This is a genomic window from Ureibacillus aquaedulcis, from assembly GCF_030418165.1.
GTDB lineage: Bacteria > Bacillota > Bacilli > Bacillales_A > Planococcaceae > Ureibacillus > Ureibacillus aquaedulcis.
The window spans coordinates 403,700-519,042 of sequence record NZ_JAUHTQ010000001.1; the positions used below are offsets into that span (position 1 = coordinate 403,700).

The 115,343-nt window shown below is 37.8% G+C and carries 112 protein-coding genes and 1 other annotated feature (2 of these 113 running past the window's edge); of the genes, 80 read left to right on the forward strand and 32 right to left on the reverse strand.

The window, feature by feature from the left end; all coding sequences use genetic code 11:
• From addA to QYB95_RS01890, 10 genes are all read left to right on the forward strand, one after another.
• On the forward strand, positions 1–2,280 hold the 3' portion of the coding sequence (addA, locus tag QYB95_RS01845) for a helicase-exonuclease AddAB subunit AddA (RefSeq protein WP_301136372.1). 1,434 nt of this gene lie to the left of the window's left edge; 2,280 of the gene's 3,714 nt are visible here — the last part of the coding sequence; its start codon lies off the left edge, out of view; the stop codon is at positions 2,278–2,280.
• Between the two features lie 156 nt (positions 2,281–2,436).
• Complete coding sequence (locus QYB95_RS01850) at positions 2,437–3,591, forward strand: DUF418 domain-containing protein (protein WP_301136373.1); 1,155 nt, start codon at positions 2,437–2,439, stop codon at positions 3,589–3,591.
• Between the two features lie 208 nt (positions 3,592–3,799).
• Positions 3,800–4,702 (forward strand): fumarylacetoacetate hydrolase family protein, encoded by a 903-nt coding sequence (locus tag QYB95_RS01855; protein WP_301136374.1) that lies wholly within the window; start codon positions 3,800–3,802, stop codon positions 4,700–4,702.
• Positions 4,703–4,856: 154 nt separating this feature from the next.
• On the forward strand, positions 4,857–5,222 hold the full coding sequence (locus QYB95_RS01860) for a YisL family protein (RefSeq protein WP_301136375.1): 366 nt from the start codon (positions 4,857–4,859) through the stop codon (positions 5,220–5,222).
• A 534-nt stretch (positions 5,223–5,756) separates the two neighbouring features.
• Positions 5,757–7,217 carry an alpha-amylase family glycosyl hydrolase gene (locus QYB95_RS01865; RefSeq protein WP_301136376.1) on the forward strand — a complete coding sequence of 487 codons (1,461 nt, stop codon included), beginning with the start codon at positions 5,757–5,759 and terminating at the stop codon, positions 7,215–7,217.
• Positions 7,218–7,534: 317 nt separating this feature from the next.
• On the forward strand, positions 7,535–8,563 hold the full coding sequence (locus QYB95_RS01870; protein WP_301136377.1) for an ABC transporter ATP-binding protein: 1,029 nt from the start codon (positions 7,535–7,537) through the stop codon (positions 8,561–8,563).
• Positions 8,541–9,488 (forward strand): ATP-binding cassette domain-containing protein, encoded by a 948-nt coding sequence (locus tag QYB95_RS01875; protein WP_301136378.1) that lies wholly within the window; start codon positions 8,541–8,543, stop codon positions 9,486–9,488. The genes QYB95_RS01870 and QYB95_RS01875 overlap by 23 nt, the downstream gene beginning before the upstream one ends.
• A 2-nt stretch (positions 9,489–9,490) precedes the next feature.
• Entirely contained in the window at positions 9,491–10,453 is a 963-nt protein-coding gene (gene opp4B, locus QYB95_RS01880) for an oligopeptide ABC transporter permease (RefSeq protein WP_301136379.1), read from the forward strand.
• Positions 10,454–10,484: 31 nt separating this feature from the next.
• Positions 10,485–11,393: an ABC transporter permease gene (locus tag QYB95_RS01885; protein WP_301136380.1), complete on the forward strand. Its 909-nt coding sequence runs from the start codon at positions 10,485–10,487 to the stop codon at positions 11,391–11,393.
• A 147-nt stretch (positions 11,394–11,540) separates the two neighbouring features.
• Positions 11,541–13,373, forward strand: coding sequence for an oligopeptide ABC transporter substrate-binding protein (locus QYB95_RS01890; protein ID WP_301136381.1), 1,833 nt, complete (start codon positions 11,541–11,543; stop codon positions 13,371–13,373).
• Positions 13,374–13,494: 121 nt separating this feature from the next.
• Here the strand turns inward: QYB95_RS01890 and QYB95_RS01895 are convergent, their stop codons facing one another.
• Positions 13,495–14,346, reverse strand: coding sequence for a DegV family protein (locus QYB95_RS01895; RefSeq protein WP_301136382.1), 852 nt, complete (start codon positions 14,344–14,346; stop codon positions 13,495–13,497).
• 87 nt (positions 14,347–14,433) lie between these two features.
• The gene (locus tag QYB95_RS01900; protein ID WP_301136383.1) at positions 14,434–15,240 is read right to left on the reverse strand and encodes a Cof-type HAD-IIB family hydrolase; all 807 of its coding nucleotides are present in this window, start codon (positions 15,238–15,240) and stop codon (positions 14,434–14,436) included.
• A gap of 212 nt (positions 15,241–15,452) precedes the next feature.
• On the opposite strand from QYB95_RS01900, the gene QYB95_RS01905 reads away from it, so the two are divergent.
• The 3 genes from QYB95_RS01905 to QYB95_RS01915 all read left to right on the forward strand — a co-directional run bounded on the left by QYB95_RS01905 (position 15,453) and on the right by QYB95_RS01915 (position 18,200).
• On the forward strand, positions 15,453–16,214 hold the full coding sequence (locus tag QYB95_RS01905; protein WP_301136384.1) for a prolyl oligopeptidase family serine peptidase: 762 nt from the start codon (positions 15,453–15,455) through the stop codon (positions 16,212–16,214).
• 56 nt (positions 16,215–16,270) lie between these two features.
• Positions 16,271–16,585, forward strand: a complete 315-nt coding sequence (locus QYB95_RS01910; RefSeq protein WP_425609159.1) for a metal-sulfur cluster assembly factor — start codon at positions 16,271–16,273, stop codon at positions 16,583–16,585.
• A gap of 475 nt (positions 16,586–17,060) precedes the next feature.
• On the forward strand, positions 17,061–18,200 hold the full coding sequence (locus QYB95_RS01915; RefSeq protein WP_301136385.1) for a zinc-dependent alcohol dehydrogenase: 1,140 nt from the start codon (positions 17,061–17,063) through the stop codon (positions 18,198–18,200).
• 86 nt (positions 18,201–18,286) lie between these two features.
• Here the strand turns inward: QYB95_RS01915 and QYB95_RS01920 are convergent, their stop codons facing one another.
• The gene (locus tag QYB95_RS01920) at positions 18,287–18,988 is read right to left on the reverse strand and encodes a Crp/Fnr family transcriptional regulator (protein ID WP_301136386.1); all 702 of its coding nucleotides are present in this window, start codon (positions 18,986–18,988) and stop codon (positions 18,287–18,289) included.
• Positions 18,989–19,246: 258 nt separating this feature from the next.
• On the opposite strand from QYB95_RS01920, the gene QYB95_RS01925 reads away from it, so the two are divergent.
• Positions 19,247–21,376 (forward strand): ATP-dependent Clp protease ATP-binding subunit, encoded by a 2,130-nt coding sequence (locus QYB95_RS01925; protein WP_301136387.1) that lies wholly within the window; start codon positions 19,247–19,249, stop codon positions 21,374–21,376.
• 92 nt (positions 21,377–21,468) lie between these two features.
• Here the strand turns inward: QYB95_RS01925 and QYB95_RS01930 are convergent, their stop codons facing one another.
• Positions 21,469–21,660: a YjzD family protein gene (locus tag QYB95_RS01930; protein WP_301136388.1), complete on the reverse strand. Its 192-nt coding sequence runs from the start codon at positions 21,658–21,660 to the stop codon at positions 21,469–21,471.
• 189 nt (positions 21,661–21,849) lie between these two features.
• Here QYB95_RS01930 and QYB95_RS01935 point away from each other — a divergent pair, with 189 nt between their 5' ends.
• From QYB95_RS01935 to QYB95_RS01945, 3 genes are all read left to right on the forward strand, one after another.
• Positions 21,850–22,788, forward strand: a complete 939-nt coding sequence (locus tag QYB95_RS01935; RefSeq protein WP_301136389.1) for a beta-ketoacyl-ACP synthase III — start codon at positions 21,850–21,852, stop codon at positions 22,786–22,788.
• 50 nt (positions 22,789–22,838) lie between these two features.
• A complete protein-coding gene (fabF, locus tag QYB95_RS01940; RefSeq protein ID WP_301136390.1) occupies positions 22,839–24,074 on the forward strand; it encodes a beta-ketoacyl-ACP synthase II in 1,236 nt (411 codons plus the stop codon).
• A 700-nt stretch (positions 24,075–24,774) separates the two neighbouring features.
• Entirely contained in the window at positions 24,775–24,993 is a 219-nt protein-coding gene (locus QYB95_RS01945; RefSeq protein WP_301136391.1) for a hypothetical protein, read from the forward strand.
• Here the strand turns inward: QYB95_RS01945 and trpS are convergent.
• Positions 24,947–25,936: a tryptophan--tRNA ligase gene (gene trpS / locus QYB95_RS01950; RefSeq protein ID WP_301136392.1), complete on the reverse strand. Its 990-nt coding sequence runs from the start codon at positions 25,934–25,936 to the stop codon at positions 24,947–24,949. The genes QYB95_RS01945 and trpS overlap by 47 nt on opposite strands.
• A gap of 60 nt (positions 25,937–25,996) precedes the next feature.
• Positions 25,997–26,205, reverse strand: a binding site (T-box leader).
• A 528-nt stretch (positions 26,206–26,733) separates the two neighbouring features.
• On the opposite strand from trpS, the gene spxA reads away from it, so the two are divergent.
• The 4 genes from spxA to pepF all read left to right on the forward strand — a co-directional run bounded on the left by spxA (position 26,734) and on the right by pepF (position 31,452).
• Positions 26,734–27,129 (forward strand): transcriptional regulator SpxA, encoded by a 396-nt coding sequence (gene spxA / locus QYB95_RS01955; protein WP_181418012.1) that lies wholly within the window; start codon positions 26,734–26,736, stop codon positions 27,127–27,129.
• Positions 27,130–27,598: 469 nt separating this feature from the next.
• Positions 27,599–28,249, forward strand: coding sequence for an adaptor protein MecA (mecA, locus tag QYB95_RS01960; protein ID WP_301136393.1), 651 nt, complete (start codon positions 27,599–27,601; stop codon positions 28,247–28,249).
• A gap of 205 nt (positions 28,250–28,454) precedes the next feature.
• Complete coding sequence (locus tag QYB95_RS01965) at positions 28,455–29,579, forward strand: competence protein CoiA (protein WP_301136394.1); 1,125 nt, start codon at positions 28,455–28,457, stop codon at positions 29,577–29,579.
• A gap of 67 nt (positions 29,580–29,646) precedes the next feature.
• Positions 29,647–31,452: an oligoendopeptidase F gene (gene pepF / locus QYB95_RS01970; RefSeq protein ID WP_301136395.1), complete on the forward strand. Its 1,806-nt coding sequence runs from the start codon at positions 29,647–29,649 to the stop codon at positions 31,450–31,452.
• A gap of 1,012 nt (positions 31,453–32,464) precedes the next feature.
• Here pepF and QYB95_RS01975 read toward each other — a convergent pair.
• From QYB95_RS01975 to QYB95_RS01990, 4 genes are all read right to left on the reverse strand, one after another.
• A complete protein-coding gene (locus tag QYB95_RS01975; RefSeq protein WP_301136396.1) occupies positions 32,465–33,277 on the reverse strand; it encodes a DsbA family protein in 813 nt (270 codons plus the stop codon).
• A complete protein-coding gene (locus QYB95_RS01980) occupies positions 33,274–33,675 on the reverse strand; it encodes a globin domain-containing protein (RefSeq protein WP_301136397.1) in 402 nt (133 codons plus the stop codon). The genes QYB95_RS01975 and QYB95_RS01980 overlap by 4 nt, the downstream gene beginning before the upstream one ends.
• A 197-nt stretch (positions 33,676–33,872) precedes the next feature.
• On the reverse strand, positions 33,873–34,604 hold the full coding sequence (locus tag QYB95_RS01985) for a lytic transglycosylase domain-containing protein (RefSeq protein ID WP_301136398.1): 732 nt from the start codon (positions 34,602–34,604) through the stop codon (positions 33,873–33,875).
• 20 nt (positions 34,605–34,624) lie between these two features.
• On the reverse strand, positions 34,625–35,212 hold the full coding sequence (locus tag QYB95_RS01990; RefSeq protein ID WP_301136399.1) for a CYTH domain-containing protein: 588 nt from the start codon (positions 35,210–35,212) through the stop codon (positions 34,625–34,627).
• Between the two features lie 102 nt (positions 35,213–35,314).
• Between QYB95_RS01990 and QYB95_RS01995 the strand changes: the two genes are divergently transcribed.
• The 6 genes from QYB95_RS01995 to QYB95_RS02020 all read left to right on the forward strand — a co-directional run bounded on the left by QYB95_RS01995 (position 35,315) and on the right by QYB95_RS02020 (position 40,151).
• The gene (locus QYB95_RS01995) at positions 35,315–35,704 is read left to right on the forward strand and encodes a UPF0738 family protein (protein ID WP_301136400.1); all 390 of its coding nucleotides are present in this window, start codon (positions 35,315–35,317) and stop codon (positions 35,702–35,704) included.
• 68 nt (positions 35,705–35,772) lie between these two features.
• Positions 35,773–36,453: a GTP pyrophosphokinase gene (locus tag QYB95_RS02000; RefSeq protein ID WP_301136401.1), complete on the forward strand. Its 681-nt coding sequence runs from the start codon at positions 35,773–35,775 to the stop codon at positions 36,451–36,453.
• A gap of 3 nt (positions 36,454–36,456) precedes the next feature.
• Positions 36,457–37,251, forward strand: a complete 795-nt coding sequence (locus QYB95_RS02005; protein ID WP_301136402.1) for an NAD kinase — start codon at positions 36,457–36,459, stop codon at positions 37,249–37,251.
• A gap of 12 nt (positions 37,252–37,263) precedes the next feature.
• Positions 37,264–38,166: an RluA family pseudouridine synthase gene (locus QYB95_RS02010; RefSeq protein WP_301136403.1), complete on the forward strand. Its 903-nt coding sequence runs from the start codon at positions 37,264–37,266 to the stop codon at positions 38,164–38,166.
• Between the two features lie 180 nt (positions 38,167–38,346).
• Entirely contained in the window at positions 38,347–39,723 is a 1,377-nt protein-coding gene (mgtE, locus tag QYB95_RS02015; protein WP_301136405.1) for a magnesium transporter, read from the forward strand.
• Between the two features lie 95 nt (positions 39,724–39,818).
• The gene (locus tag QYB95_RS02020; RefSeq protein WP_301136406.1) at positions 39,819–40,151 is read left to right on the forward strand and encodes a hypothetical protein; all 333 of its coding nucleotides are present in this window, start codon (positions 39,819–39,821) and stop codon (positions 40,149–40,151) included.
• A gap of 670 nt (positions 40,152–40,821) precedes the next feature.
• Here QYB95_RS02020 and QYB95_RS02025 read toward each other — a convergent pair.
• On the reverse strand, positions 40,822–41,331 hold the full coding sequence (locus tag QYB95_RS02025) for a CotY/CotZ family spore coat protein (protein ID WP_301136407.1): 510 nt from the start codon (positions 41,329–41,331) through the stop codon (positions 40,822–40,824).
• 191 nt (positions 41,332–41,522) lie between these two features.
• Here QYB95_RS02025 and QYB95_RS02030 point away from each other — a divergent pair, with 191 nt between their 5' ends.
• The 6 genes from QYB95_RS02030 (at position 41,523) to QYB95_RS02055 (ending at position 44,244) form a co-directional block, all read left to right on the forward strand.
• The gene (locus QYB95_RS02030; RefSeq protein ID WP_301136408.1) at positions 41,523–41,924 is read left to right on the forward strand and encodes a cation diffusion facilitator family transporter; all 402 of its coding nucleotides are present in this window, start codon (positions 41,523–41,525) and stop codon (positions 41,922–41,924) included.
• Positions 41,925–42,380 carry a stage V sporulation protein AC gene (gene spoVAC, locus QYB95_RS02035; protein WP_301136409.1) on the forward strand — a complete coding sequence of 152 codons (456 nt, stop codon included), beginning with the start codon at positions 41,925–41,927 and terminating at the stop codon, positions 42,378–42,380.
• Entirely contained in the window at positions 42,374–43,369 is a 996-nt protein-coding gene (locus tag QYB95_RS02040; RefSeq protein WP_301136410.1) for a stage V sporulation protein AD, read from the forward strand. Before spoVAC ends, QYB95_RS02040 begins: the two co-directional genes overlap by 7 nt.
• A gap of 10 nt (positions 43,370–43,379) precedes the next feature.
• Positions 43,380–43,748 carry a stage V sporulation protein AE gene (gene spoVAE, locus QYB95_RS02045; protein WP_301136411.1) on the forward strand — a complete coding sequence of 123 codons (369 nt, stop codon included), beginning with the start codon at positions 43,380–43,382 and terminating at the stop codon, positions 43,746–43,748.
• Positions 43,749–43,811: 63 nt separating this feature from the next.
• Positions 43,812–43,982, forward strand: a complete 171-nt coding sequence (locus QYB95_RS02050) for a YjcZ family sporulation protein (RefSeq protein WP_301136412.1) — start codon at positions 43,812–43,814, stop codon at positions 43,980–43,982.
• 13 nt (positions 43,983–43,995) lie between these two features.
• On the forward strand, positions 43,996–44,244 hold the full coding sequence (locus tag QYB95_RS02055; protein WP_301136413.1) for a stage VI sporulation protein F: 249 nt from the start codon (positions 43,996–43,998) through the stop codon (positions 44,242–44,244).
• Positions 44,245–44,283: 39 nt separating this feature from the next.
• Here QYB95_RS02055 and QYB95_RS02060 read toward each other — a convergent pair whose 3' ends face one another.
• The 3 genes from QYB95_RS02060 to QYB95_RS02070 form a co-directional block, all read right to left on the reverse strand.
• On the reverse strand, positions 44,284–44,742 hold the full coding sequence (locus tag QYB95_RS02060) for a GNAT family N-acetyltransferase (RefSeq protein WP_301136414.1): 459 nt from the start codon (positions 44,740–44,742) through the stop codon (positions 44,284–44,286).
• 3 nt (positions 44,743–44,745) lie between these two features.
• Entirely contained in the window at positions 44,746–45,261 is a 516-nt protein-coding gene (locus tag QYB95_RS02065) for a YjcG family protein (RefSeq protein WP_301136533.1), read from the reverse strand.
• 80 nt (positions 45,262–45,341) lie between these two features.
• Positions 45,342–46,061 carry an alpha/beta hydrolase gene (locus tag QYB95_RS02070; protein ID WP_301136415.1) on the reverse strand — a complete coding sequence of 240 codons (720 nt, stop codon included), beginning with the start codon at positions 46,059–46,061 and terminating at the stop codon, positions 45,342–45,344.
• A 143-nt stretch (positions 46,062–46,204) separates the two neighbouring features.
• Here QYB95_RS02070 and QYB95_RS02075 point away from each other — a divergent pair, with 143 nt between their 5' ends.
• On the forward strand, positions 46,205–46,786 hold the full coding sequence (locus QYB95_RS02075; protein ID WP_301136416.1) for a phosphatidylglycerophosphatase A family protein: 582 nt from the start codon (positions 46,205–46,207) through the stop codon (positions 46,784–46,786).
• A 277-nt stretch (positions 46,787–47,063) separates the two neighbouring features.
• Here QYB95_RS02075 and QYB95_RS02080 read toward each other — a convergent pair whose 3' ends face one another.
• Positions 47,064–47,225, reverse strand: coding sequence for a hypothetical protein (locus tag QYB95_RS02080; protein WP_301136417.1), 162 nt, complete (start codon positions 47,223–47,225; stop codon positions 47,064–47,066).
• 159 nt (positions 47,226–47,384) lie between these two features.
• On the opposite strand from QYB95_RS02080, the gene QYB95_RS02085 reads away from it, so the two are divergent.
• From QYB95_RS02085 to QYB95_RS02120, 8 genes are all read left to right on the forward strand, one after another.
• Positions 47,385–48,776: an aldehyde dehydrogenase gene (locus QYB95_RS02085; RefSeq protein WP_301136418.1), complete on the forward strand. Its 1,392-nt coding sequence runs from the start codon at positions 47,385–47,387 to the stop codon at positions 48,774–48,776.
• 243 nt (positions 48,777–49,019) lie between these two features.
• Complete coding sequence (locus QYB95_RS02090; protein ID WP_301136419.1) at positions 49,020–50,078, forward strand: M42 family metallopeptidase; 1,059 nt, start codon at positions 49,020–49,022, stop codon at positions 50,076–50,078.
• A gap of 1 nt (position 50,079) precedes the next feature.
• The gene (locus QYB95_RS02095; protein WP_301136420.1) at positions 50,080–51,549 is read left to right on the forward strand and encodes a UDP-N-acetylmuramoyl-L-alanyl-D-glutamate--2,6-diaminopimelate ligase; all 1,470 of its coding nucleotides are present in this window, start codon (positions 50,080–50,082) and stop codon (positions 51,547–51,549) included.
• A gap of 296 nt (positions 51,550–51,845) precedes the next feature.
• Positions 51,846–53,423, forward strand: a complete 1,578-nt coding sequence (locus tag QYB95_RS02100; RefSeq protein ID WP_301136421.1) for a peptide chain release factor 3 — start codon at positions 51,846–51,848, stop codon at positions 53,421–53,423.
• Between the two features lie 478 nt (positions 53,424–53,901).
• Positions 53,902–54,675, forward strand: coding sequence for a TerC family protein (locus tag QYB95_RS02105; RefSeq protein ID WP_301136422.1), 774 nt, complete (start codon positions 53,902–53,904; stop codon positions 54,673–54,675).
• Positions 54,676–54,934: 259 nt separating this feature from the next.
• Positions 54,935–56,284, forward strand: coding sequence for a TrkH family potassium uptake protein (locus tag QYB95_RS02110; RefSeq protein ID WP_301136423.1), 1,350 nt, complete (start codon positions 54,935–54,937; stop codon positions 56,282–56,284).
• 533 nt (positions 56,285–56,817) lie between these two features.
• Complete coding sequence (locus tag QYB95_RS02115; protein ID WP_301136424.1) at positions 56,818–58,281, forward strand: ATP-binding protein; 1,464 nt, start codon at positions 56,818–56,820, stop codon at positions 58,279–58,281.
• 81 nt (positions 58,282–58,362) lie between these two features.
• Positions 58,363–58,809 carry a MarR family winged helix-turn-helix transcriptional regulator gene (locus QYB95_RS02120; RefSeq protein ID WP_282991020.1) on the forward strand — a complete coding sequence of 149 codons (447 nt, stop codon included), beginning with the start codon at positions 58,363–58,365 and terminating at the stop codon, positions 58,807–58,809.
• Positions 58,810–58,872: 63 nt separating this feature from the next.
• Here the strand turns inward: QYB95_RS02120 and QYB95_RS02125 are convergent, their stop codons facing one another.
• From QYB95_RS02125 to QYB95_RS02135, 3 genes are all read right to left on the reverse strand, one after another.
• Complete coding sequence (locus QYB95_RS02125) at positions 58,873–59,571, reverse strand: hypothetical protein (protein ID WP_301136425.1); 699 nt, start codon at positions 59,569–59,571, stop codon at positions 58,873–58,875.
• Positions 59,572–59,646: 75 nt separating this feature from the next.
• Positions 59,647–60,258: a CPBP family intramembrane glutamic endopeptidase gene (locus tag QYB95_RS02130; RefSeq protein WP_301136426.1), complete on the reverse strand. Its 612-nt coding sequence runs from the start codon at positions 60,256–60,258 to the stop codon at positions 59,647–59,649.
• A 175-nt stretch (positions 60,259–60,433) separates the two neighbouring features.
• Positions 60,434–60,625, reverse strand: a complete 192-nt coding sequence (locus tag QYB95_RS02135; protein ID WP_301136427.1) for a YkvS family protein — start codon at positions 60,623–60,625, stop codon at positions 60,434–60,436.
• A gap of 120 nt (positions 60,626–60,745) precedes the next feature.
• On the opposite strand from QYB95_RS02135, the gene QYB95_RS02140 reads away from it, so the two are divergent.
• The 8 genes from QYB95_RS02140 (at position 60,746) to QYB95_RS02175 (ending at position 70,718) form a co-directional block, all read left to right on the forward strand.
• The gene (locus QYB95_RS02140) at positions 60,746–60,934 is read left to right on the forward strand and encodes a hypothetical protein (protein ID WP_301136428.1); all 189 of its coding nucleotides are present in this window, start codon (positions 60,746–60,748) and stop codon (positions 60,932–60,934) included.
• Positions 60,935–61,037: 103 nt separating this feature from the next.
• A complete protein-coding gene (locus tag QYB95_RS02145; protein WP_301136429.1) occupies positions 61,038–61,232 on the forward strand; it encodes an aspartyl-phosphate phosphatase Spo0E family protein in 195 nt (64 codons plus the stop codon).
• Positions 61,233–61,607: 375 nt separating this feature from the next.
• Entirely contained in the window at positions 61,608–62,480 is an 873-nt protein-coding gene (locus QYB95_RS02150) for an NAD(P)-dependent oxidoreductase (protein WP_301136430.1), read from the forward strand.
• A gap of 98 nt (positions 62,481–62,578) precedes the next feature.
• Positions 62,579–63,898: an MFS transporter gene (locus QYB95_RS02155; protein WP_425609162.1), complete on the forward strand. Its 1,320-nt coding sequence runs from the start codon at positions 62,579–62,581 to the stop codon at positions 63,896–63,898.
• 96 nt (positions 63,899–63,994) lie between these two features.
• The gene (locus tag QYB95_RS02160) at positions 63,995–64,897 is read left to right on the forward strand and encodes a chemotaxis protein (protein WP_301136431.1); all 903 of its coding nucleotides are present in this window, start codon (positions 63,995–63,997) and stop codon (positions 64,895–64,897) included.
• Between the two features lie 229 nt (positions 64,898–65,126).
• Positions 65,127–66,671 (forward strand): Ppx/GppA family phosphatase, encoded by a 1,545-nt coding sequence (locus QYB95_RS02165; protein ID WP_301136535.1) that lies wholly within the window; start codon positions 65,127–65,129, stop codon positions 66,669–66,671.
• The gene (locus QYB95_RS02170; protein WP_301136432.1) at positions 66,668–68,830 is read left to right on the forward strand and encodes an RNA degradosome polyphosphate kinase; all 2,163 of its coding nucleotides are present in this window, start codon (positions 66,668–66,670) and stop codon (positions 68,828–68,830) included. The genes QYB95_RS02165 and QYB95_RS02170 overlap by 4 nt, the downstream gene beginning before the upstream one ends.
• Before the next feature lie 238 nt (positions 68,831–69,068).
• Positions 69,069–70,718, forward strand: coding sequence for a putative bifunctional diguanylate cyclase/phosphodiesterase (locus QYB95_RS02175; RefSeq protein ID WP_301136433.1), 1,650 nt, complete (start codon positions 69,069–69,071; stop codon positions 70,716–70,718).
• Between the two features lie 96 nt (positions 70,719–70,814).
• On the opposite strand, the gene QYB95_RS02180 is transcribed toward QYB95_RS02175, so the two are convergent.
• Positions 70,815–71,663 carry a nuclease-related domain-containing protein gene (locus tag QYB95_RS02180; protein ID WP_301136434.1) on the reverse strand — a complete coding sequence of 283 codons (849 nt, stop codon included), beginning with the start codon at positions 71,661–71,663 and terminating at the stop codon, positions 70,815–70,817.
• Positions 71,664–72,608: 945 nt separating this feature from the next.
• Here QYB95_RS02180 and fadH point away from each other — a divergent pair.
• The 6 genes from fadH to QYB95_RS02210 all read left to right on the forward strand — a co-directional run bounded on the left by fadH (position 72,609) and on the right by QYB95_RS02210 (position 77,350).
• Entirely contained in the window at positions 72,609–73,376 is a 768-nt protein-coding gene (gene fadH / locus QYB95_RS02185) for a 2,4-dienoyl-CoA reductase (protein ID WP_301136536.1), read from the forward strand.
• 210 nt (positions 73,377–73,586) lie between these two features.
• On the forward strand, positions 73,587–73,826 hold the full coding sequence (locus tag QYB95_RS02190; protein WP_301136435.1) for a short-chain dehydrogenase: 240 nt from the start codon (positions 73,587–73,589) through the stop codon (positions 73,824–73,826).
• 144 nt (positions 73,827–73,970) lie between these two features.
• On the forward strand, positions 73,971–74,414 hold the full coding sequence (gene cbpB / locus QYB95_RS02195; protein ID WP_301136436.1) for a cyclic-di-AMP-binding protein CbpB: 444 nt from the start codon (positions 73,971–73,973) through the stop codon (positions 74,412–74,414).
• Between the two features lie 89 nt (positions 74,415–74,503).
• Positions 74,504–75,394 (forward strand): transcriptional regulator CcpC, encoded by an 891-nt coding sequence (gene ccpC, locus QYB95_RS02200; protein WP_301136537.1) that lies wholly within the window; start codon positions 74,504–74,506, stop codon positions 75,392–75,394.
• A gap of 108 nt (positions 75,395–75,502) precedes the next feature.
• Positions 75,503–76,219, forward strand: a complete 717-nt coding sequence (gene dapD, locus QYB95_RS02205) for a 2,3,4,5-tetrahydropyridine-2,6-dicarboxylate N-acetyltransferase (RefSeq protein WP_301136437.1) — start codon at positions 75,503–75,505, stop codon at positions 76,217–76,219.
• A gap of 12 nt (positions 76,220–76,231) precedes the next feature.
• Positions 76,232–77,350 (forward strand): N-acetyldiaminopimelate deacetylase, encoded by a 1,119-nt coding sequence (locus QYB95_RS02210; protein ID WP_301136438.1) that lies wholly within the window; start codon positions 76,232–76,234, stop codon positions 77,348–77,350.
• Between the two features lie 38 nt (positions 77,351–77,388).
• On the opposite strand, the gene QYB95_RS02215 is transcribed toward QYB95_RS02210, so the two are convergent.
• From QYB95_RS02215 to QYB95_RS02240, 6 genes are all read right to left on the reverse strand, one after another.
• Positions 77,389–78,600, reverse strand: coding sequence for an MFS transporter (locus QYB95_RS02215; protein ID WP_301136439.1), 1,212 nt, complete (start codon positions 78,598–78,600; stop codon positions 77,389–77,391).
• A gap of 183 nt (positions 78,601–78,783) precedes the next feature.
• The gene (locus tag QYB95_RS02220) at positions 78,784–79,860 is read right to left on the reverse strand and encodes an ABC transporter substrate-binding protein (RefSeq protein WP_301136440.1); all 1,077 of its coding nucleotides are present in this window, start codon (positions 79,858–79,860) and stop codon (positions 78,784–78,786) included.
• Positions 79,857–80,657 (reverse strand): ABC transporter permease, encoded by an 801-nt coding sequence (locus tag QYB95_RS02225; RefSeq protein WP_301136441.1) that lies wholly within the window; start codon positions 80,655–80,657, stop codon positions 79,857–79,859. The genes QYB95_RS02220 and QYB95_RS02225 overlap by 4 nt, the downstream gene beginning before the upstream one ends.
• Complete coding sequence (locus QYB95_RS02230; protein ID WP_301136442.1) at positions 80,654–81,460, reverse strand: ABC transporter permease; 807 nt, start codon at positions 81,458–81,460, stop codon at positions 80,654–80,656. Before QYB95_RS02230 ends, QYB95_RS02225 begins: the two co-directional genes overlap by 4 nt.
• On the reverse strand, positions 81,453–82,553 hold the full coding sequence (locus QYB95_RS02235; RefSeq protein ID WP_301136443.1) for an ABC transporter ATP-binding protein: 1,101 nt from the start codon (positions 82,551–82,553) through the stop codon (positions 81,453–81,455). Before QYB95_RS02235 ends, QYB95_RS02230 begins: the two co-directional genes overlap by 8 nt.
• 16 nt (positions 82,554–82,569) lie before the next feature.
• Positions 82,570–83,112: a helix-turn-helix domain-containing protein gene (locus QYB95_RS02240; RefSeq protein ID WP_301136444.1), complete on the reverse strand. Its 543-nt coding sequence runs from the start codon at positions 83,110–83,112 to the stop codon at positions 82,570–82,572.
• A 237-nt stretch (positions 83,113–83,349) separates the two neighbouring features.
• Here QYB95_RS02240 and QYB95_RS02245 point away from each other — a divergent pair, with 237 nt between their 5' ends.
• Together QYB95_RS02245 and QYB95_RS02250 are read left to right on the forward strand one after the other, a co-directional pair.
• Complete coding sequence (locus QYB95_RS02245; RefSeq protein WP_301136445.1) at positions 83,350–83,892, forward strand: peroxiredoxin; 543 nt, start codon at positions 83,350–83,352, stop codon at positions 83,890–83,892.
• Positions 83,893–83,937: 45 nt separating this feature from the next.
• Entirely contained in the window at positions 83,938–84,393 is a 456-nt protein-coding gene (locus tag QYB95_RS02250; protein ID WP_301136446.1) for a TlpA family protein disulfide reductase, read from the forward strand.
• Positions 84,394–84,435: 42 nt separating this feature from the next.
• On the opposite strand, the gene QYB95_RS02255 is transcribed toward QYB95_RS02250, so the two are convergent.
• Positions 84,436–85,200 carry a DUF2935 domain-containing protein gene (locus QYB95_RS02255; RefSeq protein ID WP_301136447.1) on the reverse strand — a complete coding sequence of 255 codons (765 nt, stop codon included), beginning with the start codon at positions 85,198–85,200 and terminating at the stop codon, positions 84,436–84,438.
• A gap of 166 nt (positions 85,201–85,366) precedes the next feature.
• Between QYB95_RS02255 and QYB95_RS02260 the strand changes: the two genes are divergently transcribed.
• Both QYB95_RS02260 and QYB95_RS02265 read left to right on the forward strand, forming a co-directional pair.
• The gene (locus QYB95_RS02260) at positions 85,367–86,137 is read left to right on the forward strand and encodes a class I SAM-dependent methyltransferase (RefSeq protein WP_301136448.1); all 771 of its coding nucleotides are present in this window, start codon (positions 85,367–85,369) and stop codon (positions 86,135–86,137) included.
• A gap of 146 nt (positions 86,138–86,283) precedes the next feature.
• A complete protein-coding gene (locus tag QYB95_RS02265) occupies positions 86,284–86,943 on the forward strand; it encodes a potassium channel family protein (RefSeq protein ID WP_301136449.1) in 660 nt (219 codons plus the stop codon).
• Between the two features lie 90 nt (positions 86,944–87,033).
• Here the strand turns inward: QYB95_RS02265 and rnjA are convergent, their stop codons facing one another.
• Both rnjA and QYB95_RS02275 read right to left on the reverse strand, forming a co-directional pair.
• Positions 87,034–88,701: a ribonuclease J1 gene (gene rnjA / locus QYB95_RS02270; protein ID WP_301136450.1), complete on the reverse strand. Its 1,668-nt coding sequence runs from the start codon at positions 88,699–88,701 to the stop codon at positions 87,034–87,036.
• Between the two features lie 6 nt (positions 88,702–88,707).
• Positions 88,708–88,917, reverse strand: a complete 210-nt coding sequence (locus QYB95_RS02275; RefSeq protein WP_301136451.1) for a DNA-dependent RNA polymerase subunit epsilon — start codon at positions 88,915–88,917, stop codon at positions 88,708–88,710.
• 663 nt (positions 88,918–89,580) lie between these two features.
• Between QYB95_RS02275 and QYB95_RS02280 the strand changes: the two genes are divergently transcribed.
• Positions 89,581–90,351 (forward strand): Cof-type HAD-IIB family hydrolase, encoded by a 771-nt coding sequence (locus QYB95_RS02280; RefSeq protein ID WP_301136452.1) that lies wholly within the window; start codon positions 89,581–89,583, stop codon positions 90,349–90,351.
• A 159-nt stretch (positions 90,352–90,510) separates the two neighbouring features.
• Here the strand turns inward: QYB95_RS02280 and def are convergent, their stop codons facing one another.
• Complete coding sequence (gene def / locus QYB95_RS02285) at positions 90,511–91,068, reverse strand: peptide deformylase (RefSeq protein ID WP_301136453.1); 558 nt, start codon at positions 91,066–91,068, stop codon at positions 90,511–90,513.
• A 484-nt stretch (positions 91,069–91,552) separates the two neighbouring features.
• Between def and pdhA the strand changes: the two genes are divergently transcribed.
• From pdhA to QYB95_RS02340, 11 genes are all read left to right on the forward strand, one after another.
• Positions 91,553–92,665 carry a pyruvate dehydrogenase (acetyl-transferring) E1 component subunit alpha gene (pdhA, locus tag QYB95_RS02290; protein ID WP_301136455.1) on the forward strand — a complete coding sequence of 371 codons (1,113 nt, stop codon included), beginning with the start codon at positions 91,553–91,555 and terminating at the stop codon, positions 92,663–92,665.
• Positions 92,666–92,668: 3 nt separating this feature from the next.
• Positions 92,669–93,646 (forward strand): alpha-ketoacid dehydrogenase subunit beta, encoded by a 978-nt coding sequence (locus tag QYB95_RS02295; RefSeq protein ID WP_301136456.1) that lies wholly within the window; start codon positions 92,669–92,671, stop codon positions 93,644–93,646.
• A gap of 24 nt (positions 93,647–93,670) precedes the next feature.
• A complete protein-coding gene (locus tag QYB95_RS02300) occupies positions 93,671–95,038 on the forward strand; it encodes a dihydrolipoamide acetyltransferase family protein (RefSeq protein ID WP_301136457.1) in 1,368 nt (455 codons plus the stop codon).
• A 3-nt stretch (positions 95,039–95,041) separates the two neighbouring features.
• Complete coding sequence (gene lpdA, locus QYB95_RS02305) at positions 95,042–96,454, forward strand: dihydrolipoyl dehydrogenase (RefSeq protein WP_301136458.1); 1,413 nt, start codon at positions 95,042–95,044, stop codon at positions 96,452–96,454.
• Positions 96,455–96,722: 268 nt separating this feature from the next.
• The gene (locus tag QYB95_RS02310; RefSeq protein WP_301136459.1) at positions 96,723–98,354 is read left to right on the forward strand and encodes an ATP-binding protein; all 1,632 of its coding nucleotides are present in this window, start codon (positions 96,723–96,725) and stop codon (positions 98,352–98,354) included.
• Entirely contained in the window at positions 98,323–99,018 is a 696-nt protein-coding gene (locus QYB95_RS02315) for a response regulator (protein ID WP_301136460.1), read from the forward strand. Before QYB95_RS02310 ends, QYB95_RS02315 begins: the two co-directional genes overlap by 32 nt.
• 259 nt (positions 99,019–99,277) lie before the next feature.
• A complete protein-coding gene (locus QYB95_RS02320) occupies positions 99,278–100,294 on the forward strand; it encodes a tripartite tricarboxylate transporter substrate binding protein (protein WP_301136461.1) in 1,017 nt (338 codons plus the stop codon).
• Positions 100,295–100,435: 141 nt separating this feature from the next.
• Positions 100,436–100,891, forward strand: coding sequence for a tripartite tricarboxylate transporter TctB family protein (locus QYB95_RS02325; RefSeq protein ID WP_301136462.1), 456 nt, complete (start codon positions 100,436–100,438; stop codon positions 100,889–100,891).
• 15 nt (positions 100,892–100,906) lie between these two features.
• Positions 100,907–102,433, forward strand: a complete 1,527-nt coding sequence (locus QYB95_RS02330) for a tripartite tricarboxylate transporter permease (protein WP_301136463.1) — start codon at positions 100,907–100,909, stop codon at positions 102,431–102,433.
• A gap of 141 nt (positions 102,434–102,574) precedes the next feature.
• Positions 102,575–103,162: a CidA/LrgA family protein gene (locus tag QYB95_RS02335; RefSeq protein WP_301136464.1), complete on the forward strand. Its 588-nt coding sequence runs from the start codon at positions 102,575–102,577 to the stop codon at positions 103,160–103,162.
• Positions 103,137–103,814 carry an LrgB family protein gene (locus tag QYB95_RS02340; protein WP_425609163.1) on the forward strand — a complete coding sequence of 226 codons (678 nt, stop codon included), beginning with the start codon at positions 103,137–103,139 and terminating at the stop codon, positions 103,812–103,814. The genes QYB95_RS02335 and QYB95_RS02340 overlap by 26 nt, the downstream gene beginning before the upstream one ends.
• Positions 103,815–103,914: 100 nt before the next feature.
• Here QYB95_RS02340 and QYB95_RS02345 read toward each other — a convergent pair whose 3' ends face one another.
• On the reverse strand, positions 103,915–105,384 hold the full coding sequence (locus QYB95_RS02345) for an aminotransferase class I/II-fold pyridoxal phosphate-dependent enzyme (protein ID WP_301136465.1): 1,470 nt from the start codon (positions 105,382–105,384) through the stop codon (positions 103,915–103,917).
• Between the two features lie 142 nt (positions 105,385–105,526).
• On the opposite strand from QYB95_RS02345, the gene QYB95_RS02350 reads away from it, so the two are divergent.
• Positions 105,527–106,486, forward strand: a complete 960-nt coding sequence (locus QYB95_RS02350; protein WP_301136466.1) for an NAD(P)H-dependent flavin oxidoreductase — start codon at positions 105,527–105,529, stop codon at positions 106,484–106,486.
• Between the two features lie 22 nt (positions 106,487–106,508).
• Positions 106,509–106,778, forward strand: a complete 270-nt coding sequence (locus tag QYB95_RS02355) for a UPF0223 family protein (protein ID WP_301136467.1) — start codon at positions 106,509–106,511, stop codon at positions 106,776–106,778.
• A 78-nt stretch (positions 106,779–106,856) separates the two neighbouring features.
• On the opposite strand, the gene QYB95_RS02360 is transcribed toward QYB95_RS02355, so the two are convergent.
• Together QYB95_RS02360 and QYB95_RS02365 are read right to left on the reverse strand one after the other, a co-directional pair.
• Positions 106,857–108,098 carry an NAD(P)/FAD-dependent oxidoreductase gene (locus tag QYB95_RS02360; RefSeq protein WP_301136468.1) on the reverse strand — a complete coding sequence of 414 codons (1,242 nt, stop codon included), beginning with the start codon at positions 108,096–108,098 and terminating at the stop codon, positions 106,857–106,859.
• Positions 108,099–108,461: 363 nt separating this feature from the next.
• Positions 108,462–109,088 carry a YktB family protein gene (locus tag QYB95_RS02365; RefSeq protein WP_301136469.1) on the reverse strand — a complete coding sequence of 209 codons (627 nt, stop codon included), beginning with the start codon at positions 109,086–109,088 and terminating at the stop codon, positions 108,462–108,464.
• Positions 109,089–109,204: 116 nt separating this feature from the next.
• On the opposite strand from QYB95_RS02365, the gene QYB95_RS02370 reads away from it, so the two are divergent.
• Positions 109,205–109,402 carry a hypothetical protein gene (locus QYB95_RS02370; protein WP_301136470.1) on the forward strand — a complete coding sequence of 66 codons (198 nt, stop codon included), beginning with the start codon at positions 109,205–109,207 and terminating at the stop codon, positions 109,400–109,402.
• 172 nt (positions 109,403–109,574) lie between these two features.
• Positions 109,575–110,366, forward strand: a complete 792-nt coding sequence (locus tag QYB95_RS02375; protein WP_301136539.1) for an inositol monophosphatase family protein — start codon at positions 109,575–109,577, stop codon at positions 110,364–110,366.
• A 186-nt stretch (positions 110,367–110,552) separates the two neighbouring features.
• Here the strand turns inward: QYB95_RS02375 and QYB95_RS02380 are convergent, their stop codons facing one another.
• A complete protein-coding gene (locus QYB95_RS02380) occupies positions 110,553–110,738 on the reverse strand; it encodes a DUF5325 family protein (RefSeq protein ID WP_301136471.1) in 186 nt (61 codons plus the stop codon).
• Positions 110,739–110,882: 144 nt separating this feature from the next.
• Between QYB95_RS02380 and typA the strand changes: the two genes are divergently transcribed.
• From typA to QYB95_RS02400, 4 genes are all read left to right on the forward strand, one after another.
• The gene (typA, locus tag QYB95_RS02385) at positions 110,883–112,727 is read left to right on the forward strand and encodes a translational GTPase TypA (RefSeq protein ID WP_301136472.1); all 1,845 of its coding nucleotides are present in this window, start codon (positions 110,883–110,885) and stop codon (positions 112,725–112,727) included.
• 122 nt (positions 112,728–112,849) lie between these two features.
• Positions 112,850–113,155 (forward strand): YlaH-like family protein, encoded by a 306-nt coding sequence (locus tag QYB95_RS02390; RefSeq protein ID WP_301136540.1) that lies wholly within the window; start codon positions 112,850–112,852, stop codon positions 113,153–113,155.
• Positions 113,156–113,591: 436 nt separating this feature from the next.
• Positions 113,592–114,590, forward strand: coding sequence for an ABC transporter substrate-binding protein (locus tag QYB95_RS02395; RefSeq protein WP_301136473.1), 999 nt, complete (start codon positions 113,592–113,594; stop codon positions 114,588–114,590).
• Positions 114,591–115,343: the 5' portion of an ABC transporter ATP-binding protein gene (locus QYB95_RS02400; protein WP_301136474.1), read on the forward strand. The gene runs 15 nt beyond the window's last position; 753 of the gene's 768 nt are visible here — the first part of the coding sequence; the start codon lies at positions 114,591–114,593; its stop codon lies off the right edge, out of view.

The window sequence follows — 115,343 nt, forward strand, 5'->3', positions numbered from 1 at the left end:
AAAATCGACTTGAATGCAAACTTCCGAAGTCGAAAGGAAGTATTGCACGGAACGAATTTTGTCTTTGAACAGATAATGGGCGAAACGGTAGGGGAAATTCACTATGATGACAAGGCAGGGCTAAAACCCGGTGCTCCTTATAATGATATCGAGATGCCGATTGAATTAGCCATTCTATATGAAGAGGATGATTCCCTAAATACTGAGGAAGCGGAAATGGAAACGCTCATTGATGAGGAAATCAAGAAGTCGCAAGCAGAAGCACGTTTTATAATTAAGCGGATTCGCGAACTGATAGATGGCGGAGAAACTGTTTACGATGCCAAACAAAAGGATCCGGCAAAACGTGTCCGTCCAATGCAGTATAGTGATATTGTAATTTTGATGCGCTCCATGACTTGGTCGAATGATCTAGTCGAAGAGTTTAAGTCTGCTGGTATCCCTTTATATGCTGAATCCTCGAAAGGATATTTTGAAGCACTGGAAGTCATGGTCATGTTAAATGTGTTGAAGATTGTTGATAACCCTTACCAGGACATTCCTTTAGCTTCCGTTTTAAGGGCACCCTTTATCGGTTGTACAGAAAATGAACTGGCAAAGATTCGCCTTGCCAATCAGAAGGCTCCATACTATGAAGCGGTAAAACAGTTTGTTGAAGAGGAACAGTCGGGCCTCAGTAGTAATACGGCGGTGAAATTACAAAGGTTTTTGACCCAACTTGAGACTTGGAGGAACTTGGCGCGCAGAGGTTCCTTATCCGATTTGATATGGAAAATTTATATAGACACGAATTATTATGAAATGGTTGGAGCCATGACGAATGGGAAACAGCGTCAAGCAAATTTAAGAACCTTGCATGATCGAGCGTTGATGTATGAAAAAACGTCCTTCCGTGGATTATTCCGATTTTTACGATTTATCGATCGTATGCGTTCACGTGGAGATGATCTGGGTGTCGCCAAGTCCACTGGGGAAAAAGATGACGTGGTCCGTCTTGTGACAATCCACTCATCCAAAGGATTGGAGTATCCTGTTGTATTTGTTGCTGGATTGGGACGCAATTTTAACCAAATGGATTTTACTAATCCGTATCTCTTTGACCAGCAGTTTGGACTTGCCGTAAAAGCGATTGACCCCGATGACCGTATCATGTATACATCGCTGCCGTTTTTGGCAATGAAAGAGAAGAAAACGCTCGAGTTAAAGGCTGAGGAAATGCGGATATTATATGTAGCCATGACTCGTGCTAAGGAACGACTGATTCTTATTGGTTCTGTAAAGGATTGGGAAAAGATGCGTTCAACTTGGTGTGAAGTACAGCACTTGCCAACAGATGTCATGCTGCCCGAGTATGTGCGTGCACGAGCAAAAAATTATCTCGATTGGATTGGCCCTGCTGTCGCTAGACACGAGTCCTTTGCATCATTAAGTGATGAAGAGTATCGTCCGATAGAACATCCTACTAAATGGGTGATTACACCGATCTCCAACACGTTCTTTATGAGTGCGGTGCATTCAAGTGAGAGTGATGAGTTAACAGGAGAGGTATATCATGAGGTGGATGAAGCGTTGTTAAGTAAATTAAACAACCGATTTACTACACCTTATGCTTATAAAAATTCTGTAACGAAAAGCTCCAAAACCAGTGTTTCCGAGATTAAAAGAATCGAAAGCTTTCAACGTGAAGAAGAACCCGAAACACATGTAATGAAAACGTCAAGCACACCAGCAAAGAAACGACCGCTGTTTTTACAAGAAAAGAAATTATCCGCTGCTGAAATTGGAACCGTTGTTCATACCGTGATGCAGCATGCTCCTCAAAAAGGGTTTTCACGTATTGAAGAAATCACGGATTATCTAAATGTGTTAGTTGAAAGAAAGTTGCTTACAGTAGAAGAGATCCAGGTAGTTGATCCAGAAAAGGTTTTCCATTTCTTTTTAAGTCCCATTGGACAGCGCTTCTCTCGAGCAAAGCAATTGTTCCGGGAGGTACCTTTTACTTTAAGTGTTAAAGATGAAGAGGGCGATTCGCAAATCGTCCAGGGAATCTTGGATTGTTTATTTGAAGATGAAGAAGGCAAGTGGGTTTTGCTAGATTATAAAACAGATAAAATCCACCCTCCATTTTCAGAAGAACCTTACTTGTCGAAAGAAATGAAACAGCGCTACGGTGTTCAATTAAGAATCTATAGTGAGGCAATTGAGGAGATATTACAAGTGAAAGTTGATGAAAAAGTGTTATATCTTTACAATGCCGAAAAAGAGATTCGATTGGATTAACTTTTGCTGGCTGGGTATTCTCATCAAGTAAATTATTTAGAACGAGCCTATTAATTTTAACAAAATTAATAGGCTTTTTTTTAAACGAACGCAGGGTAATCATGTAAAATAAGCTTAGGTATGTTTTAAGCAGTGAAAAGAAAAGGAGAACGGATTGTGAATTTTCAACCTACAACTTTAAATGAGCGAGTAGACGCTCTTGATATTTTACGCGGATTCAGCCTACTGGGGATATTACTGGTAAATATATTCGCCTTCAATTTGCCCCTGCCCTATATTGATCTGGGCAGCTGGTTTACGGAAGCAAAGGATATCATTTGGCATCAAACGTTGGACATTTATGTTCAAAGTAGTTTTTACCCATTGTTCTCGATGTTATTTGGGTATGGACTCGCAATGCAATATATGAAAGCTGAACGTACTGGTACAAATTTTTATAAATTTGCACCAAAAAGACTAGTGCTTCTGCTTATACTTGGCTTACTCCACGCCTTTTTTATTTGGTGGGGAGATATTTTGACGATGTACGCATTCTGCGGATTTTTCCTAATTTTATTCCTTCGATTCGGCAGTGGCTGGTTATTAACTTTTGGATTCGTCATTAATGGAATAATGCAGATATTTTTCATTGGCATTTATGTATTGGCGGGAATTGCCAATATGGAGTTTGAAGAACCGGCAGTTGATATTGCAATGATAAACAATGCGATTACTGCCTATGGAATCGGAAGCTGGACGGAGGCATTCCTCCAAAGATTGAATGATTTGTCGGTACAGATGGGAATCAGTATGTGGATTACCTCATTATTGACAATTTTGCCCTACATGCTAATTGGTGCTGCCTTTGCAAAATGGCGCCTGATCGAAAGAGGGAAAGAATTGATGCGTCTTTGGATACCGTTGACAATCGCATGTCTAGCATTGGGACTTTTCATCAAAAACGCGCCAATTTTATTTACTCGCACTTACTTGCTGGATTATTTAAAAGTTTATGTAGGGGGTCCTATTCTTTCTATCGGTTATATCGGACTGATTGTCTGCCTTTGCATGATTCCGGTAATGCCGAAGCTCCTTAAGCCATTAGCAAAAGCGGGCCGTATGTCTCTTACTCTTTATATCATGCAGTCGATTATTTGTTCATTGGTATTTTATGACTTTGGATTTGGTTTATATGGAAAAGTGGATGTTCAAATGGGTGTGTATATAGCCATTGGGATATTTGTAATCCAAGTCATCATTGCAGAGCTTTGGTTTACTAAGTTCAAACAGGGTCCATTGGAATCGGCCCTAAAGAAATTAACCTATAAATAAAATTCTTCAACGCTAAAATCCCGGTTGGTAAGCCATGATTTTACTTGCGTGAAGATTAGTTAACAAATATTCATTATCTGGCGGAAAAAACTTGTCTGAGAAATGAGCAATTTCAGAAAATTTGATGTATGATGATACTAATCAAGCATTCTTTCGATAGATTTCAAGAATGTGAAGACAACAAAGGAAAAAGAAGGAGCCATTATTTATGAAGATTTTATCGTTCAAATTAAATGGAGAAGTGAAATTCGGTCCAAAAGTTAAAAAGGAAGAAGCGGTTTGGGATGTTCTTGCAATACAAGAAGAACTTAATATTCTTCCTTCCTTCCCTACACAGATTATTGATGGAATTGCGCTAGGTTTTGACTTTGTTGAACAAATCCGTAAATTAGTTGAAGCGGCAAATCAATCAGAACACGTTGCACAATTTAAGCATTCCTTTTCTGATATAGAGTGGCTATCACCGATTCCACGCACACCAAAGAATATCATTTGCATCGGTAAAAACTATAATGAGCATGCAAAAGAAATGGGGGCAGAAGCAGCTCCTCAGGATTTAGTCGTATTTACAAAATCACCAACTTCAATTGCAGCAGATGAACAAGTATTGTCAATTCATGAAGGAAAAACAAGTTCATTAGATTACGAAGGTGAGTTAGCTGTAGTTATCGGAAAAAAAGGAAAAGATATTCCAAAAAATCTTGCCTTTGACTATATTTTTGGCTATACAATTGCAAACGATATAACTGCTCGTGATCTACAAGAGCGTCATAAACAATATTTCTTAGGAAAAAGTTTGGATGGGACATGTCCACTTGGCCCATATATCGTTTCTAAAGATGAAATTACAGATCCTCAAAATTTAACGGTAGTGACAAAAGTCAATGGCGCAGTTCGTCAAAATGGTACAACAGCAGATATGATGTTCCCAATTGAAGAGCTGGTTTCAATTCTGTCAACATATGTAACTCTTGAACCTGGCGATGTGATTTTAACAGGTACACCTGCTGGAGTAGGCAAAGGCATGAATCCACCGACTTTCTTAAAAGCAGGGGATGAGGTAAAAGTATCGATTCAAGGGATTGGAACACTTTCAAATCGATTCGAGTAAACCGAAACTTTGAATTGTCTAGTAAAGAGCCTTATTAAATCTTAAAAAATAGTAAATAATTGTACAATAAAGTAAATAAACACTTTTATATTTGAACACCCAAACAACCCTGTGGTAGGATATTGCTGACAAAGAAAAATAAGGTGGGAATATAATGGACTTATTAACGGGCTCAACACATCTTCACATTACCACTTGGGTAGTTGCATTAATACTATTTTTCGTGGCAGCCTTTGCATCAAAATCTAAAGGGATTCACATGGTATTGCGTTTGTTCTATATTTTGGTCATTATTACTGGTGGCGCATTATTTATCGAGGCGATGGATTATGGACAAGGCATGCAATATGGCATTAAATTCCTTCTAGGGATTATCGTGATTGGTATGATGGAAATGGTATTAGTACGTCAAGCGAAAAACAAACCAACGACAATCTTCTGGGTACTATTCGTAATTTCCTTATTTGCCGTATTATATATGGGTTTCAAATTACCAATGGGTTCCAGTTTCCTGGCTTAATCAAGAAGCATCTAATCGCAAAGCACTTAGTGTTTTGCGATTTTTTCTTTTTTGAGGAAGTTTGCGATGATTCGAAAGGAAGGGTGTATGGAACGGTAGCAAAGCGGTTGGTTTTGCGACGATTCAAAAAGAAAACGGGTTCGAACGGTAGCAAAGCGAACTACAATATTTGTTCCTACATATTTGTGTTGAGCGGACTCTTCTCAATATCAATAGAAAAGCTGGCTAGGGCTTCTATTTGTGCATTGTAATACTTCCTATTGGCTGGATCTTTATTTTTTTGGAAAGTTTAACATTAAATATAGAAGGAAAAATTATTTACAATACATATTGTCACGGTTTTGTCGCATTTAACAATGTAAATACTCATTTTCTTAGCAAAGGATAGCAGAGTATCAATTTTTTTTGGTAAAATGGCGATGGTATGTTTTATCAACTTCATTCAATGAGTAGTGCCTACTTTCATTGAATGAAGTTACAGCCCCGGCCAGCTCGGATACAAGATAGGCCAGGGCACATTTGATAGGAGAGATAATGTTGAAACTTACAAAATGGATTAGCGCCACAGTGGCGTCAGCTTTAGTTGCTGCATCATTTTCTGTAACTACGCCTGCAAGTGCACAGGAGACAAAAACGATTGCAGATGAAACAATATATGATTTATTAGTGGACCGATATTTTAACGCCACAGCAGAAAACGATTACAATGCAGATCCCAAAGACAACACTCAGTTTGCGGGTGGAGACTTTAGAGGGTTAATTGATAAATTTTCTTTAATACAAGATTTGGGTTATAGTATTGTCTCAATCGGATCTATTTTCAAAACCGAAAAGTATGACGGTTCGATGGCAACTAGCTATCATGATCTTGAACCTCATTTTGGTACAGCCGAAGAATTGGAAACTGTGATTGATACGTATAGTCAGAGTAATGTAAAAGTAATGGTTGATTTTCCATTATCAAATGTAAGTGAAAATCATGAATGGGCACAAGATCCAGCAAAGGCTGAATGGATAGCTGGAAGCTCGGATGGTAAAGTGCAGTGGGACTTGCAAAATGAAGAAGTACAGCAAGCTTTACTTGATGCGGTAGTAGACTTTGTTTCGACATATAAATTTGGCGGTGTTCGATTAACGAACCTAGGAAACGCGGATACTGAATTCTTAAACGAATTAATCTCTGCAATAAAAGAAGTAAACGAGAATCTTTATGTCATTTCAAATGAACAAAGCGATGCAAACTTTGATGCAAACTATTTCTCGGAAACAACTGAAGCTTTTCGAAATGTCTACAAGAATGTGGACCAAGATTCATCCAATCTTTTAGCTCATATTGAACCATATGCAAAAGGGGATCAAGCTCCTACGCAACTTATGCTTGATAATCTCTTAACTGACCGTTTTACTTTAACGAATGAAGCCTTTCCACCAACAAGAACAAGACTAGGAATTGTAGCGACACTGCTGCTGCCCGGCGTTCCAGTAACTCAATACGGAACTGAACTGATAATGAATGGTGAAGCCGGACCTAAGGCACATCAGCTGTACAATTTCAAAACTGACGAAGAAATGATCGACTTTATTGGAGATATTCAAACGTTACGTTCACAATCAGAAACACTGAGAAACGGCGAATATAAGCTACTTAAAAATGAAAATGGTTTCTTGGCATTTGAACGCTTCTCTGATCAGGAAAGATGGATTGTTGTCATTAATAATACCGGAAAGACAACACGATTTGATATATCAGAAGAAGAAATCGGAGCCGGTAAAGAACTTCTTGCCATGCTGGACAGCGATACGATCCGTGTAAACAATGAAGGAAATTATCCAATCATCCTTGACCGTGAAATCGTCGAGATTTTTCAAGTGAAGGATGAAAAAGGGATCAATAAAGGCTATCTAGCAGCATTGGCAGTTGTCTATGTATTATTTATTGGATTTATTATCGCCATTATTAAACGAGGCAAAAGAAAGAGAACGAAAGAACAATAGACGAAAAAGGTAAAATTACATTTGTAATTTTGCCTTTTTTTGTTTAAACGATTGTTATGTTAATAAAATTTTATGGCTAATTTTTGGCGGTAATGTGCTAAATGGTGCAGATTTGGCTCAATTTTTAGTTATTTCTGAAAAATAAAACTAAAATTTATTGACTTCAATTGTTACAGGAATATATAATTTATTGCAAGAATACAAAAAATATTGATTATTTGAGAAGTTTTTAATAATTTGAAGATACTTCATAGTTTGAGAATTTGTAAAATTCAAATTAATAGTATTCACCATGATTACTAGAAAGGAGAGTTAATTTGAAGGGAAATGAACTTTTAAAGATTAATAACTTACATACTGGATTCCGGATTAAAGATACATTTTACGATGCAGTCGATGGCGTATCATTATCAGTTAAGAAAAATGAAATATTGGCAATCGTAGGTGAATCGGGATGCGGCAAAAGTACACTTGCTACATCCATTATTGGTCTATATGACCACAATAAAACGCGAGTACAAGGCGAGATTGTATTTGATAATAAGAACTTGGCAGCTCTTTCAGAAGAGGAAATGAACGATATACGAGGTTTTCAAATTAGCATGATTTTCCAAGATCCACTTTCTGCGTTAAATCCATTAATGCGAATTGGAGAGCAGATCGAGGAAGGTCTAATCTATCATACGAAATTAGACAAGAGTAAACGAGATAGCAGGGTTCTCGAATTACTGCAGCAAGTAGGGATTCGCAATCCAGAACGTGTTGCAAGACAGTTTCCGCACCAATTATCAGGTGGTATGAGACAAAGGGTTATCATTGCAATCGCAATTGCGTGTAAACCTCAAATCATTATTGCGGATGAGCCGACTACTGCACTGGACGTAACAATTCAAGCTCAAATTTTAGACTTATTGATTGAGCTGCAAGCAGAAACGGAAGCAGGAATTATTTTAATCACCCATGACCTAGGTGTTGTAGCTGAAGTTGCAGACCGTGTTGCAGTTATGTATGCAGGGCAAATTATTGAAGAAGCAGCTGTAGAGGAATTGTTTGCAAATCCCAAACACCCGTATACACGTTCTTTATTTAACTCAATCCCTCAGATGAACTCACAGTCGGATCGATTGAATGTAATTGAAGGGATTGTACCTTCGTTAATGAATCTTCCGCGTTCAGGTTGTCGATTCTCTTCCCGTATTCCTTGGATACCAGGAGAAGCTCATGAGGAAAATCCAGCACTTCATGAAATTTCACCAGGACATTTTGTTCGTTGCACATGTTGGAAAGAGTTTCATTTTAAAACGGATAAAGGGGGCGGGACACATGAGCTTTATGCAAATAAATGATTTAAAAGTTCACTATCCTGTTCGCGGCGGATTCTTCAATACTGTAATTGACCGTGTACTTGCTGTTGATGGTATCACAATGGAGTTTGAAAGAGGAAAAGCATATGGTCTAGTTGGCGAGTCGGGGTGTGGGAAATCCACAACAGGTAAAGCCTTGATTGGTCTGGAGAAGATTACCAACGGGAGTATCATATACGAAGGTGAAAATGTTACAAATAAGAGAAGAAATCGTAAATCATCCTTCAATCGCGATGTGCAAATGATTTTCCAGGATGCACATTCGAGCCTGAATCCTCGTAAACGAGTTAAGGATATTATTGCAGAACCGATTCGCAACTTTTTAAACCTTACTCCTAAAGAGGAAGAACGTAAAATCAGTGAATTACTAGAAATTGTAGGGATGCCTGAGGATGCAAAGTTAAAATATCCACATGAATTCTCTGGGGGGCAAAAACAGCGTCTGGGGATTGCAAGGGCAATTGCAACCAATCCGAAGCTAATTATTGCAGACGAACCAGTTTCAGCACTTGATTTGTCTGTACAAGCACAAGTACTGAACTTCATGAAGGATATTCAAAATGAGTTTGGTCTTAGTTATTTATTTATATCCCACGATTTGGGTGTTGTTAAACATATGTGTGACCATATTTCCATAATGTATAAAGGTAGATTTGTAGAAACGGGTACAAAACATGATATTTATACAAACCCGCAGCATATTTACACAAAGCGTCTACTTTCCGCAATACCAGAAGTATCCCCGGCGGGAAGAGAAAATCGAAAACGTGAAAGAATTCTTGTGGAACAGCATTATCAAGCAGAACATAAAAATTATTTTGATGAAAATGAACGTGTATTTGATTTATTACAAGTCTCAAACACTCATTATGTTGCAGCTACTTCACAAGTGAGGGGGGTCTTGTAGAGATGTGGAAAACGATTGTAAGAAGATTTCTAATCATGATCCCTCAATTGTTCGTATTGAGTGTGATTATCTTCGTCTTAGCAAAATTTATGCCTGGTGACCCGTTTACGGGTTTAATCTCACCACAAACGGATCCCGCTCGTATCGCGGAATTAACCGAAAAAGCAGGATTAAATGATCCATGGCATATTCAGTATATGAGATGGATAGGAAATGCCTTCCAGGGTGATTTAGGTCTAAGCTATACGTACAAACGAGATGTTGCCGATCTAATTGGCGAACGCGCATTGAATACATTTTGGCTATCGTTGCTGAGTGTGTTTATACTCTATTTAATCGCTATTCCATTAGGAATCTTAGCAGGAAGATATCAAAACTCCCGATTAGATAAAACAATTGTATTGTATAGTTTTGTTACATATGCAATTCCTACATTTGTTTTGGGATTAATCTTCTTATTCCTATTTGGCTATAAATTGGAGTGGTTCCCTACAAGCGGTAGTGTTGACATTAAATATGAAGCGGGAACTTTGAGATATTACTGGGATAAATTTTATCACATTCTTTTACCGTCGTTTACTTACGCAGTCTTAGGAACTACAGGAATTATCCAATATCTGCGATCTGAAATTATCGATGCAAAAACAATGGATTATGTGCGAACAGCACGAAGCAAAGGGATTCCAATGCGAAAAGTGTATTCAAAACATATTTTCCGTAATTCTTTGCTGCCGATTGCAGCGTTTTTAGGATTTACGATTACGGGTTTGTTAGGTGGCTCGATTTTCGTCGAAACGATTTTTGGTTACCCTGGGATGGGTCAACTATTTGTAAGTTCCATTTCTTCACGTGATTACAGTGTTATTACAGCACTAGTTATGTTATTTGGATTCTTAGCTCTTTTAGGTAGTCTATTATCCGATATTATTATGAGTATTGTTGACCCTCGCATTAGGATTGAATAGGCAAAACTAAAAAAGTTAAGGAGGATCCGAAATGGCAAAAAAAAATAAAAAAACTGGAAACAACAACTATGTAAACTCTCCTCCTACTGGATTGCAGGTAATTTTTCGAGAGTTTATGAAAGATAAATTAGCGATGTTTTCACTAATCTTGTTAGTGGTCGTGATTCTGGGTATCTTTGTATGGGCGTGGCTAGGTATAGATCAGCAACAACTACTGCGTGTAAGCTTAAGAGATAAATTTGCAGAACCTGGCGAAAAATTCTTGCTTGGTGCTGACCAAGGCGGTAAGGATATCGTTGGGCAAATTATTGTCGGTGCACGAAACTCAATGTTAATAGCGATTGCTATTACATTAATTACGGGAGTATTTGGTGTCGCAGTAGGTTTGATTTGTGGATATTTTGGTGGATGGATCGATAATCTGTTTATGAGGATCATTGACTTCTTTATTACAATTCCACAATTAATGTTAATTATTGTGTTCATCACTGTTGTACCGAAATATACGGTAGGAGCATTCATTTTAATTATGAGTCTCTTCTTGTGGACAGGAACAGCGCGTCTTGTTCGTTCCAAAGCTTTATCAGAAAGTAGACGAGACTATGTTCAGGCTTCGAAAACACTCGGTACAAATGATTTTGTCATTATTACCCGTGAAATATTGCCTAACCTAAGTTCGATCATCATTGTTGAAATGACGTTGAACTTTGCGGGAAATGTAGGTATTGAAACCGGTCTATCCTACTTAGGATTTGGATTGCCGCAATCTACACCATCATTGGGTACTTTGGTAGCGAGTGCAAATAATCCGCTTGTATTACAACAATACTGGTGGTCGTGGCTGCCAGCTGCATTATTTATCCTATTAATGATGTTGGGCATCAACTATGTAGGGCAAGCATTACGAAGAGCAGCGGATTCACGTCAACGATTGGGATAAAAAAATTTGAATTATAGTTTCTGAAAATTTTATGTTTTGAAATTACTAGGTTGAAACAGGGGTACCACCATATTTACAAAATGGAAGTAAATATGTTTTATTATAAATAAATCTTATCGGTACAAATAAGAAAAGGGAGGAACAGAAATGAAGAAAACTAAGTGGTCATTAGTAGCACTGCTTTTGTCAGTATTACTTGTTCTAGCGGCTTGTAGTGGCGGAGATGAAGAGCCAACAACTGAAGAACCAGAAGAAACGTCGACTGAAGATACAACTGATGGTGAACCAGCAGGTGAAGATTCAGGTAGTCTATTTGAAGTTGCTGTCACTAACGAAGGCGAAGCAATCGAGGGTGGAACACTTCAAGTAGCAATGGTTAAAGATGAGCCTTTCCAAGGTATCTTCAACTGGGAACTTTATGAGGATGGATATGATGCTGATTTAATGGAATGGATGACAAACTCTCTATTCGAGGTTGATGAAAACTTCATGATTACTGATGAAGGGATCGCAACTTTAGAGGTTGACCAAGAAAACAACAAAGCAACTGTTAAAATTCGTGAAGATGTAAAATGGTCTGACGGTGAGCCGTTAACAATCGAAGACGTTATTTTACCTTACCATATTATTGGGCACAAGGATTATACTGGTGTTCGCTATGATACTGCATTCCAAAATATCATTGGGGCAGAAGAGTATCATGCAGGAACTGCAGAAACAATCTCAGGTCTTAAACAAATTGATGATTACACATTAGAAATTAGCTTTAAACAATTATCTCCATCTATCTTCTACGGTGGGGACGGTCTATGGACATACGCAGCTCCAGCTCATCAAATCGCTGATATCCCTGTAGGTGAATTAGTAGAGTCTGATGCAGTTCGTAAAAACCCTGTATCACTAGGTGCATTCAAGATTGATAAAATCGTGCCAGGTGAATCTGTATCTTTCGTGAAAAACGAAAATTACTGGAAGGGTGTACCAAAACTTGATGGCGTAGTAGTGAAAGTGGTTCCATCAAGCTCTATCTCAGTAGCAATCGAATCAGGCGATTATGATATTGTCCAAAGCTTCAATGCAACAAAAATGCCGGAGATTGAAAACCTTGAAAACATTTCAATCTTAGGACGTCCAGAGCTTTACTATTCTTACCTTGGTTTTAAATTAGGTAAATTCGACACAGTAGAAAATAAAGTAGTAACAGATATGGAAGGCTCTAAAATGGGTAACCAACAATTGCGTCAAGCAATGGGGTATGCTTTAGATATCGAACAAGTTTCTGAAGTATTCTACAACAACCTACGTGAGCGTGCGAATTCTTTAATTCCACCAGTATTTGAAGCATTCTATGATGAAGAATTAGCTGGTTACACTTATGATCCGGAAAAAGCAATGGCTTTATTGGATGAAGCTGGTTACGAAGATGTAGATGGCGACGGATTCCGTGAAGATCCAAATGGTGAACCATTAGAAATCAAATTAGCTTCTATGTCAAGTGATGCAACACAAGAAGAAATCATCGCCTTCTACCTGCAAAACTGGGCTGACGTTGGTTTAAATGTAACATTAACGACTGGTCGTTTAATTGAATTCAACGCATTCTATGATATGGTTGAAGCAGATGACCCAGAGATCGATATTTATATGGGTGCTTGGGGAACTGGTACAAACCCATCTCCGTCTGGCTTATATGGTGAAGCGGATCCATTTAACTACAGCCGTTATACTTCAGAAGAATTAGAAACAACTGTAAGAGCGATCGACTCACCAGAAGCATTTGACACTGAATACCGTGCTGATCAGTTCAAAGCGTTCCAACAACATATCGAGGAAGTGGCTAATATCATTCCAATGCAATTCCGTTACGAGATTATGCCAGTAAACAAACGTGTGAAAAACTTCAGTTTCGATTATGCTGATGAATATACAAGTCATTTACATGAATTAGAATTAGTTGCTGAAGAACCAGTTGCTAACTAATTAAAAGAGTGAGATGAATCCAGGGTATAAACTTCCCCGGATTCATCTTTTTTAATTGTCTGGTGGTAGAGTAATCCCCATTAAAAAGAGCTGTTTCTTTTAGAAACAGCTCATCGAAAAATTAGTAATCCTTATCTGTAAAGAAAATTGCGATTGTACCAGGGCCTGCATGAGCTCCAATACTTGAACCGATCATTGTGATTTCGAAGGATTGCGGATGTAGTTTCTCCTCGATCAACCCTTGAACTTCATGAGCAAACTCTAAATCATCTCCATGGCTGATCCCGACTGTCTTATTTGAGAAGTCGCCGCCTCGTTCTGACATTAGGTCGATTATGCGATTAATCGCTTTTTTGCGACCCCGGATTTTTTCTAGAGGAATCAGTTTTCCATCCTCTACATGTAAAATCGGTTTGATGCTTAGCAGCCCGCCGATAAAAGCACTCGATTTTGATAGTCTTCCTCCTGCAGCCAAGTAGCTTAAGTTTTCAACTGTAAATAGGTGCGTCATATGCTCAGCCATGTGAGTGATTTTCTGGGCTGTTTCATCGCATGACAGACCCTGTTCTCGTAGTTGAACAGCTTCTTGTACAAGCAGGCCAAGTCCCAATGATGCACACTTGGAATCAATTATCTTTAATTTGAAATTCGGATAATTTTCGCGTACCTGGGATGCAATCATCATGGCAGTGCTATATGTACCCGATAAATTTGAAGATAAGGCAATATATATACCTTCTTCATCATTCTTTGCAAGGGCTTCGAACTTATTTAGGAAAAGCTCTGGCGACACCTGCGAAGTTTTGGGAACTACACCTTCACGCATCGCATCATAAACAACTTTCGGCTCAATATCCAAAATATCATTGTATACCTGATTGTTTAAATCCACTCTTAGCGTTAATAGTTCTACATTTTTTTCTGTGAAAAAATCTTTAGGCAAATCACAGCCACTATCTGCGAAGATTTTCATTTTCATACCCCCTTTGAAGTTCTTTTTTAAGTTTAAGGTGCTTTATTGTTCGAGAAATAAACACTAGCGGCATTCCACAATCTATACTTACAATTTTAGTCTTTCAATCAGGATTTTGGCAATGCCATCTTCGTTGTTGCTCAGTGTGATTTCATTCGCGATATTTTTCAAGTCATCAATTCCGTTTGACATCGCAACACCAAGACCAGCATACTCAAGCATTTCTAAGTCATTATCTTCATCCCCAAAAGCGATGATTCGATCACGCGGGATATTCAAATCTTTTGCTACATGGGAAATTCCGACGGCTTTATTTAACCCTTTTTTAACGATTTCAACAATATGGAATGGAGCTCCCCATCGGCGGTGTTCGATTAATTCGGCATGGACGCTTTCTAAATGGTCACGAATTCCCGGTACATTTTCCTCTTCTGCATGAATTAGCAAACTTGTAGGATCCTCATTCAAGCTTCCTCTCAAGTTTCCAATAGTTACACGAGGGTCTCCCATTTTAAATATATCCATCATGCGATTATCCTCATTATGAATAAATACTTCGTCCAGCACTTCGGCAATCAGGTTCTCATATTGATATTTATCCACCGAGTCCACCACATCGTGAACGACACTGATATCAATTGGAGAATGGATCATTTTCCAAGCATTATTTGTGGGATGGTGAACCAGTGCACCATTAAAGTTTACAATCGGAGTAGTTAACATCAGCTCATTATAATAGAGCTGGCTGGCACGGAATGGACGACCAGTTGCTATCATCACTTGATGTCCTGCTTCCTTTGCCTTGAATAAGGTCATTTTCGTTTTTTCGGATATTTTTTTCTCATCCGTTAATAAAGTTCCGTCTAAATCTAATACAATTAAATGTTGTTTCATGAAGGAAATCTCCTTTCTTTCTCTTTAAATTTTATCCTTTTGGATATATTTAGTCAAAAATTGATCATCTGCTTTCTATCTTTAGCAAAAGTTTTCCACCAATGATATGATTGTTAAGAATAGTTTCTTCTACAAGGGACAAAAATATTAGCCAGGAGAAAACTATTTAGGAGCTAAAATAGATTTAGGAACAAGTTTAGGGGTGAAAGAAAATGTATGTTCAAGATGATATGTGGAAAGGGATACCTTTATTACATGTTTATGATAATTCAATGAACCAGCAAACGCCTGTCGTTATTTTTCTTCATGGCTTTCAAAGTGCCAAGGAGCATAACTTGCATTACGCTTATCAATTAGTACAAAGTGGTGTACGTGTCATCATGCCTGATGCTTATTTACACGGTGTACGAAGTGAAAATTTTTCTGAAGTGAAAATGAATATGCACTTCTGGGAAATCGTCCTAAATTCAATTCATGAAGTTAATACGATTTATGAAGAACTGAAGGCACGAGGATATGGTGAGGGTAAAATTGGAATAGCCGGTTCATCAATGGGTGGTATTGTTACTGCCGGATGCTTGAATTCCTACGATTGGATAAGTGCTGCCGGGATCTGTATGGGTGCTCCTGGGTATGTTGAGCTGGCCAATTGGCAAATGGCTCAAATTGAAGCATCAGGAATAAAATTGCCGATCGATGAAAAGCAAAAAGCTCAGATCCTAAATCAGTTAGCTGAATATGATATTACGAAAAGTCCGGAACGATTCAACGGGCGACCTGTAATTTTTTGGCATGGGCATCAAGATAAGACTGTACCATTCAAAAATACATATCATTTTTATACGCAATTACGCGCACACTATGAGCAATCACCAGAGCAATTAGTTTTTATCGAATCGAAAAAATCGGGGCATAAAGTTCCTCGCAGTGGCGTGCTTGCTGTCACAACCTTCCTTTCAGAACATTTGGCATAGCGATATTCATTTGTTATGATAGAGTTAACACTATAGAGAGAGGGGAAATAAAGAAAATGGCAATCAGCGAAGATATGAAAGAAAGCATGTTGGGTGCTTTAGAAAATGTAATCGATCCCGAGCTTGGCATTGATATCGTCAACCTAGGTTTAGTATATGATGTAGATTTGGATGAAGAAGGATTAGCAACTGTTACAATGACACTAACATCTATGGGGTGCCCGCTTGGTCCGGTTATCGTAGATCAAGTAAACACAGCTTTAGGTGAGCTGCCGGAAATCAAAAAAGTGGACGTGAATATCGTTTGGCAGCCAGCATGGTCAAAAGACAACATGTCACGCTATGCGAAAATGGCATTAGGAATCCGATAAAATGCAGATGAGCAACTCTAAAAAATGAGTTGCTCTTTTTTTATTCTACAAGGTGAAACTTCCAGTGAGGTTGAAAACCCCACGCATTTTCTCTAAGTAGGGGATGAATGGTGACATTCCTACTCCTACTCGTCTTTGATTTGTCTAGTTAGAGGGTGGATGGTGACACTTCGACTCATACCCTTCTGGGATTTGTCTAAGCAAAGTTTATATCGTACACTTCTACTCTAAAGTTCCGTCATTAAAAGAGTTATTCAAAAAATATACATTTTCAGTGAGTTTGACGAGTCGGGGAGAGAACGTCTGAGTCGGCTCTACATCTTTGCTGAGAGATTACTCTAACAAAGTAATGTACTTGATAGGCTCCTTGATAGCGCACGAAAAATTATATGATTACCTTGCACATTTAAGGGAAGTAAAGACAATAGATTTAGTTTGTTATTAAAAATCACTTATAACAGGAGGTATTTTTAATATGAAAGCTGTTACTTTCCAAGGTGCAAAAGATATGCAGGTAAAAGAGGTAGCCGATCCAAAGATCGAAAAAAGTGATGATATTATTATCCGAGTGACGTCTACAGCCATTTGCGGATCGGATTTACACATTTATCAAGGAGCCCTTCCGGCATCAAAAGACTATGTTGTCGGTCATGAACCGATGGGAATTGTTGAAGACGTCGGCCCGAGTGTAGAGAAAGTGAAAAAAGGAGACCGCGTAGTATTGCCATTCAATATCTCCTGTGGTCACTGTCATTATTGTGAAAATGATATGGAAAGCCAATGCGATAATTCCAATCCCAATCCACATGTCGATTCTGGCGGCTATTTTGGATTCACTGAACGATATGGCGGTTACCAAGGTGGACAAGCCGAGTTGCTTCGCGTACCATTCGGAAACTTCGTGCCTTTTGTTATTCCCGAATCAGTCGAGTTAGAGGATGAGTCCTTACTCTTTATGTCGGACGTACTCCCAACGGCTTACTGGAGTGTGGAAAGTGGAGGTGTTAAAAAAGGAGATACAGTAGTAGTATTAGGTTGCGGTCCAATTGGTTTGATGACCCAAAAATTTGCCTGGATGAAAGGGGCAAAACGTGTCATTGCGGTTGATAATCTTCCATATCGCTTAAATCATGCGAAGAAAATGAATAATGTTGAAATTATCAACTTTGATGATCACGAGGATACTGGGGACTACATTGCCGAGATAACAAAAGGCGGTGCGGATGTCGTAATTGATTGCGTAGGGATGGATGGGAAAAAGAATCCACTAGAAGTTGTCGAGCAGAAGTTAAAACTTTCAGGGGGTACAACGAGTGCCATCCGTATCGGAATGAAGGCGATCAAAAAGTTTGGTACATTACAAATTACAGGTGTGTATGGGTCTATGTACAATCACTTCCCGTTAGGCAATTTATTTGAACGAAATATTAATATCAAGATGGGACAAGCTCCGGTCATTCATTATATGCCAATGCTATTTGACATGATTAAGGAAGGGAAAATCGATCCAACTGAAATCATCACTCATAAGGTTCCGTTAGATCAAGCCAGTGAAGCATACAAGACATTTAATGACCATGAAGATGAATGTATTAAGGTCATCCTAAAACCTTAGTAGTTTTCAAGTAAAATAAAAGGTACGCAGAAAATTCTCCTCTGCGTACCTGTTTTGTTTGTTCCTTGTAAGTGATGAGTTTCTCCCTAATCTATTCGGCAAATCGAAGTGGGACAGTTTTCGCACGAAATTTCCTGCTTCAAATAATTCAAATCCAAAATTGTAATATAGCCTTTTTCAAACGTAATAATCTTCTGTTTCTTTAAATCGTTTAGCATGCGATTAATCATTTCCCGACTTGTCGAGCACATGTTGGCAACATCCGTATTTGTTAAATGTAGATCTATGAAATATTGATTGTCATTGTCATGAAGGAGTTTTCCATAAGTATTTGATAAACGAATTAATGTAGAAAAGAGTGCTCCTTTTTTGCCATGAATGACTAAATCACGAATTAAGCTTTGATTTTTTAAATTCTCGTTTTGAATCCACTTCAGGTATTCAATCATCAAGGAGGGTTGTTCAGTTAAAATCATTTCCAGAGAATTTTTGTTCAGTACCAGTAATTCCGAGTTGGTAATAGCTTTTGCTGTAGTAGAGTGAAATGTAGTAGGACCGAATAATGAACATTCACCAATGATACTTTTCTTTCCGCAAACGCGAAATGTAAGTTCTTTACCATTTTCAGTTTCTTTACTTATTTGTATGGAACCATTTGCAATAAAAAATAGATCTCCCGCACTTTCGCCCTCATGGAAGATATGATTCCCTTTTTCCACTTTGACGAGCAGGCCATGTTCCTCAAATAGTCGATAAATACCCACTGATAAGTTATCAGTTAATGTCATTCCTTCACATCCTTTTAATTGGCTCAATAATTACAACAATCGTAAAAAAGTATTTTCAATATATGATATCACATGAAACGAAAATAAATTGTAAACTTTTAGTGCCATTTTTTGCATTTCACGAATAAACAATTTATAATCAAATTAGTCAAAAAAGGTCAAACCATTTATCGAAAACTTGTTTATATATAAGAACTTTTAAGTCAAATTAAGAATTTAGGTATTATTCTATACAATTATTTGAAAGGGTGAGTGGGAATGCAATTTCAACAGCAAGACAATCGTAGTCCATTAGAACAATTTGGTCGCAACTTAATTGAAGAGGTTAAAAATGGGAAGATGGATCCTGTTATTGGTCGTGATGAAGAAATTCGAAATGTCATTCGAATCCTATCAAGAAAAACGAAAAATAATCCCATCCTGATTGGTGAACCAGGTGTCGGTAAAACAGCCATTGTTGAAGGGCTGGCTCAACGAATTGTCCGTAAAGATGTCCCTGAAGGGTTAAAGAATTGTATTTTATATGAACTGGATATGAGCGCATTAATCGCAGGGGCAAGCTATCGGGGTCAATTTGAGGAACGTTTAAAAGGTGTGCTGAAAGAAGTAAAAGATTCAGAAGGGCAAATCATTTTATTTATCGATGAAATTCATACAATTGTTGGTGCAGGTAAAACAGAAGGGGCAATGGATGCGGGAAATATGCTTAAGCCGATGCTTGCACGCGGGGAGCTCCATTGTATCGGAGCAACGACTTTGGATGAATACCGTATGTATATTGAAAAAGATCCGGCCCTTGAACGCAGATTCCAGCAGGTCATTGTACGTGAACCATCCATCGAAGACACGGTTTCTATCTTGCGCGGCTTGAAGGAACGCTTTGAATTGCACCATGGTGTTCGAATCCATGACCGTGCAATCATTGCGGCAGCAGAACTTTCAAACCGTTATATAACGGAGAGATTCTTGCCTGACAAAGCCATTGATTTAATCGATGAGGCGTGTGCCATGATTCGTACTGAAATCGACTCGATGCCACATGAGCTTGATCTTGTTACTCGCCGTGTCATGCAGCTTGAGATTGAAGAACAAGCCCTGACAAAAGAAAAAGATGAAGCGAGCAAAAAACGTCTCGAAGCATTACGAACTGAATTGGCTTCCTTGAAAGAGTCGACCGACAAAATACGCAAACAATGGGAAGAAGAGAAACAGTCTCTACAAATTATTCAGAAAAAGCGTGAACAATTAGATAGCAATCGCCGTGATTTAGAAGATGCGGAAAGCAAATATGACTTGAATAAAGCGGCAGAACTGCGACACGGTAAAATTCCTGAGTTGGAAAAGGAACTAACTGCATTGGAAGAAGCGTTGAAGTTGGGTTCTGATACTAGAATTCTGCGAGAGGAAGTAACAGCGGATGAAATTGCTTCGATTATTTCAAGATGGACAGGCATTCCAGTTACGAAGCTTGTGGAAGGTGAGAGAGAAAAACTACTGCGCCTAAAGGATACCTTGCAGGAACGTGTTGTGGGCCAAGATACGGCAGTAAAACTTGTCACTGAGGCTGTATGGCGGGCTCGTTCAGGTATTAAAGATCCTAATCGACCGATTGGTTCCTTTATATTCTTGGGTCCGACCGGGGTAGGGAAAACCGAACTTGCTAAAGCCTTGGCTTCACAGTTGTTTGATTCAGAGGATCATTTTATTCGCATCGATATGAGCGAATATATGGAAAAACATAGTGTATCCCGACTTGTAGGGGCTCCTCCAGGGTATATCGGCTATGAAGAGGGGGGACAGCTAACAGAAGCGGTCCGAAGAAGTCCTTACTCTGTGGTATTATTGGACGAAATTGAAAAAGCCCATCCCGATGTAGCAAATATCTTGCTTCAAATTCTGGACGACGGGCGTATTACGGATAGTCAAGGACGGTTAGTAAACTTTACAAATACAGTCGTCATAATGACATCAAATATTGGTTCACATTATTTGCTTGAAGCGAAACCGGAACACCAGCAATCAATAGAAGATTTAGTTATGGCGGAATTGCGTACACACTTCAAGCCGGAACTATTGAATCGGGTGGATGACATTATTACTTTCCATGCATTAAGTAATGAACACTTCCATGCAATTGCTTGGAAATATATAGGTCAATTGCAGGAACGTGTAGCCGAACAAGAAATTGGGTTAAAAGTTCGTGACGAGGTAGTGGACTGGATTGTTGAAAACGGCATAGATCCTCAATTTGGAGCAAGACCATTAAAGCGATTTATTCAACGCAATGTTGAAACAGCAGTAGCCAAAGAGTTATTGCGAGGAGAGGTACTTCCAGGAGAAGCATTGGAAGTTAAAATGGATAGCGATCAATTACTTGTGACAAAATAGAGCGATTTGGGTGGCTTGTCAAAATGTTCAAGTCACCCATTTTTTTATAAAATAAAAGCACTTCGATTAGAAGTGCTAAAATTTAATCAATATTAGTGATGGTCAGCTTCTGGTGTTGGTTCGTTCGGAATAATTGCACTAATAATAAATACGATAACTGTAAAGATAACGCCTAGGATTAAACTAGTTGTAACATCAAATGGTACTGCTAAAACCGAACTTACTACGTAACCTAACATTAACATTAATAGTACAGACCAAACTAAAGTCATTACATATTGCATTCATTTCACCTCTATAAAACATTTTTAAATAGTATTCCAATTCTCATCTTATTTATCATAACATATACATTCATAAAAAAGAACAACAAACTTAAGAACAAATCGTGAATAAAAGGTTGAGGATATTTTTTTTATGAGCTATAATTATGACCAAGTACTAAATGTTAGTAGTAAAACGGGGGGATTTAAATGAACGCAGGGATTATTGGATTAGGGAAATATGTTCCGGAAAAGATTTTAACAAATTTTGATTTAGAAAAAACTTTAGATACAAATGATGAATGGATTCGTACAAGAACTGGTATACAAGAAAGAAGAATCGCAGCAGAAGAAGAAAATACTTCGGACTTAGCTCTTGCGGCTGCAAAAAAAGCAATGGAAAATGCCAATATTACAGCAGATCAGATTGGTCTAATATTAGTTGCTACGGTAACTCCAGACCGTGCTTTTCCAAGTGTCGCATGCCAAATACAGGAAACGCTAGGTGCTGTTAATGCAGCAGCAATGGATGTTTCGGCAGCATGCTCAGGATTTATTTATGCACTTGCCACGGCAAAGCAATTCATTGAAAGCAAGAGTTACAATTATGTCTTAGTAGTTGGTGTTGAAAAATTATCGAAAGTCACAGACTGGAATGATCGAAACACGGCAGTATTATTCGGCGATGGTGCATGTGCTGCGGTTGTAGGTGAAGTAAGTGAAGGTAGAGGGATTTTATCATTTGAATTAGGTGCAGATGGAACAGGCGGTAAACACCTATTCCTAAATGACGAGCAAACAATTTCAATGAACGGACGAGAAGTATTCAAATTTGCCGTTAGACAAATGGGTGAAACCGCAGTTTCCGTTCTGGAAAAGGCTGGATTATCAAAAGAAGATGTGGATTTACTCATTCCCCATCAGGCAAATATTCGTATAATGGAAGCATCTCGTGAAAGACTTGAATTACCGGATGAAAAACTATCCAAGCATATCCACAAATACGGAAATACTTCATCCGCTTCCATCGGACTTGCTTTGGCAGATGAATTGGAAGATGGTAGAATCAAAGATGATGATATTCTTGTTTTAGTTGGTTTTGGTGGCGGCCTTACTTGGGGTGGAGCAGTCATCAAGTGGGGTAAATAATTTTTTTAAAACAAAGCTGGATTTTAAAATTAAGGGGGATTTCAAGAACTATGAATAGAAGAGTAGTAATTACTGGTATTGGTGCTGTTACACCTCTAGGAAATTCGATAGAAGAAACATGGGAAAATTTAAAAGCAGGGAAATCCGGTGTTGGACCGTTAACGCGATTAGATGTAGAAAAATTCCCTGTAAAAATAGCGGCAGAAGTAAAAGATTTCGATATTGAACAATATATCGAGAAAAAAGAAGCTAGAAAAATGGACCGTTTCACGCATTATGCTCTGGCAGCTTCCATCATGGCGATGAAAGATTCAGGGTTGGCAATTACAGAAGAAATTGCTCCTCGTGTAGGAGTTTGGATTGGTTCTGGTATTGGCGGAATGGAAACATATGAAAATCAATATATCACATTCCAAGAACGTGGTGTAAGACGAGTAAGCCCATTCTTTGTCCCAATGATGATTCCAAATATGGCTTCAGGCCAAGTTTCAATTCACTTTGGAGCTAAGGGCATCAACTCTTGTTCGGTTACTGCCTGTGCATCGGGAACGAACTCAATTGGAGACGCTTTTAAAGTAATCCAGCGCGGAGACGCGGATGCAATGATTACAGGTGGAGCAGAGGCGCCAATCGTGAATATGGCAGTTGCCGGTTTCTGTTCAAGTACGGCACTTTCACTAAACCCGGATGCTGAGACTGCTTCACGTCCATTCGACGCAAACCGTGATGGATTCGTTATTGGTGAAGGAGCGGGCATCTTGGTATTGGAAGAGTACGAATTTGCGAAAGCGCGTGGTGCTAAGATCTATGCTGAAGTTGTAGGCTATGGTTCAACTGGGGATGCGCATCATATCACAGCTCCTGCACCAGAAGGGGAAGGTGCTGCTAGAGCGATCCGTCAAGCACTGGAAGATGGCGGAGTTGATCCATCACAGGTTGGCTATATCAATGCTCACGGTACTAGTACACCATATAATGATTTATTTGAAACAAAAGCAGTAAAAACAGTATTTGGCGAGCATGCTTATAACTTGGCGATGAGCTCGACAAAATCAATGACTGGTCACTTACTAGGCGCTGCCGGTGGGGTGGAAGCAATCTTTACTGCGTTAGCATTAAAAGAAGGGGTACTGCCTCCAACAATCAATCTGACAACTCCGGATCCAGAGTGTGACCTAGATTATATTCCAAATACAGCACGCCAGCAGTATGTAGAATATGGGATGAGTAACTCACTTGGCTTTGGCGGACATAATGCAAGTATTGTCCTGAAAAAGGTTGATTAATTTAAATTTCTAAATCTCGATTAGTTCCAGCTTCAAGTGCCAGCTTATTTCGCGGGCACCTGAAGCTTTTTCTTTTCTAGCTGACGGTGCTGGCTCCTCAGGAAAGTAGAAAACGCCTGAGGATTAGAAAAAACTTGGCTGATTAGGAAGGATTTTGGCAATCGACCTTAGTTGCACTTATGTAGACTAGGAAAGAATTTGCCTTTCATAGTCTGCCAAAAAGCGTCCTTTTGTCGGCCAGTTGTTGGGGGGGGGTCACACGATGTGAGTCATGTCGACGATGCAACAGGATGTTGCGTTTTCGTCGACGCGTAGCTGGGCGAGCACCTTTCGCTTTTAATGTCTAGCTGCAGGTGCTAGCTCCTCGACAACTTCAGAATCGCCCGCAAGGATTAGAAAACTTGGCTGATTGGAAAGGATTTTGGCAATCAGCCTTAGTTGCCCTTATGCAGACTAGGAAAGAATTTGCCTTTCCTAGTCTGCCAAAAAGCGTCCTTTTGTCGATTATTACAGTTGTTGGGGGTCACACGATGTGAGTCATGTCGACGATGCAACAGGATGTTGCGTTTTCGTCGACGCGTAGCTGGGCAAGCACCTTTCGCTTTTTTAGTTTGTCGATAAGTTAAATGCCTTTAGCGAAGAGCTAAAGGCATTTTTGTGTTCATAAATGAATATTTAGTTATTAAAGGGGATGATGGACATGTTTCGATTTATGGTATTTTTATTTAGTTATGGCATTTGCGTTATGTCGGTAGGTAATCTGCTTCTTTATTTAAATTACCGTACTCTTGGCTATTCATGGTCAGCTGTTTGGGCTTTCATTCTTGGGACCCATGAGCTTTACTTAGCAATTGCATCGATTATTGTGCTGTTTATCTTGATTTTCGACCTAATCCCATCGCGTTTTCCATTCTTGTGATTGTTTTTGAAGCAATGGCATTTGCTTTTTCTGCACCTTCGTCCAGAATTTTGTCTAATTCATCTGAATCGATCAATTCATTAAAGCGTTGCTGGATTGGCGTCAAATGTTCAATCAGGCTGGTTGCCACGCCTTCTTTAAAGGCACCATAACCTAGGCCATCATATTTTTGGACAAGAGTTGGAATATCAATTCCGGTAACTGCCGACTCGATTGTCAATAGATTGGAAACACCTGGTTTATTTACTTCATCAAATACTACATAACCATCTGAATCCGTAACGGCGGATTTAACTTTCTTCTCAATTTGTTTCGGTGTATCAAGGAATCGAATTGTTGCTTTTGTATTTGGGTCGGATTTACTCATCTTTTTAGTTGGTTCCTGCAATGATTTAATGCGTGCACCAGCCTTAGGCAATTGGATTTCCGGAACAACAAAAACATCTCCAAAACGTTTGTTAAAGCGTTCAGCTAAATCACGCGTTAACTCGATATGTTGTTTTTGGTCATCCCCAACAGGCACGATATTTGTGTTATACAAGAGAATATCGCCAGCCATTAATGGCGGATATGTTAATAAACCGGCTGTTACCGATTCTTTTCCATCGGATTTATCCTTATACTGCGTCATTCGCTCAAGTTCACCAATTGTTGCAACGCATTGCAGCATCCAACCTGCTTGTGCATGGGCAGGAACTTCTGATTGGATAAATAAAGTTGCCTTATCAGGATCGATTCCTGTGGCTAAATAAGTAGCAGCTAACGTACGAATATTTGAGCGCAATTCTTTGGGATCTTGAGGAACCGTGATTGCATGCTGATCGACGATGCAATAAATAGCATTTCCTTCGTCTTGAAGAGATGGGAATTGCATAAAAGCCCCAATATAGTTGCCCAAAGTTATCACACCTGTTGGTTGAACACCTGAAAAAATTGTTTTCATTGTAAAGCCTCCTAGTTTAAATAAAAATAAAAAAACATCACACGCCCTTACGCTTTCACGTAAAGGGACGAATGATGTTGAATCCGCGGTACCACCCAGTTTGTCAAAAATGACCACTTTGACTTCGTAACGTGAAGCAGCCGTGCTTTACTACTATTTTCATAAAGCCACTCAAAAGTCCATTCCAATTGCTCCGTCTTCTGTTTGCACCAACCACAGACTCTCTTTGCACGGGAGGCAAAAGTACTAATCTTTATCATCGTTTTTTCAATTCGTTATACTGCGATTTAACACAGCGCTTTAATGGAACATTTGCAATTTCATTTCCGAAATAGTATATAAAAAATCATATACAAAAACAGTTTCAAAAGCAAATTTTATTTTCTTATTAATTTTGAATGAAATGGCTGATCTTTGGGTATTAATTGTAACGTAAAAGAAATTATTTTCTTTTCCTGAAAACTTTGTAAACTGAAGCTGTAATTAACAGAAAGTTGTGATTCTTCTCGATTAATGTCGACTAATTGAGAATTTGCTATATCACAATTATATAGGTTTACTTCAAGCGACTAAAGGGAATATAACCCGTGTACTATAACAAAAATATGAAATTTACGTATGAAACAGAAGAAAAAAGGATAATTAATATTGCGTTTACTATCTTTTTTATATGTAAGCTATATCCAAAAGCCTAAGATTATTGTATAATTAATTCATTGATTTAATTAAACTAATTCTAAATTAATAAAAACTTGATTATAGATCACATCATAGCTCGGAAAGGAAGTGTAATAATGATTGTAACATTATTTACATCACCAAGTTGTACATCATGCAGAAAAGCAAAAGCATGGCTGGAAGAACATGAAATTGCTTATCGCGAACGAAATATTTTTTCTGAACCATTAACAATCAGTGAAATAAAAGAAATATTGAGAATGACAGAAGATGGAACCGATGAAATTATCTCAACTCGTTCTAAAATATTCCAAAAATTAAATGTAGATGTTGAAAGTTTACCGCTTCAACAATTATACGAGTTAATTCAAGAGTACCCTGGATTACTTCGCCGTCCAATCATTCTAGACGAAAAACGTCTACAAGTTGGGTATAATGAAGATGAGATTCGACGATTCTTACCTAGAAAAGTTCGAGCATTCCAACTACTCGAAGCGCAAAAAATGGTTAATTAATCATTTCTAGGAATATTCTTGAGAGTATATCGATAAAATCCATTATCACTGGATTTTATCGTTTTTATTTTTTATTAGCTTTTACCTGCCTAGAAGTGAAAGCATTAGTTTCCAAAGATTATATCAGTTTTTTATTCCAGTATGATGATTACATATTTTTAGAAGATTAGGGATAAAATTTACTCTGTATTTGCTCATTTTTGAATGCTTTATACTTGATTTCACACGCTTTGTCATCTACAATTTCAATATTCAATTTATTTTATTTTGCAGTGTTTTTTTCTTTTCATTTTATATAGGTAATCATACAATAGAATTATAGAATAAAGCATAGATATATAGAAAAATGATTTATTCTTTAACCTGTATGACGGTTTTGAATTGTTTGGTTAAACTTCAGCAATCCAAAACATACTAAGGACGCTTTCTTTGTTTTTCAACGAATGACTGTGAAGGGAGTTGAAGTCTAATGGACATCGAACGCGTAAACGAAAATACAATAAAGCTCTTTATTACTTACCGTGATATTGAGGACCGTGGTTATAGCCGCGAAGAAATTTGGTACAACAGAGCAAAAGGGGAAGAACTTTTCTGGGATATGATTGGCGAAATTAATACAGAAGATTACTTCGACCTTGATGGACCAATTTGGATTCATGTAAATGCTTCGGAACATGGCCTTGAAGTAATAGTAACAAGAGCTAATATAAATTCAGATGGGGATTCCAACTCTTTGCTATCTAGTTTTGAGGAGCATCGAGATGCAGCACATAAAAATCTAGATGAATCTATTTTTGATACCTACGATGATGAGGATATAAACCATCCGGGTCTCAATAATATATCTCTTTATAAATTTAGGGACATTGATGAAATTATCCCTGTTGCAAACCGTTTAGTGCAGTTTGGGTTACAATCTTCGCTGTACAAATATGAGAAACACTATTTCCTGGCAGTTGATTTCTCGAATGTTGAGGAAAACACGGAACGGCAAAATATCCGTTCGATCATCAATGAGTACCTAACTGCTTCCAAAATGACTATTTATCGTATACAGGAATATGGCGAAACAATTATGGAACAAGATTGTTTTGAAACAGTCATCGAATATTTTGCATAAGTTAGGGAATCTTTAACTAATAAGGTTTATCGAGCTATAAATGGTTACCTAATTGACCATTAAAACAATAAAACGAGGTGTCTTTCTCAAAAGGCATCTCTTTTTTTGTTCCTAAAAAGCCTCAAAAGATAAGTTTGCCTGTTTTTTCCAAATTGAGTTGAATTTTCAATCTATCCAATTTAGAATAAACGTAAGGAGGTATCTTATGCTTGTAGCCCATACAGAACTAAATAAGCCCTTTATCTTACATTCAAGCATACCTCTGGCAACATTACATCAGCTCCGTAAAACAGAGAAATTTTATTGCCCTCTATGCAAACAGCAATTATTATTTAAAATTGGTTCATTAAAAATTCCCCATTTTGCTCATTCTTCATTAAGTAATTGTGAAAATCTGTTCTCAGATAGAGAATCCGAGACACATCTTAAAGGTAAGGAGCAATTATACAGCTTATTTAGAGCGTTGGAATTGGATGCCCAATTAGAAGCCTATTTACCAAGTATTCAACAGCGACCGGACATCTTATTGGAACGGACTACAAATCAGCCACTGGCGATTGAATTTCAATGCAGTCCAATCTCGATAGAAAAATTAATGGATCGCAATAACGGTTACAAGCGTGAAGGCATTTCTCCTATCTGGATTCCTAATACGCCCGACAAAATTGTGAAAAAAGGTATTCAAAAAATTTCAATTAGCAAAAACTATCAATTGTTTAAACAGAACACGAAACACCATCCATATCTTATGACATACAATCCGAAAGTGCGACAATTTTTTTATCTCTCCAATTTACTCTACTTACATGGAAATCGTTTTATCTCAAAAGTACAAACCATACCATTAACAAGTCAAAAGTTCCCATTCTATTTACCAAAACCTATAACGAAAGAGGAATTCGAGCAATTCTGGCTAATCTATCAACAAACGAAACATAACTATTTGCAATCGAGAGTACTATTAAATAGAAGCGGTGTGAACGATCTGCTTTTAAGAAGTGCTTATGAACTGCGTATGAATTTGCACTCATTGCCAAATTATATTGGTATACCTCTTAAAGGAAGTGAAGGATTAGAAGTATTTTCGGTTGATTGGCAGCTTGCACTATTTTACTTTATCCATACCACCAAGATCGAACTCTGTCATATAAAAGGGCAAACAGTTTATTACTTTTTAAATTGGGCAAGGCTACCGGAAACGAGAATTGCCTATCAGGTGGTTTACAATTATTGCAGTTTCCTTGAAAAGTTATCAATTCATCATTCCTATCAAACTATTGATGATGAAAAATTATTAGAGGTATTATATAACCAATTTCTTGCAATGTAGACGAAATATTGAGAAAATAAACATGTTATTCGAACTTCGAAATAAACGGTAACGGAGGTTTTTTAAAATGGCGAAAAAGGTATTAACTCGTGAAGAAGTACCTGTAGAACTAACATGGGATTTGGAGGGTATTTTCCAATCCGATGAAGCATGGGAACTAGAATTTAAGGAAATTGAAAAGCTCATTCCAGAGGCAGAAAAGTTTAAAGGCCAAGTTGCCCAAGGAGCCAAAAACTTATACGATACATTACAATTCAGCGATAAATTATCAGAACGCTTTGGAAGACTATACGTGTACAGCCATTTGAAGCATGATCAGGATACAACAAATGGGAAGTATCAGGCTATGGATAGCAGAGTAAGATCATTAGGAGCAAAGTTTTCTGCTGCATGGTCATTTGTTACGCCTGAGATTCTTTCAATTGATGAGGAAACAATCAAAAATTATATTAATGAATATGAGCCTCTAAGTTTATACAATCAAATGCTGACGGAATTAAACTTGCAACGTCCCCATATCTTATCGGCTGACAAGGAAGAGTTGCTTGCACAAATGTCGGAAGTAACAGGAGCATCAGGGAATACATTTAGTGCATTAAATAATGCGGACCTGGAGTTCCCGAAAGTTAAAAATGATAAAGGGGAAGAAATCCAGCTAACGCATGGCAACTATGTTACGTTTTTAGAAAGCGATCAACGAGAAGTTAGAGAAAGTGCATTTAAAGCAATGTACCAAACATACGGCAAATTTCAAAATACGTTTGCCACAACATTATCAGGGAACGTAAAAGCTCATAATGTAAGGGCGAAAATTCGTAAGTATGAATCAGCACGACAAAGTGCCATGAGCAATAACTATATTCCAGAAAAAGTTTACGATCAACTAATCTCAACGATTCATGAATTTTTGCCAGTCCTACACCGTTACGTTTCATTAAGAAAAAAGGTTTTAGGTTTAGATGAATTACACATGTACGATCTATTTACACCTCTCGTAAAAGAAGTAAAAGTGGATATGCCTTACGAGGAAGCAAAAGAAATTATGGTGAAGAGTTTTGAGCCGCTTGGTGCAGAATATCAAGCAAATGTACAAAAAGGGTTAGATAGCCGCTGGGTTGATGTACTTGAAAACAAAGGAAAACGCAGTGGTGCTTATTCTTCAGGCACATTTGGTACAAACCCATTCATTTTAATGAACTGGCAAGACAACTTAAATAACCTGTTTACTTTAGCCCACGAATTTGGCCATAGTATGCATAGCTACCTTACTCGTCAAAACCAGCCATATCCGTATGCAAGCTATTCTATTTTTGTAGCTGAGGTTGCCTCAACTTGCAATGAAGAATTATTATTTGATTATCTACTGAAAACAAGTGAGGATGCACAACAAAAAATTTACTTATTAAATCACTGGTTAGATGGATTCCGCAGCACGGTATTCCGTCAAACGATGTTTGCTGAATTTGAACATATTATCCACGAACTTGACGGTAATGGAGAAGCATTGACTGCAGAGCGTTTAACGGAAATCTACTACGATTTAAATAAACAATACTTCGGCGAAGAAATGACGGTAGATGAGGAAATCGGTTTGGAATGGGCTAGAATCCCTCATTTCTATTACAATTACTATGTATACCAATACGCTACTGGCCAAAGTGCAGCTACTGCACTAAGCAAGCAAATTCTAGAAGAAGGCCAACCTGCTGTTGAACGCTATCTCAACAATTTCCTGAAAGCGGGTTGCTCGGACTTCCCAATCGAAGTATTAAAAGCTGCAGGTGTCGACATGGAATCACCTGCACCGATTCAAGAAGCATGTAAAGTCTTCGAAGAGCGATTAAGTGAACTTGAAGCATTACTACTGAAATAAGGTGACTATATTTACAAAAACTCCACAGTGATCTTTAGCTGTGGAGTTTTTTCTTTTCATGGACATTATAAGTTATAGGAAACAGGCTTGTTAGTATTGAATGAAAAGTGAGGAATGGAGGAGTCCGCAGTAGGATTTAAGATTCAGGGAATGTATCGAGGACAATAGAAGGGGAAGGCAGCTTCGAGAAGGGAGCTCAGGGACAATAGAAGTAGAAAAGTAGTTTTTTACAAGTCCATGAGAAGAGAACTCGTGGGCAATAGAAGAAGAAAGGTAAGGTTATAAGTCCCCGAACAGCAAGCTCGTGGACAACAAAAAGGAAAAGTAACTTTAAAAGTCCGCAAGTAGCACAGTAACTGGTCAACAAAAGCAGAAAGCAGCATTACTGTTCCTCGAAAATAATATCTAGTACATCAGCAAATCTAGTACAGTGTAAAAAAACATAACTCTAAGCTTATAAAAGGACAACAGCATATAATCTCTTGCCCTAAGAAGTTGTTATAATTTTAATAGCAATTTTGTATTCAATTTCATGTTGTTGTTTCACAATCTTGCCTACCTTAGAAAGAACCCTGCCTAGATGAATGAGTGTTAATGCCTATAATTAAATATGTTTATTGAAAACGGTTACTATTTGACGAATTTGTGAAACTATTTTCATAGTGTTGCATAGATAATTATTCCGTGATAAAGTAAATACGTGAAATAAATCACATAACAAACATACACCCCTTTGTTTGAACGTGAACATTTCTCCCATCCCCTTTGAAGAGGCGTCAGTCGATGACGTCTCTTTTTTATGTTCATAGCATTTTTGCTTAATATAATTAAAAAACTTCCCCCGTTTAACAACAGAAACTCAATAGCAACCAGAATTGTGTCTCTCTCCCTATGCACTCTATACATACATCCGCCTCTCTTATAAATACTCACAAAAAAATAGACAAAGCCGATTTGACTTTGTCTACTAAAATATAAAGTAAAATAATAGAGTTAAAATTATAATTGCCGGTTAATTCAGCTTACGACGCCAGAGCGTAATTTCATCACAATGAATACGTTCGATTTTTTGCTGAAGCATTCGTTTCTTCAATTCGCGTTCTGCTTGTTGCAAGGACATCGAATAGATTTCTGCTACTTCACTTGTCGTCAAGGTTTGAAAGCGTGAAAATAATTCATCAAAGGAAGGAAGGGGATTGCAAATGATTTCTTCTTCATTCATCATCTCCTGCAATATTTGGACATACACTTCATAGGTATACATGCCACTTACTTTTAATCCCTCGTCTTCGATACATTCGTTAAAGAAAACGATGCTTGGGACTTCCTCGATTTCCATTTCTCGCGTGATATGTAAATCACATTGAAAAGCGCGAGCAGCTTCCTTAGAGCCAAAATCCGAAATGAATTCATCGATGTCAATATCTGATTCCTTGGCAATTTCGATAAGAGCGGAATAGGAAGTGACTTCCTTCGTCTTTAGCAATGCGTGTTCCTGTAGTTTTAGCAAAAAGCGGGCTGATGCACGTTTACCTTGTAACTCAGCTGCTTTCACTGCGATTGAAGGGAGTGCAGGATGAGTAATATCCAATTCCGCCCCCGTCATGCAACCCTTTGTACGACGGCCCAATGTATTAAGAGAGGCGAGCTTCGTACTTAGAATATAACGCCATGTAAAATAATGTTCATATTCCAATTGGAGCTTACGCAGCATCGTCTGCATTTTTAGGGCTTTTTGACAAAGCGGATCGATAAAAATATATAATTCTATTGGTTTAGTAGTAGATGCTGGGGCAGGTTTCGACAATAATTGAACATTATTCACTCTGAACCCTCCTCATCTTCATTTGGCGCGTTAATCATATGATTCGCTGTCAAGACAAGACGTTGGTAGTAGACTTCACGGAAATTCCCTTCAAGTCCAACTTCATCCATTGCTTCCTTCATACATTCCAACCAGGCCTGCGCACGGTCAGGTGTAATCTTAAAGGGGATATGCCGTGCCCTTAGCATCGGATGTCCATGTTCTTCTGTATATATATTAGGCCCACCTAGGTACTGGGTCTGAAATTGAATTTGTTTTCTAGTTGTTTCAGTTAAGTCTTCCGGAAAAATAGGTATTAACTGTGGATGTCTCCCAACACGTTCATAAAAAGCGTGAAGGAGCTCAGAAAGTTTTTCAGCACCAATTTCCTCGTAAGGAATCGTGTATTTTCGATTCATAGGTGTACTCCTTTACTTCTTTTAGTATACGCAAGAATATCCATTTGTAGTATACTGTTTCGTCTATAACCACTGTTTTAAAGTAACGTGATATATATATTTTAACAACGTATTACTTTTTTCTCAAACAAATAGCATGACCGAGTCGTAGGATCGTTATCAAAATCATGGAAAACAAAGAAAAAAACTTCTATAAATCAAGCATTGTAGTAATTCAGTATTTTATTGACATAGTTTTTTGTTTCAGTAAATGGAGGAATTCCGCCATATTTTGAAACGTTTCCTGGACCTGCATTGTAGGCTGCCAGTGCTAATTCAATATTTTGATCGAATTTTTCTAGCATTTGGCCTAAATATTTTGTACCACCCATTATATTTTGTACGGGATCTTTTGGGTCTTGTACACCAAGATATTTTGCTGTACCGGGCATTAGCTGCATTAAACCTGTTGCACCGGCGGAACTGACAGCATGTTCATCATAGTTTGATTCTTGTTTCATGACTGCAGCGATAAGCTTTCCTGGCACACCGTATTTTTGCGAGGCTTGTTCAATAATATCACTATATGCGTTTGCGCCGGCCAATACGTTCGTAAATCCAGCAGTATTTAAGTAATCTTTATTTATGTAATTTGAGAAGACACTCTCCTCATTTTGTGTCAGGTCCGTGTAATAAGAAGTTGGCAATGTCTCACTATTGTAGACAAAAGATGATAAGTAATTGTTATCTATAGAATTGGTCGTTGTATTAGAATTAAGATTTCCGTAATACCCCAGTAAATTTTCAGGGTCAGTTAATGAAGAGGTAGATGGGGTCATCATTTCTTCAAGCAGCCCAGTGAAAACTGAAGGTTCACCCGATACGGATTGAACATTCGATTGTGTATTGCCAATTGATTGAATTGCTTGCAGTTCCAACAACATTTTCATTGATGATATATCCAAAACAATCAACCTTTCTCCGATTTTAATGCATTCATGAAGCGTGCGATTTTTTTATCGGCTATTTGCTTAGGAATGTCGTTTTCTTTCAAGAAGTTTTCAAAGATTTCTTCGCCGAGGGCTTCCTCGTCTGTCTCATATTCTACCTCATAATCATCGCAGTTTAAATAAAAAGAATGGTCAAACACAATAGTTCCACCTTTGTAACTAAATTCTACTCGATCTGTCGTTAGTGTGCCAAATAGACGCAACTGTTCGACGGGTACTTCCAGGTCCTGCAATTGAGTTTTTACACTATCTGCAAAGAACGCTTTTCCAGAAAGCATTAAATCGGCCTGTTCCTTTGTAATGGCATCCGTTATCTCAAGATGAGTATTTGCAGCAGTGCGTACTTTTAATGTACAAACAATGCTTTTTTTCGTTTCACGGATTCTTAAACCACTCAATAACTGTTTTAGCTGAAAGTCCTTCGTATCAAAATAGTGATTTGTTTGACGTACAATCATTTCTTCTGTCACTTGGAATTTTTTTAATAAAGTTTCATATTGTTGTTTAGTTAAGACATTTTTAAATTCAATTTCTAATTCTTGGGTCATGTTTTTCCTTCCTTAACAGGTATTTTCCACATTCTCTTTCTCGAATTGCAGGCAGCTATGTTAAAATATGATAAGAAAAGTGCAGAAGGGGAATTTTACATAATGCGAAATATTTATTACATTGAAAAATATCAATTCGTACATAATGATTTACACCTTAGTTTAAACGAAAATGAAAACAAAATACAAATTCAGCCTGCAGGGCAGGTTTTAACAGATTCAGATCATTTATCATTTATCTACCTCGTTGAAGAACAGGGTGAATATAGCTATTTATACTTGCCGGAAGACTTATGGCCAGCATTGGTGCGAGTTTTAAAGTCTGATCAAAACCCTTATCTTATTTTAAATGAACAAAAAATTGAATTAAGAAATTTTACAGAAGAATTGCAGATGCTCCTCTTCAATATCGAAGGGAACGAAAACTATGGAAAAGCCTTCGTTGAGGCAGTAGAAAAAGCTTTTACCGAGATTTTAAAAGAGGAAGCATAAGAACTTTAAAAAAATCGAGATATTTGATTTAGAAAGTTGAAAGTCTTTGCATTTGGGAGGAGTCTTCAATGGGAACGTGGGGAAATTTTTTAAGTCCTTATATCCAGGCAGTTGATGAGTTGAAAATAAAATTTAGAGGGATGCGTTCACAATTTGGTGCTTCTGGAACAACTTCTCCAATCGAATTTGTGACAGGGCGTGTGAAACCCTTAGCCAGTATATATGATAAAACACTTGAAAAAGGGGTTCCGTTTGAGCCATCAAAACAATTGGCTACCGAATTGCAAGATATTGCAGGGCTGCGGATTATGTGTCAATTTGTGGATGATATATCGACAGTGGCCAATCTGATTCGCCAAAGAGATGATTTGAAAGTTATTGAAGAAATTGATTATATTACCCATAGCAAGCCCAGTGGCTATCGTTCGTATCACATGATTGTAGCGTATCCCGTGGAAACCATCCAAGGCAAAATCGAAGTATTGGCCGAAATTCAAATCAGGACGTTGGCGATGAATTTTTGGGCTTCCATCGAGCATTCCATGAACTATAAGTATAAAGGGGTATTCCCGGAAGAAATCAAAAACCGATTGCAGAATGCTGCAGAAGCTGCTTTTAAGCTAGATGAAGAAATGTCTTCCATAAGAAGTGAGATACAAGAAGCACAGGTATACTTTAGTGAGTTTAAAGATTCAACAAATCCCAAAATTCGAATCCAATCCACTACTGAAGAAAAGGAGCGTGAGTAAGCTTTGCGATTTTCAATCCAGTCACGGCGAGATCCTCAATCAAATGAATTGATGGAGCTCGCAAAAACATATTTAACGGATTTTGGACTTATTTTAGATGAAGAAGAACCCGAAATCGTCATTTCAATCGGAGGGGATGGGACACTGCTTCACGCTTTTCATCGCCATGCGCATCGCTTGGATCAAGTTGCATTTGTAGGGATTCATACTGGTCATCTTGGTTTTTATGCTGACTGGAAACCGTCCGAATTAGAAAAATTGGTGCTTTCCATTGCAAAAAATGAATTTAATGTAGTGGAGTACCCTTTGTTGGAGGTTCAAGTACATTGCCTTAACTCCGAAACGGTCAGGTATCTGGCATTGAATGAGGCAACCATTAAATCTCCTGACGTAACGCTGGTCATGGATGTCGAATTAAATGGCAATCAATTTGAACGTTTCCGAGGAGATGGTTTGTGTGTTTCCACACCATCCGGGAGTACAGCCTATAATAAAGCACTTGGTGGGGCGATTATCCATCCGACTCTACCAGCCATTCAAATTACTGAAATGGCCTCGATCAATAACCGGGTATTCCGTACTGTAGGATCTTCTCTGGTGTTGCCAGCACACCATAATTGCACATTAAAGCCTGTTAAAGATCAGCAATTCACTATGACGATTGATCATAAACATTTTGTGCAAAGCGACCTGAAATGGATTACATTCAATGTGGCCGCCGAAAAAGTCCGTTTTGCACGTTTTCGCCCATTTCCATTCTGGGAACGCGTTCATGACTCATTTGTTTCGAATGATTGATTAGGAGTTAGCATGGACAATAGATTTAAATTGCAATTTCAAGCTAGTAAAGATGGACAACTTTTGCGGGAGGCAATAAGTCGGTTTGGTATATCCAAAAGGGGACTAACATCAATCAAGTACAATGGCGGTGCTTTATTGGTAAATGGGGAGGAAAGAACAGTTCGGCATGTCCTGAAATGTGGGGATGAAGTTACCGTTTTATTTCCACCTGAGGAATTCAGTGAAGGGCTTATTGTTGAGCACAGGGATTTACCCATCCTTTATGAAGATGATGCATTCTTGATTCTGGATAAACCTCCGTTTATGAATATCATTCCTTCCCGCGAGCATCCGACCGGAAGTCTGGCAAACTATATTGGTGGGTACTTTGAAAAACAGGGCATCCATTCAACGGTACATATTGTCACAAGATTAGACCGTGATACTTCGGGGATAGTATGTATCGCCAAGCATAGCCATATTCATCATTTAATGGGGCTTGCCCAAAAACGGAATTTGATTAATAAACAATATGAAGCAATCGTTCATGGACATTTAAAGGAAACAGAGAAATCCATTATCGCACCGATAGGACGTAAAGAGACCAGTATTATTGAGAGGGAGGTTCGTCCAGATGGACAATTTTCCCATACCGATGTCTTGGTCCTAAAAAGAGGGTATACAAAAACAATGGAGCCGGTTACCCACGTAAGGCTAAAACTTCATACTGGCAGAACCCATCAAATACGGGTCCATATGGCTCATATTGGCCACCCTTTAGTGGGCGATGAGCTATATGGCGGGAGTCGCGCCATTCTTAATAGGCAAGCACTACATTGTGTACTGCTGGAACTAGAGCATCCTTTAACTGGGCAACCGTTGCGTTTTACAAGTGAAGTTCTTGAACCAATGCGAAATTTGTTGAATAATTAGATGAAAAGATGTTCGGAAAATAGCGAACATCTTTTGTTTTTGTCATAGACTGTATACAAAGAGAAGATTGCTTTTGTTTATCGGTAATTTATTGAATTATTAAAACTTTGCGATGTCTTAAAAATACCTTTACGACTAAACATTTTCCACCTATTATTACATTGAGAGGAGGGGACAAGTATGGTAGAACAACAAAATAATAAAAATGAAGAGCTCTTTAATGAAGAAGAATTACGACAGTATTTAATAGATGAAAATATTGACCAATTCCGTGAAATCTTTTTGGAGCTCCATTCCTATGACCAGGCCCAATTTTATGAGAAGGTAGGGCCTGATATACGAAGTACCATCTATTTATTCTTGTCTCCTCAAGAAATGGCGACAATATTTGAAACGATTGAATTAGAGGATAAAGAATACGAGCAATTTTTAAATGAAATGGATACTGCATATGGGGCGGAAATGCTTTCTTATATGTATACAGATGATGCGGTAGACGTTTTAAATGAACTGGATGATGAACAGCGTGAAAGCTATCTCGAAATGATGGATAGTGAAACAGCTGAGGAGATCAATGAATTACTGGCATATGCGGAGTATACTGCCGGGGCTATTATGACGACCGAATATGTGTCGGTCTATGAAAATTCGACAGTCCGCTCAGCCATGACGGTTCTGCGTAATGAGGCACCGAACGCTGAAACGATTTATTATGTTTTCGTGGTAGATGATAATCATCGTTTAAGTGGTGTTATTTCTCTTAGAGACTTAATCATTTCGGATGAGGATACATTAATCCATGACATTATGAATGAGCGTGTTGTCTATGTGAAGGCTTCTGATGACCAGGAAGAAGTTGCGCAAATCATGAAGGATTATAATTTTTTGGCCATTCCCGTTGTAAATGACGGTCATGAAATGCTGGGAATCATTACTGTCGATGATATCATCGACGTTATTGATGAAGAAGCAACGGATGACTATTCAAAGCTTGCGGGTTTATCCGATGTGGATGACGTCGAAGCAAGCCCCTTTAAAGCAGCGAAAAAACGATTGCCTTGGTTAATCATGCTGTTGTTTTTAGGGATGATAACAGCAACGCTAATGGGGCAGTTTGAGGCAACTTTAGACAAGGTTGCATTACTTGCCCTCTTTATTCCCCTGATTTCGGGTACTTCCGGAAACAGTGGCACACAAGCTCTTGCTGTTGCTGTACGTGGTATTGCAACAGGTGAAATCGGCGATAAAAGCAAATTCAAAATGCTTCTACGTGAAGTGTTGACGGGGTTAATTACCGGGATTGTTTGTGGCCTGATTGTGGTAGGAATTATTTACTTTTGGAAGGATAACTTAATCATTGGGCTTTTGGTTGGTGCAGCAATCAGTACCTCTATTCTAGTGGCAACCATTGCGGGTTCCTTTATCCCGCTGCTGATTCATAAACTTGGAGCGGACCCAGCAGTTGCATCAGGTCCTTTTATTACAACGTTGAATGATGTAACAAGTATACTAATCTACCTGGGATTAGCATCGGTTTTCTTGGGAAAATTAATGTAGCTGGGCTAGAGGGTTGGTCCAAAATTCATGATCGGTGATTGGATTCACGAAAAACTTCATTTTGCATATTTATAAGTAAAAAAGGGATGTGTAAAATGGAAGAACCAATTTTGTTTATTTCAAGCCCGCCAGTTTATTTTACCGAGATTGCAGAGGTTAAGGATATTTTCTTGGAGGAGAGTACCTCTGTATTTGTACCGAACCGTTCTGATCGCATACTTGATCAAGTTATCGCTAGACAGTTAAATTACTTTTCACAACCTATTAACCAATTTAGAACCTTAGTCTTTCATCTAGTTGATGGCGACAGAATGGTAGGGAAAGTGGCAGAAGTAATGGGTAGTGATGTGAAAATTAAGTTATCCAATCAGATAACGATGATTAACGGCAATGATATAAAACAAATTACGATTGCTAATGAAATTTAGACGATAAAAGAGTGGTTCAATATAAAGTTGAATCGCTCTTTTTTTGCGGGGAAAATATTGGAGAGAGAATCTTTTGGTGGGAAACGTGAAGCGAAGTCGTTTCCCTTAAAAGCTCAAAACGGTAGTAACCGGGAATCGAGGAGCGATATCGTTGCCCTTAAAAGCTGAAAACGTTAATGACTGGGAAGCGAGAAGCGAAGTCGCTTCCCCCTGAAAGCTGAAAACAGTAGTGACCGGGAAGCGAGAAGCGAAGTCGTTGTCCCTGAAAGCTGAATACGTTAATGACCGGGGGGAAGCGAGAAGCGATATCGTTGCTCCTGAAAGCTGAAAACGGTAATGACCGGGAAGCGAGAAGCGATATCGTTGCCCCTGAAAGCTGAAAACAGTAATGACCGGGAAGCGAGAAGCGAAGTCGTTGCCCCTGAAAGCTGAAAACAGTAGTGACCGGGAAGCGAGAAGCGATATCGTTGCCCCTGAAAGCCGAAAACGGTAATGACCGGGAAGCGACTGCCCCCCTATAAACCGAAAAAAATAGTGACCGTTAACCAAGAAGCGATCCCATGACAGAAATTTAACTACCCACTAACCATCTTTCTCCCAAAATGCATTAAATACAAAAAAGACCCAACAGCCGTTATAAATTGGCTGTTTGGGTCCATACTAAGCTATCTTAGTGATGATGGATATTTAGGTCAACATCTGCCACACATTGAATCGCCGTGAAGTTATTTAGATCAACAGTTACACAAGTTTCTGTTTTCTTGAATTTTGTAATGTCTTCGAATGCTTCTGCTACCATTTCACTTGTTTCTTCGTCAAATAACTCTACTGCTTCCTCTTCTTCTACGGCAACAATAGCACGTAAAGTAGCACAGCAATCACCGAATACATCCTCCACTCGGAAGAATGGTGTAAGTGTGTATGTGCAATCTCTACCTTTCGCTACCACCTTGAATGGTCTGCCTAGGTTATCTAAAAGCATGAAAACACGAGTATCCGCGTGACCATGTTTAGTTAGACCACCGATTGGTTCTATGAAACAGCTAGTGCCACAAGTATCGTCATTTCTTACTGCTTGATTTTGTAGCTTTAAAATTGTTTTAACAACTTCACAAATACAACCTGTATTCATCATCTCTTCTCTTGATGAACTCTCGAATTTATTTTTTCCACAACCCATTTTTGTTTCACCCCTCTTAAGTTTAGTTCAATCTACAATATGTGATTTCCGGGATGAAAACCGGGCTTTTGTACTGAGGGCATAAAATTCCTTGAAAATTTCTTGTCATAAATTACCGATTTACCTAACTATCCGGAATGAATACTTTGAAATTTTAATGCCCATAATGAGAGAAAAAAGGGGGTTGAATCTTGAAAAAATTGGCAGTGTTATTTCTGGGTCCACTTTTTTTGATTGGCTGCTCTAATGAACAAACTATTGAGATATCCGGAGTGAGTGCGGATGAAGAGAAAAGAGTAGAAATCGAAGACATCATACGGAATTCGGAGGAAGTGTATTCGGGAACAGCCATTATGGTTGATAAGGAATTGTTGGTGGCCATACAAGTCAAGCCTTGGCTTGGGTTCAAAGAAAGAAAGGTCGAGAAGAGATTACAAAAGGAAATAGAAGAAAAATATCCTGATCTAAAAGTACTTGTTTCCTCGGATTATAAGATGCATTGGGAAACACAAAAACTTCTTGATGAAGAGGATGACAAAAAGTTAACAAAGGAAGTCAAGAAACTTAAGGATTTAGCAAAGGAGGAGACTTAATTGGATCCGCAACAATATCAACAAATAGAACAACAAAATACACCTCCTACCCCGTATTTAAAAAATGCGTTAAAGGCATTTTTAGTAGGTGGGATTATTTGTGCGATTGGACAAGCAATAACGTATTTATATATTATCTTTTTTGATTTTACGGATAAAACTGCAGGAAATGCCACGGTTGCAACGATGGTCTTTATTGCGATGGTGTTGACGGGCTTGGGATTATACCGTAAGCTTGGGGCATTTGCAGGAGCCGGTAGTGCAGTGCCGGTAACGGGATTTGGAAATGCGGTAGTATCTGCAGCAATTGAAGGGCGAACAGAAGGCTGGGTTTTGGGTGTAGGCAGTAATATGTTCAAACTAGCTGGATCGGTTATTTTGTTTGGTGTTGGTTCAGCCTTTTTCATCGCACTGATTAAGCTGATTTTAGTGTCAATGGGTGTGGTAAAATGGTAATTTTATTCCCATCGAAACCATCCATCCTTGCTTGTGGCGCTGTAGCAGGTCCTCTTGAAAATAAGAGTGTTTTTAATTCTTACTTTGACTCGATTTCCGAAGATGAAAGATGGGGTCAAAAGACAAATGAGCAGGGACACTCGAAAATGATTCAGGAAGCCTGTGATATTGTGATGAAGAAAGCTGATTTGAAAAATTTAGATGTCGATTACTTTTTAAGTGGAGATTTAGTAAATCAGATGACCCCAACAAATTTCGCAGCGAGAGAGCTTGCTATTTCCTTTATAGGGCTATTTTCTGCCTGTGCAACTTCTGTTTCATCTGTTATTATTGCAAGTCTTCTAACAGAACTGGGTGCCTCGGAATACGCGATTGCAGGTGCTGCTAGCCAACATAATGCCATTGAAAGGCAATTCCGTTATCCCATTGACTATGGTGCACAGAAGCCAGCGACTGCTCAGTGGACAGTGACGGCAGCAGGCTATGCCCTGATTGGAAAACATGATCCAAAACTGCCATCTATCGTTGCCGGTACGGTTGGAAAGGTGATGGATTATGGGGATGTAAATCCGTTTCATATGGGCGGAGCTATGGCCCCGGCTGCGTACGATACAATCAATTCCCATCTAAAGAAACGTCATCAAAAAATAACGGATTATGATTTAATTATGACTGGAGATTTAGGAAAGATTGGATTAAAGATTCTAAAGGCGATGTTCGCTCAAACAGACGCAAAACAAGAAGAACTACAAGTATTCCGAGATGCTGGGGCAGAATATTACGGAGAAGATGAAGCATTCCAAGCAGGAGCAAGTGGTGCAGGTTGTTCTGCATCCGTCTATTTCAGTTATATAGAGCAACAATTGAAGACTGGACGCTTTAAAAGAGTGTTATTGGTTGCCACTGGCGCTCTTCTCTCTCCAATGTCTTTCCAACAAGGTGAATCGATTCCTTGTACTGCGCATGCGATTGAAATTACGATGGGGTGAGGAGAAAAATATGGTTTTTTTTAGTTTTTTAATTGCATTTATTGTTGGTGGATTAATCTGTGTGGTTGGTCAGTTGATTATGGATGTAGGAAAACTTACACCAGGCCATACATTAGCCATTTTAGTAGTAGCAGGAGCCGTTTTGGATGGCCTTGGATTATATGAGCCCTTGATTGACTTTGCAGGAGCCGGAGCGACAGTCCCGATTACATCCTTTGGTAATTCGTTAACCCATGGAGCTTTAGCCGAAGCTGAAAAGCACGGCTGGGTAGGAGTGTTAACAGGTATGTTTGAGGTAACAAGTTCCGGGATAAGTGCAGCGATTGTATTCGGATTGATAGCAGCATTAATATTTAAACCAAAAGGAAAAGCAAACTAGACGAATTCCCCAACTTTTCTTTGTATGCCGACATAGTATACAAAGTGAAAGGAGGGGATTTTTATGTGGAATCACTGTGGTCAAGTAAGCCCTGCCTATGATTGTTGTGGACCAACTCACAGCATGCCTGCATATGATATGTGTGGAGGCAGCGGAGGATACAAAGGTTCTTACTTCGTGTTAATCGTTGTACTATTCATTTTATTAATCATTGTAGGAAAGTGCTATATGTAAGGAGGGGAGATAAATGCAAAACCCTTTTTTTAAACAGATAGAAAACAAGACGGGCGTAAGCATGGAGGAAATTTTTGCTCTAGCAAATGCAATACAACATGCTGATTTTACGAATGAAAAACAGGTCCGTAAAATTATAAGACGTGTAAGCAAAGTGGCAAATAAACCGGTAACAAAAGAACTTGAAGATCAAATTGTTAAATCCATTGTGCAGGATGGAAAGTCTTTGGATTTGGGGAAAATCCAAAAAATGCTCGGTTAATAGTTCAAAAGCAGTCGCAAATTTTAGCGACTGCTTTTGTTAATAATTGATGGAATCTTCTTGGCTATTGGGAATTAATTTTTCCATTGCGCGATGCGGAATGCCTGCATCCAAAAATTCCGGAGATGTAACTTGATAATGTAACTTCTCATAAAAAGGGATGGCATAGCTTTGTGCATTGAGTTTTAGTTTCGATATGCCAAGCTCTTTAGCATACTTTTCAATATTCTGCATAATGAGCAAACCAAGTTTCTTGCCTCGATAGGGTTCAAGTACACAAACCCGTTCAACCTTGCCTATGTCTTCTTCTATTTTGCGAAGGCGTGCAGCGGCTATCGGTTTGTCTTGGTCTTTAACCAGAAAGTGGATGGAAGATGAATCATTGTCATCCAGCTCGAGGTGCTCAGGCACACCTTGTTCTTCAACAAAAACTCTTTTCCTGACAGAAAATGCCAAACTTAGGTCCTTTTCATTTTCAACAATATTAAATTGATACACTTGTTATTCAGCCCCAGTTAATCGATAAGTTTCGTAAGTAGTCCAAGAGCCATCCTCAAGCTGGTAGACTAGGTGGATGCGATCGATTACTTCCTGTTCGTTTACGCCAATCATGCGTAATTGACCATAAATATCGTCGTGCTCCGTTGCAGTTAAGTCCTGCGCTATCGTAATATGCGGAATAAAGACATGCTTCGGTTTGCCAATATTCAATTGCTGCTGAAGATCTTGATGTATTTTTTGGAGTTGATCTGTTGGCTCAACTTTAAAATAGATGACATTCGTTGTTGGAAAGAATGAACTAATTTTAGACGCGTGAATATTTAAAGGTGCATGGTTTGCTGCAATCGAAGCAATTGATTGGGAAATATTGCTGATTTCATTTTCATCTGCTTCGAATGCCTCTTTAAGCGTAATATGCGGTGTAATTTTTGAATAATGAGAGTCGTAACGTTTGCGATATGTGTTTGCTAAATCTTGTAATCGTTTTGATGGAAATGCTACAATACCGTATTTCATCATTTAAGCCCCCTTAAATTTTCATGATACTAACAATTATAACAGAATTTTAAAAAGTTCGACATTTCACTTGCCGATAATTAATTGAAATTTTCAATTAATGCTCTTTTTAAATCAGGTTTCCAATACTTCCATGTATGATTGCCATTGAATTCTTCATAGAATGTTTTATAACCCTTGGCTGAAAGCAGTGAGTGCAGCTGGCGATTCGGTGTCAAAAAGTCTTTAATCTGTTTGTCTGTCGTCAGGACCTTATCCTCACCTGTGCCAATCACATGATAAACTGAAACCGCATTCATATTATTCGATTGTTCTACAATTTTTAAAACATGTTCATCCACATAAGGGGATTGTAAAATGGCTTTGGCAAAAATCGAAGGATATTTTAATGCTGCCAATAAAGAAACAGTGGCAGCCATCGAATCTCCGATAACCCCTCTTGTCGAGCCTAGTTGAAAAGTAGAAAATTCCTCATCCAAATAAGGAACAAGCTCATGTGCGAGAAAACGAAGGTAAGCCTCGTGAAGATGCCCGGTTGGAATATACTTTTGTCTGCGATCTTCTACACTTTTGTATGGAATTCCGACAATAATAATATTCTCGATTTCATAATCATCAAGTAACTGATCCGCTAATCGAGCAATACCACCGAGTTGGAAATAATCCTTTCCGTCAGAAGCGATTAAGATGTTATATTTATTTAGTGGTGTATAATTTGCAGGTACGTAAATTAATAATTCCTGCTCTTCATTCAGTGAAGAACTAAAAAAAGAAACTTCCCTAATGGAGCCGTGATCCATGTAGTGTCTCCTCCTTATCTTAAAAGGTGATGTACCGAAATTGTATCATAATGAAACTCCCAGGGGTACTATGTAGTATGGCTATAAGGACATAAATAAGTAGTTGAATTCTACATACTCTAAATGAAAAGAGGTTGGAAAGCTTGCAGGATAAAAAAGGTCGAGTTCCCTCAGAAGCTGTTGCACAAGCAACAAAAGAAGCGTTAAAACGGCGCGGAGTGACAATTGAAGATATCGCCGAGATTGTCTATAGATTGCAATTGCCCTACAATACTAACTTGTTGATGGAAGATTGTATTGATTCAGTTGAACGTGTTCTGCGAAAACGAGAGGTCCAACATTCTGTACTCGTAGGGATAGAGCTAGATGAACTCGCCGAAAAGAAAAAGCTTTCAGAGCCGCTGCAATCCATTATCGAATCCGATGAAGGGTTATTTGGGGTTGATGAGACACTTGCACTTGGCGCGGTCATGACATATGGAAGCATTGCATTAACCACTTTTGGTTATTTAGATAAGAGTAAAATAGGGATTATCAAAGAACTTGATACAAAAATAGACAGAAGTGTGCATACATTTCTGGATGATCTAGTTGCCAGTATCGCAGCCAGTGCAGCTTCAAGAATCGCTCACCGCTTTCGTGATTTGGAAGAGGATGGGGTTGCAATGGCAGATACACCAGCACTGGTACTTGAATCATCCTCACATGCTGGTTCGGATTTTTAATCTGGCTAGATAAGTCGTAAAATAATATAAAGATGAAGTAAACTTTTTAGCAAAAGAGGCAAATACGATGAAACCAAATGATATAAAAACTTTAATCACAAGCGGAACGGTGATATTAGCCGTTCTGTTGTATTTATTATTTAGATAAAATTATTGAAGAAACCAGAAGCAGCTCAAATTTTTGTGAAAAAATAATAGACCCTTTCCAAATTGAAAAGGGTCTCGTTTTGTATTTGAATCCAAAAATTCCTAGAAAACAACTACTACCTAAAAATGACTAATAATCCATTTGTCCAAAGTCTTCCTGCGGCAATCCTTCTTCATCTTCTTTTAAGAATAAAAAAGATTCGTCCTTTAATTGATGTAATCTTTCTTCATTTAATCCAATAGACAAAGGTCCTGAAAAAATTTTCTCCCACCAAGTATCAGTCGAAATCATAATAAATTGCCCCCTTCAGATTTGTCTCTTTCCTTATAAATACCATCTGTACAATAAAATTAAACATTTAAGAAGGAATTAGACGATAAATTGTAGTAAATTGTACATAGTTATTATGAACAAATAAATTCTAATTATGTATTAAGGGTAGGGATGTAGATGGCAAGTTTTACAGCACAAGACGTTGAAAACATGATAGAAGAGCAAAAAAAGTTTTATTTAACAGGACATACAAAAAATATAGAATTTCGGAAAAAACAATTACTGAAATTAAAAAGTAAGATCAAGAAATATGAAAAAGATATTTTAAAGGCTTTAAATTTGGATTTAGGAAAAAGTGAGTTTGAAGCCTACTCCAATGAAATTGGCATTGTCCTTGATAGCATAAACAATTTTATAAAAAATATCGATGAATGGTCAAAACCGGTACACGTTAAAACACCGATACATTTCCAGCCTGCCAAGAGCTTTATGGTTAGGGAACCGTACGGGGTTGCCTTAATAATTGGTCCTTTCAATTATCCTTTCCAGCTTGTAATGGAGCCTTTGATTGGCGCTATTATAGGTGGAAATACTGCCATTGTTAAGCCATCTGAAACTACTCCACACACAACCGAAATTACGAAGAAGATTATTGAAGAAACATTTGATACTTCCTATATCCGGGTGGTCGAGGGAGAGAAGGAAGAAGTGACGCATCTGATTCACGCTGCATTTGATTATATTTTCTTTACCGGCAGTGTAGCGGTGGGGAAAGTTGTTATGCGTGCGGCTGCTGAAAGGTTAACCCCGATTACTTTAGAACTTGGCGGCAAAAGTCCGACGATTGTCGATCAAACGGCGAATCTGGAAGTTGCTGCAAAACGAATCATCTGGGGAAAATTCAACAATACCGGGCAAACTTGTGTAGCACCGGATTACCTGCTGGTGCATTCCTCGATTTATGATCGATTCGTTAAAGAATTGCAGGACACTATTGTGCAATTTTATGGCGAAGATGCACAAAGCAGCGGGGACTACGGACGAATTGTGAACAGCCGTCATTTTTCCCGGCTTCAAAAATTACTTTCGGCTGAAAAAGATAAGGTCACATACGGCGGCAACATAGACGAGGAAAATCTTTATATCGAACCGACGATTCTGGAAAATATAGATTGGTCCAGCCCGATAATGGAAGATGAAATCTTTGGACCGATCCTACCTATTATGAAATACGACAACCTAAAATACACAATCCATCAGATTCAAAAGTTGCCCAAGCCCCTGGCTGCCTATTTCTTCTCGGAACATGAAAAGGCCATTGATTATTTCCTTGAGGAATTGCCATTTGGTGGCGGCTGCATTAATGATACGGTAACTCATGTGGCAAATCCTTATTTGCCATTTGGAGGAGTTGGGCCTTCGGGTGTAAATGCCTATCATGGCAAGGCAAGCTTTGAAAACTTTACACATCCAAAATCCATTATGAAGCGTTCCTCAAAATTGGCGAACAATTTATTGTTCCCGCCATATAAACACAAATTAAAACTGGTAAGAGCAATGCTTAAATAAAAAATCATCTAAAAAGCAGCGATTTTCGCTATTTTTTGGCGGAGATCGTGTTTTTTAGAAACTTCCTTATTATTGGAATGCAATAGAAGTGGTATAATATTGTATACAATACTATCAGAAAATGAGCGGTTCTATTTATAGGAAAGATTTTTTGGAATACATATTTATAAGGTTGTCGATTTTTGGTGAATTTTGATATCATTAAATTTATTTAGAAGTTACGGAAATTTAGGGGGCTTTTTAGTGAATAATGTATTTGATGAAAAACGTACAATTGATTTATTGCGTCAATTAGTAAATATTCCTAGTCCATCAGGCTATACCAAAACAATTATGAATTTTATAGGGAATCATTTACATAATCTAGGTATTGACTATAGACAGACAAATAAAGGTGCGATTATTGCTACAATTGAAGGCGAGAATACTAGTATCCACCGTCTCTTAACTGCACATACCGATACATTGGGCGCGATGGTGAAGGAAGTAAAGTCAAACGGACGACTAAAGCTAGCAATGATTGGCGGATTTAAATGGAATGCAGTTGAGGGGGAGTATTGTACAATCCATACTGCACAAGGCAAAAAAATCCGTGGTACAATCCTGCTCCATGAAACAACAGTCCATGTCTATCAGAATCCGGATGCAATCAAAAGAGATGAAAATCATATCGAAGTTCGCATTGATGAAAAATGCTTAAACGCTGAAGATGTTCGCTCGATCGGTATAGAAGTAGGAGATTTTGTATCTTTTGACCCCCGTTTTGAACATACAGATTCCGGGTTTATCAAATCCAGACATTTAGATGATAAAGCTAGTACTGCTTTAATCTTGCAATTAGTCCATTCCATTAAAGAAAATGACATCAAATTGCCTTACACAACACATTTTTATATTTCTAACAATGAAGAGATCGGCTACGGAGGGAATTCCAATATTCCGGAACAAGTAGTGGAATATATTGCGGTAGATATGGGTGCAATCGGTGATGGCCAAAGCTCCGATGAGTTTACTGTATCAATATGCGCCAAGGATTCAAGCGGCCCATATCATTATGAATTAACAAGACATTTAGTTGAGTTGGCAAAAACAAAAGCTATCGATTACAAACTGGATATCTATCCAAATTATGGCTCGGATGCTTCTGCTGCAATCCGCGCGGGATTTGATGTGAAACATGCATTATTTGGACCAGGTATTGAGGCTTCACATGCCTATGAGCGTACTCATGTGGATTCGTTAAGAGCGACAGCACAATTGTTATACGCTTACGTAATTTCACGAATGGATTCGGAGGATTAATATGTATACAGAGGAATTATTAAGTATCATCCCATTGAAGAAAATTACTGGGCAGCTACCAAATACAATAAAAGATATTTCAATCGATTCAAGAAGTGTCCAACCGAAAAGTTTATTTGTGTGTATCAAGGGTGAAACAGTTGACGGTCATAACTTTGCACAGAAAGCAGTTGATGCAGGGGCGACGGTTGTTGTAACTGAACGTGAGCTTTCATTGGAAGGTGAAGTTGCACAAGTAATTGTAAAAAATACAGAACGTGCCTTAGGGCTACTAGCCTCCAAATTTTTCGAGTATCCTTCCAATGATTTGATGATGATCGGTGTAACAGGCACTAATGGAAAGACTAGTGTTTCAGGAATAATCCACCATATCCTGGTAGGACTTGGGGAAAGGTCGGCCCTTTCCGGAACGATTGGCTTTGAATTAAACGGCGTGCTTTATGAAACAGCTAATACGACAAATGATGTATTAAGTACACAGCAAATGATTTTCCGTGCGAAAATGGAAGGCTGTAGTGCGATGGTCATGGAGGTGTCCTCCCACGGTTTAGCGTTGGGAAGATTAGCAGGTGTCGATTATGACGTGGCAGTATTTACAAATCTGACGCATGATCATCTAGATTTCCATGGAACGATGGAAGAGTACGGAAATGCTAAAGGATTATTGTTTTCCCAAATGGGGCAGGACTTTACGAAAAACAAGTATGTTGTATTGAATGCAGATGATGCTTGGTCCGAAAAATACGAAAAAATGACATCATACCCAGTATGGACATATGGTTTGAAAAATCACGCGATTTTCAGGGCGGAAAATTGTAATTATGAAGACGGTCTAACAACATTCGATATGCTTACACCTGAAGGGAAATTCCCGGTAACCATGCATCTGCTGGGCGAATTCAATGTCTATAATGTGTTGGCGGCTACTGCAGTCTTTTACGCTAGAGGATACTCAATTGAAGAAATCATTGAACAAATTGAGGATTTAGCACCAGTACGCGGACGGATGGAACGTGTTAATACGGATTTACCTTTACAAATTTTCATTGATTATGCCCATACACCAGATGCCATCGAAAAAGCAATCACTGCGGCTTTGCCTTATAAAAAGGAAGAAAATAAATTAATTTTCTTATTTGGAACTGGCGGAAACCGGGATAAATCTAAACGCCCTGCAATGGCTAAGGAGGCATCTCGAGCTGACTACGTGGTACTCACAACCGATGACCCGCGCTATGAAGAGTATGATAGTATTACAAGCGATCTAGCTAAAGGAATGACTCACGAAAACTATGCTTGTATTGGAGACCGTGCAGAAGCAGTACGTCATGCCATATCCATAGCAGAGCCGGGAGATATCATTATCTTTGCCGGGAAAGGCCATGAAGATTACCAAATCATCGAAAATACAAAGTATCCTCATAGTGATGCTGAAATTGCAATCGAAGCAGGACGATTAAAATTCGTTTAATGAGACAAAAATAGCATAAAAACTAATTTGCCTTTAGGCTGTTTGGTAAGCGATCGTTTACCAAACAGCCATTAAATTTTATTTGGTAATGTACGATTAATTGGATACTTCCATGAATTTATCCTTAATATAAATCGTACATAAAAGGAAAAATGATTGTACTACGAACGAATAATCTTTTATTATACTGATATGTACTTAGAATGAAATCGGTATACGGAAAAACCAAATTGTCGTCCTTTTGGCGGTAAATATATTTTTCCTGATAGCTTTGATATAGAAAAAGGAGAAAAAGAATGACTTCAAAATTAGAACAAGACATTTTATCGCGTCGTACCTTTGCCATTATCTCTCACCCGGATGCTGGTAAAACGACAATTACAGAGAAATTATTATTATTCGGTGGTGCCATCCGTGACGCTGGTACAGTAAAAGGAAAGAAGACAGGAAAATTTGCTACATCTGACTGGATGGAAATCGAAAAACAACGTGGGATTTCTGTTACCTCATCAGTAATGCAATTTGACTATCTCGGAAACCGGGTGAATATCCTGGATACACCGGGTCACCAAGATTTCTCGGAAGATACGTATCGAACTTTAATGGCAGTAGATAGTGCAGTAATGGTAGTAGACGCTGCCAAAGGGATAGAGGCGCAAACATTAAAACTATTTAAAGTTTGTCGCCTGCGAGGTATACCAATCTTTACATTCATCAACAAACTCGACCGCCAAGGAAAAGAACCTCTCGAATTAATCGAGGAGCTTGAAGAAGTATTAGGAATCAATGCCTATCCGATGAACTGGCCGATCGGGATGGGGAAAGAATTTTTAGGGATTTACGATCGCTACAATAAACGAATTGAACAATTCCGGACAGATGAATCAGAGCGCTTCTTGCCGATCGATGAAGACGGGGAGCTAGCTGTCGAACATCCAATGAAAGTGACTTCTTATTATACTCAAGCAATGGATGATATCATGCTGCTGAACGAAGCAGGGAATGATTTTTCTGAAGAAAAAATCAGACGTGGTGAGTTAACTCCTGTATTCTTTGGATCAGCATTAACAAACTTTGGTGTGCAAACATTCCTTGAAACATATCTACAATTCGCTCCTGCACCACAGCCTCGTTTAACGGAGGATGAGCAGTTTATCGATCCGGTTGAACATAATGAACTTTCGGGGTTTATATTTAAAATCCAGGCAAATATGAACCCGGCGCACCGTGACAGAATTGCATTTGTGCGAATTGTTTCAGGGAAGTTTGAGCGTGGCATGAACGTTACACTTTCACGTACGAATAAATCATTTAAGGTAACGCAATCTACACAGTTCCTGGCAGATGATCGGGAAACAGTGGATGAGGCAGTTGCAGGTGATATTATCGGACTTTATGATACAGGAACATACCAAATTGGGGATACGATTGTAGGCGGCAAGAAACCATTCCAATTCGAGAAACTGCCTCAGTTCACACCAGAGCTTTTTATGCGTGTAACTGCTAAAAATGTGATGAAGTCAAAGCAATTCCATAAAGGGATTCTGCAATTAGTGCAAGAAGGGGCAATCCAATATTATAAAACCCTTCATACGGAAGAAGTAATTCTTGGTGCTGTTGGACAATTACAATTTGAAGTGTTCGAGCATCGTATGAAAAATGAATATAATGTGGAAGTACAAATGCAGCCGATTGGTTCAAAAATCGCCCGCTGGATTGAAAATGAGGAAGATGTAAAAGAATCAATGCATTCTACTCGTTCAATGCTTGTAAAAGACCGCTTCGATAACTTGGTATTCCTGTTTGAAAATGAATTTGCAATGCGTTGGTTCTCGGAGAAAAATGAAGACATTAAACTATACAGCTTATTGTAGGAAATTGAAGAACGTCATGTTATATGGCGTTCTGTTTGCTGTTCATAATCCGCTGTATACAAATTAAATAATTTTATTGCAATTACTACCAGCTATGTTATAATTAATTTAAATAATAACTGAATAACCATTTGACTATTGTCAAAGGGGAGTAGCTTATAAGTATTGAAAAATACTTACTTCACAGTCGTCATTACATGGTGGGAACCATCGGGTGTGAAAGCATTAATTGATTTCATCTTATTTACTGAAATCATTCCAATTGCTTAGCAAGACCTTTGCCTATTTATTTAGGCATGGGTCTTTTCTTTTTGCCCTAAAATGGTTATTCAGTGAAATTTATTTACTTGCAGTAGGAATTAGCAACACCACCAAACTGCATGAGTAAAACAAGCTTATCCAAAAAGCAAAACAAGGTAAGCTGTTTTTCTCATAAAAAACTTTTATCGTGGAAACATAACTTAAGGAGGAAGATGTAGTGGAAATATTTTTAGAGTATGCTTGGGTATTGCTGGTACTGGTTGTATTGGAAGGATTGCTTGCTGCCGATAATGCTGTTGTTATGGCTGTAATGGTTAAACATTTACCCCAAGACCAACAGAAAAAAGCTTTATTTTATGGATTGTTTGGAGCGTTCGTCTTCCGTTTTGCAGCTCTGTTCTTAATTACAGTTCTAGTAAACTATTGGCAAATCCAGGCCATTGGTGCAGCATATCTGTTATTCATCTCGATCAAGAACATCTACGACCAGAAATTTAAGAAAGATGATGAAGAAGAAGATGGTGTTGAAGAACACACTAAAAAAGGAAAAGGCTTCTGGGCAACAGTTGCCAAAGTTGAAATGGCAGACATTGCATTCGCTGTAGACTCTATGTTGGCTGCGGTTGCCATTGCTGTAACATTACCTGAAGTAGGTGATTTCAGTATTGGTGGCATTAATGCGGGACAATTTGGAGTTATGTTCTTCGGTGGGGTTATTGGTCTAATTTTAATGCGTTTCGCAGCTCAGTGGTTCGTAAAGGTTTTACACGACTACCCGGATCTGGAAACTGCTGCCTTTTTAATTGTAGGTTGGGTTGGTGTGAAATTGGCTGTATTAACACTTTCACATGATAAGATTGCTATCCTGCCGCATGAGTTCCCGCATTCAACAACATGGAAATTAATTTTCTGGATTGTATTACTTCTTATTGCAGTCGGTGGATGGTTCTTGGGAGTGACAAAAAAGAAAAAGCAAGCAGCACAAGAATAACATAGTAAAAGTGGGGAACAGTGTATACTGTTCCTCTTTCTTTTTGCCCGAATGATTTTGTTGATTTATGCCAAACTACAACAGAAGATTTCTGGTAGGAAAAAGAGTGATGGTAGATGAAACGCAGAGAATTAATTACCCTTTATAAAATTACTATTAGTTGAAGCGATAAAAATTATTAACAGCTTGAAGGTTCACATTATATTGAAATTCCATTATACTTGTAGAACTAGAACAATAAGTAAAAGAGGCGAATCAAGTGGCCGAATATCAAAAAAAAACTAGAACAATCACACCATTTCAGCTTCTTGTAAGTTATTATTTCTTCGCAATTGCTACTTCCTTCCTGCTATTGAGAATTCCAGCCGTCTATAAAGAGGGTGTTGATGTATCTCTTGTCGATACATTATTTACAGCAGTAAGTGCAGTAAGTGTAACAGGTTTAACGGTATTTAATATATCTGAAACCTTAACATCATTTGGCCTTATTGTATTGCTGGTGATTCTCCAACTGGGAGCAATCGGGATTATGTCATTGGGGACATTTCTATGGATAATATTAGGTAAGAGAATCGGTATGCGCGAAAGGCAATTAATCATGATTGACCACAACCAGTACAACTTATCTGGTGTCGTAAATTTATTGAGGGAAATCGTGAAGATTCTCTTTATCATTGAGGCAATCGGTGCATTTATTCTATCGTTTCATTTCATGCGATACTTTGATACGTGGGAGGAAGCAGTAAAACACGGAATTTTCGCTTCAATTTCCGCCACAACAAATGGCGGGTTTGACATTACTGGCGATAGTCTTATACCTTACCATACAGATTATTTTGTACAATTTGTAGTCATGATTTTAATTGTTTTGGGGGCAATTGGTTTCCCCGTATTAATAGAACTTAAAAGATTTCTATTTCGCAAAGAATCAGGATTTCGCTTTAGTCTCTTTACAAAAATTACAACCGTAACTTATGGGTTATTATTTATTGTCGGGACATTAGTTATTTTACTAATAGAGTCGTTCCACTCTTTAAAGGGGATGACATGGCATGAGAAATTGTTTACAGCAATGTTTCATTCAATTTCCGCTCGTTCCGGAGGATTAACTACTTTTGATGTGACATTATTTAGTGAAGCCACCGACATTTTTTTAAGCTTCCTAATGTTCATAGGGGCTTCGCCAAGTTCAGTGGGTGGAGGAATTCGTACGACGACCTTCGCACTTGCCATTTTGTTCTTATATAACTTTGCAAATGGGCGGACGGAAATACAGTTATACGGACGAGAAATTTATATGATTGATATTTTTAGATCTTATGTTGTCATTATTTTAGCCTTCTTCATGGTAATGATCTCGACTATGATTTTACTAATAACAGAACCAGCTGCTACAACAACACAAATTATATTTGAAATAACTTCTGCTTTCGGTACAGCCGGCATGTCCTTAGGGATTACAGAACATTTGTCGACAGAAGGTAAGTTCGTCATGATGATACTTATGTTTATCGGACGTGTAGGCTTAATATCCTTTTTATATACACTTGGTGGAAAAGTAGACAAACCGCCTTATCACTATCCAAAAGAGCGTGTAATAATTGGGTGATATTTACAAAACCTCATATATTATGAGGTTTTTTTAATAAATGTAAAAAAATTTAGAATTTACAGATTTTTAACGTGCAATTTTCTATAAAATTAGATAAATTATAAATAATAAATAATATAAGTATTATCGGATTAGTAAATAATATTATTTACAAAATATTAACCAAAATTAACATAGACAATTTGAGCAAAAATTTAATTTTATAGGTCTAATGATTTTAAAATTAGAATTCAATAGGTGAAATAATAAGGACTAATGTTATAGATCTAATATCTTATGTCGAGTGTAAAAATATTAAAAAAGATGGGAATTTACTATAGGAATAATTTTTCCACTGTTAAAATGATGTTATCTACCCATTCTCTTACCAAAAAAAGTGTGGAATAATTTATGGTAACTAATATTTTGAAAATTTAGTATAATTTATATTACAAAGTCATAAATTTCCAATGTCTTTAATAGAATATATAGTATAAGAATTGCGTGTGAGAGAGTACTTTTTCCGTGTGGAAAGGATTGGTGAGAGGAAAATGGTGAAAACTGATGGACCTATTTTTAGGAAATTGTTTCATACTGTTAAAGATCCAGTACTAATATTAAATACTTCCTGTCAAATAGAGTCAGTTAATGACCTTGCAGCGCATATGCTAAATATTGATCAATCATCAAGACAACAATTGCAAATGGACGAGACTTCAATGGCGAGATGGAGCAACTATTTAGAAAAGATTAAAAAAAATATGGGTGACTTTTGCAATCTAAACCTCAAAATTAGTGAAAATCAATTCAAAGAATTTCGGCTGAAGGGATACTATCATGAAAAAAAAGATCTTATTTTTGTCACAATATCGCCTGCTTCCGAGACTGTTTCATTAGATCAAAGCAGCAATATTGACATCTATTCCATGTTTAATGATGTTTCCCATGGTATTGTTCTAACTGATTTTAATGGAGAAATTGTTGATGCAAATGCAATAGCATTACAATATATTCAGTGCGAAAAAAGTCAGATTATCATGAAACAACATGAAATGCTTTTTGATTCCCTTACAGACTACGAATATAATAAACTTCAATATTTTGCAAACATAATGAACAATGGACGTGCTTCGATAAGTGTGTCGAGCGTAAATGAAAATGGGCAAATTCATTATTATCAAATGGATAGTAAGTTTAACTATAATATGAATTTAATTGTTACAACAATTACGGATGAAACAGAGAAAATACTGCTGAAAAAGCAAGTTGATCAGCAAGATTCATTGAACTCAATTGGTCATATGGCGGCAAGTATTGCCCATGAGATCCGTAATCCAATGACATCATTAAAAGGGTTTGTTGATTTATTAAAACTAAATTGCAACGATGATCACCAAAATTATCTTTCTGTCATGGATTCTGAATTACAGCGTATGGAGTCGATATTAACTGAACTGCTGTATTTATCGAAACCAAAAGAAAGAAGCTATGATGAAACCTCAATAAAACTAGTAGTGAACGAAGTGATTGAATTAATGCTGCCTCATGCAATGAGCCAAAATATACTGTTGAAAATGGATGATTGTGATTACTATCCTATGTATATTAGAGGAAATCATAATCGTTTAAAACAAATGCTTATTAACTTGGTTAAAAATGCAATAGAGGTTATGTGTAATGGCGGGGTGATTACAATCAAGCTTGAGAATCGTAATGGAGGGGTGGAAGTCTCTGTTATTGATGAAGGCAGAGGTTTGACTGATACAGAGATGGATCAATTGTTTACGCCATTTTTTACAACGAAATCTACTGGAACCGGTTTAGGATTATCCCTGGTAAAAAAGGTAGTAGAAGAACATAACGGCACTATAAATGTAGAAAGTTCGGTTGGATTAGGGACAACCTTTAGAATTGCATTGCCGGTTTGTAAAAGACAATTTTTACGTCAGGATGACGATAACGTAATTGAGATGTGGATGGACTTCACACCTATAAACAGAGTACCTGTCGTATGAGGGAAAAGTATACGGGTTTTGACAAAAGATTCTTTTTATCGCTATAATTCATTTATATATTGATAAAAAGGATGTTTTGTCATGTCTTCTAATGAAATTAAGCAATCGCTTAAATTGTATATTGTATTGTCTAGGGCGAATAAGGCAATTAATGAAGTGACGAATCAGTTTTTTCAACAGCACGGTTTAAATCCAACCGAATTTGCGGTATTAGAGTTGCTCTATCATAAAGGCCGCCAGCCGCTTCAACAGATTGGAAATAAAATCTTGCTAGCTAGTGGTTCTATTACGTATGTAATCGATAAGCTGGAAAAAAGAGGATATCTAGATCGCGTCTCATGTCCATCAGATCGACGCGTTACATTTGCGGAGATAACAGAATCAGGTGCAGAATTTATGAAAAAGCTTTTTCCGGAACACGAAGAAAATTTGCATGAGCTATTAAGTGTTTTAACGCCTGAGGAAAAGGATACTGCCATTGAGCTGTTAAAGAAATTAGGACTTTCCATTAAGGATTTGTCATACTAAAAGGAGTTGTCTCATTAAAATGAGGCAACTCCTTTAGTTGTTTAACAAGGTTTACATGGGAATTTATTCAATGGTTAATCCCATTTTTACCAGTGCTTCAGATAAATCTATTTCTTTTTTATCGAAAATAGTTAAACGAACTAGTTTTTCTGCTTTTTCAAAAACCACTGTCGTTACTTCTTCATTATCATGGTTAGCGACATAGGCTGTTGAGTTAGTTAAATCTTGGTTTCCAATAAATTCAGTGATATCGTATGGTTCATAGTCTTCATTGATTGCACTCATTGTTTCTTCGGTATTAGCTACTAAATCTTTAAACGTCGAATCGTCTGTTGTCATTGCCTCGATCCGCATGCTAACCGAATCATCCTCATCATAGGATAAAAGATCTTTTCCAGGCTCTTCGGGTGTTAGACTGAAACCAGGAATTACTTGGATTGTATATTGTTCTCCTGAAACTGGAGAAAGTTCTTCAGTTTTACTTTGGCCATTGGATGAGAATGTGATTGATGATGCAGTAGTAGAATCAGTATCAGTATCAGTATCAGTATTCTCACTCGGATCTGCAGTTGCAGGTTCTTCTTTTTGCCCATCGTCAGTAGCCGGTTCTTCGGTATCAACAGAATCGTTCACTTCATTGCCTTCAGTATGTGCAGTACCAGTTGCACTATTTGAATCCGGTGCTTCTTCTTCAGTGTTACATGCAGCTAAGACTGTAATTGATAAAAATAAAGTTATGATAAACTTAAGAGTTTTTGACATTTTTTTATCCCCCTTAATAAATTTAACGTTTTAGTAAAATAAAAGTTTCATAAATAATTCATGTATTATCTCAGATTAATAAAGAGGCAGTATCATAAATAAGAGCAAAATAAAGATTTCGTGAGAGACAATAATTAATGGCAAACTTTTCTTCCACTCATAAAGGAATCCCCAGGCTAACCCCGCAAGGAAAGCTGCAATAGCTCCTGGCCAGAAACCACTTATTGCCACGGATAAAGCAAATAGGATACTGGTTATAATGACGGCCAATCCTGGCGATACCCAATTTTTTAAATGCTGCTGTACAAACCCACGCCAGAATAGCTCTTCACCTATAACAATAATGAAAATTAAAAGTAAATAATGCCAAATATTATCCGGTCCATAATTCTCCAAAAAAGTAAGGATTGTTTTTTCAGTACCGGCATTAATATTTGAAATTAAAAAATGTCCGAGTCGAACAATTCCATACAAAATCGTCCCATAGCCAATACCGAATAGCAGATATTGCCAAGTTGATAGTTCATCTTTCAATCTTCCATATATTACAGCAATCGCAATCCCTACTAAAAGAGTAAAGGTGTATAGGTACCAGAAAATATTAATTTCTTTAAAAGTAATATACAACATTACATAAATGAATAGTAAAGAAAGAAGAAGTCCGATCAATTGTTTAGACTTTTCCATTAATAATGACCTCCTCTTTAACATCTTATCAAAAAAAAAATCTCCTATCATCTATTAGCAAATGAAAAGAAGATTTTTATTCAATCTTTTAACTTAAATTACTTTGATGGAAATAATTTACTAAGAAAACCCTTATAATCTAGCAATAAAAATTACTATGATTTATTTAATAGATTTAATGTTCCTTGGGATGGTTTAATATCTTATAGCGTTTATGATTAATAACGGTTTTTTCCTCCATATCTAGATTATGAAAGTTATCCATAATCGTTAAGTCTACAATCACAGAGTTTTCGTTTACTTTTTCAACTACTCCTTGTAAACCTTCTTTAAACTCGACAATATTTCCAACCTCTGCTATTTTCATAAGAGTCAGCTCCTTATCGATTAATATTAAGAAATTTTGCATGAAAAACAAAAAAAAGTAAAGGGAATTTTTGAATTTTTAATTAATTGTCATTAAAAATTTACAATAGAGGTGATCTAAATGGAAAGCTATCAAAAACTGATTGACCAACTTAAAACTGGGGATATAGAAAGTATTACAATACCAAAAGAAGAATTTCTCCAATTCCGCAGACTTCTTGTACAGGATGAAATGTTCAAACATTTTCGTGGGGAAGCTCAACAGGGTGGAGATGTAACTTTCACATTTTTAAAAGTTCCAAGAAGTTGAATATTGAAAATGAAAAACTGTCGAATTTTGTCTATCGATTTTCACGCTTTATTACTTAAGAACCATTATAATAAAAGCATCATATTTTTTTAGGAGGAATTTAATGGAAATGGACCTTTTAAAAGAAGTTGAGAAAAAAAGACAGCTAATGATTCAGATAGGAATAGAATATGGTCTTCAAAGCTCGAAAACTATACGTATAAGTAAAGAATTGGATCGTTTAATGAACGAGTTTGATATTGAAGTTGCAAATAGGGATGAACAATTAGAAAAAAATGATCAATATAATTATATTTAAAAAAAATAAAAAAAGTTTGTATAAATTGTTTAAAAAGTAATTAATGGGGATATATTATTTATGAACACAGCAACATTCTCATTTCCCCCTTTTAGAGCAGGAGCATTTGGCTTCTGCTCTCTTTTTTTGTTGTTTTTTTAAATGACGGGAAAGATCTGGATGTTTGTCCTGCTTTTATTAACTTATGACATCTTTTATGTAAAGTTTATGTAATAATTTACTATTTATTATCAATAGTTAAAAAATATTTGGTAAACTATTAGAAAACTTGTTTGATCGAAGAGGTTCGAGATAAGCAAAAGTTTCTTATACAATGCAGTGATTTTAGATTGCTTATATATAGTGAATTGAAATAGGGAAGGGTTGTTATAATTTATGATACATACAAAGAAAATCGCGTTTATTGGAACTGGAGTAATGGGAGCAAGTATCGTGAAGCACCTATTAAATGCACAGTATGAAGTTACCGTTTATTCACGTACAAAGTCAAAGGCGGCAGACCTGATTGAACTTGGCGCAGAATGGGCGGAGACTCCAAAAGAAGCGGCAAGTGGAAAAGATATCATTTTTACTATGGTTGGTTTTCCAGCGGACGTTGAAGAGGTCTACCTTGGAGAAAATGGTATACTACAGTCTGCAAAAGAAGGCGCCATTGTTGTGGATATGACAACGTCCCAACCTACATTAGCCAAAAAAATATTTGAAATTGCAAAACAAAAAGGGATTTCTTCGATTGATGCACCTGTTTCTGGTGGTGATATTGGTGCTCAAAATGGGACACTTTCGATCATGGTGGGTGGAGAGGAAGCAACTTTTGAAGAGTTGCTGCCGATTCTACAAATCTTCGGCAAGAATATAGTATACCAAGGAGAAGCGGGCTCAGGACAACATACAAAAATGTGTAACCAATTACTCATTGCAACCAATATGATTGGGGTTTGTGAATCGATTTCATATGCATTAAAGGCAGGATTGGATATCGAGAAAGTACTTCAATCCATTTCCACAGGAGCAGCTGGTTCTTGGTCATTAAGCAATCTAGGGCCCCGTATGATTAAAGGAGATTTAGAACCCGGGTTTTATTTAAAGCATTTTATTAAAGATATGAAAATTGCGATTGATGAAGCGGAAAAAATGGACTTGGATCTTCCTGGAGTAAAATTATCCAAGGAAATTTACAATACTCTTCTAGAAAAAGGATACGGCGATAAAGGAACACAAAGCTTGATCAAGTACTATATTGATTAATTTAATCTTCAATCAGTTTTGGTTGCACTTTAGACAGTCAAAAAATAAGATATTGTTTATTCAGTTGAGAGTGAAAATAATTTTTAGGAGAGAACGCTTTGGGGAAAACAATCAATAACCAAAACTCAAAAGCAAGAAGTCCACTTGCGTTGTATTTATCGCTGCCCATTCTTTCGTGGGCATTCTATGATTTTGCCAATACCATTTTTTCATCCAACATCAATACTGTATTCTTTCCTTTTTATATGGACGAAGTATTAGGGACAGACGAAGTTAGGAAACAGGTCGCAAGTACGTTTATTTCATACGCGAATGCCGTAGCAAGCTTCTTCTTGGTAATCTTTTCTCCACTCTTTGGTGTGTGGATCGATAATACAGGTTATAAGAAGCGCTTTATCGTTTGGTTTGCCTCTATTTCTATCCTTTTTACTTTTATGATGGGGGTTTTTGGCAGCCTTGATTTTAATGTGGATTATTCAGGTGTTCCTCTCAGCTTATTTCTGGTAGTTGTTAGTTTTGTCATCGCAAAATTTTTCTTTAATTCCAGTTTGGTATTTTATGATTCAATGATGGGTGATCTGGGAACAAAAGAAGAGATGCCCCTCATTTCAGGTTTTGGCGTGGCTGTAGGATATTTAGGAACTATATGCGGTTTGCTCGTTTACTTGCTAGTAAGTGACGGAGATTTCCACCGCGCATTCATTCCAACGGCCATTCTGTATTTAGTGTTCTCATTACCATTATTTTTCTTTATTAAGGATAAACCGATTCCTAAGGAACAAAGAAAAAAAATAAAATTCCTTGAAGGCTATAAGGAAATAATCGAAACCTTTAAGGAAATGAAAAAGTATAAAGCCATATTTACTTTCATGATTGCTTACTTTTTCTTAAATGATGCGATTGCAACAACGATTGCCATGATGGCCGTTTATGCTACCGCGATTGTTGGATTTTCATCATCACAATTTATTATTCTTTACCTGGTTAGTACAATATCTACTGTAATTGGGTCAATGATTTTTGGGTATGTCGCAAAATCAATCGGCTCAAAACGTTCAGTGACGATTGTGGCGATTATTATGATTATTGCGCTGTTCATCGCTGTATTTGCCACTGCCCAGTGGATGTTCTGGATTGCTGGCAGCTTGTTTGGAGTATCTCTTGGTTCTATGTGGGTTACTTCCAGAACTTTAATCATTGAATTATCTCCTGAAGAGAAACGCGGGCAATTTTTCGGTTTGTTCGCATTTTCAGGGAAAGTGTCTGCAATAATTGGACCGGCTTTATACGGTACGATCACTTTACTCCTTAAAGATTATGGAACATTTGCAAGTAGAGTAGCACTGGGATCGCTGATCATCCTGACAATAATTGGGCTAATAATACATTTGCAAGTAAAACCTGAAGAAAATAGGTAATAGGAGAAAACCTTCCCTTATGTTACAATTTACTTATAAAAAATTGTATCAAAAGTTGCTAAAATCAGTATTTTAGTCGGGAAAGGAAAGAGTTACTTGGAGCATAAAGGGATATTACTAGAAAGTGGAACAAACGAACTTGAAATTGTCGAATTTGAAGTAGCTAATAATAAATTTGGTATTAATGTAATAAAGGTGAAAGAAATTATCCAACCAATTCCCGTTACTTTTATTCCACACGCACATCCCCATGTTGAAGGGATTGTACAGCTGCGTGGTGAAGTATTGCCTGTGGTTAATATGCTTAAAGTATTAGGAATTTCGAGTGCTGCATTTAGTGCACAGCAAAAATATATTGTTGCTGAATTTAATAAGCAAAAAGTTGTATTCCATGTAGATAATGTAACGCAAATACACCGAATTTCCTGGAATGAAATCGAAAAGCCTTCAGATATGTATCAGGGCGGTTCAAGCCAGGTGATTGGAGTTATTAAACAACAAGACACAATGATCTTATTATTAGACTTTGAAAAAATCATGGTCGACATCAATCCAGACTCTGGTATAAACGTGGATTCCGTCAAAAAATTAGGAAAGCGTGACCATTCTGAAAAGAAAATCATCATTGCCGAGGATTCGCCGCTACTTAGAAAGCTATTGCATGATACGATGCATGAAGCAGGCTATGTTAACCTGGAATTCTTTGAAAATGGGCATGATGCCTACGAATATCTTGAATCATTGCTACGTACAGGCAGTAATATCGAAGAGCATGTACAGTTAGTCGTGACAGATATCGAGATGCCACAAATGGATGGGCATCATTTCACTAAAAAGGTAAAATCTCACCCTTCATTAGCGAAGCTTCCAGTTATCATTTTCTCGAGCTTAATTACTGATGATCTTCGTCATAAAGGGGAAGTAGTGGGTGCCGAGGAGCAAATCAGCAAACCTGAAATCGCGGAGCTAATTTTAAAAGTAGATGAGTTAATCTTATAACAAAGCATATTTTAGGGTATCCATTAAATATATATTTTTATTTAGTAAGGCTCTTCCAATTCGCGAATTGATTTACATTTAGAACACGGTCGGATACCTTCAAGGTTCTTCGGCCGTGTTCTTTTATCTTCCCGCGTTTAAAGTTTGAATTAGTAAACCATTCTTTAGGGTATAGGGGAGTGTGCCTTCCATATGAAATTTCAAAGAGAGAGTGATAACTATCGAAAATATGGAAAATTTAAAAACAGCCATCATTGATATCGGTTCAAATACAATTCGTCTTGTGCTTTATAAATATAATAGACTTGAAGGATTGAGAGAATTCGGAAATATAAAAACAGTTGCAAGATTACGAACCTACCTGCAAGAGAACGGTGATATGTCAGAAGAGGGTATTTTGCTGTTAGCAGAGACCTTGAGCTCATTTAAAAAGATTATTGATGATTACAAAGTAAGTGATATAAAAGCAACTGCAACCGCTGCAATTCGCCAAGCCAGAAATAACCAGCAGATTATTGAACGCATGGAAAAAGAGACTGGCATTTTAATTGATTTGTTATCCGAGGAAGAAGAAGCATATTTTGGATTTCTTGCAGTAGCTCATTCTATTGATACAAAATCCGCTGTTACAATTGATATTGGTGGTGGTTCAACAGAAATCACGCTATTTAAAGATAAAAAATTGCAAAAGACAATTAGTTTTCCTTTTGGTACCGTTTCTCTAAAAGAAATGTTCGTTTCTGGTGAAGTAATCAGTAAAGAGGAAAAGGAATTGTTGCAACAGTATATAAGAGGGCAATTTGAAAAGCTGGACTGGGTTAAGCAGGTTGGAATCCCGATCATAGGAATCGGCGGTAGTGCACGAAATATCGCACAGATTCACCAACAGTTAATTGATTACCCGATATCAGGAGTTCATCAATACGAAGTAAAAATCGACGAGCTGGCAACTTTAAGTAATTATTTGGAAAAGATGACGTTCGAACAATTGAAACAATTGGACGGGCTTTCCTCTGATCGAGCGGATATTATTGGAATTGCTTTGGAGGTATTTAAAGAGTTGATGACCCTTGTCGATGCAAAGGTATTTCAAATAAGTAAAAAGGGCTTGCGTGAAGGTTTAATCTATAATCGGGTACTACAAAGCAATCCTGGTGCTTTTGATAAGTACAATGTTTTTGAAGGGTATGCCAGACGGATTACCTATGAATATGGGCGTTCTGAAAAAGAAAGTATCTTCCTGCGATTAATGACAGAGCAATTTTACAAAGAATGCTGCCGACTAGGATTATTCGAATATAACGAAAAGCACCTTGAACTATTGAGGAGAGCTGCTGCGGTATATGCCATCGGTGAGTATATTGAACAAGATTCATCCAGTCAGCATACTTTTTATTTGCTTGCGAACCAATCCATCTTAGGAATGAATCATGTAGAACGTGTGAAACTGGCGCTGCTCGCATCTTATAAAAATAAAGATTATTTCAGAAGATTTTCGGCTCGTTTTATCACTTGGATTTCAAGAGAAGAGTTAAAAACACTGCGAGATTTCGGAGCCATGCTGAAATTTATTTACGCTTTAAATGTTTCCAAGCGCAATATTGTGGAATCCATAGAGCTGCAAAAAATAGATGAAGTCATTCATGTAATTGTAGAGGCAACGCATCTGCCAATGGCCGAAATCTATCAAAGTGAACGACAGAAAAAACATATTGAACGCCTATTTAAAAAGCCTGTGCAAATTCATTTTTATAAAAAGGGTGAAAAGAAATGACTACTGAAATAAAGTTGGACCCTCATGGAGAGAACAATAATAATGTGTGGACTGATCAAGAGCAAATGTTGGAGGAAATTGCTAAACCGCAATATTACAATAACCGTGAACTTAGCTGGTTGGCATTTAATGAACGTGTATTGGAAGAAGCGGAAGATGCAACAAATCCCTTGCTTGAAAGGCTGAGATTTTTAGCTATATTCAGCTCTAATCTAGATGAGTTTTTCATGGTTCGTGTGGCGGGATTACAGGACCAGGTAAGAGCAGGTTTTTATAAACCCGAGAATAAGTCCGGTCTCACACCAAAGGAGCAGCTGGCGAGAATCGCTCAAATGACCCAAGATCTTGTTCGAAGGCAAATGGAAGTGTTCCGTTATCTTGTATACGATTTATTGCCCCAAGAGAAAGTATATGTTCGTGAATTTAAAGCTTTGAATGAATCTCAAAAACAATTTGTAAATGAATTGTTTGAAGAGACGATCTTCCCGGTACTCACGCCGGTAGCTGTTGATGCATACCGGCCATTTCCTACTCTGATTGGGAAGACATTAAACTTATTAGTGATGCTTGAAGAAAATAATATGTATAGTGAGCACAGTGAAAAAGTAGCCATTGTGCAGGTTCCCTCTGTTTTGGACCGTTATATCGAAGTGCCGAGTGAAAAGGGAGAAAAGGTTTTTGTTTTATTGGAAGACGTCATCTCTTCACATATCGAGAAACTTTTCTATGGCTATAATGTGAAGTCTATTCAAGCTTTCCGTTTAACTCGAAATGCGGATTTGACCATTCATGAAGAAGGTGCCAGGGACTTACTTGTAGAGATTGAAAAAGAACTGAAAAAGCGAAAATGGGGCGTTGGCAGCCGATTAGAGGTACGTAACGGCGAAATCAGTGATGAGGTTCTTGACTATCTATTAGAAGAATTTGAGATTCAGGAATCGGATGTCTTTAAAATCGGCGGACCGCTTGATTTAACTTTCCTTTTTAGTTTTGTAAAGAAAATCTCGGTCGGACGAGAGCACTTACAATATGAAAGCTTCATACCGCTTCGTCCTAAAGATCTAGCGTCAGATGAAAATATTTTTGAAAAGGCCCTAACACAGGATATCTTTTTCCATCACCCTTATGAATCCTTTGAACCGATTGTTGATTTTGTGACGGAAGCTGCATCGGATCCATCTGTTTTAGCTATCAAACAAACTCTGTACCGTGTTAGTGGGAATTCACCAATTATTCATGCACTGAAACAAGCAGCGGAGAATGGGAAACAGGTGACGGTTCTAGTTGAGTTAAAAGCTAGATTTGATGAAGAAAACAATGTCCATTGGGCGAAAGAATTAGAGCAAGCTGGATGCCTAGTGATATATGGAATGAATAATCTAAAAACACATTCTAAAATTACACTGGTTGTTCGCCAAAATAATGGAAAAATCGAGCGTTTTGTTCATCTAGGTACAGGAAACTATAATGACGCCACTGCCAAGATTTATACAGATATGGGGATTATCACGTCAGTGAAGGAATTTGGCATTGATGCTACAAACTTCTTTAATTATTTAAGTGGGTATACAGAAAAACCTGAATTCCATCATCTCGTTGTTGCACCATTTGATATAAGAGATGAGTTTATTGAATTAATAGATGAAGAAATCCGCTGCCATAAAAAGTTTGGAAATGGATTTATTCGTGCAAAAATGAATTCCCTAACAGATAAAGATCTAATTATGAAGTTCTACGAGGCCTCGATAAATGGCGTTAAAGTTGAACTAGTTATAAGGGGTATTTGTTGTTTGCGCCCAGGTATTAAAGGGATTAGTGAAAACATTACAGTTACAAGTATCGTTGCCCGCTTCCTGGAGCACACAAGAATTTATTGGTTCCATCATAACGGAGAAAACAAGATCTACTTATCTTCTGCGGATTTAATGACGCGCAACATGGTGAAGCGTGTTGAAATATTATTCCCGCTATATTCGAATGATATCAAGGAGAGATTAATGGAAATTTTGATGACGCAAATAGCGGATAACGTCAAGGCCCGTATTCAAGATTCCACAGGGGAATATCATTATAAGGAAGTAGATCCTTCAGATATTCGGATAAATTCTCAGGAGCAGTTTTTACTAGAAGCAATGAGTACAGTGGTAGTGGAAGAATAGAATTATTGAAGTGTATTTATTTTTTTTAAAAAATATTGTCTCCCACCTTTTTTGGTGGGAGGGGTATTTTGATAGGTACATATTCATAGGTGGGTATACAATTTTACAGTGAAGTTGATTTAGTTGTACAAATGACCTAAAATTAAATGGAAATATAAATATTTTTTGGATTATAGTGTTATAATATATCTAAATTTTTATTTTTTTGCATCACGTCATGTAGCTACGGGGGATATCAATGATTACTTTTCCAACAAAAGAGTTTGAAAACTTTTTGCAAGATATGATGAAACTAAATCCATTTGATTCGGTCGTCATCTTAAAAAGACAGAATGGAAGAGAGTTTACTGTAGAAATGATTAATTCGAATGCCTCTATTCTTTCCCCTATTCCTTATGTGAAAGGAATGGATGCAAGAGCATTTTTTCAGTGGATGAATTGGGATGACTTGAAAGAATTGCTCCATAATCCAAAGGAAGAAATTGATTTTATCTCCATTGATCATAAAAAACAACTATCCATCTATATTCAACCGATTGCGACCTTCACTGAACAATACTTTGCAATCATTATGAAAGAAGTAAATGAAGAAAAAACTACTTATAGCCTGTTTACTTTTCAAAATGAAAATACTGGTCTACTTAACAAGAGGGCGTTAAATATTAAGTGGAATGAGCACTACCAAAATTATAATGATTCCCGCCATATTTCTTTGTTATTAGTAGACTTGGATCGCTTCAAAAAATACAATGAGTCACTGGGGAAGCAAAAAGCCGATGAAATGATCAAGCAGATAAGCGACCGCTTTAATCAAGTTCGAAGCGAATCTTGCGAGCTTTATCATTATTCCGGAGACGAATTTTTATTTTTAGTGCGCCATTCTCTCCGTGAAGAGGTTGAGCTGGTCGTCAATAAAATTTATGAACTGCTAAAGGAACCTTTCTTGATTGATGTACATGAGTATTTCGTTACTTGTTCCATTGGCATTTCAACCATTTCATCAAATGAAGGTCGAGATTTAGAGACTTTACTGCTTCAGGCTGAACAAGCATTATTCTATGTGAAAAAACACGGACGGGCTCATTTTAGATTTTATCGCGAGGAAATGAGCCACACTTTCAAAAATGAAGTGTTGATGGAGGCTCATCTACGAAGGGCCATTGACTTGAATGAACTCTCGCTGCATCTGCAGCCGCAAATTGATTTCGATACATATGACATTGACAGTTTTGAAGCACTGATCAGATGGAATAATCCGAAGTTTGGATTTGTACCCCCCTCACAATTTATTCCCATTGCCGAATCGTCGGGCCAAATTATCCAGATTGGGGAATGGGTATTAGAGCAGGTTTGCAGGTATCAGCAGGAATGGAAGGCAAAGGGCTACAGACCCGTTCGGATTGCGGTCAACATTTCACCAAAACAATTCAAACAAGAAAATTTTGCTGAAAAGGTGAAACGCGTTATCCGAAAATACGATGTCGAGCCAAAGTATATTGAACTGGAAATCACGGAAAGCTCGATGGTCAACGTGGATGAAACCGAAAGCATCCTGAAAAACTTAAAAGCTTTAGGTGTATTTGTGTCTGTAGATGATTTTGGAACAGGCTACTCCTCATTAAGCTATTTAAAAAAGTATCCGATCGATATTATCAAGATCGATCAGTCTTTTATAGCTGATTTAAATAAAGACGACAAAAATGAGGCCATTGTAAAAGCAATCATCGCCCTCTCCCAAAATCTTGAAATGGATGTCATCGCGGAAGGCGTAGAAGAAATCTCGCAAGAAAATTTCCTGAAACTTCATCAATGCAAAAAAGGCCAGGGCTACCTATATAACAAACCCCTCCCCGTTGAAGAAATCGTAGAAAAATACCTAGCCAAATAACCCGAACCAACAAATTTTATGGACAGTAGAATTTGTTGGTTTTTTTGTATTTTGGGGTGGTTTATAAAAAGGGAAGAATAAATTTTTTATAAGGATCTAAGAGTAATAGCTCCATCGTTTGGTACCGATTTTTTTGAAATGCTTACCGAGAATTCTTTGCATTGTCTTTTTGGAAGGTGCAATATTACACCATTCATAACTTTTATTAGTTGTTATTTTTTCTAGTGGAAATAGTATTCTAAATTCCTGAAGTGTACGAAGTACTGCAGTTTCAATCTTTTCTATGTTGCCGCAATTAAGACAAGTTACATTTCCACTATATCTAGTTGTGCTAGTAGAGAAAGATTCACAAATACCACATTTAAGCCCTTTTTGTAACTGGTGATATTCATAAGATGGCATTTGCTGTAGTGGATGTTCGGAAATATGTTGATTAACTAGTTTTTCTGCAAGATTTTTATATCTTTTATTTAGTATAGATTGTTGTGAATTTAGTTTTTTTATAAGTAGATTAAGTTGTGTAGGTAAAATAAATGGCTTGTCTAAGGGGGCATTGTATAATGTAAATCCTGGGTTGATAAAGATTACTGAGGCTTGAATGGGAATAGAGTAATTAAATTTGATTAACCATTGGCGAAGTAATGATTCCGTTCGTTGTAATTGAGTTAGTGGATTAGAAATTTCGAACCGGTCTTTCCGGAAGAATTGATTAGACTCAAAATAAAAATCACCGGTATAATTTTTTATTTCGAACAAATGAATTCGATTATTCATGATAAGCAGGGTGTCAACTTGAAATGTTTGATTATTTACCAAGAGTAGTAGGTCATTCAAAACTAAACAATCACACTCAAGGTTATGTAGTAGTGCGTCAAAAAGTTGCTCTCCTTCGTAACCTTTAGAAAGATTATAGTAGTTTTGTTGATCGGTCTTTGACAATGCCATTCTAGATTTTAAAGTTCTTAGAAGAAGTAGTTGTGATGGTTCTTGCCGAGATTTATAAATCAGAAGCTTCTCATCCTTTCATCTTTTTATAACACTATTTTATTTTAAAATTATGTATCTTTCTATTATTTTATAAAAGTTTGTCATGTAATTTATGAAGAAAAATATTTGAGGAAGCAGGTTAACTTTGTCTATAACAAGATGTCATAAAGACAAATACTTAGGATCCAGTTTGAATTTGATTTGTTTAATAGTAGCGACTACAAGGACATATATTGTGGAAACAGATTGAGATTGTCTAATAGAAGCGGCCTCAAAGACAAATATTTGAGGACCAGCTTAGACTTGTCTAATAGAAGAGGGCTCAAAGACAAATACTTTGGGACCAGCTTAAACTTGTCTAATAGAAGTGGCCTCATAGACAAATATTTGGGAAACAGCTTAGACTTGTCTAATAGAGGGGGTCTTAAAGACAAATATTTAGGAAACAGCTTAGACTTGTCTAATAGATGAGATCTCAAAGACAAATATTTGAGGACCAGCTTAGACTTGTCTAATAGAAGAGGTCTCAAAGACAAATATTTGGAGACCAGCTTAAACTTGTCTAATAGAGGAGGTCTTAAAGACAAATATTCGGGAAACAGCTTAAGCTTGTCTAATAGAAGCGATCTCAAAGACAAATATTAAGGAAACAGCTTAGACTTGTCTAATAGAAGTGACTTCAGGGACAAGTACTCAAGAAACTACTTAAGATTGTCTTTATAGGAGTTGTCTTAGGCTTAAATGTTTTGTAGCTGAACTACATTTGTCCAATAGAAAACTTCTAGCACCCCCCCTTTATTTATCAATAAATTCAGAAAACTGGATATACATCACTGTAAATATATAGTAATATGAAACTGAATGAACATTCATTTTCAAAAAGGGGCAGGGGGAGTTGTCATGATGTTGAAGAATGAGACGATTATTATTACGGGCGGGTCCAGCGGGATGGGACTTGCTATGGCGAAACAGTTTGTTAAAGATGGTGCTAATGTTGTAATTACTGGTCGGGATAGTGAGCGATTACAAAATGCGAAGCAAGAAATCATGGCTTTTGGTGATCAGATAAAAACATTTCAGATGGATGTACGTGAAATTGAACATGTGAAGGCTATGGTCCAATTCACTGTGGAGGAATTTGGCAAGATTGATGGATTAGTTAATAATGCGGCGGGGAATTTTTTAGTACCAGCCGAAAAACTTTCTCCAAATGGATGGAAGGCAGTGATTGATATTGTCTTAAATGGAACATTCTATTGCTCTTCTGAGGTAGGGAAGTATTGGATTGACAATGGGCTGAAGGGGAAGATTCTCAATATGGTGGCGACATATGCCTGGGGAGCGGGTGCTGGTGTGGTTCATTCTGCAGCTGCCAAAGCAGGGGTATTGTCATTAACGCGGACTTTGGCTGTCGAATGGGGTCATAAATATGGAATCCGAGTAAATGCAATTGCGCCCGGACCGATTGAAAGAACTGGTGGTGCCGGGAAGCTGTGGGAATCGGAGGAACAGGCAGCACGCACCTTGAATTCTGTTCCCCTAAAGAGGCTTGGCACGCCAGAAGAAATTGCAGATCTTGCTTTATTTATCATGTCCGAAAAGGCTTCCTATATGAATGGGGAATGTGTCACATTGGATGGTGGGCAATGGTTGAATCCATTTCCGTTTTAGTTATTGCCGCCAAGCCAAGCGATCGAATGGCAATATCGCTATATGCACGTGATCTAGTCCCAACCAACGATTAATTCACACTTTAATCAAAAATTACGATACAAATTGAAGGCAAATGCTGGCAACATCTGTATTTTAGAATAAACATAACGGTATTCGTAGCATACTAAATACACTTTCTTAAATCAGAAAAAGGGAGGTGTAATAATAATGGGTATGTGGACAGTACCGACAATTATTGCAGGTGTATTAATTGTCGCGGTATCGTATTGGTTGACGGCGGGTGTCATGAAAAGGACAAGACACCGTGAGTCTGCGACGGATGTTCCGATCAGTAAACTTGTAAGAGACCATCCAGTGGCGATGAACCCGATTATTATTATGTATATTATATTTGGGTTGTTTACTGGAATTATTATCTTTTATTATTGGTCAATTTATGGATATTAGTATGTGATTTTTTTTGGAAATCATCCTTCTACTTCAAAATACTGGTCCCATATCATGGTCAATTGTGAACAAATTGTGATATGATATAAGGAGAGTGTAGTTTCCCTGTTGGAAAGTTATTGACAGGAAAAGGAGTAGAAGGTCATGATTTCAACTAACACAAGAGCATTATTAGAGACACCAATTAGTGACTTCATTATTTCATCTGAAAAAGTTGCACATGTTCAAATTGGTAATAGTGCCGAACATGCTTTACTCGTTTTAACCAAAACAGGTTATTCTTCTGTGCCGGTATTGGATATTAAGTATCGCTTACACGGTCTTTTAAGTACTAAAATGATTACGGAATCCATATTAGGATTAGAGCGGATTGAATATGAAAAATTAGGAAATATCAAAGTTGACGACTGTATGGACTCGGATGTTACCTATTTGAAAATATCCGATACGTTCCAAAGAGCGTTAGACTTGGTCATTAATCATGCCTTTTTATGCGTGGTGGATGAAGAAGGAACCTTCGTTGGTATTTTAACTCGTCGTGTTATTTTAAAACAGTTAAAAAAATATATTTATCAGGTAGAAGATTAATAGAATCGATCTAAACGAGAAACTCGACAAAATCCGAAAAATCAGGGTTTTGTCGTTTTTTAAGCTTAGCCTTTAAAAGGGGGAGTATGATGACGGCAACAGAAACAGAAATCATCAAAGTACTAGCAGAAGAGAAGAATATGAGAAAAGCCGCAGAGCGATTATTTCTAACACAGCCAGCCCTCTCCCAAAGACTGCAATCCATCGAAAAAGATTGGGGCGCCCAGATTTTTATCCGTTCGCAAAAGGGTCTTACGCCAACACCGGCTGGAGAATTGGTAATCCAATATGCAAATGAAACAATCATTCGGAAAGAACAAATCTTCGATACCATCCAAGCGCTCAACTCCAAAGTACATGGTACATTGAAAATCGCTTGTGCATCAATTGTGGGGCAGAATTGGCTGCCAAAAGTATTGAAGGAATTTGTTACAATCTATCCCGATGCCAAAATCTCGCTAATCACCGGCTGGAGTTCTGAAATCGTTAAAGCTTTGTACGAAGGCGAAGCACATGTGGGAATTGTACGCGGGCAGGTGGAATGGAAAGGGAAGAAAGTACATTTATTTAGGGATATGATGTACCTTGTCGACAAAGAAATCGAAAAAATTGATGATATCTTGACGACGGATCGGCCCTTTATTCAATTTAGAAGTGATTCGAACTATTATCAGGAGATTCAAATGTGGTGGCAGCGCCATTTCTCTTCCAATCCGAAAAGGCAGATTATTGTTGATCAGATTGAAACATGCAAACAGATGGCCATGAATGGGATCGGCTATGCCATCTTGCCATCCATCACTTTGAGCGGGGAAGAAGAGGTTAATAAAATTCCAATCACACAAAATGAAAAGGATACTGGCCTTACACGAGATACATGGTTAATTGGCTATGATTCATCTTTTGAGTTAAGACAAGTAGCTGCTTTTATGGATGTCGTGACCCAGCATGCTAGCTGCCTTTATGATTATACGAAGTAATGTATATTTATTATTTTAAACCAGCAATATTACGTGCTATTTATTAGAAAATTTAGTACAATCATAAGGTGAGTATATTTTACATAGATAAGGAGATTTAACTGACAAATGACGAACAAACTTAATGCACAAGAAATTATACAATTTATTGCTGATTCCAAGAAGGTAACACCTGTAAAAGTTTACGTAAAAGGTGAAGGTGTTGCTTCATTATCATACGGAGAAAATTCCAAAGTATTCGGTGAGGGAAATAGCGCAGTTGTTTTCGGTGAATGGAATGAAATCGAAGCAAGTTTAAAAGAACACGGAAGCCAAATCGCGGATTATGAGGTTGAAAATGACCGCCGTAACTCAGGCGTTCCTTTATTGGATTTAAAATATCAAAATGCTCGTATTGAACCGGGTGCAATTATCCGTGACCAAGTAACGATTGGGGACAATGCAGTAATTATGATGGGTGCTATTATTAATATCGGCGCCGAAATCGGCGAAAAAACTATGATCGATATGGGGGCTGTATTAGGCGGCCGTGCAACGGTTGGTAAAGGTTGCCATATTGGTGCAGGTACGGTTCTTGCAGGTGTAATCGAACCACCATCAGCAACTCCTGTAATCATTGAAGATGATGTTGTTATCGGTGCTAATGCAGTTGTATTAGAAGGTGTTCGAGTAGGAAAAGGTGCTGTTGTTGCAGCGGGTGCAATCGTAATTAGCGATGTTGAACCATATACAGTGGTAGGTGGAGTACCTGCACGCGTATTGAAGCAATTGGATGAGAAAACAAAATCCAAAACCGAGATTATCGATGCTTTAAGAAATATTTAAGTAGGTGTTACGATGGATACACTTGTACAGATTCGCAGGGAGTTGCATCAAATACCGGAGCTGGGTTTTCAGGAATTTAAGACCCAGAAGTATTTGCTGGATAAAATCTCTCAATTACCACAAGAATATTTAAGTGTTGCGACATGGGAAACGGGTATTGTGGTGAAAATTGAAGGCAGTCATCCATCTAAAACAATTGGTTGGCGTTCAGACATTGATGGTTTGCCAATACTAGAGGAAACAGGTTTATCTTTTTCATCTACCCACGAGGGGAAAATGCATGCTTGCGGCCATGATTGCCATATGACGATTACACTCGGCTTAGTGGAAGCCTTTGCGAAAAACCAGCCCAAGCAAAATGTAGTGATTTACTACCAGCCAGCCGAAGAAGGTCCGGGTGGTGCGGAACCGATGCTGAATTGGTTGAAGGCAGAAAGACCAGATCTTTTACCCGACGAAATCTATGCTTTGCATGTAGCACCAGAATATCCTGTCGGAACAGTGGCAACACGTCCAGGACTACTATTTGCCAATACTTCAGAGCTGTTCATTGATTTAAAAGGGCTGGGTGGACATGCCGCATATCCGCACAAAACGAGGGATATGACTGTTGCGGCTGCTAATTTAATATTGCAATTACAAACCATTGTAAGTCGCAATATTAATCCAATGGATAGTGCCGTGGTTACCATCGGAAAACTGACTTCGGGTACAGTTCAAAATATTATTGCTGAAAATGCGAGATTGGAAGGAACTATCCGTACACTCAATGCAGAGGCAATGGCCGATGTGAAAAAACGAATCGAGGCTATCTGCGCCGGGATTGAGGCTTCATTCGAATGCGCTATAAACATCGATTACGGTTCGATGTACTATGAGGTAAATAACGATCCGCAATGTGCAAAGAAATTGCTGGATTTTGCCCAAAACTTCGAAGGTGCCACTTCTTATGAATGTCCAGCGGCAATGACAGGCGAAGATTTTGGCTATTTCCTAAAAGGAATTCCAGGAGCAATGTTCTGGGCAGGGGCAAACTGTGAATATGGTTTGCACCATGCAAAAATCAATCCTGATGAAGACTTGCTATCTTTTAATGCAAAATTCGTTGAACAATTTATTCGAAGCTTATAATAAAAAAATGGAAATGCCCTTTACGGACATTTCCATTTTTATTTTGCTTCTGTTTCCGCTGCTGGATGCAGTAAATGTGGAGACTTTTTCAATGTCCAAACATAGGCTAATCCAAAACAGCCCAATAAAATAACGGCACCCAATATGAATGGAATCGACAAATGCCATTCTAGTAATACACCAGCTAGTGCAGGGCCAATCATGTTTCCTAGACTCATGTATGCATTATTCATGCCCGCTGCAAAGCCTTGCTCGTTACCAGCAAACTTTGAGATCAATGTATTGACTGCAGGTCGGATAAATACGGTTGCAATCTGGAATAGGGTTGCAACTGTTAAGATAATGAAGAAACCTCCGACATAGACCATTAACACCATGGTGATGGCTGCAACAACCAAATTGACTAAGATTACTTTCATCTCTCCGAAACGTTTAAATAATTTATCGATGATAAACATTTGGAGAACAACCCCAGCAAATCCACCCACTGTAATAACAATCGCAATATCCGTTGGTGAATAATCAAATTTATACGTCAAGAACATGGAAAGTGTTGACTGGAAGTTCGATATTCCGAAGCTAAAAGTGAACACTACAATCAGAATGACGAAATAAGGCGTTTTTACAGAACGAACCAATTGATTTAATAGATTTTCCCGAGGTGCATTTTTTACTGCTTCATCCACTTGCGGTTGGACATTTGGTAAAACAATGAATGATAGCAGGGCTGCTGCCAGTGAGACAAAACCTGCTAAAAAGAATGGGAAATGTAGATTCACATTTGCCAAAAATCCTCCTAATCCAGGACCAATCATAAAGCCGAGCGAAATGGCGGCGCCGATCATTCCCATGCCTTTGCCGCGTTCTTCCATCGTCGTGATATCGGCAACATAAGCCATAATCGTCGTCATGATGAAAGCTGCACCGAAACCACTGAAAAAGCGCCCTAAGTATAAAATCCAGACATCAGTAGCAATTCCGAATATAAGTTGTGATATTCCATAGATAATGAGTCCGCCTATAATAAATACCTTGCGGCCGAATCGATCGGATAAATTTCCGGCAAGGGGTGAAAATAAAAATTGCGCCAAGGCGAAAACTGCGATTAAGGAACCGTAGACCTCGCCGCCTACACCGAAGATATCTAAATAGGAGGGCAGTACAGGTATGACAATCCCTACACCACCCATGGTAATAAACATATTAAGCATTAAAATCGTTAAAGCTATTTTTTTCGTTTTCTGTGACATTACAGTCCACCTTTCCCCTTATCTATATACCCAAAAAGATAGTAAATATTAATTCGTGTATCTAAAAGCTTATCATATTGTATATCGATACACTACAATTTAATAGTAGTCTTTAGGATGATATTCGATAGAAAAAAGCCGATGAGATTCTTTTAGAATGTCATCGACTAAAGAAAAAAATTTCTATCGTATATCCATTTTAAATTCCAGGAAATGTTCATTATACTTTCCAAGCCACTCAGGGCCGAGATTTTCATAAACCTCCAATTTTTCGCGAAGCTCTTCATTCGGGTAGAAGCGTTCATCTTCTATTACTTCGGGATCCATCAATTCCATTGCTGCCGCATTTGGTGTGGAGTATCCTACATAATCATTATTTTGTGCGGAATTTTCAGCATCCAGCATAAAATTGATAAAGGCATGAGCACCATCTATATTTGCCGCTGTTTTTGGAATGACAAAGTTATCAAACCATAAATTTGAACCTTCTTCAGGAACCGCAAAGTCAAGCTCTTCGTTTTCCCACATCATATCCGCTGCCTGTCCAGACCAGGTAAGGGCAACCGATGCTTCGTTATTGATCATTAAAGGAGTAATTTCATCTCCAATGATTGCTTTAATATTAGGCGATAATGAAGTTAATTTCTCAGTTGCTAAATCAAGAAGCTCATCGTCTTTTGCATTAAGTGATTCACCTAATGAGTTCAGCCCCATTCCCATTACTTCACGAGCACCATCAACAAGAAATACTTTTCCTTGTAGAGAGGGGTCCCAAAGATCCTCCCAAGATTGAAAGGTTAAGTGATCTCCCACTAAACCAGGATTAAAGACAATTCCTACTGTTCCCCAAAAATAAGGAACGGAATACTTGTTACCTGGATCAAAAGATAAGTCCAGGAAATAAGGATCAATATTCTTAAGGTTAGGAAGCTTCGAGTGATCAATCGGTAAAAGTAAATCCTTTTCCCTCATCATTGCTACCATATATTCAGATGGAGCAGCTACATCATATGCAGAACCACCTTGCTCAACTTTTGTCATCATGGCCTCGTTTGAGTCGAACGTTTCATAGATCACTTTAATTCCTGTTTCCTCTGTAAATTTATCAAGTAATTCGGGATCGATATATTCGCCCCAGTTATAAACAGTAATCGTATCAGTACTACCGGCAGAACCAGCCGACTGCAGACGGTCTACCACAAAGAATAGGAGAGCACAAACCACTAGAATGGCGATGGTAGCTTGAACTAATGATTTCATCGTTGTACCTCCTCATTTACACGTTTTGAACGATTGGTAACGAAATAATAGCCGATGACAACTAGAATAGTTACTAAGAAGACAAGTCCTGAAATGGCGTTAACTGTTAAAGTGATTCCAGTTCGTGCCATTGAATAAATTTCAATAGATAATGTTGAAAATCCATTCCCCGTTACGAAAAATGTAACAGCAAAATCATCTAATGAATAGGTTAAGGCTAGGAAGAATCCTGCGAAAATTCCGGGTTGAATATAGGGAAGAACTACCCGAGTCAATACATCTCGTTTTGATGCCCCTAAATCACGTGCTGCATCTATGAGTGAAGTGTTCATTTCCAATAGTTTCGGTAAAACCATCAGGACAACGATGGGAACACTGAAGGCTACGTGCGACACTAAAACAGAAGTAAAGCCCAGTTTGACACCAATCATTGTAAACAAAATCAGGAAACTTGCCCCAATGACAACATCTGGACTCACAATTAGTACATTGTTTAAAGAAAGCAAGGTTTTTCGCATTTTTTTATCTTTTATCGAGACGATTCCAATTGCACCTAAAGTGCCAATAATAGTAGCAATCAGTCCAGATAAAAGGGCTACAATCACGGTATTGATCAAGATGGTAATCAATCTTGAATCTTCAAATACCGCATTGTAATGCTCCAATGTGAAGGATTCAAAATTATGCATGGAGCCGCCACTATTAAATGAATAAAAAATTAGATAAAAGATGGGAGCGTATAGCACAACAAATATTAGAAATAGATAAACTTTTGATGAGGTTGATAATTTTTTCACTGTATACGGCCTCCCTTCTTCTGACCTGTAAGGAGCATAATTATAACCATAATAATAATCAGGAATACCGCAATTGTGGACCCCATACCCCAGTTTTGGGAAACAAGGAATTGTTGTTCAATCGCTGTTCCTAATGTAATCACTTGGTTCCCGGCAATTAAACGTGTAATCATGAATAATGAAAGTGCAGGAATGAAAGTTACTTGTATACCTGACTTTACACCGTCAATTGTCAGAGGAAAAATAACTCGACGGAAAGTCGTAAAACTAGAAGCACCTAAGTCACGGGCTGCATACACTAGTGTCGGATTCATTTTATCAAGTGAGTTGAAAATCGGGATAATCATAAATGGTATAAAAATATAAACGGAAACAAAAATGAAACTGAAATCTGTAAATAGAATCTGTTGTGGATCCAATCCAAACACTTCCAGAAATGCGTTAATTGGACCATATAATCCGAAAATGCCGATAAAGGCATACGTTTTTAACAGCAGGTTAATCCAAGATGGGATAATAATCAGCATCAACCATAAGTGCTTATGCTTAGTTCGTGTTAAGAGATAAGCTGTCGGGTAGGCAAACAGAAGTGTAAATAAAGTAATTAAAAATGCATACCAAAAGCTTGTTAAAGTCATTTTTAAATAAACCGGCGAAAAGAAGTTTCGGTAATTAGCTAAAGTAAAATTACCGTTTAAATCCAGCATCGAATAATAAACAATTAGTACGATTGGCGCGATGACAAATAAGGCAATCCAGATAATGTAGGGAAAAAGCGGGCCCTTTGAAGCTTTGTTAAACATTTTCTTCTTCTCCGTAAGACTCCAGGCGTTTATCAAACTCTTCTTCCGTTTCGTTTAAACGCATAACATGGATGCTTTCAGGGTCAAAATCCAAACCTATTTGTTCGCCTACATCTGCCTTCTTGAGTGAATGAACGAGCCATTCATTGCCATCTTTATCATAAGTGGATAGTTCATAATGTACACCACGGAATAATTGTGTATCAACAGTAACTACAAGTTTACCTTTCTCTACTGTAGTAATTTCGAGATCCTCAGGACGGATGACGATATCAATCTTTTCATTTGGTTTCATACCCTGGTCAACACAATCGAAAATTTTGCCGGCAAATTGAACCTTGAAATCTTCAATCATCATGCCATCGACAATATTTGATTCCCCAATAAAGTCTGCAACAAATCGGTTGATTGGTTCATCATATATATCAACCGGAGTGCCGGACTGTTGAATTTCGCCATCATTGAGTACAAAAATTTCATCAGACATGGCTAAAGCCTCTTCTTGATCATGCGTAACGAATACAAAGGTTTTGCCTAAGCGTTGCTGTAATTCACGAAGTTCATATTGCATTTCTGAACGCAGCTTTAAGTCGAGGGCAGATAGTGGTTCGTCCAAAAGAATAACCTCGGGATCATTTACTATCGCACGTGCAATGGCCACACGCTGACGCTGGCCACCGGACATTTCGGAGATTTCGCGATTGCTGAAGCCTCCCAAGTTAACAAATTTTAAAGCTTCCAATACACGTTCCTGAATTTCCTTTTCCTTCAGTTTTTTGATACGCAACCCGAACGCGACATTTTCAAAAACATTTAAATGGGGGAATAAAGCATAGTCCTGAAAAACCGTATTCACTTGACGTTCATTTGCAGGAATTTGATTAATTTTTTTATTATTAAAGTAGATTGAACCTTCAGTCGCATCTGTAAAGCCCGCAATAATACGCAGAATTGTCGTTTTACCGCAGCCTGATGGGCCTAAAAGAGTATAAAACTTTCCTCTTTCAAGTTCAAAATTAATATTTTTTAATACAACTGTTCCATCGTCATAGGATTTTGTTACATTCTCGAAGCGAATAATGGTATTGTTCATTTTCTTGCCTCCTAAACTATAAATAAGATTCTGTTGCAACTAGCAGCAATTCGGTTGTTCCATTGTGAGCATTAAATATTTGATGTTTGGTGGACGCTTCATAGTAAACTGCATTTCCTTCACAGGCGATATATTCATTGTTGCCTAAGACAACTCTAATGCGTCCCTTAATAACGTAGATAAAAGTCTCGGCTAGTGAAGGATTGAACTGTTTATACTCACCTTTCTTTTGAAGAGTTATAAGTACAGGTTCCATGTCCTTTTCATTTGAAGTGGGTATGAGCCATTGGATTTTGTAGTTTTTTTCTTCGTCAAGATAAGAGGTCTGGTCATCGATGTTAAATACAATTTTTTGTTCCTGAAGCGAATCGTCAAAGAAATCCTTAGGAGTTGTACCTAATACTTCCAAAATAGAAAATAATGTTTCAATTGATGGCGAATTTAAATCACGTTCCAGTTGAGAGATATAACCTTTTGTTAGATCGGTTCTTTCGCCCAATTCTTCCTGAGTAAGTCCTTTTTTTAGTCGTAATGCTTTGATTTTCGCACCAATTTGCACCTGAATGACTCCTTACTAGTTTAATATACATAAACTTAAAGTATGAAAGTTTACTATTTTATAACTTATTGTTTACTATTACCGATACTATTATACAGTTTCATATGAGCAATTCAATAGGTGTTTGGGAAAAATTTCCCTGTATAAATGAACTTTTCCATTCATTTTCTTCGGTCAAATAAAAAAGTATTTCTAGGTTGCCTTATGCTATGAACTTCTAAATTGGAGGAAGCAAAAATGCATGATTTAATAGTAGGCAAAGCAGCGCCAAGTTTTGAAATGGATGCGGTAATGCCCGATAAATCTTTCGGGAAAGTATCGTTGGAAGACAACATGAAACATGATAAATGGACAGTATTATTTTTTTACCCGATGGATTTTACCTTTATTTGTCCTACCGAGATTACGGAAATGTCGGATTATTTTGATGAGTTTGATGAACTTGATGCCAGGTTGATCGGTGTTTCCACAGACACGATTTATACGCATTTGGCTTGGATCAATACCGAACGAACAAAAAATGGCCTTGGTCAACTCCAGTACCCTTTGGCAGCTGACACTAACCATCGAGTGGCAAAAAAGTATGGTGTTTTAATAGAAGAAGAGGGGATTGCCTTAAGAGGTCTATTCATTATTAACCCTAAAGGAGAACTCCAATACATGGTAGTGCACCACAATAATATAGGGCGTGATACGGAAGAGGTGCTGCGTGTTCTTCAGGCACTTCAAACTGGACGCCTTTGCCCAGCAAGCTGGAGACCGGGCGACGATACGTTATAACTTTAATTACAGAATCCTGATATTTCTTTCTAAAGGGGGAGTTTCATGAAATTACGTTCAAAAATGCCTGAGTTAATGGGTGAAGCTGCTTGGTTAAACGGAAGTGTAAAGCGGGATGACTTAGTGGGGAAGAGGCCAACCATTATACATTTTTGGTCCATGAGCTGCCATGAATGTAAAGAGGGGTTTCCGCAGTTCAATCAATTTAGAAAGGCTTTTGATGAGCGAGTGAACTTTATAGCAGTTCATATGCCAAGATCACAGGAGGATACTGATATTGGAAGAATAAAAAAAATAGCCCGCAGATATAAAATTACGCAACCTATATTTGTTGATAACCAAATGACGCTCACCGACCTTTTTAATAACCAATATGTACCTTCTTATTATCTATTTGATCAAAATGGGCTACTCAGACATTATCAATCTGGAGGAAGTGGCATGAAGATGCTGGAAAAGCGTGTACTTAAATTATTGAATGAAAAAGTCGACGGAATATAAAACAGTGTAGACATAATGGCGAATTGTCTACACTGCTGAAACTTACACAGGGCTTGATTGTGCAAGCTTCATTAGATAATATTGTTCCTCTCTTGCCATATGGTCAGCCATTAATGCGGAAAAGATTCCTAAACTTTCCGCATTAAGTTCCATCTCCTCGAGTTCATGCAAAAACGTCTTGAACAAGTTCATCTCTAATTCGACATCTCTATTAAACCTTGCAAGTGCCGGGAATTTGTGGACATTTGTACGTAAAAAACCAGTTAATTCAACAGCTTTTAAATAGAAATCATCGAAATGCTTCGTGAACTTATGGCTCTTCTCTTTCAATCTTCTTTCAACACCGTCCAATCGGTCATTTATTGCTCCGGCGTGTCCGGAAGCATCTAATAGCCAAAGTAAATGATGGTGGAGCTCATGAAATATAGGTGGAGTTGTTCCTGTTTTAAGATAGCCGATATTCCGTTGATATTCTTCCAATTCATTGACCATGTGATTGACAAAACTTGGCGTAAGGTGGATTTTCATTTCATCCGTTATATGGCGTTCAATAATTGAGAGTTTAAATTCTTTTAGTTGACTTACGTAGTCTTCAACTTGGTTTGTAAAAGGAATCATTGTGGATTCATTTTGTTGCAATACTTGGGACAGCAAGTGGTCAAATACTTGAATAAACTGGATGGCTTTTGCAATATCCTCTGTTTCTGATGGATAGAGAGAATCATGGATAAATCGGGAATGGTCACCTAAGATTCTTAACCAAAATTGATGTTCAAATAGGGCACTTTCATAAAAAGTGGTGGACAAGCTGTTTACACCTCCAGAATTTGCAGTACACAATAACGTATTCAAACCATGATTGCATTATTAAAGAAACTCTTTATATAACTTTTACTTATAAGCTTGATAATTTATAGCTAATATTCAATGGTGAACTTTTACAGTAAAATTATAGCAATTAGGAGGGAAAGCCATGATAAAAACATTAAAGGACCAATGGAACGCCAATTTATACGATCAAAGTCACTATTTTGTATCACAGTATGGGACGGAGCTGCTGCAACTCCTAGCGCCACAGGAAAACGAAAAAATACTTGATCTTGGCTGTGGAACTGGGGATTTAGCGAGAGAATTAAAGGATTTGGGGACTCACGTCATAGGGGTAGATAAATCAGTAAACATGATTGAACAGGCGAAGGGGAAATATGCCGAAATATCATTTAAAGTAAAGGATGCAACCGAATTAGGTTATAAAGAGGAGTTTGATGCCGTATTTTCAAACGCAACCCTTCATTGGGTCAAACATCCTGAAAAAGCATTACAGTGTATCTTTGATAGTTTAAAGAAAGGTGGTCGTTTTGTTGCTGAATTTGGTGGGAAAGGCAACGTACAATCCATTACAGATGAAGTGATTCTTCAAATAGAAGCAGAAGGAATAAAATTCAGGAAGGAACAGTTTCCATGGTTCTATCCGAGTATAGCCCAGTATACGGGTATGATGGAGGCGGCCGGCTTTAGAGTAACATTTGCACAACATTTTGATCGACCTACCAAATTGGAAGGGGAGCAAGGATTAAAGAAGTGGATTGAGATGTTTGGTGGGGAAATATTTAATAGTGTAAATGAACAACAAAAGCGAACTATCGTTAGCCGAGTTGAAAACAATTTAAAGGCAATTCTATTTCACGACGGGAATTGGTACGCGGACTATAAAAGAATTCGAGTAATTGGTGTGAAGGAATAAAGATTGAAAGATATTCAATTGCGAATAAATCACTTCGACGTGCAGCTCCAATTTTGGCCCTTAGTAATTTTTTTGATGGTTATTTGTACAAAAAGATGATACTAAGTTAAAATAGTATCATTGATGATTGTGTACGGAGGGTCAAGATGAAAAAAGAATTTGTAGTAGTAGGATTGGGCCGCTTTGGAGGCAGTATCGTGAGAGAGCTGATTCGCCTGGGTGCAGACGTATTGGCCATTGATGCAGAAGCAGAGCGTGTGGATGAATTTGCAAAAATTGCAACGCAAGCAGTCATTGCAGACACAACAGATGAAGAAGTGATTAAGTCATTAGGTATTCGAAATTTTGAACATGTAATCATTGCGATTGGCGAGAACATTCAGGCTAGTATTTTAACAACGCTAATCCTTAAGGACCTTGGTGTAAAACAAATCACCGTTAAAGCTCAAAATGACTACCATGCGAGAGTACTCCATAAAATTGGGGCAGATCATGTTGTCCACCCAGAGCGGGATATGGGTATTCGGATTGCGAATAATATGATGTCAAGCAATGTACTCGACTATTTAGAGTTATCCGATGAGCATTCCATCATGGAGATAAGGGCAAATGAGCGTATTGCTGGTTCTTCGTTGATGGATTTAGATATACGAGCAAAATACGGAATTAACATTGTGGGAATTAAAAGAGGAGAATCTATACTCATTTCTCCGGCAGCAGATGAAAAAATATTGCTTGGTGATATTCTACTGATGATTGGTGCAGATGTAGATATTAATCGCTTCGTAAAAAAAATGATGAGCTAGTAGAGGAAATTACCGATAATAAAAAATATGCTGTCGCAATAGCCGGCAAAAGAAAAAGGTTGTCCAATGTGGGACAACCTTTTTCAATGCTTAAACTTCCATAATAATTGGTAAAATCATTGGACGACGTTTTGTTTTCTCAAATAAATATGGTCCTAAAACGTCAGTAATTTCGTTTTTCATTTCTGTCCATTGTGTAGACTTAGCTTGAACCATTTCATTTAGATGACTGTTTAACATTTTCTGTGCTTCGCTAATGAGTGATCCTGACTCACGCATGTAAACAAATCCACGTGATATGATATCCGGACCAGCCACAAGTTTTTGTTTTTTCATATCGACACTTACAACGACAATTACTAGACCTTCTTCAGATAATATGCGTCGGTCGCGTAAAACGATATTTCCAATATCGCCAATCCCGCTTCCATCGATATAGACATCTCCGGAAGGAATCTTGCCGGCAACATGTGCTTCATTGGAACTTAACGCAAGTACTTCGCCATTTTCCATAACAAATGTATTGTCAATCGGAACATCGCAATCCTCTGCTAGTTTAGTATGCATTTTTAACATGCGATACTCACCGTGAATCGGCATAAAGAACTTCGGTTTCATTAGGCGGAGCATCAGCTTTTGCTCTTCTTGCGAACCGTGTCCAGATGTATGGATATTATTTAAGGAACCGTGGATCACTTCCGCACCAGCTCGGAATAAAAGGTTAATGATTTTATTCACGCTCATTTGGTTACCCGGAATTGGTGAAGATGAGAATACAACAGTATCGCCAGGTTGAATCTGGATTTGTCTATGAGTACCATTTGCAATTCTCGATAAAGCAGCCATTGGTTCACCCTGTGAGCCTGTACATAATATCAATACTTCATTTGCCGGTAAACGGTTGATTGTCTGCGCATCGACAAATGTTTCTTTTGGTGCAGTAATATAGCCTAATTCGCGGCCAATAGAAATGGCATTATCCATTGAACGTCCAAATACGGCTATTTTTCGGCCGAACTGCGCAGCAGCATCTGTTACTTGCTGCAGGCGATGAATATTGGAAGCGAAAGTCGCAAAAATAATACGGCCATCCACTTTGCGTAGAATATCATCAATGCTTTCGCCAACTTTACGTTCAGACATTGTAAAGTTTGGTACTTCTGCATTTGTACTATCAGAAAGTAGGCAGAGGACGCCATCGCGACCGATTTCGGCCATTTTCGTTAAGTTCGCAGGTTCTCCGACTGGAGTGAAGTCGAACTTGAAATCTCCTGTATGAACAATATTTCCAGGAGGTGTCTTTACAACAATTCCATACGCGTCCGGAATACTGTGAGTCGTACGGAAGAAGCTGACAGATGTTTTTCTGAATTTGATGACATCGTCTTCCTTGATTTCAATAAGCTTTGTTGTACGCAACAACCCATGTTCATCAAGCTTGTTTCGCAGTAAGCCCAAAGCAAGCTTACCACCGTATACAGGAATATTTAATTGGCGCAATAGATAAGGGATGCCGCCAATATGATCTTCATGGCCATGAGTAATAAACAGCCCTTTAATTTTATCAACATTTCGTACTAGATAAGTGTAATCCGGGATAACATAGTCGATTCCTAATAAATCGTCATCCGGAAATTTGATTCCAGCATCAATGACAATTATTTCATCCTGGAATTGTACTGCATATGTGTTTTTTCCGATTTCGCCCAGTCCGCCGAGAGCGAATACCGCTGCCTGATCATTTTTGACAAATTTCATAATGGCCTAAGCATTCTCCAACTGGAAGTTCGGGCTATTTTTTTCATATTCCAAATAATTGCCCTCAAGTAATTGGATATACTCGATATTGTAATTGCGATCTTTTAAATAGTTGCGGACTTCTCTTTCAGAAGCTGCTTCTAAATAAAGGCTTTTAGTATTTTCGCGAACTGGTACCTCTTGAGCATTCTCTTGGTAATAAACTTTGTAAATCATGATTTCTCTCCTTTAAGTAACGTACATTTGCGTGCATCGTTTCGATTATTTAAAGTGAACTACTTGCTATAAAAAGAGTAGCGCTACATTGTATATGATAAAGATAATAAAAAATAAACTATCTAAAGCTACCGATTTTTGCAAAAAGCTTTATCTTCTTTTCAATAATATTTCTTAACACGAAAAAACACTTGTACCCATTTTACCATCAATTGGTTAAAGAGTCTTGTTCTACTGTTAGGCAATTTAAAATTTCGAATTGAATTGTACAAATCGCCAATCTCATGAGGGTAAGACTTAGTTGCACTTAGTGGATTAGAATGTTTTATACTGTCTACCCGCTATTAAGTTAGGCATTGATTTAAGTATAATTGGTTTAAGTTTGTATTTCCAATTAATGAAAGAAGGTAAATGTCAATAATCTAGGTTAAAGATGCATTTCCTTTATATTATCATGCGTTTGTCTTAAAATAAAGAAAAGCCCTCCAAATTGAAGGGCTTAAGCGATTGATTTTTTTCCGAGGATGCCATTTAATCGTTTCAAAATTCTCTTTTTGAGTCGCTTTAACATGGCGCATCACTCCTAACTTAGAGAATAATGACTTTTTCTATATGTAAAGTATTTTCCGTTTACATATAAATATGTGTTGAGTGGGGTAAGAAATGACAAATATTATATTTTTTGATGTGGATGGGACGCTTTATAATAGTGAGAAAAAAATTCCTGTTTCGGCTAAAAAGGCAATTGAAGCAGCACGTAATAAGGGTTATGAAATTGCGATTGCAACTGGCAGGGCACCTTTCATGATACAAAGTATTTTGGACGAGCTGGAGATTGATACATATGTTACATTCAATGGTCAATATGTGGTGTATAAAGGAGAAGTAATTTATACAGATAGTGTACCAAAAGAATATTTGGCAAAGATAATTGATTTTGGAATACAGCGCAATCATCCGGTAGTTTTTATCGATGATAAGGAAATGATTGCATCGATAGAAGGACATTCTTTTATCGAACAAAGTATAAATACACTAAAATATCCTTATCCTAATTGCAATCCGTTATTTTATGAAGATAATGATGTATATCAAACGCTTATTTTTATGGAAGAGTCAGCGGAGCAATTGTATAGAGATACGTTTACGGAAGTCAACTTTGTTAGATGGCATCCGTATTCATGCGATATTTTGCCAAAAGACGGCTCAAAAGCAAGAGGAATTAAGACTTTACTAGAAAAATTAAATATACCCATCGAAAAAACGATTGCATTTGGTGATGGATTAAACGATATCGAGATGCTTCGTGAAGTTGGCACTTCTGTTGCTATGGGCAATGGGGTGGAGCAGGCAAAGGCAGTGGCCGATCTTGTAACGGATCATGTAGACCGCGACGGCATAGCGAAGGCGATGAAGATGCTTAATATCATCTAATTCAAGGAAAAGGCTTTGCAACTATAAAAAATGCCTTTCTTTACTAGTGTATGTAGTATGCATTAAAATGCTTAGACTATAAATAAAATAATTTGTTAATAATGAAGGGGGCGTCTTAGAAGTAATTTTGGACGCCCCCTTTACTATTATTTAAATGATTTATTCATCACCCAATGGGAATGAGTTTTCCACTTGTTCAAATGGATTTGCATTATTGATGTGATCGTAAAACATAACGCCATTTAGGTGGTCAAGTTCATGTTGGAAGGCGATGGCAGGGAACCCCTTCAGGCGCAATTTCTTCTCTTCCCCATCAACCGTGAAGAACTTAACTGTAATCCTTGCATATCTAGGGACAAACCCCGGGATTGAACGATCGACGGATAGGCAGCCTTCACCGGAAGGGAGGTATGTTTTTTCTACAGAATGGCTAACGATTTTAGGGTTTATGCAAACAAAGCTGAGTTGTTCGCCCCGGTCGTCTTCCAAATGCAGGGCAAACATCCTTTTTAATGAGTTTACTTGATTGGCTGCCAACCCCACTCCAGGACGCAGGCCATATTTCTCTGAAAGTTCGGGGTCCTGACTGTTGATTAGATATTCCAGCATATCATTAGCGAGTTTTCGGTCTTCCTCTGTTAAAGGCAGCTTTAACTCCTGGGCTTTTGTTCTTAAAGTAGGATGGCCATCACGAATAATATCTTCCATTAAAATCATATTTAAACTTCCTTTCAATAAAAAACTATGTATTTAAAGTATAGTAGGTATCTTTGCTTATCGCCAAGCATTCGTCAATCTTTGATTGATTGCCAGTTTGCTTCGGATAGGGGTTTGTTTCCTTGGGTTCCGTAAAAAACTGAGTTTTTCTCTTTCCAAAATATCATATGTTGCTTTTTTTTGCTTAAGAAAAGTTTAGGTATAAAAGTATATGTGAATACAAATAAAAACGATTCTCATAGGGAAAGTTATTTGAGGAAACTAATAAATACATGAGTTGACAATTTCTGTTGTAATACAGTTTTGATATTAATATATAACAGATTTCAAAAAAAGAATAAAGGAACAATGAGAAAAAAAGTGCTAAATAAACAGAATTCAATGATTGACCGAATGAATTTATTTTTATATACTCAATTTAACAAGTTATTGTACTAATATTTTTGAAAAAAATTTTAATACAGAATATAAGGAGAGGTGCTATATGGGAGAAAAATTTTTAAACCAATTTGATCCAGCTGCTACTTTAGAGTCAATCGAAAATCAGTTTGAAATGTTCCAGATCTTAAATGAAGAAGGAAAAGTTGTTAATGAGGAAGCGGTTCCGAATTTATCTGACGAAGAGTTAGTTGAGCTGATGTCACGTATGGTATATACACGAATTTTGGATCAACGTTCTATTTCTCTAAATCGACAAGGAAGACTTGGTTTCTATGCACCGACTGCAGGGCAGGAGGCATCTCAATTAGCTTCGCACTTCGCTCTGGAAAAGAACGACTGGATTTTACCTGGGTACCGTGATGTTCCACAAATTGTTTATCATGGCTTGCCGCTATGGAAAGCTTTCCTATTTAGCAGAGGACATTTTGTAGGAAATCAAATTCCGGAAGGCGTGAATGTTTTGCCGCCTCAAATTATTATCGGTGCACAATACGTTCAAGCAGCAGGAGTTGCACTGGGAATTAAAAAGCGTGGTACGGCTGATGTTGCAATTACTTATACAGGGGATGGCGGTTCGTCGCAAGGAGATTTCTATGAAGGAATCAACTTTGCAGGGGCATTCAAGGCGCCAGCAATATTCATCGTGCAAAATAACCAATTTGCGATTTCTACACCACGCGATGTACAGACAGCTGCAAAAACAATTGCACAAAAAGGGATTGCAGCAGGTATCCCAAGTGTATTAGTAGATGGTATGGATCCACTTGCTGTTTACGTAGCAACTAAAGATGCACGTGATCGTGCGGTTAGGGGAGAAGGTCCATCATTAATCGAGACAATGTGCTATCGTTATGGTCCACATACAATGTCTGGTGATGATCCAACACGTTACCGTACTTCCGATATAGATAATGAATGGGCAGCAAAAGACCCGATCGTTCGTTTCCGTATTTACCTGGAAGGGAAAGGTCTATGGAATGAACAGAAAGAAACTGAAGTAATTGAACAAGCAAAAGAAGAGATTAAAGAAGCGATTAAAAAAGCAGACGAAACACCTAAACAAAAAGTTACGGACTTAATTTCAAATATGTATGAAGAAAAACCATTTAATCTACAAGAGCAATATGAAATCTTTGAAGCGAAGGAGTCGAAATAACCTATGGCACAAATGACAATGATTCAAGCGATTACGGATGCACTGCGCTGTGAACTAAGAGATGATGAAAATGTTCTGGTGTTCGGTGAAGATGTAGGAGTAAACGGTGGGGTTTTCCGTGCTACAGAAGGTCTTCAGAAGGAATTCGGTGTAGACCGGGTATTCGATACACCGCTTGCTGAATCTGGAATCGGTGGTTTGGCAGTAGGTTTATCTTTAACTGGCTTCCGTTCCGTTCCCGAAATCCAATTCTTCGGCTTCGTGTACGAAGTAATGGACTCTATTAGTGGTCAATTAGCTCGTTATCGCTACCGTACAGGAAATACATTCAATATGCCTGTAACGATTCGTTCACCATTCGGCGGCGGCGTTCATACACCTGAAATGCACTCAGATAGTTTAGAAGGTTTAATGGCTCAACAACCAGGTTTAAAAGTGGTCATTCCTTCTACTCCATACGATGCAAAAGGATTACTGATTTCATCGATTCGTGATAATGATCCGGTTATTTTCTTGGAACATCTAAAATTATATCGTTCCGTTAAAGAAGAAGTACCTGAGGAATCATACACAATTCCGCTTGGAAAAGCAGATGTAAAGCGTGAAGGTAAAGACTTATCAATCTTTGCTTATGGCTTAATGGTCCACGAAAGCCTAAAGGCAGCACAGGAGCTTGAAAAAGAAGGATACTCAGTGGAAGTGGTGGATTTACGTACGGTCCAACCATTGGATATCGAAACGATTATTGCATCCGTTGAAAAAACAAACCGTGCAATTGTTGTGCAAGAAGCTCAAAAGCAAGCCGGTATTGCTGCAAACGTAGTAGCTGAAATAACAGAGCGTGCGATTTTAAGCCTAGAAGCTCCTGTTTTGCGTGTAGCAGCACCTGATACGATTTATCCATTCCCGCAAGCTGAAAACATATGGCTACCAAACTATAAAGATATTCTAGAAACTGCGAAAAAAGTTTTAACGTTCTAAACATAGGAAGAAAGGGTGAACAATATGGCGTTTGAATTCCGCATGCCTGATATCGGAGAAGGTATACATGAAGGTGAAATCGTAAAATGGTTCGTGAAAGCGGGCGACAAGATTCAAGAAGATGATGTATTATGTGAGATTCAAAATGATAAAGCAGTTGTAGAAATGCCTTCACCTGTAGAAGGGACAATCCTGGAAATCCTAGTGGAAGAAGGTTCGGTAGCAGTGGTAGGCGATGTCATCATCCGAATCGATGCACCTGGATACGAAAATCTACAGTTCAAGGGTGACGACCACCACAAAGAAGAATCGACTTCTACTACAAGTGCACAAGTTCAAGGTACAGCCGAAGATGGCGACCCTGTAGAAAAAGCACCAGTTGAAGGGGATTCTAAACAAGATCCGGCTGTTAATATTTCAGGAAATGAATTAGAATCAGACAGTTCAGGAAATGAACGAATTATAGCAATGCCATCCGTTCGTAAATATGCTAGAACTAAAGGTGTCAACATCCAGCTTGTAAGCGGCTCCGGCAAAAATGGGCGCATCCTCAAAGAAGACATTGAAAACTACCTAAATGGTGGTGCAACTTCTTCTGAAACTGAGGCTGTAGAAGAATCACCTGTGGTTGAGACTGCTTCAGTTGAAGAGAAAGTGACTGCAAGTGGGTCTGTCAACCTGGAAGGGGAATTCCCGGAAACTCGCGAGAAAATGTCCGGAATCCGTAAGGCGATTGCCAAAGCAATGGTGCACTCAAAACAAACTGCTCCACATGTTACATTAATGGACGAAGTGGATGTAACAGAATTGGTAGCACACCGCAAAAAATTCAAGGATATTGCTGCGGAAAAAGGAATCAAATTAACCTATTTACCTTATGTAGTAAAAGCATTGGTTTCTACATTACGTGAATACCCAGAGTTCAACCGTTCATTTGATGATGCAACGAGTGAAATTATTCAAAAGCATTACTTCAACATTGGCATCGCTGCTGATACTGAAAAAGGCTTACTAGTCCCTGTTGTAAAACATGCTGATCGCAAATCGGTTTTCAATATTTCTGCCGAAATTAATGAATTGGCAACAAAAGCTCGTGAAGGTCGACTTTCACCGAATGAAATGAAAGGCGGTTCATGTTCAATTACGAATATTGGATCAGCTGGAGGTCAATGGTTTACTCCAGTAATTAACCATCCTGAAGTAGCAATTTTAGGGATTGGAAGAATTTCTGAGAAACCAGTGATAAAAAATGGTGAAATTGTAGGTGCACCTGTGTTAGCATTATCATTGAGCTTTGATCATCGAATGATCGACGGAGCCACAGCACAAAATGCTTTAAATCATTTAAAACGTTTGTTAAGTGACCCGGAACTTTTATTAATGGAGGCGTAAAAAATGGTAGTAGGAGATTTCGCAATAGAAATTGACACTTTAGTAGTAGGGGCTGGACCTGGTGGTTATGTAGCGGCAATTCGTGCAGCTCAAACCGGTCAAAAAGTTACAATTGTAGAAAGAGATGTAGTAGGTGGCGTTTGCCTTAACGTAGGATGTATTCCTTCCAAAGCGTTGATTTCAGTTGGTCACCGTTTCGAACAAGCACAACATTCGGAAGATATGGGTGTTTTCGCTTCTGAAGTAAAACTTGATTTTGAAAAAGTACAGAACTTCAAAAACAGTGTCGTTAATAAATTAACTGGCGGTGTTGAAGGCCTATTAAAAGGAAATAAAGTAGAAATCGTTAAAGGTGAAGCATACTTCAGTGATGCAAATACAGTTCGTATTATCAATGGAGATTCTGCTCAAACATATACATTCAAAAATGCGATTCTAGCAACTGGTTCCCGTCCTGTTGAAATTCCAACTTTCAAATATACAGAACGTGTACTTAACTCAACAGGTGCTCTTAACTTAAAAGAATTACCGAAAAAATTAGTTGTTATTGGTGGCGGATACATCGGTACTGAATTAGGTTCTGCTTTTGCAAACTTCGGTACTGAAGTAACAATCGTTGAAGGCGGTAAAGATATCTTGGCTGGCTTCGAAAAACAAATGACGGCCATCGTAAAAAAAGGCTTAAAGAAAAAAGGCGTTACAATCGAAGTAGGTGCATCTGCTAAAGGTGTAGAAGAAAACGAAAACGGCGTAATCGTTACTTATGAAGTTGGCGGAGAAGAGAAAAAGGTTGAAGCTGATTACGTATTAGTAACTGTAGGTCGTCGTCCAAACACGGATGAAATCGGCTTGGAGCAAATCGGTATCGAATTTGCTGAACGCGGCTTAATCAAAGTTGATAAACAATGCCGTACAAATATTCCAAATATCTATGCGATTGGTGATATTGTTGATGGTCCACAACTTGCTCACAAAGCATCTTACGAAGGTAAAGTTGCTGCTGAAGCAATCGCTGGTGAACACTCAATTGTAGATTACCTAGCAATTCCTGCTGTATGCTTCACAGATCCAGAAATGGCTACTGTTGGTTACAGTGAAGAATCAGCAAAAGCTGAAGGTTTGGAAGTTAACGTTGCTAAATTCCCATTTGCAGCTAACGGCCGTGCATTAGCTTTAAACCAAACTGAAGGTTTTGTTAAACTAGTGGCACGTAAAGAAGATGGTTTACTTGTAGGTGCTCAAATCATTGGTGCTGGTGCATCTGACATGATTTCTGAGCTTTGCCTAGCAATCGAGGGCGGCATGACTGCTGAAGACGTTGCTTTAACAATTCACCCTCACCCAACATTAGGTGAAATTACAATGGAAACTGCTGAAGTACTTCTTGGCAACCCAATCCATATTATTTCAAAATAATCTTTTCATCTAAGCGCATTATGCTACAACCATTTGTAGCTAATGCGTTTTTTTGTATTAAGAAAATGGGGATTTTAACTTAAAGCATAATTTTTTCTTAATATCTAGCTAATAATTTAATTTTCCAGTCGTTAGATTGCCCTTTAGCCCTTCCGATGGGAAATATAGAGAATACTTCTTTTAAGCTACAAAATTATATTACAAAGCTACAAAATATTTGAAAAATTCTTTATAATGGAGATATTATTATTTAAAATCGGAGGATTAGATGAAGTTAGATTCCATGCAATCGAAAATATTTTTATATAATATTATGATTATTTTTTTAATTTCTGTTGCGATTGGGATATCTTTTTATCTCACATTATCCAATGCCATTAAAGAGGAAATTGGGGCTAAGGCATTGCAAATAGCAAAAACCACGGCAATTCGTGATGATGTTAAAGCAGGTTTTTACTCAAACAATCCTTCTGAAATCTTACAGCCCATCGCTGAAGAAATACGTAAGGAAACTGGTGCTGAGTATGTTGTAATTGGAGATCTAAATGGGATACGTTATGCACATCCAGTCGAGAGTCGAATTGGACAGAAGATGGTAGGAAATGATAATAAAGGCGTACTAGAGGAGGGGTTATCCTACATCTCGGAAGCAACCGGTACCCTTGGACCAGCAGTACGGGGAAAGACACCTGTGTTTGATGATGATCATCAAATTATTGGTGTAATCTCGGTTGGGTATTTAAAGAAAGACATTAGTGATATCTTCTCTAAATATATAGATAATATTGTTTGGATTGTTGCTGTTTTTATTCTAGTCGGACTAATTTTTGCTTCACTTTTATCTACTAGGATAAAAAAAGATTTATTAAATTTTGAGCCAATTGAGATTGCGGAACTCTTAAAACAACAAAATGCATTAATTGAATCCGTTCGGGAAGGAATTATTATGGTCAATGAGAAAGGGATAATAACTGTTCTGAATTCTGCAGCTTACAAGATGTTGTCGGATGGGGAAGATATTCAACTTGTAGGAAAACATATTCGCAACGTATTACCAAACACTCAAATGGATCAAATTTTATCAACTGGTGAGAGGCATCTCGATCGTAATATGGAGATTAACGGGAATGAAGTATTGGTAAATCGAATTCCCATATTAAATGGGGAAAGAGTAGTAGGGGTTGTTTCAAGCTTTCGCCTACAATCTGAAATTGATCGACTGTCTATGGAACTTTCGCAAGTAAAAAAATATACGGAAGCTTTAAGAGCTCAAACACATGAATACAATAATTTTTTGTATGCGATATCCGGACTTATTTATCTGCAAAATTATGAAGAAGCTCTCGAGTTAATTCACAGTGAACGAGAAGAACAGGGGAATTTAATTCACTTTATTTCAGATCGATTGCAAGATCCCTTTATAAGTGGAATTTTAATTGGTTTTTTCAATCGAGCCAAAGAGTTAAAGGTAAGACTGATTTTTGATGAAGATAGTAATCTCAAATCTTTACCTAAACATATTCAAAAACACTTATTTGTTTCGATACTTGGTAATTTGGTGACAAATGCATTCGAAGCAGTTGAACATCTGCCTGAAGAACAAAGACTAGTTCGTATATTAATACTTGATAATGGAAAAGAGCTATTGATAGAAGTAGAAGATAGTGGGGAAGGAATTCATAACAAAGTTAAACATATACTCTTTGAAAAAAGAGTTTCAACAAAAGGGGTAGATAATGATCGACATGGCTTTGGCTTAATGAAAGTCAAAGAGAATCTCCTTGAGTTAGGAGGAGAAATATATACCGAGAATGGTGATCTTGGGGGAGCGCTATTTATCGTTGTTGTACATAAGGGGGATAATGAGTATGAGGGACAAAATAGAGGTGTTGATTGTTGAAGATGATAAAAGAATTGCTACTATTCATCAAAAATTTTTAAGTAAGATTGAAGGTTTTGAATGTATTGGGGTAGCGCATAGTGGAGAAGAAGCGTTCGAATGGATTGAAACAGTAAAGCCGGATTTGGTATTGCTGGATGTATATTTTCCTGACTTATTAGGAACAGAAGTCTTGGATTATATTAAAGCTAATAGCCGAGAGACTGACATTATATTCATCACGGCCGCATCAGAATCAGTCATTTTAAAGAAAGCATTGCGTGGTGGAGTTGTAGATTATCTATTAAAGCCAGTAACATTTGAAAAGTTTGAAGAATGTATGGAAACCTATCGTGCCAAAAGGAGACTCCTCGAGAAAAATTCCACTCTTGATGAACATGAAATCAAAGAATTATGGAATATGTCGAAACCGATACAAATAAATGAAATAACACCAAAAGGTATCGATGTCATTACAAATGGGAAAGTATTCGATTATTTGCAAACATACCCAGAAGGAATAACTGCGGAAAAGCTAGGGAAGGACCTAGGGTTAAGTCGATCGACTGCTCGTCGTTACTTGGAATACTTAGTATCGGAAAATAAGGTCTATACTGATTTAATTTATGGGACGGTTGGAAGGCCTGAAAGACGATATATACCGGAAAAGGAATATTGCAGATAAAGTAGGTAACTCAAAATCGTTTAATAGACGATTTTTGAGTTACCTTTTTATTTTTCTAAAACATATTAAATAAAAAAGCAAACTGCAATCTATCATATATTATTGTATATCCCTCTCGTGGACAATATGAGCAAAATCAGCTTTATGAAGAAAATATTAACTTATACTCGTTTTATTGTAAAAAGTATGCGCTTTCATTAAGTTATTTATATACATTTACTTCTAAAAATGAATGTATCATAAGGGGGAAAATAAAGTAATGAAGAGGATACTATTAATTTGTTTAGCAATTGTTATGGCTGCAGTTCTTACGGCATGTCAAGGGGAGACAAGTGGAACTACGGAGGCTGAAGGTACTTCTGGATATCCGGAAAGCAATATTACGATTGTAGCGCCATCCGGAGCTGGTGGTGGCTGGGATTTAACAGCACGTGCGATTGCCAAAGTTATGTCAGAAACTGGTTTAGTTGAACAACCAATTACAGTTGAAAATAGAGCAGGTGGTGGTGGTGCTGTGTTTATGGCTGAATATGCCACAAAAGAAGTAGAGAATGATTATATGCTGATGGCTAAATCACCTCCTATTATTATTAATAATTTAAAGGCAGAAGGAAATAGTCCTTACGGTTATAAAGATACTACTCCACTTGCACAATTAACGCGTGATTATGGTGCGATTGTTGTAAAAGCTGATTCAAAATTCAACACTTTAACTGACTTGTTAGATGCTATTAAAGCAGATCCAACATCTATTACAATGGCAGGTGGTTCAGCGCCTGGTTCTATGGATCATCTTGTAGGGATCCTGCCGGCTTATGGGTACGGAATCGATCCTAAAATAGTAAAATATGTTTCTTACGATGGTGGCGGTGAAGCGATTGCTGCGTTATTAGGTGGTAATGCTGATGCCATTGCTACAGATGCTTCCGCAATTGGAGAATATGTAAAATCTGGAGATGTGAAAGTATTAGCAGTAAGTTCTACTGAAAGATTATCTGGTGAGTTGGAAGAAGTACCAACGTTCCAAGAATTAGGAATAGATGCGGAATTTACAATCTGGAGAGGATTATTCGGACCTAAGAATATGTCTGAAGAGGCTGTGAATTATTGGTCAACAAAATTAAGCGAAATGGCTGTAAGCGAAGAATGGACTGCTGAATTAGAAAGAAATGGCTGGCAAAATGAGTATAAAAATGCAGAAGACTTTACTAAATTTTTAGAAGAACAAGAGACAGTAGTTAGTGAGTTGCTTGAAGCATTAGATATGCATAAATAAAGAGAAAGCTGTCCATTAAGCTATGTCTTATAGGACAGCACTTTTTTTAGAGGATAGAAAAAATGAGTTTTTCGTAGGTATCCGAAAAAAGCCATTGGGATGATAAATCGTGTTTTTGTAAAAGGATTGGAGGTGCAGGAATTGGTAAAATCATTTGATAAAATTAGCGGAATTGTTTTTTTAGTTATTAGTCTATTGTTTATTTCCGGAAGCCTACAGATTTCTGGCAGCGCATACGGTTCTGCAGTCGGACCAAAAACATACCCATTAATCTTGGGAGTTGTGTTAGGCCTTCTTAGCTTGCGTTTGATATACGAGAGCTTCAAAAAGAATGCACAAACCCAACATGCAGAAAAATCGCAAATGAATTATAAGAATTTCGGTATAATTCTAGTTTCTGCCATACTATATATTTTCTTATTAGAAATTATAGGATTCGTAATATCAACGTTTCTATTCTTGTTAGTGGCTTTCCAAGTGATGGAGAAAGGGAAGTTTATATCCTCGATTATAATCGCAGCAGTCTTCTCAATTGGGGTTTATATGATGTATGTAAATTTACTTGGAGGCACTTTACCGAAATTTTCTTTATTTTAAAATTGGGGGATATAAATGGGCACAGTTCAATACTTAATGGATGGTTTTGCTACAGCTTTACAGTGGCATAATATATTATTTGCACTTGTTGGCGTTATTATCGGAACCGCGGTTGGAGTACTACCGGGAATTGGGCCAATGAGTGGTGTTGCATTGCTAATTCCCGTAACTGCAACAATCACCTCGGGAATGCCGACTGAAGCAGCAGCTGCCAGTTCGATTATTCTTCTGGCGGGGGTATATTACGGAGCAATGTATGGGGGATCTACAACTTCAATTTTATTAAACACCCCGGGTGAATCTTCCTCGGTAGTAACTGCTCTGGATGGATATCAAATGGCCCAGCAGGGAAGAGCAGGGGCCGCATTATCAATTTCAGCAATAGGCTCGTTTGTCGCAGGAATTATTTCGCTAATAGGGTTGGTTTTATTGGCTAAACCTTTATCAAGTATTGCTTTGGAGTTTGGGCCAGCAGAATATTTTTCATTGATGCTTTTAGGGTTATGTGCAGTGAGTGGCTTAGCGGGTAAATCGGTAACGAAAGCCTTGATTATGACGGTTCTAGGGCTGATGCTTGGAACTATCGGAATTGATGCCGTATCGGGAATAGCGCGGTTTACTTATGACATACCAGTTTTATATGGAGGCATAGAGTTCTTAACAATAGCTGTAGGCTTGTTTGCAATCGGAGAAGTGTTTAAAACAATTTTGGAACGTGAAGCCGACGATGAACCTATTGCAAAAATTAGTCGCATAATGCCGACTAAGCAAGATTTAAAAGATAGTGCTAAACCAATTGCACGAGGATCATTGTTAGGATTTTTTATAGGAGTGCTTCCGGGAGCAGGAGCAACTCTTGCATCCTTTTTCTCTTATATAACAGAAAAAAAAGTCAGCAAAAAACCAGACTCTTTTGGAAAAGGGAATATTGCTGGTGTAGCAGGTCCTGAATCTGCCAATAATGCTGCCTCAGGTGGAGCCATGATTCCGCTTCTAACTTTAGGAATTCCTGGCTCAGGGACAACAGCGATTTTGATGGGTGCACTTATTATGTACAATGTGCAGCCAGGTCCATTATTGTTCAATGACCACCCTGATATTGCATGGGGTTTAATTGCCAGTATGTTTATCGGGAATTTAGTGTTACTAATATTGAATATGCCTCTGGTAAAGATATTTGCGAAGATTATTCAAACGCCAAAGAAATATTTATTGCCAATTATTATTGCCATCTCCTTCTTTGGTGTTTATGCAGTACAGTATTCGACTTTTGATTTGTATCTTTTAATTGCCTGTGGGGTATTTGGCTATTTATTCACCAAAAATGATTACCCTGTAGCGCCATTGGTTTTAGCCTTAGTGTTAGGACCAATGATTGAGAATAACATGCGTCGAGCACTAACAATTTCCAATGGGGAGTGGAGTGTTTTTGTAACAAGCCCGTTATCTTTAATATTTTTAATTATTGCAATTGCTTGGATTGTAGTACCACTAATTTTAAAACTATTAGGAAGAAACGTCGTTATAAATGAAGAAGAATAAGAAGAGATGAGATGGAGAAATAATTCTTTGTCTCATTTTTCTTATTTTCTGCGTTTTCTCTTGAATTATTAGGTTTTCTTTCGAAGAGTTATAGACATTGTTAAACTTGAAGAGTAAAATATCGTTTATTAAGGGGGGTGAATGGCAATAAAAGTGATTGCGCTTAGTTATTGCCTATTGATGAAAATCATAAGAACCATCGCTCAAATTCTAATACTCTACGCTTTTTACTATATCGGGGTTTTTGTTGTCGAAATAACTGGACTGCCCCTTCCGGCAAGTATTTTAGGTTTGGTACTACTGGCTTTCTGCCTCCAAATGAAGTGGGTGAAGGTGGAATATATTCAGGAGGGTGCTGGGTTTTTAATTGCTTTTATGACTCTATTTTTTATTCCTCCGATTGTTGGAATTATTGATTATCCTCAATTATTATCAGTCGAGGGCTTTCTTTTGCTAGGGTCTGTTTTTGTAAGTACGTTATTTGCCATTTTAATCTCAAGCAAACTTAGTGAAATGATCGAGAAGAAAGAATTAGAGCTGATTGAAAAGAAAGAATTTAAGTCTGCTATAAGAAAAGAACAAGAATTCGTTGAACAACTTCAACCTGATGAAGAGTGCTTGGACGGTGAAAACCAAGCAGTTCCCGTTACCTTAAGTAAAAACCAACCACAACAAAATGAAAGCTTGAAGGAGGCTGGGACACTTGAAAGCAATCATCTTCATCGTTAGCACGGTCATTATATTTGCCCTTATGTATAAAATTCATAGAAAGTTTCCTTATCCATTCTTATTGCCGATATTGACGACGACAATCGTGATGGTTGGCGTGTTATTAGTTTTTGGGATTCCATTTTCTGATTACATGGAAGGCGGGAAATATATCCAGCATCTATTGGGACCAGCCGTTGTTGCCTTGGCCTATCCTTTATATAATCAAAGAAAATTAATTGTGAAGTTTAAATATACAATTCTATCAGGTATTCTAATAGCAATGATAAGTGGGTTGATAAGTGTCTATACTCTGTTGAAATTAATGAAAATGGATACTGACCTAATTTTAACATCTTTGCCAAAATCGCTTACTACCCCTGTGGCAATGCAAGTAAGTGAAACAATAGGAGGGATTGCGCCCTTGACTGCTGTATTTGTAATGGTGGCGGGTTTTACGGGAGCATTATTTGGACCGGCTGTTTACAAGTATTCAAAGATTACCTCATCAATTGGGAGAGGCATCTCTATGGGAAGTGCAAGTCATGGTGTAGGTGTTTCCAAGTTAAAGGATTATGGTGAAGAGGATCTGTCCATTGGTTCATTATCAATGGGTTTAAGTGCCGTCTTTGGTGCTGTAATCTGTCCGATTTTTGTATTCCTGTTTATTTAAAGATGCTGAACAATAACTAAATAGAAAGAATCAGAAAAAACACGACTTTCCGCTAGCTAGTAGGGGAGAATCGTGTTTTTTAATGTAGAATTATAAGATTTTAGATAATCGGCATACGCTCTTTAATCACGCGGATCGTTTTAAGAGATAAATCTTCTGGACCTTGAACAGGTAACCCAGCTTCAATATTCATTTTAATATAGTCGATAATCTCTTCAGTTATTATTTCCCCGGGAATGAAAATCGGGATACCTGGAGGGTAAACCATAATAAATTCTGCGCAAATATACCCAGCAGACTCTTCTAACGGCATTACTTCTGTACTAGCATAAAAAGCATCTCGAGGAGTCATTGCCAATGCAGGAATTTCCGGTACATTAACAATTGTCTCTTTTTGGATTGCCTCCGATTCGAAAGTTTGCGACATTCTTTGCAATGCATTAACGAGTAGATTGATTTCCTTTTTCGAATCGCCTAATGTTACAAGGCAAAGGATATTATAAAGGTCGGACAATTCGACTTCAATATTGGCATTTTGACGTAGCCATTCTTCAGCGTGATGACCTGTAATGCCTAAATCTTTTACACTGATAAGGATTTTTGTCGGATCCATATCATATGTTGCAGATGAGTGAAGTTTCTCTCTTCCTGCTACTTTCAGATGAGGAATATTATTAATTCTTTTTCTAGCATCCTTTGCAAGACGTATAGACTCGTCAATTAAATCATGTCCATGAACGGCTAATTGACGTCTCGCACAGTCTAATGAGGCCAAAATAGGGTATGATGTTGAAGTTGTTGTTAACATCGATAAAACAGATTGTACTCGATTTACCGAAACAAGCCCCTCACGAACATTTAATACCGAACTTTGTGTCATAGATCCACCTAGCTTATGGACACTTGTCGCAGCCATATCAGCACCTGCCTGCATAGCAGATAAAGGGAGTTCATCATGGAATTTGATATGAACTCCATGTGCTTCATCCACAATAACCGGAATGTTGTGTGAATGGACGATATCAACAATACGTTTCAAGTCGGTTGCAAATCCAAAATAAGTAGGGTTGATTACAAGCATCGCTTTTGCATCTGGATATGTTTTTAACGCTTTTTCTACAGATTCTGCAGAAATACCATGGGCAATTCCATACTCTTCATCAACTTCAGGATGGATAAAAATCGGAATAGCACCAGATAAAACAATTGCAGACATTGTTGATTTATGAACATTCCGTGGTACCAATATTTTATCACCTGGACTAACGACGGATAGAATCATCGTCATGATGGCGCCACTAGTACCTTGAACGGAAAAGAATGTATGGTCAGCACCAAAGGCTTCTGCTGCTAAGTTTTGTGCTTCTTTAATCGCGCCTTTTGGTGAATGTAAGTCATCTAGTGGAGCAATATTGATTAAATCAATTGATAAAACGTTGTCGCCGACGAACTCACGAAAAGCAGGATCCATACCTTGACCTTTTTTATGTCCGGGAATATGAAATTGTATTGGATGTCTGTTTCGATGTTTGAGTAATACGTCGAACAATGGAGTCTCTAACTGTGACAACGCAGGTACCACCTCGCTTTATATATTTTTGAAAACAAGAAGAATTATAGCATCTATTGGACTTCATGACTACAAAAATAAAAGGATTTTTTTCTGCCAAATAGAAGTATTTATTTTAAAGAGAAAAAAAGGAGATGAAGAAATGAATTGGGATACAAGAATTACAAGATTATTAGAAATAAAATATCCAATTATACAAGGTGGATTAGCCTATTTAGCCTACTCGGATTTGGCTGCTGCTGTTTCTAATGCAGGTGGTTTGGGCCAAATCACTGCGATGAGTTTAAAATCACCACAACTTTTAAGGGAGGAAATACATAAGGTCCGTGAAAAAACAGACCGGCCATTTGGTGTAAACTTTGCCATTGGCATGCACGGCAAAGGATACGAAGAAATGGTCAAGGTAGCAATCGAGGAAAATGTGCCGGTAATTTCTATGACTGGGGGAAATCCTGCACCAATCTTTGAGTTATTAAAAGATACTGACATCAAGAAGTTGGTGTTGGTGGCAGCCAGACGCCAGGCGCAAAAGGCGGAACAGCTTGGGGCGGATGCCGTGATGGTTGTCGGCCATGAAGGAGGGGGCCATTTGGGACGAGATGATGTGGGCACCATGGTTCTGGTTCCACAAGTTGCAGATAGTGTTTCCATACCCGTAATTGCTTCCGGGGGTATTGGAGATGGTCGAGGCTGGATGGCTGCTCATGCACTAGGAGCAGAAGGAATTGAGATGGGAACAAGATTTATCGCCACAAAGGAATGTATACATGCATCTCCACAATATATAAAGAGCCTATTAAATAGTACAGAAACAGATACTACTATTATCAAACGTTCAATCGGTGCCCCGGCACGAGTATTAAAGAGCGATTTTACAGAAAAGATATTAGAGATTGAAAATGTTTCCCCGACCTATGAAGCATTAAAAGAATATATAAGTGGGGAGGCTAATAAGAAATTTATTTATGATGGCGATGAAGCAAGTGGTTTTGGTTGGGCCGGTCAAGTAACCGGAATGATTGAGGACGTCCCAACAGTACAGGAGCTAATTAATCGAATGGTTGTACAAGCAGAAGCAATCAGAGTAAAATGGGGACATTAAATTTAGAAGGTGGGATTTTTCTATGGAATACTCATATCCATTTTCGCCGGATTGGTCAACAACAGAAATTATCGATGTTGTCCGCTTTTTTGAAGGTGTGGAGCAAGCATATGAAAAAGGGATAAAAAGAGAGGATATGCTGGCAAGATATCGTCGTTTTAAGGAGATTGTTCCTTCTCAGGCAGAGGAAAAAACAGTTTTCCGTGAGTTTGAAGAGGTAAGTGGCTACGTAAGCTACAAAGTTGTTAAATTAACGAAAGAACAAGAAGATGGCAACCTGATTAAAATGTAATAGCGCGAGGGTGATTCATTTGAGCATTTAATAGATGAACAGATGAAATCACCCTCTTTTTTTATGAAGTTATGGAATTCAGGCTATCGAGAAAAAGGGGAGGCTGTCCGTTTCAACTTTTCTTTGAGGTGAAACGATGTGGGCATCATAATTCTCACTTCCCGCAATGAGGTCACTGATCATTTTAGAACCAAGCGCACTATATACGGTACCGTTGCCACCATATCCCAGAACGTAATAATGATGCGGTTTTGTCGGATGTGGACCGATAAATGGCAATTGATCTTTCGATTCTGCGAATGTTGAAGCATAGCAGCAGTCAACTTCCAGTTCCAAGTGTGGGAATAATGACTGTGTTTCCTTTAATAGCTTTTGTGCATAATTTTCAATCATTTTCTTATCCACCGTAGCTTCCGATAATTTTTCGTCCAGTCCTCCGACCATAATGGCTCCTTCAGCTGTCGTACGCAAGTAGAGATACGGTCTTTTTGTTTCCCAAATCATTGCTTTTTCATGCCAATGTGTACTGGATTGTATAGGCTTTGTTACCATCACGTAAGAACGCTTAAAAGTAGCATCATCTTTCTTTGCATTGTGCTTTTTCTCATAGCCTATTGTATATACTACATCTCTGGCTTGGAATAAATGCGTTGTCGTTTTTAGTTGGACAAGCTGATTTTCATATGAAGTATCCGTTACAACTGTCTCTTCAAATAAATCAACCCCGTGATCCTGTAAATAGTTCAATAAACTTGTGATAAATTTCAAGGGATTTATTTCTGCATCACGCAAAGTAACCAATGCAGCGGGCTTTTTAAAAGGCATATAAAAGGATAAAGTAGATTCATCCCAAAATTCGCATGGAAAATGGTTCATATATAATGCTTCATATTCGGTACGCAATTTAACTGCATCCGATTGATTACTAGCAAAGTAAATACTTGGTCTCCGTTGGAAATCCACTTCATGTGGCAACTCATTAACAATTTTCTCGATATCATCCAATGCTTCAAAGCATAATTGATAAAATCGGATTGCTTCCTTCTCCCCGATCTGCTGGATTAGTTCAGAGAGCATTATATCATTTGAATACTGCAGCAACCCCGTATTCGCAGCTGTACTGCCATGTCCGAAATGTCGTTGATCGATTATTGCGACAGATAAACCCTGTTTCAATAATCTAAAAGCAGTTAAGCAGCCGGAAATACCGCCTCCAATGACAATGGCATCATATTGTTTCTTTGGTTGTTTTGGGGACTTCACTATTAATTCAATAGAATTTGTTGTTGGCCAATATAATGTTCCGTTATGAAGTTTCATCTATATACACTCCTTGAAGTTGTCAAATAACGTCCTATCTCTATACCCTTTTTTTATTTTTTAAATCACTCTGGATATATTGGGATTCTTGAAATGTGGAATAAGTTGTGCACAAATAGGAGGGGACCTAGGATAAATGATAAAATTACCGGAATTAGGCTAAAAAAATAAAAAAAGAATTAGTAGAAATATGTAATGTTTGTCAGTATCTTGTGCATATTAATGATACAACACACCAAAAACGAAGCAGTTGCTCTAACCAAGGAAACTACATGAAGGCTATAAACCAGAGTAACTTTTAAGAAGGCAATTAAAAAGACAAAAGTTAGAAAGTTAACTTTTGCCTTTGGGGTGGAGTCGATATTATTTTCCGATAATAGTGTTATAAACAGGCAGTAATGCTTCAAACGTTTCTTCTGTTAGTTGTAAAAATTGTTCTGACGAAAGTTTGACAGCTTCTTCTCGTGGAATGTGACGTCCTACCAGAAACTCGCCTTTTTTAATATCTCTTAATCGAATTAATAATTCTTCCAGCTGTTTTTCACGCCCTGTTTTTAAAGGAATTGAGTCTTGTGACATATGATCGCCCGAGAAGATAAATGAGTCAGGCAACTCGTCGAACAGATCAATCGCATTAAGTAGGCGAGTTGCCATTTCAGATTTTTGTGGTGCTTCATAAATAATTGCAACAATAATGAATAAATGTGTATTCCAAAGCCCAATTTGAAAATGAGGAAGAGATTTATATCCACGCTTATAAGGAGCAAAAGCTACCCAGGAATCTTTTGGTGGATTTATAGTTCTTCTAGCATGCTTTGCCACATGGGGGAAAAATTCATCTCCCGTCTTAGCACTAAAATAACTTGAAAACCTTTCACCTAGTTCTTGGAATTTCGGGCGAACAATGGTTGTTAGAGCCTCCATTCGCGGTTCTAGACCATCAATTTCAAAAACCTCGAAATCCTTGTTTGTCCATTTAATTTTGTTCATTTATCTGTGCCCCCTCTTGATTTACATGTTTATTTTATCAGCTTTTTGGGAAAAATTTTGTAACAAACATATTCATAAGACCAAAATTTTAAAAAATGAAAGGGAAGTGATTTAATATGAAACAGATGATCAAAATTATACGTAAAGTTGACATTGAAAAGCAATATGAACAGGTTTTGCGTCTAGAGCTTGATTATGAACTTGCCTCCTTATACGCAGCGATGCAGGACAAAGATGAAAAAGAAATGGATAAAAGCAAAAAACGTCTTAAGGAAATACAAGATGAATTAGATGGTCTCCACGCATATGTATAACAAATTAATAATTTACTAAAAATCACTTGCTCACATTTTGGCTGCAAGTGATTTTTGTTATACTAAGGGATAAAGAGGGAATTTTTCGAATACTAGGCGACACTCTCCATCCATTTAATAGGATTGTTGGGAGAAAGCTTATATGGGATTGTTCAAAGAAGGTGGGGGTTTAATGGATTTACATGTAGTCGACCAATTTGCCAAGGCAACTATTATTGAAGCAGGAAAAAGAATCAGGGATGCTTTTTCTTATGATATCCAAGTCGAAACAAAAGCGGATGCGAATGATTTAGTGACAAATATTGATCGGGAGACGGAACTTTTCTTTATTGATAAAATCAAGGCATTTAATCCCGAACACAAAATTTTAGGTGAAGAGGGAATGGGTGAACAGATTGAATCGCTCGAAGGGCCGGTTTGGATTATTGATCCAATAGATGGAACGATGAATTTCATAAAGCAACATCGTCATTTTATGATTACCATTGGTTTCTTCGTTGATGGCGTGGGAAAACTTGGGTACATATTTGATGTGATGAATGAAGATATGTTTTGTGCAATAGAAGGAGAGGGAGCATGGTATAATGATTCTCCGTTAAGGAAATTGCAACCACTGCCTCTTGAAGAAGCTATCATTGGAATCAATGCAAGCTGGGTGTCGCCAAATAGGCGGGTAAACCATGAGAAAATGATTGAATTAGTGCGTACAGTCAGGGGTACACGTTCCTATGGATCGGCTGCGATGGAAATAGCATTTGTTGCCAGCGGGAAACTGGACGCGTATATATCAATGAGATTATCTCCATGGGATATTGGCGGTGGAACAATCATTGCTCAAGAGGTTGGCGCAATTGCCACAAATTTAAAAGGCCAACCGTGCAATCTATTGACGCAAGATACCTTTATCATTGCCAATCCATCAATTCACCAACAAATTCTGGAACATTATATTGAGGAAAAGTAAATCCTGTGGAGTAAGGATTACAAGAGGTACTTGTTAATTAAGCAAAAGTGTCCGTCAACTCCTGCCATACTTGGTTGGAGTTGTCTTTTCTTATGGAAAAACACAATTTGTCGTATTGCAGATTCAACAAATCGTGTTTTGCATAAGAATTAATTTGACTTCATGTGGCAGTCTATGTGTAAAGATTTATAAAAGACCTTGTTCCCGGAATTTACGTTTCATTTTGAATCCGATGAACATGACAGCACATAAGGCTAAAAGTCCTGCGATTGCTCCGAGGAATGTTTTTGCTGCGATTGCATATCCAATCGAAATCATGGATAACATCGCGGCTACTGCAAAAATAAACATGACTGCTTTCGCTTTATTCATGAAAATATGCCTCCTTAATATGTACGGAAAAATAACTTTATTAATATTATTGTCGAATTGTAAAAAAACATGAAAAGACAATATGAACTTCTTGTGCTATAATAACACAGTTAATCATACGAAAAAAGAATATGGAGTGGAATAATGACAAAGTTACGCGAAGATTTACGCAATATCGCAATTATCGCCCACGTTGACCATGGGAAAACAACATTAGTTGACCAATTGTTAAAACAATCAGGAACTTTTCGTTCAAATGAACATGTCGAAGAACGTGCAATGGACTCAAATGATATCGAACGTGAACGCGGGATTACAATCCTTGCTAAAAATACAGCTGTAAACTATGAAGGAACAAGAATTAATATCCTTGATACACCTGGACATGCCGATTTCGGTGGAGAAGTAGAACGTATTTTAAAAATGGTAGACGGCGTTCTATTAGTGGTTGATGCATATGAAGGGTGTATGCCACAAACTCGCTTTGTACTGAAAAAAGCGCTTGAGCAAAAGTTGACGCCAATTGTTGTAGTAAACAAAGTCGATAAAGATTCAGCTCGTCCGGAAGAAGTTGTCGACGAAGTAATTGATTTACTGATCGAACTTGGCGCAGACGAAGAGCAATTAGAATTCCCTGTAGTATTCGCTTCTGGTGTAAACGGTACTGCTTCTCTTGACTCAGACCCATCTAAACAAGAGGAAAACATGAAATGCTTATTCGAATCAATTATCGAGCATATTCCTGCACCAGTAGATACAACTGAAGAACCATTGCAATTCCAAGTAGCATTACTTGATTATAATGACTTCGTTGGTCGTATCGGAATTGGACGCGTATTCCGCGGAAAAATTCACGTTGGACAACAAGTAGCCTTAATGAAACTTGATGGCAGTGTGAAAAACTTCCGTGTTACAAAAATATTTGGTTTCTTCGGTTTAAAACGTGAAGAAATCCAAGAAGCATACTCTGGTGATTTGATTGCCGTATCGGGTATGGAAGAAATCAATGTCGGAGAAACAGTATGTCCAGTAGAGCATCAAGAAGCGTTAACACCATTACGTATTGATGAACCTACTTTACAAATGACTTTCTTGGTTAACAATTCTCCTTTTGCCGGTCGCGAAGGAAAATGGATTACTTCAAGAAAAATTGAAGAGCGTCTTCGTTCTCAATTGCAAACAGACGTATCCCTTCGTGTAGAAGATACAGATTCACCGGATGCTTGGATTGTTTCAGGCCGTGGAGAGCTTCACTTATCCATCCTGATCGAGAACATGCGTCGTGAAGGCTATGAATTACAAGTATCAAAACCACAGGTAATTATCCGTGAGATCGATGGCGTGAAATGTGAACCGATTGAACGTGTTCAAATTGATGTGCCGGAGGACAGCGTTGGTTCAATTATCGAATCACTTGGTAACCGTAAAGGTGAAATGCTGGATATGATCAATGAGGGGAATGGACAAGTTCGTTTAATCTTCATGGTTCCTGCACGTGGATTAATCGGCTACACAACTGAATTCATGTCCTTAACAAAAGGTTTCGGTATCATTAACCATACATTTGATTCTTATCAACCAGTTGTTGCAGGTCGTGTTGGTGGCCGTCACCAAGGTGCACTTGTTTCTATGGAAACTGGTAAGTCGACAACCTATGGTATGATGCAAATTGAAGACCGTGGTACACTATTTGTTGAACCAGGTACTGAAATTTACGAAGGTATGATTGTCGGTGAAAATAACCGTGATAATGATATCACAGTTAATATTACAAAAATGAAACAAAAAACAAATGTACGTTCAGCAACAAAAGACGCAACAAACGTTATTAAACGTCCTCGTATTTTAACGCTTGAAGAAGCACTAGAATTCTTAGATGAAGATGAGTACTTGGAAGTAACACCTGAATCTATCCGTTTACGTAAACAAGTTCTAGATAAAAACGAACGTGAAAAACAAGCGAAAAAGAAAAAATTCGCTGAACAGTAAGAGTTTGTTTTTTGCTCAGATTGTGAAAGGTGTTGTAGAAGTTGAACTTGTTTGGGACACTAAATTATATTCAAGCATCTGCACCTACGAATACTGGTGAAACAACCTTTGTATTCCAACGTATGTCAGGTATAACTCGATATCTATACGAAAATATGCCAAGCTATGCAGTAGCAGGATATATAACATTTTTGCTAATCTTTATCCTATCGGCAATTGTTTATAAACTTGGCTTTGCTAAAAATGACCTAAAATTAATACAAAATATTATTATTTATATTTTCCTGTTCATTGGGTGTATTGTTTTAACGTTTTTAGCTCTTTTCCTGCCGATGATTGAAGGGTTAATCGTTGCAGCATTAATCTTGATTCTTTATAAGACACGTCTATGGCGTGAAAAAAGAGAAGAAAAAAGAGCCGCATCTTAAATGACGGCAAATAGAGGTAGCTTCAGAAGTTGTTCCTTGGACAACTTTTGGGGTTGCCTCTTTTTTGTGTTAACGATAAATGGCCGACTATATTTTCATTAGAACAAGGGCGGGACTTTTGCGAGCTTGATTGCTTTAGGAGCGATTTTACTGGATTTATGAGCGGATTTTGTTCCATTACGAGCGACTTTACTAAGTTTGCAGGCGTATTCTTTCCCTTATGTGCTATTTACTCTATTCCCGAGCGAATTTGCCTCAAAATAAAAAACTCCAAAAGTAAACAACGATACCTTCAGAGTTTAAGATAATAATTCCTTGATTTCGGCCGTTATAGTATTCAATCCCAACGAGAAACAACCTCTAGGTAATCACACATTTTTCCTATATAGCATACTCTACACTTGATAAACAAGTATGTTAAAGGGAGGTTGGAGCATTGAAAAAATGGGTGAAGTCCAGTCTGTTGGTTATAATAGCAAGTCTAACGGTTCTTCTCATTGCAGCATGCAATGATTCAGAGGAGCTTCAAACGGTCAAAGTCGGTGAAGTTACTCGCTCCATTTTCTACGCACCTCAATATGTAGCGATTACCCAAGGTTTTTTTGAAGAAGAAGGGTTAAATATAGAATTATCTACAGTCGCTGGTGGAGACAAAACGATGACTGCTTTATTGTCAGGTGGTATTGATATTGCCCTTGTTGGTTCGGAAACATCGATTTACGTATCTGCACAGGGAGCAAATGATCCGATTAAAAACTTCGCGCAGTTAACTCAGACAGACGGCACTTTCTTGGTTGCTCGTGAGGAAATTGAAGATTTTTCGTGGGATATGCTTAACGGTTCAACATTCCTCGGTCAGCGTAAAGGTGGAATGCCTCAAATGGCTGGAGAATTTGTATTGAAAAAACACGGAATCGACCCTCAGGAGGATTTAGAGCTAATTCAAAATATTGACTTTGCGAACATTTCAACAGCATTTGCTTCGGGTACAGGAGATTTCGTTCAATTATTCGAGCCAACTGCCAGCGTTTTTGAGCAGGAGGGAATTGGGCACATTGTTGCTTCATTCGGTACCGAGTCAGGTCACCTACCTTATACCGTTTTCATGGCAAAGGATAGCTTTATGAAAGAAGATCCAGAAACAATAGAGAAGTTTACAAGAGCGCTAAAGAAAGCTCAGGACTTTGTTTACGAAGCTTCCGCAACAGAAGTGGCTGAAGCTATTCAGCCTTACTTTGAAGATACTGATGTAGAATTGATTGCAACAGTGGTTGAACGTTATCGTGAACAAGAATCATTTGCAAAAGATCCGATTCTAGATGAAGAAGAGTGGAATAATCTGCAAGACATTATGGATGAAGCCGGAGAATTACCAAAACGTATGGATTATAACGAATTAGTAGATACGACATTTGCAGAGAAGGTTTTGGAGTAAATGTCCTTTCTGAATGTCAGCAACGTCCACCATACGTATTTTTCAACAGAAGCAGCAACAGTGGCCTTAAAAGATATTAATCTTGCAATCAATAAAGGGGAATTCGTTTCCTTTATCGGTCCCAGCGGCTGTGGTAAAACAACGCTTCTTTCAATAATTGCGGGTCTTTTTAAACCGACTTCAGGCTCTGTTCAAATTGAAAATCAAGATGTCCATGGAAATATAGATTTGTCGATTGGCTATATGCTGCAACAAGATTATCTGTTTCCTTGGAAAACGATAGAAGAGAATATCACTATAGGATTAAAGCTGCTTAAGGATGACAAGAAAAACTATGGAAATGTCGCTTCCGCTCTTTTAAGCGATGTCGGCTTGCCGCCCGTCGAGAAAAAGTATCCAATGGAATTATCCGGTGGGATGCGTCAAAGGGTAGCGTTGGCTAGAACCCTAGCAGTCGATCCGAAAATCTTGCTTTTGGATGAACCGTTTTCAGCGCTGGATTACCAGTCGAAGTTAAAGCTTGAGGATTTGGTTTCCCACAAATTAAAAGAATATGGAAAAACAGCAGTTCTCGTTACACATGATCTTGGTGAAGCGATTGCCATGAGTGACCGCATCTTCCTTTTTTCGGCACGTCCCGGCAGGCTGCATCAAACCTTTGAGGTGCCAAATGAATTAAGAGTGCTAACGCCTTTTGAAGCAAGGGCACATTCAAGCTATTCCACCCTATTCCAAAAGATATGGAAGGAGTTG

Coding starts and splice junctions, on each gene's coding strand:
- QYB95_RS02245 (WP_301136445.1), top strand. CDS start 83,350: ATGCATGATTTAATAGTAGGCAAAGCAGCGCCAAGTTTTGAAATGGAT.
- QYB95_RS02010 (WP_301136403.1), top strand. CDS start 37,264: ATGGACAATAGATTTAAATTGCAATTTCAAGCTAGTAAAGATGGACAA.
- QYB95_RS02365 (WP_301136469.1), bottom strand. CDS start 109,088: ATGAACAAAATTAAATGGACAAACAAGGATTTCGAGGTTTTTGAAATT.
- QYB95_RS02175 (WP_301136433.1), top strand. CDS start 69,069: ATGATTACTTTTCCAACAAAAGAGTTTGAAAACTTTTTGCAAGATATG.
- QYB95_RS02220 (WP_301136440.1), bottom strand. CDS start 79,860: ATGAAATCATTAGTTCAAGCTACCATCGCCATTCTAGTGGTTTGTGCT.
- QYB95_RS02065 (WP_301136533.1), bottom strand. CDS start 45,261: ATGAAATACGGTATTGTAGCATTTCCATCAAAACGATTACAAGATTTA.
- fadH (WP_301136536.1), top strand. CDS start 72,609: ATGTTGAAGAATGAGACGATTATTATTACGGGCGGGTCCAGCGGGATG.
- QYB95_RS01985 (WP_301136398.1), bottom strand. CDS start 34,604: ATGAAAATGTTGTTGGAACTGCAAGCAATTCAATCAATTGGCAATACA.
- QYB95_RS02265 (WP_301136449.1), top strand. CDS start 86,284: ATGAAAAAAGAATTTGTAGTAGTAGGATTGGGCCGCTTTGGAGGCAGT.
- cbpB (WP_301136436.1), top strand. CDS start 73,971: ATGATTTCAACTAACACAAGAGCATTATTAGAGACACCAATTAGTGAC.
- QYB95_RS02235 (WP_301136443.1), bottom strand. CDS start 82,553: ATGAACAATACCATTATTCGCTTCGAGAATGTAACAAAATCCTATGAC.
- pepF (WP_301136395.1), top strand. CDS start 29,647: ATGGCGAAAAAGGTATTAACTCGTGAAGAAGTACCTGTAGAACTAACA.
- QYB95_RS01945 (WP_301136391.1), top strand. CDS start 24,775: ATGTTTCGATTTATGGTATTTTTATTTAGTTATGGCATTTGCGTTATG.
- QYB95_RS02170 (WP_301136432.1), top strand. CDS start 66,668: ATGACTACTGAAATAAAGTTGGACCCTCATGGAGAGAACAATAATAAT.
- QYB95_RS02210 (WP_301136438.1), top strand. CDS start 76,232: ATGGATACACTTGTACAGATTCGCAGGGAGTTGCATCAAATACCGGAG.
- QYB95_RS01910 (WP_425609159.1), top strand. CDS start 16,271: ATGGCAATCAGCGAAGATATGAAAGAAAGCATGTTGGGTGCTTTAGAA.
- QYB95_RS02355 (WP_301136467.1), top strand. CDS start 106,509: ATGGAATACTCATATCCATTTTCGCCGGATTGGTCAACAACAGAAATT.
- QYB95_RS01930 (WP_301136388.1), bottom strand. CDS start 21,660: ATGCAATATGTAATGACTTTAGTTTGGTCTGTACTATTAATGTTAATG.
- QYB95_RS01915 (WP_301136385.1), top strand. CDS start 17,061: ATGAAAGCTGTTACTTTCCAAGGTGCAAAAGATATGCAGGTAAAAGAG.
- QYB95_RS02230 (WP_301136442.1), bottom strand. CDS start 81,460: ATGTTTAACAAAGCTTCAAAGGGCCCGCTTTTTCCCTACATTATCTGG.
- ccpC (WP_301136537.1), top strand. CDS start 74,504: ATGACGGCAACAGAAACAGAAATCATCAAAGTACTAGCAGAAGAGAAG.
- QYB95_RS02150 (WP_301136430.1), top strand. CDS start 61,608: ATGATACATACAAAGAAAATCGCGTTTATTGGAACTGGAGTAATGGGA.
- QYB95_RS01885 (WP_301136380.1), top strand. CDS start 10,485: ATGGCAAAAAAAAATAAAAAAACTGGAAACAACAACTATGTAAACTCT.
- spoVAE (WP_301136411.1), top strand. CDS start 43,380: ATGGTTTTTTTTAGTTTTTTAATTGCATTTATTGTTGGTGGATTAATC.
- QYB95_RS02130 (WP_301136426.1), bottom strand. CDS start 60,258: ATGGAAAAGTCTAAACAATTGATCGGACTTCTTCTTTCTTTACTATTC.
- QYB95_RS02375 (WP_301136539.1), top strand. CDS start 109,575: ATGGATTTACATGTAGTCGACCAATTTGCCAAGGCAACTATTATTGAA.
- QYB95_RS01855 (WP_301136374.1), top strand. CDS start 3,800: ATGAAGATTTTATCGTTCAAATTAAATGGAGAAGTGAAATTCGGTCCA.
- QYB95_RS02335 (WP_301136464.1), top strand. CDS start 102,575: ATGGCAATAAAAGTGATTGCGCTTAGTTATTGCCTATTGATGAAAATC.
- QYB95_RS02275 (WP_301136451.1), bottom strand. CDS start 88,917: ATGATTTACAAAGTTTATTACCAAGAGAATGCTCAAGAGGTACCAGTT.
- QYB95_RS01860 (WP_301136375.1), top strand. CDS start 4,857: ATGGACTTATTAACGGGCTCAACACATCTTCACATTACCACTTGGGTA.
- mgtE (WP_301136405.1), top strand. CDS start 38,347: ATGGTAGAACAACAAAATAATAAAAATGAAGAGCTCTTTAATGAAGAA.
- lpdA (WP_301136458.1), top strand. CDS start 95,042: ATGGTAGTAGGAGATTTCGCAATAGAAATTGACACTTTAGTAGTAGGG.
- QYB95_RS02390 (WP_301136540.1), top strand. CDS start 112,850: ATGTCAGGTATAACTCGATATCTATACGAAAATATGCCAAGCTATGCA.
- QYB95_RS02300 (WP_301136457.1), top strand. CDS start 93,671: ATGGCGTTTGAATTCCGCATGCCTGATATCGGAGAAGGTATACATGAA.
- QYB95_RS02095 (WP_301136420.1), top strand. CDS start 50,080: ATGTATACAGAGGAATTATTAAGTATCATCCCATTGAAGAAAATTACT.
- QYB95_RS02180 (WP_301136434.1), bottom strand. CDS start 71,663: ATGGCATTGTCAAAGACCGATCAACAAAACTACTATAATCTTTCTAAA.
- QYB95_RS02380 (WP_301136471.1), bottom strand. CDS start 110,738: ATGAATAAAGCGAAAGCAGTCATGTTTATTTTTGCAGTAGCCGCGATG.
- QYB95_RS01890 (WP_301136381.1), top strand. CDS start 11,541: ATGAAGAAAACTAAGTGGTCATTAGTAGCACTGCTTTTGTCAGTATTA.
- QYB95_RS02250 (WP_301136446.1), top strand. CDS start 83,938: ATGAAATTACGTTCAAAAATGCCTGAGTTAATGGGTGAAGCTGCTTGG.
- QYB95_RS01875 (WP_301136378.1), top strand. CDS start 8,541: ATGAGCTTTATGCAAATAAATGATTTAAAAGTTCACTATCCTGTTCGC.
- QYB95_RS02050 (WP_301136412.1), top strand. CDS start 43,812: ATGTGGAATCACTGTGGTCAAGTAAGCCCTGCCTATGATTGTTGTGGA.
- rnjA (WP_301136450.1), bottom strand. CDS start 88,701: ATGAAATTTGTCAAAAATGATCAGGCAGCGGTATTCGCTCTCGGCGGA.
- QYB95_RS02020 (WP_301136406.1), top strand. CDS start 39,819: ATGGAAGAACCAATTTTGTTTATTTCAAGCCCGCCAGTTTATTTTACC.
- QYB95_RS02330 (WP_301136463.1), top strand. CDS start 100,907: ATGGGCACAGTTCAATACTTAATGGATGGTTTTGCTACAGCTTTACAG.
- QYB95_RS01965 (WP_301136394.1), top strand. CDS start 28,455: ATGCTTGTAGCCCATACAGAACTAAATAAGCCCTTTATCTTACATTCA.
- QYB95_RS02115 (WP_301136424.1), top strand. CDS start 56,818: ATGGTGAAAACTGATGGACCTATTTTTAGGAAATTGTTTCATACTGTT.
- fabF (WP_301136390.1), top strand. CDS start 22,839: ATGAATAGAAGAGTAGTAATTACTGGTATTGGTGCTGTTACACCTCTA.
- QYB95_RS02360 (WP_301136468.1), bottom strand. CDS start 108,098: ATGAAACTTCATAACGGAACATTATATTGGCCAACAACAAATTCTATT.
- mecA (WP_301136393.1), top strand. CDS start 27,599: ATGGACATCGAACGCGTAAACGAAAATACAATAAAGCTCTTTATTACT.
- QYB95_RS02100 (WP_301136421.1), top strand. CDS start 51,846: ATGACTTCAAAATTAGAACAAGACATTTTATCGCGTCGTACCTTTGCC.
- QYB95_RS02295 (WP_301136456.1), top strand. CDS start 92,669: ATGGCACAAATGACAATGATTCAAGCGATTACGGATGCACTGCGCTGT.
- QYB95_RS01925 (WP_301136387.1), top strand. CDS start 19,247: ATGCAATTTCAACAGCAAGACAATCGTAGTCCATTAGAACAATTTGGT.
- QYB95_RS02310 (WP_301136459.1), top strand. CDS start 96,723: ATGAAGTTAGATTCCATGCAATCGAAAATATTTTTATATAATATTATG.
- QYB95_RS02070 (WP_301136415.1), bottom strand. CDS start 46,061: ATGGATCACGGCTCCATTAGGGAAGTTTCTTTTTTTAGTTCTTCACTG.
- QYB95_RS02140 (WP_301136428.1), top strand. CDS start 60,746: ATGGAAAGCTATCAAAAACTGATTGACCAACTTAAAACTGGGGATATA.
- QYB95_RS01995 (WP_301136400.1), top strand. CDS start 35,315: ATGCGAAATATTTATTACATTGAAAAATATCAATTCGTACATAATGAT.
- QYB95_RS02165 (WP_301136535.1), top strand. CDS start 65,127: ATGGAAAATTTAAAAACAGCCATCATTGATATCGGTTCAAATACAATT.
- QYB95_RS01865 (WP_301136376.1), top strand. CDS start 5,757: ATGTTGAAACTTACAAAATGGATTAGCGCCACAGTGGCGTCAGCTTTA.
- dapD (WP_301136437.1), top strand. CDS start 75,503: ATGACGAACAAACTTAATGCACAAGAAATTATACAATTTATTGCTGAT.
- QYB95_RS01980 (WP_301136397.1), bottom strand. CDS start 33,675: ATGAATCGAAAATACACGATTCCTTACGAGGAAATTGGTGCTGAAAAA.
- QYB95_RS02120 (WP_282991020.1), top strand. CDS start 58,363: ATGTCTTCTAATGAAATTAAGCAATCGCTTAAATTGTATATTGTATTG.
- QYB95_RS02350 (WP_301136466.1), top strand. CDS start 105,527: ATGAATTGGGATACAAGAATTACAAGATTATTAGAAATAAAATATCCA.
- QYB95_RS01900 (WP_301136383.1), bottom strand. CDS start 15,240: ATGAAACAACATTTAATTGTATTAGATTTAGACGGAACTTTATTAACG.
- def (WP_301136453.1), bottom strand. CDS start 91,068: ATGATTTTAATGGAAGATATTATTCGTGATGGCCATCCTACTTTAAGA.
- trpS (WP_301136392.1), bottom strand. CDS start 25,936: ATGAAAACAATTTTTTCAGGTGTTCAACCAACAGGTGTGATAACTTTG.
- QYB95_RS02040 (WP_301136410.1), top strand. CDS start 42,374: ATGGTAATTTTATTCCCATCGAAACCATCCATCCTTGCTTGTGGCGCT.
- QYB95_RS01895 (WP_301136382.1), bottom strand. CDS start 14,346: ATGAAAATCTTCGCAGATAGTGGCTGTGATTTGCCTAAAGATTTTTTC.
- QYB95_RS02080 (WP_301136417.1), bottom strand. CDS start 47,225: ATGATTTCGACTGATACTTGGTGGGAGAAAATTTTTTCAGGACCTTTG.
- pdhA (WP_301136455.1), top strand. CDS start 91,553: ATGGGAGAAAAATTTTTAAACCAATTTGATCCAGCTGCTACTTTAGAG.
- QYB95_RS02025 (WP_301136407.1), bottom strand. CDS start 41,331: ATGGGTTGTGGAAAAAATAAATTCGAGAGTTCATCAAGAGAAGAGATG.
- QYB95_RS02125 (WP_301136425.1), bottom strand. CDS start 59,571: ATGTCAAAAACTCTTAAGTTTATCATAACTTTATTTTTATCAATTACA.
- QYB95_RS02135 (WP_301136427.1), bottom strand. CDS start 60,625: ATGAAAATAGCAGAGGTTGGAAATATTGTCGAGTTTAAAGAAGGTTTA.
- QYB95_RS02085 (WP_301136418.1), top strand. CDS start 47,385: ATGGCAAGTTTTACAGCACAAGACGTTGAAAACATGATAGAAGAGCAA.
- typA (WP_301136472.1), top strand. CDS start 110,883: ATGACAAAGTTACGCGAAGATTTACGCAATATCGCAATTATCGCCCAC.
- QYB95_RS02260 (WP_301136448.1), top strand. CDS start 85,367: ATGATAAAAACATTAAAGGACCAATGGAACGCCAATTTATACGATCAA.
- QYB95_RS01990 (WP_301136399.1), bottom strand. CDS start 35,212: ATGACCCAAGAATTAGAAATTGAATTTAAAAATGTCTTAACTAAACAA.
- opp4B (WP_301136379.1), top strand. CDS start 9,491: ATGTGGAAAACGATTGTAAGAAGATTTCTAATCATGATCCCTCAATTG.
- QYB95_RS01935 (WP_301136389.1), top strand. CDS start 21,850: ATGAACGCAGGGATTATTGGATTAGGGAAATATGTTCCGGAAAAGATT.
- QYB95_RS02320 (WP_301136461.1), top strand. CDS start 99,278: ATGAAGAGGATACTATTAATTTGTTTAGCAATTGTTATGGCTGCAGTT.
- QYB95_RS02190 (WP_301136435.1), top strand. CDS start 73,587: ATGGGTATGTGGACAGTACCGACAATTATTGCAGGTGTATTAATTGTC.
- QYB95_RS02315 (WP_301136460.1), top strand. CDS start 98,323: ATGAGGGACAAAATAGAGGTGTTGATTGTTGAAGATGATAAAAGAATT.
- QYB95_RS02145 (WP_301136429.1), top strand. CDS start 61,038: ATGGAAATGGACCTTTTAAAAGAAGTTGAGAAAAAAAGACAGCTAATG.
- QYB95_RS01920 (WP_301136386.1), bottom strand. CDS start 18,988: ATGACATTAACTGATAACTTATCAGTGGGTATTTATCGACTATTTGAG.
- QYB95_RS02370 (WP_301136470.1), top strand. CDS start 109,205: ATGAAACAGATGATCAAAATTATACGTAAAGTTGACATTGAAAAGCAA.
- QYB95_RS02215 (WP_301136439.1), bottom strand. CDS start 78,600: ATGTCACAGAAAACGAAAAAAATAGCTTTAACGATTTTAATGCTTAAT.
- QYB95_RS02055 (WP_301136413.1), top strand. CDS start 43,996: ATGCAAAACCCTTTTTTTAAACAGATAGAAAACAAGACGGGCGTAAGC.
- QYB95_RS02000 (WP_301136401.1), top strand. CDS start 35,773: ATGGGAACGTGGGGAAATTTTTTAAGTCCTTATATCCAGGCAGTTGAT.
- QYB95_RS01905 (WP_301136384.1), top strand. CDS start 15,453: ATGTATGTTCAAGATGATATGTGGAAAGGGATACCTTTATTACATGTT.
- QYB95_RS02280 (WP_301136452.1), top strand. CDS start 89,581: ATGACAAATATTATATTTTTTGATGTGGATGGGACGCTTTATAATAGT.